Source organism: Mastigocladopsis repens PCC 10914, assembly GCF_000315565.1.
Lineage (GTDB): Bacteria > Cyanobacteriota > Cyanobacteriia > Cyanobacteriales > Nostocaceae > Mastigocladopsis > Mastigocladopsis repens.
The window spans coordinates 2524100-2639442 of the sequence record NZ_JH992901.1 but is presented as its reverse complement, the minus strand read 5'-3'; the positions used below and the strand labels follow the sequence as shown (position 1 = coordinate 2639442).

The window sequence follows — 115343 nt, the reverse complement described above, 5'->3', positions numbered from 1 at the left end:
AGCTGGATGACTGATAAAGTATCCCGGTTACTTTTGATGAAGTTCTGGGCTGTTAACCTGAGCTATTTTTTGATTGATTTTGATTATGATTTAAGACGTGGTCTTGAGGGTTCTTTATTAAAAAGAATCATAAAATACCTGATTCCTTTTCTCTTAGTTTTTGTTGGATATTCGATTTATTTTCTCTGGCGTCGTACACCAAAGCGAGTTTGGTTATTTGTTTTCATATTGATTGGGATCACAGCCCTCCCCTTAGTCATTTCTGATTTCATTTTTGGAGGAGTGCGATCGCAAATTCCTCGGTATTTCATCCCTGCGTATTTGGGGATTCAGTTGGCTGTTTCATATTTGCTAGCAACTCAAATTATCCCCTCTTCTGTTAACATCTGGAGACGACGGATGTGGCAGATAGTTATGGTTGGGCTGGTTGGCGCTGGAGTCATATCCTGTGGCATCAGTTCTCAAGCAGAAACGTGGTGGCTGAAGTCTCTTAACCTTTATACTCCCCAAATGGTTCGCATGCTTAACCAAGCGAGTCACCCAATTTTAATAAGTTCCTGTGAGGGAACTTGGGCTATAGCTGATGAACTATCTCTGAGTTATCTACTCTCTCCAAAAGTGAGAATTCAGTTGGTGAACGAGTCGCATATGTCCCAAATTTCTCATAGTTTCAATGATGTATTTTTATACAATCCTCCCCATAATCCTCTTCCACAGACATTGGAGTATAAACTTGAAAAAGAGCAGCAATCTAGGATAGGGAATGTTTACTTTGATAAGTTCCAGCTTTGGAAACTTGCAAAAAATTAGAACTCTGGCAAAAGTATTTTTTTTATATAAAACCACAGATTCATACAGATTCACACCGATATAATATCTGTGTTTATCTGTGTCCATCTGTGGTTTTATTTTCTAGATTATTCACGTTTGCAAGAAGTCTAGTGAGTTGGATAATGAAACCACAAATATAGCGGTTTGCAACCCTTGTAAGGTACACAAAGAAATAATGAACCACAGATGGACACGGATGCACACAGATAAAACTAAATCTCTGTTGATCTGTGTGCATTCTTAGTTTTCAATAACTAAGATTTTGGCTTATAAGTCGAAGCAACGTGCAACTCTTTGAGCTGCTTGGCGTCAACTCCCGAAGGCGCATCTGTTAACAAACAACGTACTTGTTGCGTCTTTGGAAAAGCAATGACATCCCGAATTGATTCTTCGCCAGCTAGCAACATCACCAAACGATCCAAACCGTAGGCGATACCACCGTGAGGCGGAGTTCCATATTCAAACGCCTCCAACAGAAAACCAAATTTATTCTGCGCTTCCTCACCAGAGAAACCAATTGTCTCAAACACCTGCTGTTGAATTTCCCGTTGATAAATCCGCAAACTACCACCGCCAACTTCAAAACCGTTGAACACCAAATCGTAAGCTTGCGCCCTTGCAGTTTTTAAGTCGCCCACATCATCGGGATGAGGCGCAGTAAATGGGTGGTGCAGTGCTTCTAGGCGCTTTTCGTCTGCGTTCCATTCAAACATAGGGAAATCTGTCACCCACAGCAAATTAATTTTCTCTGGATTTATTAACCCGAATTCCCTAGCGACAACTTGCCGCAGCCTATCTAAAGTTTTATTAACAGTAGCAGTATCACCAGCCCCAAATAGCAGTAAATGTCCGGGTTTTGCACTTGTACGGTACAAAATTTTCTGTTTTTGTTCTGCGGTGAGATTGTCTTTAATTGCGCCAATGGTGTCAATTTCACCGTCATCTCGTACCCGGATGTAAGCTAAACCTTTGGCACCGGCTTCGCTGGCTTCTTTGAATAAGTCGCCGCCTGGTTTGATACGGACGTTAGAAATGAAATCGTTCCCGTTGGGAATGGGAAGAATTTTGACAATACCACCATTGGCGACGGCTTCGCGAAAGACTTTGAAGCCAGAGTCTTTCATGACATCCGAGACATTGACGAGTTCTAAACCATAACGCGTATCTGGCTTATCACAGCCATAGTGTTCCATCGCGTCGGCGTAAGTCAGACGTGGGAAAGGACGTTGTACTTCAATGCCCTTTACTGTCTTGAAAATATGACCAACTAACTTCTCGTTAAGTTCAATAATTTCTTCTTGGGACATGAAGCTCATTTCCATGTCCAACTGGGTAAATTCTGGTTGTCTGTCGGCGCGTAAGTCTTCATCACGAAAGCAACGCGCAATCTGATAGTATCTGTCAAAACCTGATACCATCAGTAATTGTTTAAATAGCTGAGGTGATTGCGGCAAGGCAAACCACTCACCACCGTTGACGCGACTAGGTACAAGGTAATCTCGCGCGCCTTCGGGAGTGGAACGAGTGAGGACGGGAGTTTCAACTTCAATGAAACTTTCTACGTCTTCTAGGTAACGACGAATAGCTTTGACGACTTGATGACGCAGTTGCAAGTTATGCGCCATGCGATCGCGTCGCAAATCTAGATAACGATACTTCAACCGCAATTCTTCCCGCACGGGATCGATGTCTGCGGTGGAAACTTGGAATGGTAACTGTTTACGAACTGAGTTGAGGAGTTTAATTTTATCGGCGTAGATTTCTACTTCGCCTGTAGGTATGCGGGGGTTTAGGGATTCTTCAGGACGTTGTGTCGCTCTACCAGTGATTTCGACAACGTATTCATTTCGCAAGGTATTTGCCAATTCGTAGGAATCTGGGGTACGTTGCGGATCGCTGACGATTTGGATAATACCATTGCGATCGCGTAAATCTATAAATATCACACCACCATGATCGCGACGACGGTCTACCCATCCGTATAAGGTGACAGTTTCTCCAATATGTTGTTTTCGGAGTTCGCCGCAATAGTAAGTTCGCATAGCTATTAGTTCTTAATTACCGAGCTAGAGACAAGTCAATGTTAGAGCTTTTTCATTATCTAGCATCATTTAGCCATTCTAGTCGTTCTGGTTTAAGAAATCTAAGGCAAAAACGTAAATATGTAGAGACGTTGCATTGCAACGTCTCTACATGCTGTCGCCGTGAAATTCAACACAATTAAGAGCGAGGGCGAGGAGCATTGAAAGCATCCCATGCAGCTTTGACGGCGTCTTGGAAGCGATCGCCTAGTTCTGCGACTTGTTTGAACAGCAAGTGCCAGTTTCTCTCAGCTTCCTGTTGTAGGACTGCAAATGCGTGTTCAATGCGATCGCCCGTAAGGGCGCTGCGCTCCGCGCAATCGCGCTCAATGAGTTTGTCACCTTCAAGGGCTTCCCGTGCTTGACGTACCGCATTCAAATAGGTTTCACGGGTGAGAGTCCCTGCTGATTCTGCCTCAGATTGGGCGCGTCTTTTGATTGCCTCAATCAGTGCTTTGGTTTCGTGCTTGACTTCATCGGTTTCACCTGCCATCTCAGTTTCTACCATTTCATGGGTCTGAGGGCTGACTTCTATGACGACCAAGTTTTCTTCACTATTTGCATTGTAGGTCATGCTTAGTCTCCTTTGTGCAATCTAGTAATATTTTCGATAGCTGCACCTAGTTGAGTTAACACTTCGTTGACTACTGTTTATCGCCCAAATGATAACTCAGACTAGACAGTTGTTCTTGTTCTAACTTTAGCAATACTTCAATTCCTGCTTCAATTGATTTCTCATCTTTCTAGGTCTCCTTGTAATGCTGATTCACAGCTATACCTGTCCTATCTGATTTTTGAACATGAACTGTAGTTTATAAACCGCACTTGGTGCAGAGAACACAGAGTGGTTTGACAACTGACTTAGGATTGCTATAGCAACAACATTACCTAAGCCCTATTTTTATAGTATCGACAAAAACACAGATTCATCAGGTAGAATTTGCGCTCCAATTTAGTACGGTTTTCCCACTCAAGTACCGATTCTGATTCTGCGTTTGCTGTCCGTTCAAACAGATTTCGGATATGAGTCAGAAAATACATTTCTGGGTGTTGCTGAATCAAGATAGGAATTGACAATTTACGGGTTTGTAGAGACGTAGCCCTATGGTTAACGCCACGCCTTACGGCGTAAGCCAACACGTAATGTGCGCTCTGCGCTTACGGGTATCTCCTTTGGAGCATCTGGCGTTAGAAACTCTACCAAGAGATCTAGACTCATATGCTACGTCTCTACAAGAATTTCGCAACAAAATATAGAATTGTTACAAGTGTAATTTATGACTGAATTCAGCAACGCCAATTTCTGGGTGTCGTGCATAGTAATGAAATAGCCCTGCAAGGTCTAAGTGATATTAAATTTAGTCAAAATCTCAAACTTTATCCCATTTTTTCCTAAAAGTAGGAAAAAATGGGATAAAAGGGTTTTTATGCAGATTTATCACCCACCCTTTACATTAAAATTCTGGGAAAATGAACTAAAAATTCAGTTTAATCTCTAAAAACAAAAAATAAGCAGGATTTTCCTAAAAATAAGCTATAAACTCTTTATTTTTATCTTCGCAAATTGCATAAAATCTTCTTGTAGGAGTTGATTGATAGGTGATATTTATCACAACTTAGGTAGTATCCCTGATTATAGGATGGAAGAATTGGCTGGAGAAACTGTACTTGCGTGGGATAACAACATCCTAAGCATGAAAAAAGGAACTATTGGCACATAAATTGTATCTTTGACTGCTCCAGACAATAACCCAAAAATGGGGAACCGATTGGGAATCGAACGGATTAGTCATAATCTTTAAGGATAAATCTAATGGCGCAGAACATCAACAGGGTAGGAGTGGTGCATAAAGCTATCAAAATCTTGCGGGACTTTGCAGCATTTATCATCAGTCCTTGGTCCAGTAAAGCATCTATCAAGTCTTTGCAAAAACGAGTCGATTCTCTCGAACAAGGTTTATATGAGAGTCTACCAAACACAGAACAACGCCTGGAGTCACTCATTGAGAACTTGCAATACCAGTTCAACTTTCTGGAAGATAGTACAAAAAATCGCCTAGAGAATTTACTAGAATACGATTTGCGTCAACAAGTGCTGAACGTGCTGAAGGAGGAGACCGATATTGTCATTCAAAACATTAAACCAATTGTTGAAGATATGATCTGCGAGCTAGGGGATAATCAGATCTTAGAAGGGAATCACCCTAACGTAGCAGATATTCAACTCAAGCAGCATCAACTCCAAGAATCTCTAGCACAGATTCAACAACTCACTACGTCACTCCCAAGCCTAGAAGCACAATCAGCAGCCTGTCTAGAAGCAGGATTCTGGCTACTAGCTCATCGAGAAGAAGTAGCACAAGAAGTAGCGCATGAGTTATTGGGTTCACAACATCCCCAAATAGAAGTATTTCGTTACAACCTCAGTAAATATTTGAAGCTGCTTGGCAGCTGTTTGGAAAATGGGATTGAACCTCGTCTACTCTATCAAGGAATCATCACTCACCAACAGCCACCAGTCGAGACATACACAAACGCGTTCAAGTTGATTCAAGATAAGTACATAAGTTATTGGGAAGAATCAGATCAAGTGTCAACTGAAGCAGCGGTGGAGTTGAGAGGGTACTTCAACTACCTAATCGATTACTTGGTCAAAGTTTTAGTCTGAGCAGAGAGAATCCTTAATATGTTGCTCGATTGTCTCAATAGCCTGCTGATTGAAAGTAGAAACTTTCAAGTGCAGGCTAATAGCGATTTGCAAAAGTTTTCCTTCTTGCAAACGGTTGTGCGCTTCTAGCTTGTTTGCCAGGTTTTGAAGCTCCGTAGTTAGCAGAGTGTTGTATTTGTTTAAATAATTGTAGAAAAATTGGTGTTGTGCCATTGGGCAATTTTTAGGGCTTACAATTCCTGTATTCATGAGATGAGAATTAATTCAGGAATCCATCCATCAAGTTTTTCAAACCATGAAGTCATGGCAAATTCTTAACAGACAGTTTCTTTAAGGCAAGCAGTGCAATATTGAGAACTATAGGCATTTAGTTAAGCGTAGCACCTAGCATAGGTTGACAAAAAGTTCAAGAGCAGGGTTGCCTCAAAACAGAGCTTTGGAGGAGCCTCTTCTTCCAAAAGAGGCTCGGCAACATACGGGCGATTGCGCTAGTTTGAGTAGATAGTAAATTAATGTAAAAAACGGGAATTGATGAATCAGACCTTTAGCGTTGCGATTCCCAAGGAAGTTGGCACTCAGCAGATCCCTGTAAAGCCTTTGATTGTCCTTGGATTGGAAATGCTTCTGGCATTACCCATAGGTTTAGTCTTAGCAAAGTTCCATATCGGAGGGATTGCCTGGATATTTGGCGGTATTGTCTCTGGTGCAGTGGTGCTTCAGACGTGTCGAATTTTGTATGGCTATATCCCCAAACCCAACCGAACCGCCAGAAAAACGGGAATGGCACTTGTAGGGCTAAATGTCGGCTTTTGTGTTGCCCACGCTCATCTAGCTAATGTTACTTCTTGTTTTCCTGTTTTTGCTTTTCTGACCTTTTTCCTGTTGCTGTGTAGTACCTTCATTGGCTACATTTACTCGCGCCTCAGCAAAACGAATCTCTTAACGGCGATGTTGGCTACAGTTCCCGGCGGTGTGGGATCGATGTCAGCGATCGCCGCAGACTACGACAGAAATGTTACCATTGTGGCGCTCGTTCAAGCAATTCGCGTCACTACCGTAGTTTTTCTGATTCCCTTAATCGCTAGGGTATCATTAGGGAATCAAGTTTATCCGCAAACAATTCCTGTTAAAGATGCCTTGCTCAGTCTCGAACCATCCCAATTAGGGTTACTGTTATTGGCGCTGCTATTTGGCGGATTAGGAGTTTATCTTGCAGTTTTCAGTAAAATTCCTGCTGGTGAGTTTTTCGGTGCAATCGTTGCTGGAATAGCATTTAATCCAATGCTTGATTGGCTTCCTTTTCTAGGTGATGTTAACTTTACTTTGCCGCCTTTAGTCAACATAGTGGGTCAAATGCTGTTGGGAATTACCATCGGTGAGTATTGGGGAGACAAACCTACTTTCGGGAAAAGGAGTATCGCCTACGCTTTGCTGTCTGTAGGATTGACCCTCGTTGCTGGGGGACTCGCCTCCATCTTTGCTATGAAACTCACGTCTTGGGACTGGTTAACGTGTTTGCTGGTTACAGCACCGGGAGGTTCGGCGGAAATGATTTTAGTTGCCCTAGCATTGGATCATAATGTTGAAATTGTCACGGCGGGTCATTTGGTGCGACTTATCGCTATCAACAGTTCTCTACCGTTGTGGGTATTTCTGTTTCGTCGGCTTGACACTCAGTCTTTGGAACCAACTTAAGATTCAATAGAAGATTTCACTAAAGGATGCTGTCGATGGTTGCCGAAATCAAAGAATTTGATGCCCAGCAGTGGGTGAAAACTCGCTCATCTGTTGACCCTAAAGAATCTACCTTTCTCACCTGGAAGGGAAATATTTACGCTTTTCTCCCAGGGGAGAAGAAAAAACTCCTCTTTAAGATTGTGGGTATGAGCGTGAGTAGATGTATTCCTACAACAGAGGGTAGCTGGGATTTTACTTCTAGGGAACTGACTTATTACCTTCATCCAGAAACAGGTGAGATTTTGCACAAGTGGGATAATCCTTGGACGGGAGAAACAGTGTCAGTGGTACATGTTGCCAATAATCCCGTGCAGGGTCATTTTAAAGGCAAGTTTCCAGCGCCAGTGGAGGGAGACACTACAACCTTCGTATTTGATATATTTCCCACTTACCCTAATCCTCTGGCAGAAAATCCCAAGTTTGCTGAGTATACTCCACACAGAATTTATCAAGCGGCAGAATTGTTTAAATTAACCGTTCCCACCGCAGATTTATTGAACTCTGAACTTCCTTCGGTAACTGAACTCAAGCTGAGTTGGGATAGAATTGGTCAGTGGCTGCCTTGGATGAAAATGGGCACACGCCTTGGTCATCTCATCTACAGTGCTTATGGAAGCAAAGTGAATGGTTTTAGCGAGTTGCCGCAACTGCTGCAAGATGAAATCAATACCCGCGTTCCTTTGTACAAACAAGCACCAAAATCGTTTCTTGATGTGGAAGATATGACTTCTTGGCTTTACTTCCAACAGCACTTTGATGCTTATTTAGCTGGTGAAACCTTTCCACTGCCAGAGACGGAGGAGATTTAGTTTATGTGGATATCTTGTGACAATTTTACGAAGCTTCTAACAACGTCCAAAAGTAGCCATCTGGTGCTACGAAGGAGAAACTCATCTCGCCAAACTCGTTGACAAGTGTGTTTGTATAATTCTGTACGGAACTTGCTTTGATGCGATCGCAGTACAGGTTGAGTCCTCGTACCCGGTAGGTGTAAAGACAAATTCCCAAGCAGCCCGGTTGTGCAGCTTCAAACCGGGAATTTAATTTAATAAAACTTGGAAAGCGAACGATGTACATTCTACCGGAACGGGCAGCAAACAGGTTTGTTTGAGAAGATCGGGGATCATCAAAGGCGGTAACATAAAACTTTTCCCCTGGCTGGAGGTCAAAAATCTCTCGACCTGCTAAAGAAGATTCGTAGCTTGTTTCAACATCATCACGCACGCGCAACAAACCTAGAACTTGGTCATAAAACTTTAGGGTTTCTTTGCTATCATCCTGAATGACCATGCCCATGTGAGTAAACTGGCTTGTCTTGAGGGCAGAATTTCTGTTGATGTTTCCGTAGTGTGGCAGTGTGTAGCCAAACCTCTGGAATAGAACCTGTCGCGCCAAGGGTTGCAACAAAAGCATTTCTCTCACCCCTATCGCTGGTTCGATAAAAGGACAATTTTTCTTGTCCTTGTTGTAGATGACTTCCCAGTGAGGGTATGTGTATTTAATAGCCCAACCTGCTGCTTTTGCCTCCTCCACATGATTTAAGATGTTTAACACATCATCCGTTAAGGTCGTTGCCCAACGATTTCCCTTCACTTTCATTGACCCCATCCCTAATCCCTCATTGGGGAGATTTTGCCAAATCATCAGACGAAGTAAACCATGATCTGCATATTGGTGGTAAAGGCGAATCGAACGTAAGGATGAATTGACGCCATACAATTGGTAGGCTGCCGCTTGAGATAATTCACCCACTTGCCCAATGCGATAGCCAAATAGTTCCCAGTATTGAATAGCAGAAATTGGCTCTTTGACGCCAATACACACCTCGTAGATGCCTTCAATAGCAGTTTGTTGCCCCTGATTCATAGTTATTCATGACATATAATCAAAGTGCTCTTTTTAACAATATTTAGTTATCAGGATATCAGTTGATATTAAGGGATTTTAAAAGTATTTTTTTAATTTCTCTATGTAGAAATTGGTAGGCTTGATTTCTATTATTTCAGAATGAAAATGATAACTATTTACTCTTAACTGATTAAGTCATAGAATTTTTATATTTTAACAATTTTTAATATAAAAATATATTTAGAAAAAATGACTTCAAACAATCATTTAAGTATCAAATTTAACAAAAAAACAAAATTTCTTTCACTATAAAGATGTTGATATTTAACAAGAAACAATTAGTAGCAACAATCTCCACTTGACAAGTGCTATTTTTAACTTTATCGTTGTTTCTGCTTTATTGTAAGAGTCTTTATAGATTCTTTGAACAGTTTTGGAAAATTTTAGTGAAATCTTGGATAAATGCTTCAAAAACCTCTACTATCCTAGATATACTGTCTACTTAGTAGATAATACTACTAAGCTTAGTGTAATTTACTGCTAATTCAAGAAATTGGCAGTTACTGATCTTCAGGGTGAATCTCCATATAAACACAATTAGAAAATGTGTTCTCACAAATGTATGAAGATATTGCCTTCTGCTGAGCAAGTAGGCGTGAGGTTACTGTAGGCATATTGAAAAAATATAGGGTTCAACCACTGTTGAACTGTATTTGTGAATCCCACAGGCTACTCTCGTTTTGGGAGTACTAAAAGCAGACTTGTAAAAAATTTAGAAAACCTGTTTTCATTTTCTTTTTATACAGCAGGAGTCAATATCTCAAAAGGGGGAGTTTTATATGAAAATTCTTTTGGTAGAAGATGATGAATTTAATGCTTTATTGCTTGTAAAAGCCCTCAAGACATACAACTACCAGATTGAGACTGCCAACAATGGTCAAACTGGACTGGAGTTGGCAAAGATGTTTGACTATGACCTGCTTTTGCTAGATGTGATGCTTCCTAAGATGGATGGCATCAGCCTTTGTCGCCAACTCCGGCTAGAGGGCTATCAAATACCCATTCTGATGCTGACTGCAAACGATACTACCAGCCTTCGCGTTACAGGTATAGACGCAGGTGCTGATGATTATATCATCAAGCCGATTGATATGTCAGAGTTAGTAGCTCGGATGCGAGCGTTACTGCGGCGGGGAAAAGTGATTATACCTACTGTACTCACTTGGGAAAACTTACATCTTGACACCCACACCAGAGAAGTCAACTATAACGGCGAGAGTTTGCACCTCACTCCCAAAGAGTATGGCTTATTAGAGCTTTTCTTACGAAATCCCCGCCAGATATTTAGTCGAAGTGCTTTGCTCGACAGCGTTTGGTTATCCTCTGAATCTCCCGGAGAGGAAGCTGTGACAACTCAAATTAAGGGTCTGCGGCAAAAGTTAAAAGCAGTGGGTATGACCGAAGATTTGATTGAGACAGTTTACGGATTGGGCTATCGACTACGAGAAGATAAAAAGGAGACTCACAAGCAAGAGTCACACAAGCAGAACAAACAGAGGCGCAAAACAATATCTCATGCCCAGCTTTCTCAAAAACGCAAAGCTGAAGCAGAAGTTATGGTTCTAGTCAAAAGAATTTGGGAAGAGTTTAAAGAGAGTCGTCTGGGAGAACAGTTGGAGTTATTTGAGCGAGTGCTGGCACACTTATCAACTGGAAACCCAAATAACCAGCTGCTTGAACAAGCACAGACAGAGGCTCATCGTTTAGCTGGTACTTTAGGGTGTTATGGCTTGCATGAAGGTTCAAAACTAGCACGGGAAATCGAAGTATTACTGCAAACCCTGATCAGTTGGAAGCAATGCCCAGCTTGGCAGTTGGAGAGGTTGGAGAATTTAATCACATTACTGAAAAAAATATTACAGCAGCAGCCATCTCAAATTGCTACCCCTCCAACCTCTAAATTCCCACCGGCACGAGTGCTGATCATTGATGACGACACTGTGCTAACTGAACGAATCAAACTAGAGGCAGCACCTTGCGGTTTACAGGTAGAGGTAGCTACAGACTTGACCTCGGCAAAAAGTATACTTGCCTTGTCCCCCCCCGATGTCATTTTACTAGACCTGAGTTTTTCCAATTCACAAGAAAATGGTTTCACATTTCTCGGGGAAATCGCAGAGGAAACAAAAATTCCAGTGATAGTCTTTACAGCATCTAATCGATTTCGTTATCGAGTGGAAGCTGCGCGTCTGGGAGCGTATATCTTTTTACACAAGGCTACGCCTATCGATGAGGTGCTTTCTGTCGTGAGGATGGCAGTGTATCAGTATACTGCTACTGAAGCTAGAGTCATGGTTGTAGATGATGACCCCATCGTGCTAAATCATGTGAAATCGTTGCTTTTACCGTGGGGATTTCAAGTCACGACACTGCAACACCCTCAACAATTTTGGAAGGTATTAGAAGCTACTACCCCGGAGCTACTGATTTTAGACATTGAAATGCCAGATTTTAATGGCATTGAACTATGCCAAGTCGTTCGCACTGACAGTCGTTGGAGTCATTTGCCCGTACTGTTTCTCTCTGTCCATTCCCATGCGAACATAGTACATCAAGTATATGCAGTGGGAGCCGATGATTACGTGAGTAAGCCAGTTGTAGAACAAGAACTGATTACCCGCGTTCTCAATCGGTTAGAGCGCACACAAATGAGACAAAAATTAGCTGTTAGTGATCAAGAGTAAGCTGAGTCTGCATGATCATAGCCTTTTCATACTTGTCAGAAACTGGGGAATTTTAGGGGCGTGCAGAGGTGTCGAAGGTGAGATGGGGGTGTGGAGATTGGATGTTGTCCAGCCAGTGTAAAGTGATACTTAATGATTTTAGAGTTTTCTCTAAAATCCAGTTAGTTACAATTGAATTCAATAGAGTTCTTATGGGATAGGTATCTTGCCCATCCCTAATTTAACATCACTGGAGTAGGCTGCACTGTTTTCTCACTCACTTCTACATATCCATGCATTTTACAGGGATTTCACTTTTTGTTAAGTAAAATCTGATACTAAATGTAATTTTTGAGCGCTGATTTTTTTAAACTCCCACAAAAAGAAATTGAGAAATTGAGAGCAAAGTGTAGAAATTAGTATGTGTAATGTTCATGAAATATCCAAGATTAATCAGCACCTAGGCATAGCTTTGGAAGCAGCCAAAATGGTGATTTGGGATTGGGATTTGCTAACTAATTGTATTGTTTGGTCAAGCAGTGATCAAGAGTTATTTGGGTTTGCAGCCGGAACTTTTCCGGAAACTTATGAATCGGCTGTGGCTCGTATTTACCCAAAAGACCTAGAAGCTGTGACTTTAGTTTTGAATCAAGCACGCATTGAGCGGCATGATTATCATCAAGAATTACGGATTCTTGGCTCTAATGGCAGTATCCACTGGGTTGAGGCAAAGGGAAAGTTTTTCTATAACAATGAAGGTCAAGCAGTGCGGATGCTGGGTACATTGGTAGAGATGAGCGATTGCGCGGAGCGCACGCCTTACGGCGATGCTCGCAAAGCCAGAGAAGAACAACTACGTCTGTTGGAATCTGTAATCGTTCATACCAAGGATGCATTACTGATTACTGAAGCAGAACCCCTTGACCCTCCTGGTTCCCGGATTGTTTACGTCAACCCTGCTTTTACTCAAATGACAGGTTATACCTTGGAGGAAGTCTTAGGCAAGACACCGCGTATTCTCCAAGGTGAAAAAACTGAGCGGGTAGCTTTAGAGAAAATTCGCACAGCAATGCAAAACTGGCAACCCGTGCAGGTTGACTTGATTAACTATACCAAAGACGGTAAAGAATTTTGGGTAGAAATTAGTCTTGTCCCGGTGAAAGATGAAACAGGTTGGTATACTCATTGGGTAGCAGTACAGCGGGATATCACCGAGCGCAAGCAGACAGAAGCTGCTTTGAAACAGAGTGAGGAGCGGTTTCGCCAGCTAGCAGAGAATATCCAAGATGTCTTTTGGATATCCGACCCAATAAACGGCCAAATACTCTACATTAGCCCAGCATACGAAACAATTTGGGGGCGCAAGTGTGAAAGCTTGTATGCTAATTCGATGGACTGGATGAATAGCATACATCCTGATGACCGTGAAAGAGTGCAAGCGAATCTTTATGAAAGAGCACACCAAGGACAACAGTTTGAGCATGAGTATCGCATCGTGCGTCCAGACGGCAACGTGCGCTGGATTCGAGATCGGGGATTTCCCCTTAAGGATGAGATCGGACAAGTCCAACGTATCACAGGGATTGCACAAGACATCACAGAGCGCAAGCACACAGAAGTTGCCCTTCAGCAACTCAATGAGGAGTTAGAAAACCGAGTTAAACAGCGAACTCTTGAACTAGAAGCCTCTCAAGTCATCCTGCAACAACAGGTAGAACGAGAGAGGTTGATGAAGAGGCTCACTCAACAAATACGCCAGTCCCTTGATCTGAAAACAATCCTTAATACTGTCGTGACCGAAGTCCAAAAATTGCTAGCAGCTGACCGAGTTGTGGTCTACCAAGTCCAGTTAGATGGTACTGGAATCACTGTTGCCGAAGCTATGATGGGCGAATGGACTAGCATTTTAGACCAGGTATTCCCCGAAGAGACTTTCCCCCAACAATCCCACCAACAGTATCTCAAAGGACGAATTTATACCCTAACCGACCGTGACCAAGGGAAAATAGTACCCTGTTTGGCGGAATTTTTAGCAGAGATTCAAGTTAGGGCAAAGCTGGTGGTTCCCATTATCCAACAAGACAGCCTTTGGGGATTGCTCATTGTCCACCAGTGCAGTCAACCAAGAGAATGGCAGAGTTGGGAAGTAAGTTTGCTTAAGCAGTTAACTAGCCAAATGGCAATTGCTATTCAACAATCAGAACTCTACCAGCAACTGAAGGAAGAACTGTGGGAACACCAGAGAACAGAAGTCGCATTACGGCGCAGCGAAACTCTGTTTCGTTCTCTCAGCGAATTTGCACCTGTGGGGATTTTCTTATGTGATTCTCAAGGGAGAAATATCTATACTAATCCTCGCTGTCAAGCAATTTATGGCTGTACCTTTGAGGAATCTTTGGGGTATGGCTGGCTGAAATTGGTTCACCCAGAGGATTTACAAGTTGTTCCCCAGTGGTTCACACTTCTTGGAGCGCATCAAGAAGTCAAAGGTGAACTTCGTTTCATCCAAAATGACGGAACTATCCGCTACTGTCGAGTGAAGTCAGTTCCCATCTTTTCTGAATCAGGTGAACAAGTCACTCATGTTGGCATAGCAGAAGATATCACCGAAAGTCTGGCAATCGAGAAAATGAAGAACGAGTTTATTTCAGTTGTCAGCCACGAACTCAGAACTCCCCTGGCTGCCATTCACGGTTCTCTAGGATTACTCGCCGCTGGAGTCCTCAAAGACCAACCAGATACTGCTCAACAAATGCTAGAAATCGCCGCCAGTGATACAGAACGTTTGGTTCGTTTGGTCAATGATATTCTCGACTTAGAGCGCCTGAAAGCTAACAAAGTCACTTTGGTCAAACAGTGGTGCGATGCTGCTCAACTCATGCGTCAAACTGTGAAAACAGTGCAATCCCTAGCAGCAGAAAGCAATATTAAGCTGTTCATTTTGCCTACGTCTGTGCAAGTATGGGCAGATCCAGACCGAATTATTCAAACTCTTGTCAATTTGGTGAGCAACGCCATTAAATTTTCGCCTCCTCAAACTACGGTAACTTTAAGTGCCGCAGCCTTGTCAGATCACGTTTTATTTAAAGTTCAAGACCAAGGACGAGGCATTCCTTATGATAAGCTAGAAACGATTTTTGGAAAGTTCCAACAGGTTGATGCTAGTGACTCGCGCCAAAAAGGAGGAACAGGTTTGGGTTTGCCTATCTGTCGCAGTATTGTAGAACAGCATGGCGGCAAAATTTGGGCTGAAAGTGTGTTAGGAAAAGGGAGTGTTTTCTATTTCACTCTACCTCAACAGATCGACAGCGAAGGGTACGGGTAAAAGATGTAAGGTAGAGCTATGTCAGTAAAGCGCGTTTTGGTAGTTGATGACGAAAAAAACTTATGTCTTGTTATTAAAGCGTGTTTAGAAAATATAGGACATTGGGTAGTCGTAACCGCCCAATCTGGCAATGAAGGACTGGTGCTTGCCCAAACCGAACTCCCTGATGCTATTCTACTAGATGTCATGATGCCGGATATGGACGGACTGGTGCTGTTTCATACGTTACAAAATAATCCGGTGACTCAAGGAATTCCAGTTATTTTACTGACTGCTAAAGTGCAGCAGGTAGACTTGAATCAATTTGCAGATTTAGGCATCGCAGGTGTGATTGCCAAACCTTTTGACCCGTTGAAATTGGCGAACGAGGTAGCTGAATTGCTGGGATGGGAATAAGCTGTTGAGGATTTTTTTCCTCTCCTCGCTTCCGGGAAAGAATCAGCGGTGATGCCACAACCGTACTGCACCCAAATGCAAATCGCTATGATCCCAAATTAAAAAATCTTCAATAAACCTCTTGCACTCATTCATCAATCAATAGAGAAGAACAAACAGATGCAGAACGCACGCCTGGCAGTATTTCTCCTGAGTTCTGAGTTTCTAGCTGCGGTTCTCCCCTCACAAAAAATCGATTGAGTGCAAGAAGTCTAATAAACAGACTGTAGGGGTGCAAGGCTTTGCGCCCCTACTTAAGTATCTGTCGCATCTTGGTCGAAATTGGTATGAGCAACAACAAGATATGAAACATCCTCATTATTTTCTTATTTTTGTTGTTTAACTTTAACGAAGTAATCAAATTTACAATGAGTTCAATTACTTATGCTTAATTGCTCACAATATAAAAGCGATTTTAATGTATCTTCTGTTGTCATGAAATTATAGCATTTTTACTTAGCAACACAAATTCAGCAGAAAGCTTGTTAGAAAAATGTATTTTTTTGTACTTTTCCCGAATTGCTTGAAAGTTATAAAGTAGAGCTATGTTAGCAAAGCGCATTTTGGTCATTGATGACGAAAAAAACCTGTGTAGCGTTATTAAAATTTGTTTAGAGCACATAGGAGGTTGGCAAGTGCTGATAGCTCAATCTGGTAGCGAAGGATTGCTATTAGCTGAAACTGAACTCCCCGATGCTATTCTGCTAGACATCATGATGCCGGATATGGACGGATTGGTGCTATTACGTGCATTGCGAATCAATCCAGTTACGCGAAGAATTCCCGTGATTTTGTTGACTGCTAAGACGCAACCTGTGGACTCAAATCAATCCGCACACTTAGGCGTTCTAGAGGTTATTCCCAAACCTTTTGACCCTTTAGAGTTGGTGGATCAGGTAGCCCTAGTCCTGGGATGGGAATAAGCCTACCTACGTCTAAATCTTTTTATACTCACAGACATATAATTCCAAGCACGACGGAATCTTGAGAATCCTCAGAATTTCCTCATTTTCTTCGTATAGCTTCCTAAGATAAGTAGCTTATATCATGTTCGCTTAAGTACTTATCATAAGGACTGAGCCAAAAATGCTCACGACACGAGGACGCGGGGAGGTTTTTATTATGGGTGATTAGAAAGAATTGATACCAATGTTTGTATATTTCTAGGCAGAGAGACTTAACACTTAATCATTTAAAAAAGAAAATCTTATGGTTTAAATGCATTTGTAGTTTTGACAAAGCTTTAGCATTCTAAATTGGTATCTGTATTAATTGTTTGCTACGAGAGTCGTATGCAGGAACAACAGACAACGGGAAAACCTGTTACGAAAAGAGTTTTATATATTGATGACGAACCTAATTTGCAACTCATTGTGAAAACCTGTCTCCAAACCTTAGGAGGGTGGGAGGTTGAAGTAGCAAAATCCGGTGCAGAGGGCTTAATCAAAGCAGAGGAGTTGAAACCAGATGCCATCATTTTAGATGTGATGATGCCGGAAATGGATGGTGTTGCTTGCTTGCAAAAACTACGCTTAAATATCAAAACTCAAGAAATACCAGTGATTTTTTTAACAGCAAAGAGGGGTCTTACTGAACGGTGTCGGTTTTCAACATTGGGTGCAGTGGGGGCGATCGCCAAACCGTTTAACCCTATGACTCTGGTTCCTCAGATTGCAAAAGTTCTTGGTTGGAACCTAGAGGATTCAAATCTACTTAAATAAAAGATGCATATACCTTTAATTGGGTTATTTAAATATTGAATATTTGTTGATTATCTAAATATTTGGGAAAGCTTTCTTAAAGAAGTAAATTTTTTAGCAGGATTTGTAAGCAGGTCAAGATAATCGAGCCAGAAAACTAAGTCTAGAGTATTCGGCAATGTCATACTGGTTATGCAATCAACCAAACAACTATTTCTTCAAAATTAAGGTAGGAGTATGACTTTGCTTGAAAAAATTCTAATTGTAGACGATTCTGTTAGCCAATTGGAACTCTTGTGTCATTACCTGGGAGATAGCGTTTACCGCATAATTAAAGCGACTAGCGCTCAAGAAGCTTTGAAAATTGCCTTACAAGAAGAACTTGACTTGATAATTACTGACGTAGTTATGCCTGACATGAGTGGATTTGAGTTATGCCGATCTCTTAAAAAAAATCCAGCTACTCAAAAAGTGCCCATTGTCATTTGCAGTTCTAAAAATCTGGAAATTGACAAATTTTGGGGGATGAAGCAAGGCGCCGCCGCTTATGTTTCTAAACCCTTTACCCGCGAACAACTGCTGTATGCCATTAAATCAGTGGCAGTGCCAATGTAAATATTACATTTTTTAGGCACATTTTTTGGGTTTATTTGTAACAGAAATAAAGTGTATAAACAATTTATTTCCTGATACTATTTAACCTACTGAGTAACAATAAATACAAAGGATGTTTCCCTATTAATGTTAATGTGTTTAGCGAATTAACTCAATCTTATTAGTGTCCCACTTAACAGGGTATTGTTCAGTCTTTATTTTCATACAGGGAGTTGCATCTACCATTGGAACTCAAACATGACTCGTTCAAGCACATGATTTATGAGGATTGGTAGATGGTTAAAATGATTGACAAAGATAAAAATCATGCTGCCGACAAAAATGGAGATTTTTCCAAAACTTCATTTAAAGTATCTTCGGAAAAAGGTACTGTCCTACAGCATAAAAGTCACTTGAAAACTTCACCTATCAGGCGTATTGTTTCTTGGGTAAGGCGGACAAGCTTACGCACCAAGGTAATAAGCTTTACCTTTATTATTGGTATCCTGCCAGTCTGTGGAGTTGGGGTAGTCACCTATTACTTGGTGAACCAAACAACGACAAGGGAAATTGCCAACCACAAGCAAGACAGAGCCAGGTTATTGGCACATAATATCAGCAGTTTCATGCACAGACGGTATCGAGATATTCAAATACTCTCTAGACTGACTTTCCTGCAAAATCGCAAATTAAGGGAAGTGATAAGTCGCGAACAGATGCAAGCACGGCTAAGTAACTATTTAGATATTGAAGGCAGCTATGAAAACATTGCCGTTTTTGATATGAATGGTAATTTGGTTGTCGATTCAACAGGAAAACCGATTCCTAACCAAAAAAACGAAGGGTATTTTCAAGCAGTTCTCAAAACTAATACTCCATATATTAGCCAACCCATATTCACAAAAAGCCTAGACAAGTCTAAACTTTACATGGCTGCGCCTGTTAAAGATAGTGATACAGGTGAAACAATCTATATTATTCGGACAGTTATACCTGTCCAATCTTTGGCAAAGGTAGTTCTGATACCCCAAGTTATTCAAGATGATTACGACATCGTAGACGCTTCAGGAAAAATATTCCTGTCTAGGACAGGGAGTCAAACTGGTTTAGATGCAAAAAAAGCACTTCCTAACTGGGAAAAACGACAAACAGATAAGCAAATAACAACTGAAATTTTATTTAACCAAAACAACAATTCTGAAGAATTAGTAACCTACGCGCCTTTGGAAAACATGCAAGGGTTGCCAGATTTAAAATGGACATTAGTTTTGAGTTTAGATACAGCAACTGCATTTGCCACCCAGAGACAATTATTACTAGCACTGGAAATAGGGGCGCTCATAACGGCATTGCTGATTGGTGGAATCGCAGCATTTATAGCCAATCGCCTGATGAAGCCAATTGAAGCTGCTACTATGGCAGTACAAAAATTGGGTAAAGGCAATCTTGATACTCGGATTGCGATCAAAGGCGAAGACGAACTTGCAACCTTGGTTTATCACATTAACCAAATGGCAGACCAAGTGCAAGACCTACTACAAAAACAAATCGCCGAAGCTGATCAATTAAAGTTGTTGACAAACATCTTGCTCTCGATTCGCTCCTCTCTCAATTCTGACGAATTGTTCAACATAACAGTGACAGAAGCAAGACTTGCCCTCAAAGCAGATCGAGTCGTTATTTATCACTTCAATGCTAAAGGAGGCGGACAAGTTATAGCCGAATCAGTGACTCCTGGGTTGCCTGTTGCTTTTGGGGAAACAGTTGAAGACGCCTGTATTGATAGAGACCTTATAGAGGCTTACAGACAAGGTCGGGTTATGGCTGCTAACAACGTTTTGGAAGCAGGTTTTTCAAGCGAACATCAGCAGTTGATGGAAAAATTGCAAGTCAAAGCAAACTTGGTAACGCCAATTTTAAAAGATAACCACGTCTTTGGCTTTTTGATTGCTCATCACTGTCACGAAATTCATGTTTGGCAGCCATATGAAATTAATTTTTTGCAGCAGTTGGCACTTCAAGTTGGGCTAACCTTGGAACGTGTGAGTTTACTGGAAGTGACACAGACACTAAAAGACCTTGCTGTCCACTTGTCTAGAACTCACAACTCACAAGACATCAACAATTTGGCAGTTCAAAGCATCCGAAAAGCCTTGAAGGTGGAGCGAGCAGTCATTTACAAAATAGACGAAAACTTGCACGGAAGCGTCATTGCGGAATCAGTCGTTGCGGGTTGGCCTTGTTCGTTGGGGGCAGAAATTTACGACCCATGCTTGAAAGATTATATTGATAAGTATCGGCAAGGTCGCGTTGTCGCAATTAACAATATTTACCAAGCCAATCTCAATGACTGTTACATTAAACAACTAGAACCGTTTGCAGTTCAAGCAAATTTGGTCGCACCAATTCTAATCGGTGACACACTGCTTGGCTTATTAATTGCCCATCAGTGTTCCCAACCTCGTCTATGGCAGCAGTCTGAAATTGATTTGTTTGAGCAGTTTGCCAGAATTGTTGGACTGGCTTTAGAGCGAGCCGATTTTTTAGAGCAAGCCGAAGAAGGACGCCAAGAAGCAGAAAAAATTTCTCAACAGCAACGTCAGCAGAAAGAAAGACTGCAACTGCAACTACTAAAATTGATAGATCGGCTTGAAGGAGCATCTCAAGGAGACCTGACAGTGCGTGCTGAAGTGACCGCTGGAGAAATTGGCACTGTGGCTGACTTTTTCAACTCCTTATTGGAAAGTTTGCAAGAGATTGTTACCCAAGTCAAACTAGCCGCAACTCAGGTAAATGGTGCAATTGCAGACAACTCAGGAGCAATGGGTCAACTAGCAATTGAAGCACTCAAACAAGCACAGGAAATTAGCTATACCCTAGATGCTGTTGACCAAATGAGGCAATCGATTAAAGCCGTAGCAAAAAGTGCGAAGCAAGCCGCAGATGTTGCTCGTACGGCATCTCACGCCGCCGAAACCGGAGGCACAGCTATAGACCTGACAGTCGAAAATATTATAGGTTTGCGCGAGACAATAGGGGAAACAGCGAAAAAAGTCAAGCGTCTTGGAGAATCTTCGCAACAAATTTCGCGTGTGGTGGCATTGATTAACCAACTTGCCATGCAAACCAATTTGTTAGCCATCAATACGGGCATTGAAGCGGCGCGTGCTGGTGAAGAAGCTCAGGGTTTTGCCGTGATTGCTGAAGAAGTCGCCGTACTAGCAGCTCAAAGTAGCGAAGCAACTGAGGAAATTGAACAAATTGTTGCCAATATCCAACGGGAAACCAGCGATGTCGTCAAGGCTATGGAGTTGGGAACTACGCAGGTTGTTGAAGGGACTCGTTTGGTTCAAAATACCAAGTACAGTTTAAACCATATTTTTGAAGTCTGTCGCCAAATTGACCAATTGGTGCAGTCAATTTCTACCGCTACAGTATCCCAAGTGCAAACCTCTCAAGAGGTCTCTGTTCTGATGCAAGATATCGCCAAAGTCTCAGAAATGACAAGTAATTCATCTCGTCAGGTTTCTACATCTCTCCAAACAACTGTGGAGATTTCCCAGCAATTGCAAGAGAGTGTGCGGACATTCAAGGTGAATTAGATGGAGTAGAGTATGAAAGTCAAAAGAATTTTTTACTTTTCCATACCTTACAAAACTACACAATTTGTTTCAAATCCTGTAAGACAGCAGCAGCTGATTGATAGCGATCGCTAAAGTGGTAACGCACCATCTTATCTAAAATCTGTGCCAATTCCTCGCTGACTTGCGCCCATTGACGCCACATCACAGTACCCGTATCATGGTTTGGCTGGAGATCGTGGGGTAATAACCCAGTGATTGCCTGAATGCCCATCATCCCCAACGCATAAATATCACTGCACAAGCGGGGATGACCGGCAAATTGTTCTGGTGGTGCGTAACCCCGCGTCCCAATAGCTACTGTCTCTAATTCAGTTTGGTCTTGAGTTGGTGGTTGCATCATTTTCACTGCACCAAAGTCAATCAGCACGAACCTATTATCTGTCGAACGCCTGATAATGTTACTCGGTTTAATATCTCGATGAATCACACGATGCTCATGAACAAATGCCAAAACTTCTAAAATTCCTTTGAGCATATCGATAACAAAAGGTTCATGCTGCACGCCCCGTACAGGTGGTAATTCCTCACTCAAAGCATTTCCCTGAATATATTCTTGTACTAAATAAAACTCACTCTTATCTTCAAAATATGCTAAAAGCTGTGGAATTTGATGATGTTTTCCCAAAGCCTCCAAAATTTCGGCTTCGGCATCAAATAACCTTCTCGCAACTTGCAAAAATTTTGTATCTCGACGAGCAGGCATCAGTTGTTTAACAACACAGATAGGATGACCTGGACGCTGAGTATCTTCTGCTAAATAAGTGCAACCAAACCCCCCTGAACCAAGAACTTTATTGATTTTGTAGCGTCCGCTTAAGACGGAATCACCAGTTGTTTTTTCTAGGGTATCAATTCTTGATGAAATATGATGATGTTTGTCTTTAATAATTGTACTTTCTTTTAATAGTGTATTTAACTGCTCTATTGCCTCTTGTTGTTTTTCGACTTGCAAAATAATGACCTTAGTTTGCTGCTGAGTTTGGTATGTGGTGTAAACCATAACGCTAACGCCACTGATGACCAATGCTATGGCAGGCGGTACTAACGGCACCCACCCTGCTTGCAGAAACAACATAGCGCAAATCACCACCAAGCCACTTAGGGCGACACCTCCCACGACAACCAGCACAAAAGGATGTCGCACTCGCCACGCTAAAGCAGCACCTAAGAGCGACCACACCCAGACCCATACAGCTTCAGCCCAGTCAGGCAAGTACCAAAACAGAGGTCGCCCATCCAGCACTGTACTGAGCATCTGACTGACTATCTGTGCATGAATAAAGACAGCAGGCATCCTTGCAGGTTGGTTTGGCAAAGCACTGTATGGTGTGTAAAAACCAGGATGAAGGCTAGGAGACTTAGTACCGATAATGACGAGACGATCTTTTATCCAGTTAGGATTTATACTGCCGTTTAGGACTTGTGTGAAAGTGACTTCCTTGGCCAGACGATGCGGATGGTGGTAATTCAGCATGATTTGGTAGCCGCCCTCATCCATCCTTTTATAACCACCTGCATTACTGTCGAGAAATTGAAAACTGGCTTTTACCTTTTGTGAATGAGCATCAAGGAGCCTTAAGTTATTTTCATCGCTGAAATCTGGTTTAATGCCTTCTTTTTCCAAATAACTCATTGCAAGTAAAGCAGCAAACGAGAAGTTCGTTGTACATTTCTTGTCTTGTGCGGAATGAGCAAACAACAAACTGCGGCGGACAATGCCATCTTCATCAGATATCAAGTCGGTAAATCCGACATTATCTATCGGAAAATTAGATGGTGGTGCAATTTCCGGCATACCCATGCTGCTGAATGTACACGTACTGAAGATGTTATCTCGACGCTTTAAACCAGATCCCAAATTCGCTTGTTCAGATCTATATATATTTAGACCAATAACACGGGGTTGATAGGACTGTAATTTCGCCAGCAACTCGTTAATTTTAGTATCTGACACAGGCCATCTGTATTGCCGAATATCATCTTCAGTGACAGTCACTAGCAAAATACGCGGATTGGCTGCTTCAGTAGGACGTAACTGTAGCATCTGGTCATATGCTCTTAACTCCCAAGACTGCAACCATTTCAGTTCCCGAACTCCCAGTACTAGGGCGGTGACACCCAAACTGGTCACAAGAACAGTTCGCAGCCAGCCATTGGGAGCATTGTTGTGAAAAGAAGTGCCTTCTTTGGGAGCCTCAGTGAAACCAAACTCCTCCGACTTGCGTTCAACAAGCGGATCGCGATGTCGATTCAACATGTGCACAGATGGGGAGGCTGGAAAAGTCAAACGACACCCATGTTTTGCCCATGAAGCACGCAGTTTTTGTAATAGTCCTGTAATCACGGAAATGCGGTGCTAGCCAGAATGTGGTATACGTTCTGAACCTGGCTCTAAAGTTCCAGGCTCTAGATTTGGGAGAATTGAGATTATCCCAGGTATTATTCACTCTAGCAATTTAGTTGCTAGTAGGAACTGCGTGTACTGCCACACACCAAAAAACTTCACTTTCTGCTCTCTCCCATAAGCAACTCGTCATTATCCCTAACTTTTCACGGGAAGTCCTCAAATTACAAAACAGAGTGGCTTTTTCCACAGTATTCTTCTCAATAGTTGTGGATTAATGAAAATGATATTTAGAACCCAATACCGTTCAGATAAGACCAGAATCCTTATCAGGAACACAATGTAGAGACGCGCCATGGCGCGTCTCTACACACGTAATTTTTTACACATCAATATTAACTGAACCGTATTGATTTAGAACCACAGATTAACACAGATTATTTATCTGTGTGCATCTGTGGTTTATTTTCATCAAATCGACTTTTGCAACAAGTTTATTGAATACGAACGAGAACCGCCATAGATGATTTATTCAAGTGGATACTTCTCAGATGGAGAAGCTGACCATTCCCACATTGAACCAGCATAATTCTTCACATCAGAAAAGCCTAAGTTAGCGAGAACAGCTACAAAAAAAGCCGAGCGAATTCCTCCCGTACAATAAGTAACAAGAGGAGTATTCTGCTGAATTCCTAATGTTTCTAATTTCGCGATAATTTCCTCAGGCTTAAGTAAATTTCCCTTACTATCCATTAAATCCTTAAAGTAGAAATGCACTGCCCCAGGGATATGTCCTCCTCGCTGTTCACCATAAGGAGTTGCACCAGCATATTCTGGCTTTTCACGAGTATCAATGACAATCAACTTGTTTTCTGAAAGGTTGACTTGAAGTTGATCACGCTGAATTTCCCATAAAGCGGTACGGTTGACAACAAAATCTCCTATTTCTGACGGTTGATTGAGTCCACGAGTTGTCGGAACACCTGCTTTGACCAGTGCATTGTGCCCACCATCAACAAAAGCTACACTTTGGTGTCCTAAAGTGCGTAACATCCAAACAATGCGTCCTTCTTCCCCAAAATTGTGAGGAGGATTGCCAATAACAATGACAGGTTTAGAGTTAAAAATACCAAGTTGACGCAGTTTTTGTTCTAAAATATTTGCATCTGCAAGTAATTTTCCCCGATGGGGTTTTTTGTTTTTTGAAAATTGCTGCCAAGTGACGTGAACAGCACCTGATATGTGTTCAATCAACAATGCCAATTTATTGCGAGTATCGAGAATGGTCGCCCCTTGAGATATTAATTGCTTGGCTTCATTAGCACTTATTATCCATAGCATATTTATCTAAGCAACGACTATAGCAATCCTAAATCATTCATGAGAAATTTGGAAATAATTGGGCGATTAGAAATCGCTACTACACAAACAAACTCCACCTATGTGGACTTCGCAGCACAGGCAGCAGTGGCACGGGAAGCGGGTACTAAAATGGCGATCGCCTATGTCAATCGTGCGACCCGGTTATTAGGTGATGGCATCAAATAGATGGTTAAGTTGCTCGCTGAGAGCGTTAAATTCTTGCCTGGGGTTCCAACGACTTAACATATACAGCGCTTCTCATCTAAATGAAGTACTAATTTATCTGTGTTCATTTGTACGGCAGTTGCTTCAACGGGGGGAACCCCCGCAACGCACTGCCTTGTCCATCTGTGGTTCATTATTTCTTTGTGTACCTCACCCAATTGCAAACCGCTGTATAGTTCTCCCTGCTATCAAGAAACTCGTTGTTTTCAATCAAGTCAGGAATTAAATCCTTCCTTTGATTCTCATATTATTGCAAGATAAAAATATGGTTGGTTCGGTTCTTATCACCCAAGAAATCTTGATGAGCGACCACAAAATTAGACATGATATATTGCCCACTCTACTACCACAAGGTAAACTAAATTCTATGTTTCCAAGTTTCTTACCAACTACAGTTGGGGGACTCACAGAAACCGCCTCGATGACTCTTGCTCAAAGCATTGAGCAGATAGCGATCGCCACTCCCTTGAGTACACAACCAATTACCACGACCTATGTGCGTCAGGGGAGTGGGGATGTACCTTTGCTGTTGATTCACGGCTTTGATGGTTCTGTGTTGGAGTTTCGCCGCCTTGTCCCCCTGCTTGCGGTACAAAATGAGACATGGGCAGTGGATTTGTTGGGTTTTGGGTTTACAGATAGACCAATGGGGGTAAAGTTTAGCCCCAGCGCCATTAAAACCCATCTCTATTATTTCTGGAAAACCCTGATTAACCGACCTGTTATCTTAGTAGGCGCTTCCATGGGAGGTGCAGCAGCAATTGATTTCACCCTGACTTACCCAGAAGTTGTCCAAAAGTTAGTGTTAATTGATAGTGCTGGTTTGGCGGGTGGTCCACCGTTAAGCAAATTCATGTTCCCACCTTTGGACTATTGGGCAACTCAGTTTTTACGTAATCCCAAAGTTCGGGCGAGTATTTCCCGTGCTGCTTACAAAAACAAGGAGTTAGCATCACTTGATGCCCAATTATGTGCAGCACTCCACCTAGAATGTTCAGACTGGCATAAAGCTTTGATTGCTTTCACCAAAAGTGGTGGTTACAGTGCATTTAGATTTAAGAATATAGGACAAATTGTGCAACCTACGCTCATTTTGTGGGGCGATTCTGACAAGATTTTAGGTATCAGGGATGCCAAGAGGTTTAAGCTGGCAATTCCAAATAGTAAACTTATCTGGATTAAAGATTGTGGTCATGTTCCTCATTTGGAACAGCCACAAATGACTGCACAGCATATTTTAGAGCTTGGATAATTTAAGAGGTTTGTCCTTTGTCATTAATCTTTTGTAGCAAAAAGGACAAAGGACAAAGGACTAATGACGGTCATCACGAAAAGATGTGTTAGTTATACACAGAGCTTCGGAATTCCTTAATCAAGCAACCACATCGGAGAGGAATTGTCAACAGACTCTTCAGGCTTATTTACAGGCTGTCTTTCTGGTAGGTGGTATGATTTTCTATTGCTTATTGAGCTTTTTATTGATTTTGGTGATGATTGATTGTCTTCCTTTTTCTGTTGTGATGATTGAGTCTTTTCCTTTTCCTGTTGTAATGTAGTGATTGTTTCTGTCAGTTTTGAATTAGCGCCTGCTAGGTGGACGGCTGCCTGTTTTGCATCGTCAAGCTCTGTTTTCAGTTTTGCTGCTAATTTTTTTTGCTTAGATAAATCTGATTGCAAATCAGCAACTTCCTGTTGAAAAGAAGCTTCTTTTTGCTGTGCTTTTTCTATAGTTTCTTTCAAATCTTTAACAAGAGAAGTTTCTTGTTGTTGTGCTTTTTCTATAGTTTCTTTCAAATCTTTGACAAGAGAAGTTTCTTTTTGCTGTGCTTTTTCCAAAGCTTCCTTCAACTCTTTTACAGTTGCTTCTAACTCGGCTTTTGTTGGATTTGTACGCTTAGATGTTGTTGAATCGGCTGCTTGTTTTGATTCCTCTTCTAGTTGAGCAGAACCCTCTTCTTTCCCCGTATCATTATCGGAGGGGGAGGAGGGATTATTGTCAGTGATAGCAACAACGTCGATAGTCGTTTCACCTTCTGGTGGTGAAAATTTTTGTGCTTCTTCTTGTAATAAGTCAGAAAGATTTTTCTTAGCCATTATTATTCCCTCCAATCACGCTTTAGTTCTTCAGCTACGCGGCGGTAGTCTGACTCCGCCTCCCGTGCGTTCTTTCCTCGCCCTTGGCTAATTGGCAAACCCTCAAGTGCAGCTCGTTCGTGCGCTTTGTAGGCGCGGATGAAGGCTTTACAAGCAGGAATTCCCATCTGCATAAGAGTGTTTTGAGCTTCCAGCACTTCCCCCAAACTCCGCGTATCCACCTTAGTCAACAGGATTCGATGGGGCTTTCCCACAGGAATAACTGCTTTTTGGACTGTCTCAATCAGGACAGCCAAATCCATTGGTGCACATGGTGTGGGCAAAACCAGATAATCTGCTACAGCCACTACCGCCGCTAATGCTTCAGAGCGCAGCGCCGGAGGCGTATCTACTACTACTAAATCGTAACCTGTTATTCTTCGTAAATGACCTAAAAGTTTGGGGTCAGTTGACTGTGATAAATCAAATCCCATGCTCTTGTCAGAGCGCCCAAACCACCAAGTGGCAGAACCTTGAATATCTGCGTCGATTAAAAGAACCTTTTTTTCCTCTGCAAAAGTTGCAGCCAGGTTGACTGCGGTCGTTGTTTTACCGACGCCTCCCTTACCGTTGAGGATAGCGATGATTTTTGGCACTGCTTGCTTCCGACGCTCCTTTCACAGAATATACCTCCAAAAAGGGGAATAAGGAATCGGGAATAGGGAATAGAAGAGTACTTTTACACCCTGACACCCCCACACCTGTTCGCCAAAAAAGTCACAATAGAAGCATTCAGCGCTCAACGCTACAAGTGTTTATGAGAGCAACTAACAATTTGCCTGACGGACCCAAAATGCCAGTATTCCTGCGCCGAATGAAATTGATTTTTCAGCCGTTGGAATATGCGGAAGATTTTGCCAAGGAATACGGTGATAGCTTCACTCTTTGGAGTCGCAACGATTCTCCCATTGTCTACTTCAGCCATCCCCAAGCACTGCAACAAATTTTTACTGCTGATTCGAGTCACTTAGATGCTGGCAGAGGAAACCGAGTTTTACAATTTTTGCTAGGTTCTAACTCTCTGATTCTACTGGATGGGGAGCGCCACCAACGCCAACGTCAACTATTAAGCCCTCCCTTTCATGGCGACAGGATGCGGGCTTACGGTGAAACTATCCGCGAAATCACACAGCAGGTCAGCGACTCTTGGAAGATTGGCAAGCCCTTCAATATCCGTGCGTCAATGCAAGAAATTACCTTGCGCGTCATTTTACGGGTGGTATTCGGCTTAGATGAAGGACACCGCTTTGAAAAACTTCGACAACTGTTGAGTTCTCTGCTGGACTCTATAGGTTCCCCCCTCTTGTCCGCAGCCTTATTTTTTCGGTTTATGCAAAAAGATTTAGGGGCGTGGAGTCCTTGGGGTCGGGTGCTACGCCTGCTGGAACAAATTGATGAAATGATTTATGACCTTATTCGGGAACGAAGAGCAGAATCTCATCAAAATCGGCAAGATATTTTCACTTTGATGATGTCTGCTCGTTATGACGATGGTCAAGCGATGACTGATGAAGAGTTACGCGATGAGTTGATGACGCTGCTGATTGCAGGACATGAAACCACTGCTTCAGTATTGACATGGGCGTTTTACTGGGTTGACCATTTGCCAGAAGTGCGGGACAAGTTGGTGAGGGAACTGGATACCCTTGGAGACAACCCAGATCCGAGTACTGTTGCCAAATTACCTTACCTCAGCGCAGTCTGCCAAGAAACGCTGCGGATCTATCCCGTTGGGATGAATGCTTTCATTCGGATTGTGAAATCCCCAATTGAAATTCAGGGTTATAATTTGCCAGTAGGAACCGTCATCCTCCCCAGTATATATTTAGCCCACCATAGGGAAGAAACTTACCCACAACCAAAGCAGTTTAGACCAGAACGCTTTTTAGAAAGACAATTTTCCCCATACGAGTATTTGCCCTTTGGCGGTGGGAATCGTCGCTGTATTGGACTGGCGTTTGCTCAGTATGAAATGAAACTGGTATTGGCAACTATTCTATCGCGCCTTCAGGTATCTTTTGTTAACAAGCGTCCTGTGCGTCCTGTGCGCCGTAGTATTACCTTGGCACTACCAGGAGGAATGCAGGCGGTTGCAACGCCTTTGGCAAAGCGTATAAGTGCTCCAGCGCTTGTCTAGGGTGGCAAAACCAAAATCAATAGACTTCTTGCAAAAATCCAGATAAGGAATTTTGGAACCACAGATGGACACAGATAATTTATCTGTGGTTTTATTTCCATCTAATTGACTTTTGCAAAAAGTCTAATCTAGTGGTCTGGCAAAGCAACTTTGAGGTATTTGTAGTCAGCACTTTAGTGCTTTAAAAAGGGCTTCAGCCCATTTTATATGGTTGACTGCTCACTGTTTTAAAGCCCCTAACTTTAGTTATGGAGATTCTTTATGAGTGCCTTTTTACTTTTTACTTGTTCTGACTCCGTCTCTGATTTGGAAGAGCCTACGTGCAAGTCTGGTAAAAGATTAGACTACCAACACTGCATCTTGTGTTCTGCTCTTGAGAACTTCGGTCACAATAGTCACAATAAATATCGATAAGCATCTAACCTTGCAAGTCTTTTATCTTTTATGAGAGCAACCACTAATCTGCCTGATGGTCCCAATATGCCTGGAATTCTGCGGTGGATGAAATTTATTTTTCAGCCGTTGGAATACGTGGAAGATTTTGCCAAAATCTACGGCGATAATTTTACCCTATCGGGTAGCAATGATTCCCATATGGTATACTTCAGCGACCCCCAAGCACTACAACAGATTTTTACGGCTGATTCCAGTCGGTTAGAAGCTGGCAGGGGAAATATGATTTTAAAATTTCTGGTGGGGGCAAATTCGCTGCTTTTACTGGATGGTGATGCCCACCAGCGTCAACGTCAACTGTTAGTCCCGCCCTTTCATGGTGAACGGATGCGGGCTTACGGTGAGACTATCCGCGAAATTACTCAGCAAGTCAGCGACTCTTGGAAGATTGACAAGCCGTTTAGTCTCCATGAGTCGATGCAAGAAATCACCTTACGCATCATTTTGCGGGTGGTGTTTGGCTTAGAAGAAGGACCTGTTTTGGAAAAAGTTCGACGACTGTTGAGTTCACTGCTGAACTCTATGGATTCTCGCTTCACGTCCGCAGCCATGTTTTTTCAGTTTCTGCGGAAAGATTTAGGCGCTTGGAGTCCGTGGGGTCGAGTTGTGCGCCTGCTGCAACAGGTTGATGAAATGATTTATGCCCTCATTCGGGAACGAAGAGCCGAATCTGACCAAAATCGTCAAGATATTTTCACTTTGATGATGTCTGCTCGTTATGACGACGGTCAACCGATGACTGATGAGGAGTTACGCGATGAATTGATGACGCTGCTGATTGCAGGACACGAAACCACCGCTTCGACATTGACATGGGCTTTTTATTGGATTGACCATTTGCCTGAGGTGCGTAACAAATTACTGAAAGAACTGGATACCCTTGGTGACAGCTTTGACCCGAGTGCTACTACCAAATTGCCCTATTTGACAGCAGTCTATCAAGAAACTATGCGGATTTACCCAATCGCAATGACTGCCTCCCCTCGGATTGTGCGATCGCCCATTGAAATTCAAGGCTACAATTTGCCACTGGGAACGGTCATCATGCCCAGTATTTACTTAGCACACCATCGCCAAGAAGTCTACCCACAACCAAAGCAGTTTAAACCAGAACGCTTTTTGGAGCGGCAATTTTCCCCATACGAGTATTTGCCCTTCGGTGGCGGTACTCATCGCTGTCTTGGCATGGCATTTGCCCAGTATGAAATGAAATTGGTATTGGCAACCATTTTATCGCGTCTTCAGGTATCCTTTGTCAACAAGCGTCCTGTGCGTCCTGTGCGCCGTGGTCTAACCTTGGCACTACCCGCAGGAATGCAGACGGTTGCAACGCCTTTGGCAAAGCGTGTCAATACTCCAGTGCTTGTTTAGGTAAGTAGGGTGGGCATAGCCCACCATAATCTTCGCAATTTGCTAAAAAGTTTTTTCACATTTCGCCAGATGCTTTTTTTTGAGTCTAAATGAGAGAAAAAGTTTTACAAACCATCATCACTGCATTACAACCACAAGATTTTGTTTTAGCTTTCTGGCAGGGAGGTTCAGCAGCACACGGATATACGGACGAATGGTCAGACATTGATATTGAAGTGATTGTTGAGGATAATTTCGTTAACTTGCAGAGGAAATCTTTGCTGAAACTCTGCCACTTGTAGAAGCGGCACTACATAGCATGAGAGGATAGTTTGGGTTTAAGTAGGTGGACGTAATTAAAGTAAGATAAAACTTTTGTTCGTAGTGAGCGATTTCTCCCTCTGTATAAGATTTTAAAGGGCTAAACCCCTGACGCGCGAGTGTTTATTTAATTAAGCCCTTCTACTTGGTTATTTTTCAGCATTCAACTGCTCACTCAGACGCTGTTCTAGATGTTTTAATAAAGTGTCCACATCCTGACCAACCTGTTCATAACAAGCTGGTGGTGCAAGTTCCGGTTCAAAGTTAATTAATTTGATTTTGTCTTTTCCTATTCCTATCATGAGAACTTCCACTTCAGGTTTATAATGCTCCACAATCCCTAAAACTTCCTGAAGTCTGTTCTCGGCTTTGCTATTTAGTTTTTCTATAGCCTCTTTTGGACAATAAACAAAATGCGGTGTTGGTTGCAAATCAATACCAATTGTCCCCTTGTTGTCACCATTTTCTAACCACAAACCCCATGACAGTGCTGCCAATTCTTGTTGATGTTCTTTGACAAATTTATCTAACTGACGACGCCACTTGTTCTCTGGGGATTCCGGTTGGGTAGTAGCAAATATCATACCAATTTTGATTTTTGATTGGAGGTTATACAGAGGTGATGAATCACCTCTCTAGGGTATCTGTGCGTGAAATTTATCTTAAACCAGATTGTACACGCCAAAGACTCGCGTAAACCCTATTTTGCTCCAACAGTTCTTGATGCGATCCTGACTCGACAAATTGTCCGTATTCCATAACATAGATGCGATCAGCATTGCGGATGGTGGAAAGTCGGTGGGCGATCGCAATTGTCGTCCGATTCACAGTGATGTGTTCTAGCGATCGCTGAATGGCTGCCTCTGTTTCATTATCGACTGCTGAGGTCGCTTCATCTAAAATCAAAATGGGTGGATTCTTTAAAATGGCGCGGGCGATCGCAATCCGCTGTCGTTGTCCACCAGATAATTTTTGACCTCGTTCACCCACAATTGTCTCATATCCCTGAGGCAGTTGCACAATGAATTCGTGTGCTTCAGCCAATTTAGCTGCTCTGATGATTTCATCATCTAAAGCATCAAAACTGCCATAGGCAATATTTTCTGCTACACTACCATGAAATAAGAATACATCCTGACTAACAAGACCAATGCAGCGGCGTAAATCCCGCAGATTTAACTGTTGTATATCAATGCCATCAAGGGTAATTGTTCCCGATTGCACTTCATACAATCGTAATAGAAGTTTAACCAAAGTGCTTTTTCCAGAACCAGTAGAACCAACAATGGCAATTGTTTTACCAGATGGAATATGCAAAGACAAATTTTTGAGGATTGACGACCTATCTTGATAAGCAAAAGTGACATTTTTGAATTCCACCTCACCGCGTACGGCATCAACAGGTAAAACTATCTCTCCGGTATGAATAGCGATAGGAGTATCCAACAAATTCATGACTCTATTAGTAGAAGCCATTGCTCGTTGGTATTGGTCAAAAGTATCACCTAATCTAGTTAAAGGCCAGAGTAACCGTTGAATTAAAAAGACTAATACACTGTAGGTAGCCACAGACATTTTGCCATTCACTGCTGCCATACCACCAAACAGCAGTAATGCTGTGAACCCGACCAAAATTAACATTCTGATGAGGGGAATAAATGCAGCCGAAAGTTTAATTGCTCTAGAGTTACTGCGACGATATGCCTCACTTTCTTCTGCTAAACGTGAAATTTCGTAATCTTCGGAGGTAAAACTTTTAATAGTAGTAATGCCGCTTAAATTATTCGCCAGACGAGAGTTGAGAAGACCAACATTTTCTCGAATATCAGCGTAGCGAGGTGCTAGTAAATCTTGAAAAGCAAACGAACCCCAAAGAATAAATGGGATCGGCAACATAGCCATCCATGCCACACTGGGAGACGAAATAAAGAAAGCACCACCGATAATCACCACGGTTGTGGCAACTTGGAGAATGTCATTTGCTCCTACATCTAAAAAACGTTCCAGTTGGTTGATATCATCGCTAAGGATGGACATCAAACCGCCTGTACTGCGTTCTTCAAAGTATGCTAGTTCTAACTCCTGCAAATGTTTATAAGCATCCAGACGCAAATCATGCTGAATATCCTGTGCCAAATTGCGCCAAAGCCGAGCGTAAGCATATTCAAAAAGCGATTCTAGTATCCAGATGATGACAGTCAGGAACGAAAGAATTAAAAATTGCCCAAAGATATCTTTCACTCCCAACTGAGCAATGATAGAATCTTGCTGCCTTACCACTACATCCACCGCTATGCCAATTAACACTGGTGGTGCCAAGTCAAAAAGTTTATTGAGGATAGAACAGGTAGTCGCTTGCCAAATTTGTTTGCGATACTGGTGTCCGTAGTCAAACAGCCGCTTAAGGGGATGAGTTGGGGGCGATGTCTGACGCTCACCCGCTACGTGTGTACGACTTCTCGATGTCCGACGAGATTTCAATAGCTTAACCACTGTCGTTTGTAGATGCGTGGATATGAAATATTACCACGCTCGCCAGTAGTAAAGTATCTGTATTAAGAGGAGTTATCTGAAACCCACAAAGGAGATAAGGAGTTGAAAAATCAGCCATTGAGGAATTGGCAAACCGTAGTAGCAGGAATTGTCGGGGCAATACTTGTTATCCTGAGCCTTAATTCCTTTATTATCATAAATCCAGGGCAAGCAGGAGTACTAAGTATCTTGGGTAAAGCCAGGGATGGAGCATTAATAGAGGGTATCCACTTGATACCACCATTCATTTCAGTAGTAGATGTGTATGATTTGACAGTGCAAAAGTTTGAAGTTCCAGCAGAGAGTTCAACCAAGGATTTGCAAACCTTAACTGCAAGATTTGCTATTAACTTTCGCATCGACCCCATACAAGCTGTTGATATAAGAAGAAAACAAGGAACTCTAGCAAATATTGTCAACAAAATTATTGCACCCCAAACCCAGGAATCATTTAAAATCGCAGCAGCTAAAAGGACAGTTGAGGAAGCGATTACCAAAAGAAACGAGTTGAAGGAAGACTTTGATATGGCATTGGGACAACGCTTAGAGAAATATGGAATAATCGTACTAGATACTAGCGTGGTTGACTTAACATTTTCTCCAGAATTTGCCAGAGCAGTTGAGGAAAAACAAATTGCTGAGCAAAGAGCACAAAGAGCCGTTTATGTGGCACAAGAAGCTGAACAAGAAGCCCAAGCAGAGGTAAATCGCGCTAAGGGTAAAGCGGAGGCTCAAAGACTTTTAGCGGATACTTTGAAAGCTCAAGGAGGACAGTTGGTTTTGCAAAAAGAAGCGATTGAATCTTGGAAAAGTGGTGGTGCCCAGATGCCAAAAGTCCTCGTCATGGGTAATGATACAAAAAGTAGTGTTCCATTTCTTTTCAACTTAGGCAATATGCAAGATTAAGCCCGATAAAGAAATTTTCTGTAGGGCGTTAGCCCTACTCAAACACAGAGCAAACATTAAGGAATAATAAAATTATTTATGTCAAACAGTAATCAGAGTAATTTGACCGTTGAAGAAGCCAAAAAAATTCTTAATAAATACAACTGTATAGATATTGCACCCAAACTCAAGCCATCAGAAAAGACCTTAATTCGTCAGGCTTTACTTTTGCTTGCCAATATTGCCGACTATCAGATTTTAGGGATTTGTGCTGACACACCTGAGGAAGGAATACTGGCAATGAAAACATATTCCCATGCTTTCGGCTATGAACCACCAAGCGATTTACCTGTCATTGAAGGTCCAGTTTACATCAAATTAAACGGCAAAAACGGTGTGTGCTATCTCGATTCTTATTCAGGACATCATCGGGGTGTATTAGTCTCTTGCCAGTCTTACTCTCAAGGTGGAATCAACGAAATGTATGGGCATTTACCCCTTGATTTATTTGTTTAACTCTAGAATAAGGTGTAGGGTGCGTTACACTACGTTAACGCACCCCAATTATCGATTGGTTTAGTAGTCAAAAAACCGCACCCGGCGCATAGGACGCAGAGAAAGGAGAGGGGGAGAGATTAGTAGTTAAGTTAATGGTTAGTAGTAATTTCTAACAACTGACAACTAACAACTAACAAATGAGAGCTAACAAATAACTAAATTCTATGAGTCTTATTACCCTACAATCGGTTAAAAAAGATTTTGGCATCAAAGAAATATTAAAAGATGCCAGCTTTAGCCTGGATGCTACTGATAAAGTTGGTTTAATTGGTACGAACGGTTCTGGAAAGTCAACATTATTAAAAATGATTGCAGGACTAGAACCGATTGATGCTGGTCAAATTTTAGCCAATTCAGGCGCTACAATTGTCTACTTGCCTCAGCAGCCAGATTTAGACGAAAATCACACAGTGTTAGAGCAAGTTTTCGCTGACAGCGGCGAGCAAATGGTGTTGGTGCGTGAGTATGAAGCAGTTTCTGATAAATTAGCTCATGCACCGGAAGATAAGCAACTTATGGCGCGTCTTTCTTCCATAATGCAGCGCATGGAAGCAACAGGTGCATGGGAATTGGAAACCAATGCTAAAATCATCCTTTCCAAGTTAGGAATTACAGATTTTCATGCTGTGATTGGGACTTTATCTGGTGGTTATCGCAAGCGCATTGCTTTAGCCACAGCTTTGCTGTCAGAACCAGATTTGTTACTGATGGATGAGCCAACAAACCATCTTGATGCTAATTCTGTTGAGTGGTTGCAAAGTTATTTGAATCGCTATCGCGGCGCACTCTTGCTTATCACTCACGATCGCTACTTTTTAGATAAGGTGACTAATCGCATTATCGAAATTGACCGAGGAGACATTTACACTTACGCGGGCAACTATTCATATTACCTGGAAAAGAAAGCTTTGGCTGAAGAATCTGCTATTAGCAGTCAACGTAAACATCAAGGTGTATTACGGCGCGAGTTGGAATGGCTAAAACGAGGACCAAAAGCTCGTAGTACTAAGCAAAAAGCTAGAATTGATCGCATTAGCGATATGCAAGAAACTGAGTTTAAACAAGTTCAGAGTAAAGTTGATATTTCTACACTCAGTCGTCGCATTGGCAAAAAAGTTATTGAACTGAATAATGTATCTAAAGCTTATAATGGAGGCAGCTTAATTAAGGATTTTACCTACGAATTTAGCCCAGATGACCGCATTGGTATTATCGGCGGTAATGGTGCGGGTAAATCCACTTTATTAAATATCATCACTGAGCGTGTTCAGCCAGATTCTGGGAGTTTGGAAATTGGTACTACCATTCACATTGGTTACTTTAACCAGCATTCTGAGGAATTACAATCGGCGTTGAACGAAAATCAGCGCGTGATTGAATACATCAAAGAAGAAGGGGAATTTATCCAAATTGCCGATGGAACTAGAATTACCGCCTCCCAAATGTTGGAGCGTTTTTTATTCCCTGGGAACCAACAGTATGCTCCAATTCATAAACTGTCTGGTGGTGAAAAACGGCGGTTGTTTCTATTACGCATTCTCATGAGCGCGCCGAATGTCTTAATATTAGATGAACCGACAAATGATTTGGATGTGCAGACATTGGCGGTTCTAGAAGAGTATTTAGAGGATTTTCCAGGTTGTGTTATTGTTGTTTCTCACGATCGCTACTTTCTAGATCGTACCGTAGATACAATCTTTACCTTTGAAGAAGGTGGAAATATTCGGCAATATCCAGGAAATTATTCAGTGTATCTGGATTTCAAGCAAGCAGAAGAAGCACAACAGCAACAAACTGCTAATACTAAAGAAAAACCGAAAAATGTAGAGACGCTACCAACAACATCTCTACCTAAAGAAAACGAAAATAAAAAGCGACGCGGGTTATCTAATTGGCAAAAACGAGAATTTGAGCAGTTGGAAGGGAAAATTGCTCAAATGGAAGCCGAAAAAGCAGAAGCAGAGAAAGCAATAGCCAATGTTCCTCCTGGTAACTACACTCAAGTGCAAAAACTCTACGAACAAATGGAAATACTCAAGGAAGAGATTGATAAAGCAACTGAGCGTTGGTTAGAATTGGCTGAGATGGAGTCTTAATTGTGTATGTAAACAGTTTTGAATAGATATCACCATCAAAAAACAAAAAACTGTTAGATGATTCTCTAAGGCTCATACTTAACAATTCCCTGTCGCGATAATAGAGAATTTGCACAATCAACATTTCCTGTCCAGTTTTTGCAGGGTTCTCTCACTTCTGAAAGACCTTCGACAAGGCGAACACGAAAGCCATATTCTGTTGGATAAACCTTATATAAAAGTGGCTTAGGACGTTCAGCAATGAGTGCAGCTGCTAGGGCTGGTGTTGTACAAATCATTGCTTTTTTATCTGGAGGTATATAATAATCTATAAAAAAATCACTATCCTTAGAATCATTAGTCCAGCCACTACCTACCACAGTTGTAGCCCAAAATAAGCATCTAAAATCAGGTCTTATATCATAACTTAAGCGCCTTTGTATATCAACTCTTGGAATAGCATGAGGATTATTCGCTTGTACTTCGCTTTGAGCTTCTAATTTTTTAAGTACAAAATCAATCTCTACAAATTTTACTCTGACAATCTTAATTAAAAAGCAGCTTAAGAATAGTGAAATAACCCCAAACAATACTGTTATTGTTAGTACAGGACCTTTAAGTTTGTATGGTATAATTGTCTTTTTCATGCTTGCTTTAATAACAAAGGCTATAACTACCTAACTTTACAAATGGTACTCACTATTACCCGGATTAAATGGTTACATGGATAACAGCATAGCCATTTTGTAGCATAGCTCGCCACTACAATACAAATGAGAAATACAGTGGTTTGCAATTGGGTGAGGTACACAAAGAAATAATGAACCACAGATGAACACAGATGGACACAGATAAATTAGTACTTCATTCAGATGAGAAGCGCTGTATTTTTAATATTAGACTTGTTGCAAAAGTCCGGTTTAAAAATATTTAGAACCACAGATGAACACAGATACACACAGATAAATAATCACTGTTTATCGGTGTAGCCTACGGTACGGCTTACGCCTACATCTGTGTTTTTTTCATGAACATTGACTTTTGCAACAGGTTTATTGAAAACTATCACCGAAATCTGATGATTATGCTAAATACTCCTACTCAGAATCTCCGTAGCAGCGCTGTTGATTTTTTAGAACAAAGTCCCCAACAACGTCTAGAAATTCTCAGGCAACTTGGGATAGCCCGCTATGAGTTTTTGACCAAGATACATCTCAATGAAGCAAATATAGCATGCATCATGCGGTTTTTCCAAAATCCCAGTCAGCTAAAGTTTCCTAATTTAATGGGAGCAGATTTATCTGGCTTGATATTAGATCAAGTCAACTTCATCCGGGGGAATTTCTCAGGTGCAAATCTTGAAGGTAGCAGTTTAGTGAATGCAGATCTTATATTTGCTAACTTTACTAATGCCAACTTGAAAAATGCAAATTTGAATGGTGCCACTCTCAATGAGACTAAATGGTTAAATGGTCTTGTAGAAGAATGTGAGTTTGCACAAGGAATTGGGTTGACAAAGATTCAGCGTCAAGATTTACGACTTCGCGGTGCTAGGTTTAGTCTTTGAGATGATGAAAATAAATAACCCTAGCTTTGTGACTTATTACCAGCAGAATCTACTTAATATAAATTCTACAAATCCAACATCGCCCTCATGAACGCAACTTCTACCTTATCCAACTACATTAATGGTCAGTGGTGTACATCTACTGCTACGGAACACCTAGACGTTATCAACCCAGCAACAGCAGAGGTACTGGCTAAAGTACCGCTGTCACCAGCTATTGAGGTCAATCAAGCTGCTGAAGCTGCGGCGGAAGCTTTTGTGACATGGCGACGTACTCCACCTGCAGAACGAGTGCAGTATTTATTTAAACTCAAGAATCTGTTAGAAGAGAATTTAGAGGATTTGTCTCGCACAATTACGCTGGAAAGTGGGAAGACTTTGGCTGAATCTAAAGGCGAAATGCGTCGCGCCATTGAAAATGTGGAAGTTGCTTGCGGTATTCCCATGATGATGCAGGGAACTATTTTAGAAGACGTTGCTAAGGGTATTGATGAGATGATGATTCGGCAACCACTGGGAGTGGCTGCGGTTATTGCCCCGTTCAACTTTCCAGCAATGATTCCCTTTTGGTTTATGCCCTATGCCCTTGCTTGTGGCAACACATATATCGTTAAGCCTTCGGAAAAAGTGCCGCTAACGATGCAAAAAGTTTTTCAGTTGTTAGAAAAAACTGGGTTGCCTAAAGGCATAGTCAACCTAGTCAACGGTGCAAAGGAAGCTGTAGATGCAATTTTGGATCATCCAAAAATTCGCGCAATTAGCTTTGTTGGCTCTACACCAGTTGCTAAATATATATATAGTAGGGCAGCGGCAAATGGCAAACGAGTTCAATGCCAAGGTGGTGCGAAAAATCCACTGATTGTTTTGCCAGATGCAGATTTAGAAATGACGACACGCATTGCTGCTGATAGTGCTTTTGGTTGTGCGGGACAACGTTGCCTTGCTGCTTCGGTTGCAGTGACTGTGGGAGAAGCACATCGGACCTTTACAGAAGCCATTGCAGAAACTTCTAAAAAGCGAGTTGTAGGTCATGGTTTAGACCAGAGTGTAGAAATGGGACCCGTCATTACAACCCAAAGTAAAGCACGAATTGAGGGATTAATTCAAAAGGCCGCAGATGAAGGGGCGACGGTGTTGGTAGATGGGCGACAAGCCAATATAGTAGGTTATGAAAAAGGGAATTTTATCCGTCCCACCATTTTACAAAACGTTGATCCAGCAGGTGAAATTGCCCGCACAGAAATTTTTGGTCCTGTACTAAGTTTGATACATTTAGAGACTATTGAACAGGCGATCGCCCTAGTCAACAGCGGTCAATACGGTAACATGGCTTGTCTGTTCACCACCAATGGCGCTGCTGCGCGTCAGTTCCGCTACGAAGCAGAGGCTGGTAATATTGGCATTAACATAGGAGTTGCCGCACCAATGGCGTTTTTCCCGTTTAGCGGTTGGAAAGAAAGCTTTTTTGGTGATTTACACGGTCAAAGCAATCATGCTGTCGAGTTTTTTACGCAAACAAAAGTGGTCGTTGAACGTTGGCCTAAAGATTGGTCGCGTCAATTTTGAAGATTGCACCAGTAAGCGGAACCATCCCGCTTTCTGTCAATTAAACCACTCTCAAATAATTCTCGTCGCAACATCGCAGGGTCGCCAAAGGTGTGATGTTGATTCAGCAGTGCGTTCACTTCTTTTTCTGTGTAAATGACACCAACCTCAAACTTCAACGCTAAATACTCCAACACCAGCTTTTGGAACTTTCCTTTGTTCCGCTTGGAGGGCCATTCTTTCACACGTCCCTGTTCATCTAAATAACGTTTGAGTTCATCTAAGTAATTCATAGTTAACTTTGGTGCTGTGATAACCAAGAAAGAAATATTAAGACAAATCACTAGACTTCTTGCAAAAATACGATTTAAGCTAATGAGCATTCAAGTTGCATAGAGCTAGGGCTGAAGCCCTTACTACAAGCGAATCATCCTGGAAAACTGAATGACGATTAGCTTATCTGTGTCCATCTGTGTCCATCTGTGGTTTTTTTCAAAAAAATTGACTTTTGCAAGAGTTCTACTATTTTGCATCAGTTTTTTGGAAAACTGACTCAACCCAATTCTTAAAGTAGGCACTTAAGCGAGGATTATTTCGTCACTATTAGTAATAGCAGTAATCACAGCAAAGGCGAACTGCTGTAAATGCTTATTGGAAATTCAGCAGCAAATTCTGTTGCTATTTACCTAGAGTGTCTTTTTTTCTAGTAGTTCAGACAAAATGACAATATTGCAGGTCGTGAAGGAGTAGAACGTGAAAAATGCCTTTATTGCGAAAACACTATTCGCATCACTCAGTTTGTTAACTTTATTTACCCCACAAAGTACACATGCTCAAATAGTACCGCAACCTTGGGTATCAGTTGGTAGTCAAGAAGGTGATGTTACCTATTCTGTAGGTGCAAGGGCTTTGAATTTGGGGGCGGAGTTAGGATTTGGGCCTGATGGTTCTACTGGTGTAGATGTCCTAAAATTTATTAGCTTGCCCGTGGTTTCTCCTTATGTAGGACTGGGATACTATTCAGCAGATAAAGGTGTTGCCTTTTCAGGTGGGGTTCAGGTTGGCGCTACCGATAACCTTTTCGTTGGAGTTGGTTACAACTCTATTCGAGGAGTCAACGGACAACTGGGTGTAAGGTTCTAACTTTTGTCCTTACGCGCCTCTTGTTAAGGTGAGTTCGACATTAAACTTCTTGCAAAAATTCGGTTAATGAATTTTGGAACCACAGATGCACAACAGACACTTGCCCCAAGACAGTGTTAATCTGTGGTTTCATTTCTATTTGGTTGACTTAGCCAAGAGCTTTATTAAAGCTATGATTGAAATAAACATGAAATCAGCCATCTTTTTATGGAGCAAGGAGTAAGATTACTTATTGATCTGGTACTAGAATTAGCACCTATTATTGCAAGTTTAGTACAAAAGAGAAATGAAGAACGCCCATTGGCAATATATCAACCTCCCGAATATATTCAAGAATTTATCCAATCTGTCAATAGTTCGAGTCAAGGTATCAGTTATGTGAGAGGATTTGACAAAGAAAAAATTCAGCAACAGGAACTAGCTTTTTATTACCATAAGACACAATTACAAATAGCAACACATCAGCGAGAAACAGCACTCAAGTTGCCAGAAGTTCATAAAACTTTTGAAAGCTGGCCTTTGCGATTATCACCTTCACAAATTTTAGAGTCTCATACCAGTCACCAACGGACTCCACTTAAAATTTTTCTTGCACCTCCTAAAGTCAAGTTTGATAAATTTGATAGTCAAGGAGAAGACATTTCAGACATCGAGTTCATGTTAGCTGAAGGTTTACGAGAGTTTCTCAACAAGCATTACTCTCTACATAATCCAATAAGACCAACAGAATTTTTAGCAGGGGCTTGGGATAGTAAGCGTTTTCACAGTGAATCAAGTATCAAGGCTCTGTTTGGAATGTTAAAAACAGAGCCTGTTTTAATTTTAGAGTCAGAAGCTGATGGAGATTATCTCAATTTTCGCATTGGCTATTGGGGAATTGGACAAGATAATTATTACTATAAAACAATAACTCGGCTACCTTATAAGGAAATTGTTGAAGAGTCAGCAAAAAATCGTGCTTTAGAGTGGAAAAAAATTAGAGATGAACTCATCTTATTGGGAGAAAATATAGAAGAAATTAATAATATTGGGAGAGACAATGTTATCAATTTGGCAATTCTGGAAAAAGCAGAGAAATGGAAAGAAAAGGGAATTGATGTCAGCAAGTTATCCTTACAATACCAAGTTAATCGTCAGGATCTTGAAAAACTTTGCCAGGTTTTGATTACTTGTCATAGTCTAGCGGCAAGTTGGGTAGCGGATGCATATCACTTGGTACATCATGATGTACCTCCTCTACTACCTGAATTACTGCCGATGCTGACAAATGCTGTTGATTTACAATCACTACAAGCGATGTCTGACGATAACCAGCTTCGCGTGTACGCCACAGGATATAAACAACTCTACCAAGCTCTGGAGATGGAGCGACGTTACTGGATTCCTGAGTTGGCATTGGAACTAGCTCAAAGTTTATCGCATTTACCCGATGACACATGGGCAAAAGAACAAGTAGATTACTCAATTAACACATGGTTACAACTACGCCAAGTTCCTCAGCCGCAAGCAAGCCATCCTCTACAGGCAATGCAATCAGCTGTGAAGATAGAAGATGAAGAATATGTCCACAAGTTAAGAGAATATTTTGCAGCAGTTGGCGACACTGAAAGTATGACATATGTTGAGGAACTTTTGAATGCGATCGCCAACCTCAAACACAAACGCCAACACGAATATGCTTATCTGTGCCACACCCTCACTGGTCATTCTGGTAAAGTGACATCTGTAGCTATCAGCCTAGATGGCAAAACTTTGGTAAGTGGGTCTGCTGATAAAACTATTAAGGTTTGGAATCTCGATATTGGCAAGGTTATTCACACCATAACTGAAAATATAGCAGAAGTTTCATCCGTGGCTATTAGCCCTGATGGGAATTTGCTGGCTGTAGGGAGTTGCGAACACCCTAGAAATAACGTCAAAGTATGGCATCTAGCAACTGCTAAACCACTGCATACTCTCTTAGGGCATCAAAAACCAGTTAACTTCGTAGTCATTAGCCCAGATGGACAAATTCTCGCTAGTGGCAGTAATAAAATCAAGATTTGGAACCTACATAAAGGCGAACGCATTTGCACCCTTTGGCATTCAGCCGCAGTTTATGCCGCCGCTATCAGCCCAGATGGTACAATCCTTGCCAGTGCTAACAGTGATCATAAGATTAGGTTATGGAATCCCCACTCAGGAGAACCATTACGAACCCTGAGTAAACATTCAGGTGAGGTGAAAGCGATCGCCATTTCTCCTGATGGACAATTCTTAATCAGTGGTAGTGCAGACAAAACCATCAAAATTTGGCATCTGGACACAGATAAAGTACTGCATACTTTAACTGGACATACAGATGAGGTAAAATCGCTAGCTGTTAGTCTTGATGGGCAAACTCTTTTTAGCGCTAGTGCTGATAAAACTATCAAGATTTGGCGTTTGCATACTGGAGAATTACTGCAAACTCTCACCGGACATTCAGGGGCAGTGAATTCTGTTGCAATGAGTTTAGATGGTCAATTTATTGCAAGTGGTAGTTCTGACAAAACAATCAGAATTTGGCAGAGAGTCAAATAAACTTATTGCCAAAGCCAATTGTTATGAAAATGAAACCACAGATAAACACAGATGCACACAGATGAATTATCTGTATGAATCTGATGTCCATCGATGCTTCTAATTATTAAAAACAGAGTTTTGTAAGAAGTCTAATAAATTATTGATGATACAGCGCAACTCAATTGAATGAAGTACTAATTTATCTGTGTCCATCTGTGTGCATCTGTGGTTCATTATTTCTTTGTGTACCTCACCCAATTGCAAACCGCTGTAAGTAGAAATAAACAGAACTACGTTAAAATGTAAAATCGGGAGATACTTTAAGTTTCACAATTCATAATTTTCTGACCAATTCCCTGACCTCAGCCGCAGAATTTTGTTGCATGGCTGATGCAGCAATTATCTCTGCTTCTGCCATTGTCAACTGAGCGATCGCCTGCTTAAATTCAGGAATAGCTTGCGGATTCAGACTCACTTCATCTAATCCTAACCCTAGTAAAATTGTTGCTGCTAAAGGGTCTGCCGCCAATTCCCCACATAACCCCACCCAAATGCCTGCTTTATGTGCAGCTTGGACAGTTTGCTGAATCATCCGCAACACAGCCGGATGCATTGCATCAACCAAAGTTGCGACTCGTGGATGCGTGCGATCTGCTGCCATGATATATTGGCTGAGGTCATTGGTACCAAGACTGAAAAAGTCCACTTCAGCTGCTAACTGTTCAGCAAGCACAACCGCCGAGGGTATTTCTACCATAATACCCACTTCCATATTTTCATCAAAGGGTATACCAGCTTGACGTAGTTCAGCCTGTACTTCTGCCAGCATTGCCTTTGCAGCTTGTATTTCTTGCACAGTAGCAATCATCGGAAACATGATTTTAATTTGGTGTCCGGGACTGGCTTTTAAAATTGCCCGCAACTGAGTTTTGAAGATATCAGGATTATCGAGACAAAAACGAATTCCGCGCCAACCCAAAAAAGGGTTGGTTTCGTGTGGAAAATTCAAGTAGGGAATTGGCTTGTCACCCCCCACATCAAGTGTGCGGATGATTAACGGACGATGATCAAGAAGTTGGGCGATACTTTGATAAACTACCAATTGCTCTTCTTCCGAAGGCGGTGTTGTTCTTTCCAGATAGAGGAACTCAGTGCGGAATAATCCGACGCCTTCTGCACCTAAGATTAAGGCTTCTTCAGTATCAGATAGACCTCCTATATTAGCAAATACACTGATTTGCTTCTGATCTCGGGTCATTGCTGGACTTGATGCCGTCGTTAGTGCTTGCTGATGGGCTACTTGCTGTGCCTCTCGCTTTGCCTCCAGTGCAGTTTGGATTTCTGGTTCTGGTTCTATCCAGACTCTGCCACTCTCACCATCAAGTGCGACAAGCGTATTATCTGCTACTTGCAGTATCTCTGTTGGTAAGCCAACAATAACAGGAATACCCAATCTACGAGCTATAATAGCACTGTGGCAAATGGCACTGCCAGACGTGGTACAAATTCCCAGGACTTTTGTTGGATCTAGCCTAGCTGTATCGGAAGGACTTAGGTCAGTTGCAATCAAAATAGCTGGATCACACAGATGCAAATGAGTAGGGCTGTGATCTGAAATTCTGATGTGGGATTGAAATCCAGTGAGTAACCGTAACACTCGCTGTCCTACGTCTACCACATCAGCAACTCGCTCTTGTAAGTAAGAATCCTCAATAGAACGGTAATGGTTTGCCAACTCATCAACAACTGCTTGCCAAGCAGCTTCAGCGTTAAGATGTTGTTCAAAGATACGTTGGTGAACAGCTTCAAGTACCACAGGGTCTTCTAAAAACAGCAGATGGGCATCAAAAATGGCAGCTTCAGCGTCTCCAATTTGAATAGATGCTTGTGAGAGTAAAGCTTGAATTTCCTCTTGGGCGATTTGAATTGCTACCTGTAAACCTTGCCACTCTTCCTCAATCTTATCTACGTGGTATTGCTGAATATCAATGGGAGTAGGACAATACAAAAAAACGGGTGCGATCGCCACTCCGCTGGAAGCAGGAATCCCTTGGAGAAAGTGATGGGAGGAGGTAGAAATGGGGTGTTGGAGAGATGAAGTGGTGGGGTAATGAGGTAATAGGGTGGTTTCTTCTTCACCAAAGTGACTTTCGACTAATGCTTGCAATGCCGCCAGCGCCTCATCTGCATCAGAACCAGTAGCAGTAATAACCAGTTCGTGTCCTTGACGCACGCCTAAAGTCGCTACTTGGTTGATACTATCAGCACGTACTGCTTCAATATTTTTAGTTACATTTTTGACTTTTATTTGAGATTGAAATCTAGCTGCTGTTGCCACAAATTTAGCTGCTGGACGGGCATGTAGCCCCAAACGATTACGGACTAATAGGCGTATTTCTTTTGTTACGTGTCCTGTGTCATTTGTTCTTTGTCCTTCAATAACAAATGAGGTAGATACGTGAGCGGTTTCCTGTTGGATATGACTCATATCTACACCCAATTGAGTGGCCTTGGCAAGCAATGCGCCCCGTGCTTCAGCCATCACCTGTTGAATATTGCTACCAGAAGCGGCAGCAACAGCAGCTGCAATTGCACCCTCGACAAGTGGTGCTTCACACAGATGTACTTTGTCTCGGTGTTCTTGTGAGAGAAACTCGAGTGCCATTTCCGCACTCATCAAAGCGCTACCGAGATCCATTAAGATAATGACACCTTCATCAGTGTAAATCGAGGCGATCGCCTCATAAACCTGCATGGCATCTGTACCTAGCGGGTTTTCTGGATCGTCAATTCCTGCAGCAACAGCCAGGGGGACTTTGCCCTGAACCATTTGCGCTGCCAGTTCCCGGACTCCTTCTGCAAGCTGTTTGCTGTGCGAGACAATGACAATTCCGACCATCACCCACCGTCAACTTTGTTGAAAAGCTATTGCTCACCCACTTAACTTTATGCTGCTAATTGCTCATACGCGTAGGGTGCGTTAACGAAGTGTAACCCACAGGCGTAGGATGCGTAACGAAGTGTAACGCACTGTTATTAGCTAAAGCACTGCTAATCTATCCGTGATATAAGAAAAATGTCATGTGCAGCTATCAAACAGTGAACAGTACCAGCCGCAGTGACGGCTGCGTATGGTGTGGTTGTACTGACACCAACGCTTTGTGTGCTCTTGGTGTGGTGTTTCCCCCAATGATGAAACTGATAACTGATAACTGATAACTGTTAACTGTTAACTATGTCAATTCTTGACTCCAATCAAAGTTATACTTTTAGCCGATACTTTGAGCTTGGCTTTGAAGCTAGTGAACTCGCTCAAGAATTTGGCTATAGTTTAACTCGAAAAACGCTGAATTTACCTCAGTTTCCTGATGAACTTGACCGCTTGGGAGAATTACGCGATCGGATTGAGGAGGTACTACCATTTGTACCGTTGACTAACGAACTTGCAAGACGAGAAATTCTCATCTCGCGCGTGGTGACGGAGTTAATTCATTACACACAGGCAGAATTACGAATTGAATATAATTTGAAGGTTTCTAATTGGCTTCAGGGTAATTTAGATTATTTACTGCGAGTAAAATCCGTCAATCAATTATTAGTAATTGAGGCAAAAGACGAGGATTTGACGCGAGGTTTCACGCAGTTAGTCGCCGAATTAGTGGCATTAGATCAGTGGTCAGGCTCGACTAAAGTTGACAAACAACCAATTTTAATTGGCGTTGTTTCTACAGGTACAATATGGCAATTTGGTAGGCTCGACCGCAACACAAAGCATTTTGAACAGGGGATTAATAGCTATCGAGTTCCCGAAGATTTGGAGCAAGTCATGCGAATTTTAGTGGCAGCTTTGAAAGGAAATAATTAAAGAACCAGCAAGAGTGTCACGTTGCTTTGGTTATATCCATAACACCAGCTTATGACCTGCATTATTGACTAATCCACCCAATTTTCCAAGACTAAACCTGGAATCCGAGAAAATTCTCTGACATTATTAGTCACTAAAATTAGCCCAAGACTGATTGCTTGGGATGCTATTAGCATATTCATTGAACCAATGACAATACCTTGTCGTTCTAACTCCGCTCGGATTCTTCCATAAGTTTGTGTAGCAGTCTCATTAAAGGGAATAATTTCCAGAGGAATTAAAAACTGACTGAGTGCTGCTTGATTTTGCTGTTGACGTTGGCTTTTGTAAACACCATACTCAAGTTCTGCAACAGTAATAGAGAAAATACCTACATCAAATATGTCCAGTGTCTGAAATCTCTCGAATACTTTAGGTGGCTTCCTTTTAATAATGTAGATACACGTATTGGTATCCAGCAAAAATCTCATTCAAAAGCCTCTCTAACTTCTAAATTAGGCTGTTCTCTGTTTTCCATGAAATCTTCAGAAAAGAGTTCAGTCGCGTCAAACAAAGTTTGCCAAGGATTTTCTTTGGAAATTAAGACAACAGCATTACCTATCTTTTTTATATAAACTTCATTCCCTTGAAACTGAAATTCCTTGGGCAAAACTACGGTCTGATTCTCACCATTCGTCAATAATTTAGCAGTATTCATATTTGAATTCCTCTGTTCTATTGATTTTTTTAACTGTCATGGATATTGGCATTCGCTTATGCCTTATTATTATAAGGTGTACCTTGCTTGCAAATAATTAGTTAAGTATCTGAATTCCCTCAACTTCTTGCAACTTTGCATCAAATGTAGCAGTTTCACTACAGCCAGCTTGTTCATTTAACTTCATAATTAGATAGTCAGAGAAATCAGCTTTTCCCTTTTTTATCTGCTGTACTGACCACCAAACCGCTTCTCTGTTTTCAAAGTCAAACGCATCCGTTCTCAGTATTTTTTCAAGAACGTCGATAATTTCACTCCTGCTGAGTTTATAGGAACTTTTTAGTACCCAAACGAGTTCACAAAGAACAATGTTGTTGATGAAACAGGTTTCACCGCTTGCCTTAACCTGCTGGATGTACTCAGCAGCGAATCTACCTTGTTTCAAGTCATCCTGAACTAGATAACAAACCAGAATATTAGTATCTAGCCCATTCATGACAAGCTCCCACCAGATTGTTCAATTGCTTCATTCATTTCCTCGATAGAAACTGGTTTCCTTTCTGGTTTATGAAGAATGCCAGACAATTCCTCAACTTGGATATTCAGCGGCTGAATGTAGACTTTACCGTCTGGTTCAATGATGAAATTAATGCGATCGCCCGGACGTAAGTTAAGCTTCTCCCGAATTTCTTTGGGGATAGTTGTCTGACCTTTGCTGGTAATTGTGGCGATAGACATATGATATCCTTACTTTCAAAATAATTTCTTACTTTAATGTAAGGAATTAATGAGGAACAGTCAACCAGAGGCGATCGCTCTTGGTGGGCGATTTTCTGCGCGATACCTTTCCTGCGGAACGCTACGCGAACGGTAAATTCCGCTAACGCATTTTTTCTCCTTAACAATGCAAGTGAATGCATTAACAATGTAAGCCGATGCATTAACAATGCAAGTCGATGCATTAACAATGTAAGTCGATGCATTAACAATGCAAGCCGATGCATTAACAATGCAAGCCGATGCATTAACAATGCACCGACTTGCGTTTAGATGGCACTGCAATACAAAGACTAAACGGCAAGATGTCACTAATGAGCAAGTAGTGCGATCGCATGATTGTGGGCGTTCTGCGCCATCGCTTTTCTTGCCCTACTTTTCCCGGTTCTACATTTCTACAACTCCACTGCGCCTAAAGCTTTAAGCGTTGCTTTCTCTGCTTCGGTTAAACCTGTAACGCCCGTGATGTCCATGCCTTCATAAGGTCTTTCACTTCTTAGAGTTTTTAGGCACTCTCCCGTTTTAACATCCCATAGCTTAATGGTTCCATCTTCGCTACCACTAGCAAGCGTTTCGCCATTTGGGCTGAAGGCGACTGAACGTACCCAATTGGTATGCCCTTGTAAGATGTGGAGGCATTCTCCACTTTTGCTATCCCATAGCCGCACCGTTTGGTCACCACCACTAGCAAGCATTGCACCATTTGGGCTAAAGGTGACTGAACTTACCCAACTGGTGTGCCCCTGTAAGATGTGGAGGCATTCTCCACTTTTGGTATCCCATAGCCGCACCGTTTGGTCATCACTACTACTAACAAGTGTGACACCATTTGGACTGAAGGCGACTGAACGTACCCAATTGCTGTGCCCCTGTAAGGTGTGGAGGTATTCTCCACTTTTGGTATCCCATAGCCGCACCGTTTGGTCATCACTACTACTAGCAAGTGTGACACCATTTGGACTGAAAGCGACTGAACGTACCCAATTGCTGTGCCCCTGTAAGATGTGGAGGCATTCTCCACTTTTGGTATCCCATAGCCGCACCGTTTGGTCACCACTACTACTAGCAAGTGTGACACCATTTGGACTGAAGGTGACTGAACTTACCCAATTAGTATGCCCCTGTAAGATGTGGAGGCATTCTCCACTTTTGGTATCCCATAGCCGCACCGTTTGGTCACCACTACCGCTGGCAAGCGTTGCACCATTTGGGCTCAAGGCGACTGAACTTACCCAATTAGTATGCCCCTGTGAGATGTGGAGGCACTCTCCACTTGTACTATCCCACAGTCGCACCGTTTGGTCACCACCACTAGCAAGCGTTGCACCATTTGGGCTAAAGGTGACTGAACTTACCCAACTGGTGTGCCCCTGTAAGGTGTAGAGGCATTCTCCACTTGTGCTATCCCACAGCCGCACCGTTTGGTCACCACTACCGCTGGCAAGTGTTGTACCATTGGGACTAAAGGCGACTGAACGTACCCAATTGGTATGCCCCTGTAAAATGTGGAGGCATTTTCCACTTTTGCTATCCCACAGCCGCACCGTTTGGTCACCACTACTGCTGGCAAGCGTTGCACCATTTGGGCTGAAGGCGACTGAACGTACCCAACTGGTGTGCCCCTGTAAGGTGTAGAGGCATTCTCCACTTGTGCTATCCCACAGCCGCACCGTTTGGTCATCACTACCGCTGGCAAGCGTTGCACCATTGGGACTGAAGGCGACTGAACTTACCCAATTGGTGTGCCCCTGAAAGATATGCAGGCATTCTCCACTTTTGGTATCCCATAACCGCAGCGTTTGGTCATCACTACCGCTGGCAAGCGTTTCACCATTTGGACTGAAGGCGACGGAACGTACCAAATTGGTATGCCCCTGAAAGATATGCAGGCATTCTCCACTTGTGCTATCCCACAGCCGCACCGTTTGGTCATCACTACCGCTGGCAAGCGTTGCACCATTGGGACTGAAGGCGACTGAACTTACCCAATTGGTATGCCCTTGTAAGATGTGGAGGCATTTTCCACTTGTGCTATCCCATAGCCGCACCGTTTGGTCACCACTACCGCTGGCAAGTGTTGCACCATTGGGACTGAAAGTGACTGAATTTACCCAATAAGTATGTCCTTTACAGGTTAAAAGTTCTCTCCCACTAGTAGCTTCCCATAAGCGAACCATACCATCATAATCACCTGTAGCTAAAAGTCTTCCATCTGAGCTAAATGCCACTGACCGAACAGTGGCTAAGACTTTAGTAAAAACAGAGTCAGCCAAATTTGCATTAGTAAAGTTAACAAAGCGCAGGCTGGCATTACTAAAATTTGCGCCTTTAATCGTAGCATGGCTAAGGTCTTTGCCTTCCAACGCCGCCTTATCAACCTTCACCAACAGCGTCGCCGCATTTCCTCCGATGTAACCCACTTCAGCTTCTGTTTTGCCGCGTGTCGCTTCAAGAATTTTGATCATTGGGTGATGGGATGATGAAGTGATAGAAGTATTAATATCCAACATCGGCAAAAGCAAATCCATCACAGCTTTTGTAAAAGGCGCTTTCCCAAAACTCTCCCTCAACTTCTCCAACGACTCACTTACAAATCTCCTCAGCGGCCCACTTGGCAAAATCTGCCCCATCTCATCCACCTGGCGACAAAAATAAGATGACCAAGTATCATCAACTGATGGTGCATCATTATTTATATGCAACTGCGCCTGCGCCAATTCAAGAAAATCATCAGCTAACGCCCCCAACTCAGCCGCAAACTTATAAGCCACAAAAAACTCTAACAGTGAACGATGCGCCGGAGTATAATCACCATCCGCATTGCGGATCAGCATCGTCTGCCCCATCATGTCATAATGCCAGTGGTCTAAATCCTTCTCTTCCTGAACAACATCACCAAATAAGCGACGAATTCGGTCGGGGAAAAGGCGATAATTTAAACTCATCTGGTCAGTAGACAGCATTTCCCAGGAAAGTTCACACAAAAAGTAAAGCTTATCTGCCAGAGACGTAAAAGTACGCTCCGCTTTGATGTCTCGTTCCATCTTACGCCGCACTGCATACAGGTAAACCCGCGACATATCTACTGGCTTACCTGCTTCAATCTCTGGCAATGCTTCTAAAATTAACTCAGTCATCACCGGACGACGTGCCAAGTCCAACAGATGCGAATTGTCCATCACCTGCTCAACTGTGCTAGATTCAGCTTGGAATGACAACACCTGCCGAATTTGCTCGTCGTTGAATTTCTCTAGTTCCAGTACTTCAAACTGGGGCGTTTCACCTGTCAACTTGGCGGTAGACGCTTGCAATTCTGCATTTAGCAAAGCACGTCCTTCTTTTGCTTCTGGAAAATGCTCAGTGCGACAAGTCAAGATGACTTTACCACCGGGAACGACGACTTTCGCCAACTCCCAAAAATTGTTTATCATTTGTTGGCGATCGCACTTCGCTGCCATTTCATCAAAGCCATCGAAAATCAGCAGCAACTTACCCATGCTGTTAAGTTGGTCAAAAACCTCGCTGTTTAAGCGAATATTGTGTTGAGTAAAAAAGAAACCTGCCAGAACGTTCTCAACGTTGAGTGCTTTGGCATAGTCGCGGAGTGTGATGATCAAAGGTAGGCGGGGACGTTCAACGCCGCGTTTTTGGGCATCGCGATAGCGTTGCAGTGCAGTCCAAGCATAATGAAAGGCAAACCAAGTTTTACCAGTGCCAAACTCTCCTAAAATAGAGATATGCTCCTTCGCAGGGTCATCTAACCACAAATCCAGATAACCATCAATCCAGCCGTCGCGTTCATCGTAACGACTGACTCCTATTCGGCGCTTATTAACTGGGTCAAACTCTTCTTTACTACAGGCTAGCGGCACATACTTTTTGTCAATTTCTCGGTGTTTGACTTCTGCCTCTAGCCAGTCGAGATACCCGCTAAAGTCAGCATCCTGATCTATGAGTTCGTCAAAAGTGTAACAGTCAAGGTGGCGATTTTCCTCTTTCTCCACTTCATCACGCGCCGCCCGTGAAATGCGCCTTGCCGTTACCAACCACCCTTCATCTGTTCTTTGCGCTTCTACCGACTGTCGCAAAGCCATCACATCGCCCAGTCCCGCCTCTCCCTCAATTCCACGCACAAGAATGCGGTCATATCGGTTACGTCGTGCAGGGATGTCAATAATCCACTCAAAATAGTTGTCTTCCCAAACTTCATACTTTTCAAAGCGGTAGCCCAACGTTTCAAACCAGCCTTGCATCTGCTGGGCTAAAGCTATTACTCTACATTTCTTTTCTTGTAGAGACGCGCCATGGCGCGTCTCTACAGATGGTAACGCCAACCGTGCTATCTCTGTTCTCATTCCTTCCAATGTCGGCAGCCTTTCAAGGTGTTCTTGGAGACTTGCTATCCTTTTATGTAGGGAACCTATCTGCTGGTTCATTAAAACATCAGCAGGTGTCCGACTGCGTTTAGCAACTTCGATAAAGACGGTGGCAAAGGCGGCAACTTCTCGCCTAATCTCAAGTCCCAAATTTCTAATTTCATCACCCAAGGTATACCCATTGAGAAAAGCATCAACCTCAGAGAGAAGAATTGAGGGGTTGTTGTGGTCTAATGCCTTGCGGAAAGCCTGTTTTATTTCTTCTCGCCGGAAAAGTTCAAGGAATGGCTTAGGTTTACCTACACCGTATTCTACCAAGGCGTAGGCGTAAACTGCGCTGAAATCCGCTGGCGGATGCTCAGGATCAAGGTTAAATTGCTTTAATAATTTGATGACAGTCTCATTACGTTGAAGCTTTTCTTTAATTATTGGGTTGGCAATACCAGTAATTGCACTGATTAACGCGTCAAAATTAATTGGTATCACAGGTGCTTTTTATATAAAAGGGAGATTGTTGGCTTTGCTTACCATAATAGTAACTTTTTGTCATTGCCGAGATTGGGTGAATTTTAACTTAATTGCTTGGGAATTTTTACCATACCAAACCTACAGTTTCCCAAAGAAGAATCCCAAAGAAGAAACTAAGTACAGGATTGCAAAAGTTGGTAACGAAATAAAGTTGATGCATATCGTTGCTAGTAAGCACGAAGAGTGATAAAGCACTTACTACAAATTAAAACGTCACGAATGAATGCAAAGCTGTACTAAGTTTAGTTACCTTAGATAACCCAAATAAAATCTTACTAGAATAATTATCGTGTACAATCTCTAACCCGATGAGTGCAACCCTCATGGTGCAAGACCAGTTTTTGCTGCATAATTGGCATGTCGTAGCACACTCGCAAGACCTGCAACCCGGAACCGTTCTACAAAAGCGTCTACTAGGTGAAGACATAGTCCTTTGGCACAATGGCGACCAAGCTCTAGCGTGGCAAGACTTTTGCCCTCACCGGGGAGCTCGCCTCTCCCTAGGATGGATCGAGAAAGATAATCTTGTCTGTCCTTACCACGGTTTAGCCTTTAACACCGACGGCAAATGTGTGCTAGTTCCAGCTACCCCAGATCAGCCGCCTCCTGCAAGAGCTTGTATCCAAACTTACCACATTCAAGAGCGCCACGGTATGCTGTGGGTTTGTTTGGGAACACCACAAAATGACATTCCTGCAATTCCAGATTGGGAAGATCCTTCCTTCCGCAAAATTTTGTGCGGTCCTTACCACTTCAACTCTAGCCCTCTACGTGTCATTGAAAACCTCATTGATCCAACTCACTTTGCCTTTGTGCATAAAGGAATATTCGCCGACTCCCGTCGTCCTGAGGTGACGCATTATGACTTAGAGTCGCATCCAGATGGTATTAGTTTTAAATTTGGCATTTGGGAACTAGATCCAGCGTCGGGAGATCCCTCAGCACCCATGTTTTTCGCTACTTACCAATACCGCCTTTGCCAACCCCTGCTTGGATACTTCCAACGACGCGGCGACAATGATAGCTGCATGAATCTATTTTTCATGGTGACCCCTGTCGATGAGGAAGAGTGCGTTCTCTCGTTTTGGGTGGTTGAGAACTTTCTTTATAAAATTCCAGATTCAGCTTTTGTTGCTATGGAAAACCAGATTATGAGTCAAGACAAAGTCATTGTAGAATCGCAGCGACCAAAACGCCTCCCTTTGGACTTGCAAGCAGAAGTCCATCTGCCGAGCGATCGCTATTCTATCGCTTATCGCAAGTGGCTTAAACAACAAGGTGTCACCTTCGGCAGCATCTAGAACATTCATTGAATCATTGCAAGTGTTCGGCTAGCTTACTGGGTTATTGTTAGAATCTGCAAACGTCGCTAACAAACTCTTTAACATGAAATAAGACGAAGTTGCCCCCGGATCTTGATGTCCTACGCTACGTTCCCCCAAATAGCTAGCCCGTCCTTTTTTGGCAACCATCGGTGTAGTATCCTTCATCGCTTGTTCTGCTGCTGCTACAGCTCGTTGCATTGCTTCCAATGTACTCTTACCCTCACTGACAGCTTGCCCAAAAGTTGCTACAGCAGGGGAAAGCACATCAACCATTGTCTTATCGCCTAATTGCGCTTTGCCACGTTCAAGGACACCATTTAATCCCGCTTTGAGCATCTCATGCACATCATTGTTAGTCAGTTCTTGCTTACCAGCTACGGCTGCACTAGCTCGCAGAAATAAAGTTCCATAAAGAGGACCACTCGCACCGCCGATTGAGGAAATCAAAGTCATGCTGACTGTTTTCAAAATACTACCGATGTCTTTATCTGCAACAGTCGATAACTGAGTGTTCACCTTTTTAAAGCCACGATCCATATTGATCCCGTGGTCAGCATCACCGATCGCTGCATCTAATTCTGTCAAATAGTCTTTATTCTGCTCTATCTCGCCTGCAAATGTTTGCAACCATCGCAAAATCTGCTCTTTTGTCACCATAACTCAAACTCCCCACCGCAGACTCGGTGTCTTCACAGGTGCATCCCACAACCGAACCATCTCATCATCCAACTTCAGCAGTGTAATTGAGCAACCTTGCATATCCAAAGAAGTGATGTAAGGACCAATCAAGTTTCGCACAATTTGCAATCCCTTCTTTTCGCAGATTTCTGCCAGTTTGCGGTAGACAATATAAAGTTCAGAAATGGGAGTACCACCCATGCTGTTGACGAAAGCCAGTAGCTTATCCCCTTTTTCAAAAGTGGGATCAATCAATTCCACCTCTACCCATTCACCTTTTTCTTCATTCCACTCCCGGACTGTGCGGGTATAGGGTGAATCCTCAATAATTGATAGCGCTAGCATCTGAGTCATCTCGTCGGCTGATGTCAAGGATTTGCGCTCCCGTCCTGGTTCACCGTGGATACCTATGCCTAATTCCATTTCGCGATCGCCTAGTTGAAATGTTGGCGTTCCTTTGGCGGGTACTGTGCAGGATGTGAGCGCGATCCCCATACTCCGTCCATTCAGATTCACCCTGTGGCACAAATCAGCTATCTGTTGCAAATCATACCCTTGCTGTGCTGCTGCACCACAGATTTTTTCTGCTAGCACTGTTGTTCCGACACCTCGGCGTCCCTGTGTATACAAACTATCCTTGACCGCCACATCGTCATCAATCACAACACTTAGCACCCGGATACCCTCACTACGAGCTAATTCCGTTGCCATCTCAAAGTTCATCACATCGCCACTGTAATTCTTGACGATATAAAGAATACCAGCCCCACCATCTACCCTCTTAGCAGCTTCTAACATTTGGTCAGGGGTAGGAGAAGTGAAAACTTCTCCCGGACAGGCTGCATCCAGCATTCCCATCCCCACAAACCCCGCGTGCATTGGTTCGTGACCGCTACCACCACCTGAAATAATTGCTACTTTCCCTTGTACGGGTGCATCGGCTCTACAGACAAAGGTTGGCTCATAGTTGACTTTAATGAAATCAGCATGGGCCGCTGCCATACCTTCCAGCGTTTCACGTATAAAGTCTTCAGGTTTATTAATAAGTTTTTTCATAATCTTGTCACTTCTAATTAAGAGATTGCTAAGACCAAGAATGCAGCAAGTTGCTATACCCTTAATTTATGAGAGCTTTGTAAAGTTAAGTAAAATTTAAGGATTCTTGTTAATAAATATTGCAGGTACTTGATCCCCTTGCTAGGGTGTGCATAGAAAGTTAGTTCTGGTAGATACGAGTATCTATAGAGAGGTGCTATCCATGCTTTACGTCAATCTAAGCTTTTTACTGATTCACTGATTTGGTGAATTGTCAGCAAAGATATATCTTCGACAGCTTTACTCCGTTTTCTAGCAAGACGGCTAAGGAATTGATTTGCCGCTCGTTTGGCTACGCTAACAACGACTTCAGACGCTTGTTTACTTGCTTAACTCTTACGTATTACCAGTCCAACTCAAATTTTACCAAAGTCTGACGAAATACATACCCAAAGTTTTTCTCATTGAATGCGGTAAGACAAGCTAGATTTCTCAGAAATTTCTTACTGCCAAGGGTTTCTTTCAACTCATACCCCAATCGCAAGTCTGTTTCGTCTCACTCCACGCCGAGGATGTCATATGCAAAATCTTTCTACTTGGCACTGGCGTGCTAGCGCGGTGAGACTTCAACTCTGGAGGTTTTAGTTATGAATATTCAAGGAAAGACGGCTCTGGTGACTGGAGCCTCACGTGGTATTGGGCAAGCGATCGCCATCGAATTAGCAAAGCAAGGAGTCAAACGCCTGTTGTTGGTGGCACGGGACACGACTCGGTTAGGTGAAGTAGCCACTGAAATAGAGATGCTTGGTGTGGAAGTCGTCACCCTGCCTTTGGATCTGTCTCAAGTCGTGGAAGTGAATATTGCGATCGCCCAAGCTTGGCGAGATCACGGACCAATTGATCTGCTCATCAACTGTGCTGGAGTTGCACACCAAACGCCTTTCTTAAACTCTCGACTGCCAAATGTGCAGACAGAGATAGCTGTTAATCTTATCGGAATGTACACCATAACTCGTATAGTTGCCCGACGCATGGTGGTTCAAGGCTCAGGGACAATCGTTAACGTTTCTAGTTTGATGGGCAAGATAGCAGCGCCGACAATGGCAACTTATTCAGCTACCAAGTTTGCAATTGTCGGGTTTACCCAAGCTCTGCGCGGTGAGCTAGCTGCACATAATATCCGGGTGATAGCATTGCTGCCATCTTTGACTGATACTGATATGGTGCGAGAATTACAGTGGTTTCGGTGGGTGCTACCCACGACTCCCCAAAAAGTGGCTCAGGCACTTGTTGCCGGACTAGCAAGAGATTCACCTGAAATCTTGATAGGATGGCAAAGTCATTTAGCCGTGTGGTGCAACCGCATTGCACCTTGGCTGTTGGAAAAGGTTTTACTGATGGCGGCTCCTCAAGAGAGACAACTGCACTACCCAAGATTTAGAGACGCTAGGGGGAGAACTTAACCTTTGCGTTAACCCTAAGTATGGGAGGCGACTCCCATACTGGAGGTGGAGGAGCGATATTTTTGCCATTCCAACCTGAGAATACAGGCAATCAACCATACTAAACCTGCGGCATAGCCAGCTGCCACATCAGTGGGCCAGTGTACGCCTAAATAAAGCCGACTAAAACCTATCGCCACAATTAAGACAACGGTCAAGGCAAAAATATGTCCCCGCCATTGACGAAACTCCTGTGCCAGGATATACCCTATGAAGCCGTAAATCACCATTGACACCATTGCATGACCGCTAGGAAAGCTGTGTTGACCCACATCAATCAGCCAGTTCCACAATGCTGGACGTGCCCTACCAAAGACCACTTTCAGCAAACAATTGAGCAAGATTGCACCGACTGCGGCTATGCCCAAGGTAGTTGCTTCCCCGCGACGCTTAGAATACAGCGATCCCATGACCAATGGCAAACAAATCAACAGCAAAACTGCTGGATCACCAAGAAAAGTGATACTAAGCATGATGCGATCAAGAAGTGGCGTGTGCAACTTCTGAATTGCTAACAAAATGCCTTTGTCAAGACCATATCTGTGCAGCAACGCGGTGCCAAAGACAAGGGTGCAAACTGCCCCTGATACCAGAACAAGTTGACTACCCACTTGGTCTAATTGTTTCTGCATGGGCGTTTCAGGCAGTATGGCTTCGCCAACCATGTTTTGGTTGTGCCTGAGCGTATATTGTTCGGTTACCGCAACCACAGCAACGCCCTGTCCATCAGTAACTCTTGTCCCCGTGTCAACCATATTCACCTGATCATCAAGGGGAACATCCTGCATGGTAAGGGCTTCAGTTGTTTTAGCAAGTGGCATTTCACCCGTCAGTGGTGATTTCTTTGCCTGTTTGCTGTAATCTAAAACAATACCTTGGATGAGTAAGGCGATTGCATTTAGGCTGAAATCTAAATCAAAAAAAATAAGAACATTTCCTGTGTAAGGATTAGCATGAACCTGCCCGATACCTTCCTTTTCTGACAATCGCAATTCAAGGTATCTTTTGAGAGCTTGCGAACAATAAAGTCCATTTACCTTATATCTAGCTCTTCCTTTAACAGCAGTATGTATTGTCCGCACCAAAGGATTGTTATAGGGTATTTTACTGAAGTCATGAGTGCCCATTTTTCTACGTACGCTGATTTGAAGTCAAGCCCTTATCTTCCCGAAACGATGTGAAAGCAACTGTTTCAGCACAGCTTACAGTGCATCGTCTACGCCAGCAGCTTGCAACTTGAAAGGCTGTAAGCCTACCTTATCGCCTCGCTTATTAGGCAAGACGAACATAATGGCAGATTTTAGCCGCTTGATGATGGTTTTCGCACCAGAGAGTAAGCGCTCCCAGCCGTCTGTCCTGAATCGGTGATACACAATTGCGTTACGCGCTTTGTTAATATTACGTGTACTATCAATCAGGTTGATGATAGCATCAAAGATAACTCCCACAATTGATTTTGCCGTTGCTTGGGTTGGTACAACTATATTTGGGGCGGTTTGAATAAGATTTACCAGATGCGATCGCATTTGGTCATCTGAAATTATGCCTGGTTGATAATTGATAACAATGGATGCAGCTGTAGCGTTAACACGGACATTCGTAGTTCTAGAGTCGGATTCTATGACCTGCTTGAGTTTATCTGCATACTCACAATCTATGACTAGCCGAGGAATACGAAAACGAATACGTCCCGGAATTGCATGGGCAACGCTATAGGATATCTTTTGGGGTGGCGCTGTTTTATTAGCTACACCGATAGTTGTTTTTTTAGGTTGTCGATGCAGATTGAGAATAGCACTTTTATCAGAATTAGACCGTTTTTTAGAAGTCATGCTATCATATTTCAGTTTCAAAAAAGGAAAAAAGAGATCTGGTTTCTTGCGATTTTCCTGTAGAGGCAAATAGCTGTTTCCCCCTACAATTAGGTGTATTTCATAAGTAGGTGAACGTAATTAAATGTAAGATAAAATTTTTGTTTGTAGTGAGCGATAAATCGCTCTGTCTAGGATTTTAAAGGGCTAAAACCCTGACGCGAGAGTTTTTATTTAATTAATCCCTTCTACTTACAAAAGAGAACCTTTTCATAGGCATTGACTCAAGACTCCCCACCATTTGATTGAGCCTGACTAACTCCGTGTAGCTTAATAAAACTATCAAAGGCATACCATGCCAATACGTACCAGGGAATAATATCGAATTGCAGCCCCTTGGCAAGTAACTGTCGCATAGAAAGGACACCTAGTCCCAAAGGAAAAAGGAATCGCAAATCAACTACATTATTTGTTGCGTGTTGAACTCGGTTGTTCAAGTCCACAACTGCATTCGACACACCCGTTGCTGCTACAGATTTTCTTAGCGTGATATCGCCAAAAATAATGCCTAAATCTCTTAGCGTGGCAACAACATTCTCAAGACTGCCATCTTGATTATCGTGTTGTATAACAATACTGCCATGTTGGATATTAGTACGTACTTGATTAATGTTGCCATGTGCTTGTAGTGCATTGGCAATCCGTTGCATATCTTCAGTTTGACGATGGGGCTGTGCAACTCTCAAACGCAACCTTCCAGGTGTAGAACTCACAACCCGCGTAGATATAGGTTTAAATGCGGTTTTTATATATTCTGCATTCATATTTATCGGCATCTGAGTGAGACTGACAAAACCGTTTTTTGACACTTAAGTGCCCTCTTAAACAATTCAAAATTTCAAAATATTGTAAATTCCAATGGATGACCGTAGTTGCAGAATGTGAGGCGGAGCCTCTGAGTAGGTCTTCCCTGGTTCAGCCACAAAACAAGAAAAAAAGGAACCTGTGTAGAAACGTTGCAGTGCAACGTCTCTACATTTATGGAATTCTCACTTATACACCGTTATCGGGCGTATTATCAGCAGAGGTTCCTGCAACATCAACTGCTGGTAACTGTCTTCCCTCAGCAAGTTCTGCTCTGGCTTCGGCTACCATGTCCTCGAAAGTTTCGCCAAGTTCTGCAACAGCTCCCCTACTTTTTTCATAAAGGACAAGTCCGCCTTTAATCAGTGACTTGGCAATCGGTTTACCAATGCCAGCTACAACTGGAATGACCACAGGTGCTAAGAGTACTGCTCCAATACCAGCTATAATACCGGGTGCACCAGCGTCTTCAACAAAGTCAGTAATTTTAGGTGCCATGACTATTTTCCTCCTGTGTATTGAAAAATTTTAGAAAATTTGCAACTATACTGTTTTTTGGACAGCTATCTCATCCTACCGATGGTAGAGTTTTTCGTTTGCGGCTTTTGAGAATTGGGCGCAAACCATTGACTCCCGCAACCACGGTCGAGCCATTGTTAACTACCGTCGCTGCTAAGGGGTTAAGACCAAACAAAACTGCTATCAACAATGCCCCTATGTTAGGAATGGCGATTAAACCCGTATTTTGCCGAATCAATTGCCTGGCTTTGCGGGCAATTTCAATTGCCTCCAACAAACCATGCAAGTCATTCTGCATCAGCACGACATCAGCCGTTTCGCGGGCAATGTCAGAACCGTTAGCGAAGGAAACGGAAACATCAGCATAAGCTAAAGCCGGCGAATCATTGATCCCATCGCCAACAAATGCAACTGTCTTGCCTTGTTCGTGCAGCTTTTGGACAACCGTTGCTTTCTGCTCAGGAAAAGCTTCTGCGTGGGTATGCGTCGGAGGAATTCCTAATTCAGCAGCAACAGCACTAGCAGTCCGCCTGTTATCCCCAGTGAGCATGTGGACTTCCACACCTTCGACTGTCAACAGCGCTGTGATAACTTCTCGACTTTCTGGACGGAGTATGTCACTATACTCTATTCTACCTTGAAGTTGACCATTGCTAGCGACATAAATGACTGAAGTTGCCTGCTTTTGGTGTCCATTAAGATCCATCGCAACGCCTTCAGTACGCAGAAAGCGCTCGCTACCTACATAAACAGTCTCGCCGTCAATTTGTGCTCGAACACCCAAGCCAAGTTGATAGTCCCATTTGCTACGGGACAAAACTTCGATTCGCTGTGTTTGGGCATAGCGTACAATTGCCTCTGCCACTGGGTGAGTCAAACGTTGTTCAGCAGCAGCCGCTAGTTCCAGCACTCGTGTTGTTGAGGTTGTATTAAGACTTTCAACACCAACAACAGCCACTTCACCTTTAGTCAGTGTGCCTGTCTTATCAAAGACAATGGTATCAACCTCTGCGAGTTTTTCTAACGCTCGTCCGCTACGGATGAGAACACCGCGCCGCGCTGCATAGGTGAGTGCTGCCAAAACCGTTGTTGGAACTGATACACGAATACCAGTGGCAAAGTCGAGAGTGAAGACGCTGGCTGCTCGTGCTGGGTTACGGGTTGTGGCAAATACTGCCCCGCCAAGTAGCAATGTTGGCAGGACTGCTTTTTGAGCAATATTCAGGGCATGGTTTTCCATACGGGTATCATGGACAGGAGCTTCTTGCATTAACTTGATGCTTTGTCCGGCACAGGTATCGTTACCTAAGCGTTCCGCTAAAATATAAACTCGTCCCTCTCTTACGAGAGTTGAAGCATAAACGGTTTGTCCCTTTTTCTTTAACACCGGCATTGACTCACCAGTCAGTTTTTGCTCATCCAGCAGTGCTTTACCCCGCACGATAGTACCGTCAATCGGGACTTGTTCGCCAGGGTAAACAATTACCGTATCCCCTCGTTGCACGTCTTGAATAGGAATTTGCACCTTTTCACCATCACGTTCAACCCAGACGAACTGTCCGAGGGAACTGAGCAGATCCAGAGTTTGTTTTGCCGAAGAACGAGCCGTGCGATCGCGTATATTTTCGCCAACTTCAATTAAACTTAGCATCAGCGCCGGCGTGAGAAATTGACCCTGGACTGTGGTAATAGCTATTGCCATAAAATCCAGAAAGTCAATATTGAGTTTTCGCTCAACCCAGATCCCCTCCCAAGCTCGTTTGACAACGGGCAAAGTGGCAAGGGCTATGCTTCCCGCAACCATTACAGGCGGAATAGTCAATCCTAATGGTCCACCCAAAACAGCTAAAGCCGTCGCTAGAGCCGAAAGTTGCATCCCTGGCCAAGATTGTTCTTCTGTATCCGAGGCGGGTTGTGGCTTGGAGGGTTTGAGAACGATAACTTCACTAGCAGCTTCAATCAAATAGCCCAGATGCGATCGCATCTTAGCATCTGAAGCTTTGCTGGATTTATACGTCACAGTCACTGACGCCGCCACAGGCTTAATACGGACACTTGTCACAACAGTGTCAGCCTCCAACAAGACTTGCAGGCGCTGTGCATAGTCGGCATCATAACGCAAGCGAGGTACGCGCAACCTCATCCTTCCCGGAATCGTATGCACAAGGCTGTATGGAACTTTGGGAGACTGAACCTGTAAGTGTCCATTGCTCTCCACTAAAGAAATTTTCCCATTTTTTGCCGCTACAGCTACTTGGGAAACATGACCTCCGGAAGGTGATAATTGCACACTAAGTTCTGCCATTTCTTCTCTCTCATACAAAAATTGTTCAAATTGGATTTTCAAAAGCCTGCTCAACGAGAGACCGATAGGGTGCATTAAGAAGGTAGGGGAAGTCTAAAACTACCCTATTACCGAACACCCAGATACCCTACTTCCAAGGAAGGGCTTGCCTATCTTCTGGTTAACTTATGGGAACTAGAGTATCGCTAGCAGCAGATTGAATCAGACTGGATAAATATGATATGGCTTGTTCTAAAAGGCTCAAAGAACGCTTTTGGGAATTGGGCATTGCTTCAGACTTGTAGGTAATAACAATTGAGGCTGCCGCGTTATTAACGCGATAGCGCAAAGTGATCGCCCCTTCAGGGCGATCACCTGTGACTACAGGATCTGCTTTGAGCAACGCCTCCAACCGTTGGACATATTTTGAGTCTTTGGCTATTCGAGGCACGCGGAAACGCACTCGTCCAGGAATTGCATGAGCAATGCTATATACTACTGTTGCTGGTTGCTTTGCGCTTTGATGAGTCTTTTCAAGATAATGATTGGACTGGCTTGTTGGAGTGGGCTTCTTTCCAGCCCTCTCTGATTTAGATTCCAAGGATACTCCCATCCCAACTGATCGGGGATCAGAGGAGACACCCACATGCACAGTTTCATAACCATCCTCTTTGTCTTGTGCAACACTTGGATGAGTGGCTCTTTGAGATAAAGAGGCGTTAGCTATTGGCTTTTGAGTTGCTGGTTTTGTCTGTTCTACGTTGCTAGCAGATTGAATCAGACTAGCCAAATACAGGCGCATTTCAGAATCTGACATGATCCCAGATTCGTAGGTAATGACAATAGACCCTGCCATGCGATTGACTTCCTGAATGATGACCCAAGGCTCATAAGCAAGCAAAGCCTGTAAGCGCTGCATATATCCGGGATCATGGGATATCCGAGGAACGCAAAATCCCACTCTTGTTGGAAGCGCATGAGTCATGCTGTAAATGACCGCAGAGTGTGGCTTTGCTGCTAGATGACTAGTTTCTTCCTCTACGATTTTCTGAGATTTTGTCTTTAGATGCAGTACCTGTGATGTTGAACCAGCCATTTTTGTCCTCCAGTGTTCCTCAGTCTGGAACCGGGTCTAAGGGAAAGTTCGCCATAAAGGATAAAGCCGTACCGAGAGCCGAAGACTTGAAATGAGACCATCTACTGGGTGTTTCCACTGTGGGTTGCTCTTTTGCCGTTGTTGATTCTGCTGGTTCTACAAGCTGATGAACTGGCTGTGGAAGTGGCTTCTCTGTTGTTGTCTTTATGGGATTTGTTTGCGGGATTGTTTTGTCTGCCAACTGCATCAGACTAACCCAATGGGATACTGGGATCTCACCTGATCCATAGGTAATAGCAACTGATGCCGCATCACAATTGACACGTATGTTTGTCACTTGGGGTTCTCTTTTCAGTAACCTTTCGAGTCTTCGTGCGTAGGCGCGATCGCCTGCAACTCGAGGCACATTCAACCTGATACGTCCTGGAATGGCATGAACAACGCTATAGGCAATTTTTGCATGTGCTGCGGCTTCGGCAGATTTCTGCTCCACTTTTGATAAGGAAGGTTGGTCAGTTTTGTTGCGTTTTATTGCAGATTTCTGATCGCTCTTTGCTTCTTGGGAAGCAGGGGCTACGCTCGTTTCTGATGCTGACAGTTGGAGTTCGTCAATGAAGCGACGCGTGGCATTTGCTGTAACCAGGTAAACTGGGATCGATGCCAAACCGCTGATTCCTAGCCCCCCAGTCACTGCTAACCCCGTAAATAAGGGAATAAACGAAATGCCCTGCTCCTTCCAAAAATCAGCAGATTTCCACACGGCAAAGGGGTCTTTTTTGCTTTCTACCTGAGGCGAAACTTGCAACTGCTGTATGCCATATTGCTGGAGTATCTCCAACATCTGGGGTAAGGACAGTCTATTTTCATCAAAGTTAACGCTCAAACTGCCCGTTTGCTGATTGACGAAAACTTCCCTCACCCCATCTTGCTTTTGTAAATATTGAGAGATGGTATCAAGTATTGAGTTATGACTACCGTCAGTAGCACGGATTCGCACGCGCCCTGTTGTTGCATGAACAATTTGCAATCCACCTACGGGTGGTTGCAGCATTGATTCCGCAACAGATTTGCTGGTAGTAGTTTGACTTGATTCATCGCTTTGTTTCTGAGATGAGACTAAATCCACAAGCTTTTGCTCCCGAGGACTTAATCTCTCGCGACTACTGAGAGTTTTAGTCATTTACCCGATAGATGCGTCAAGCAAAAAGGTTAACAATAGGTTAAATTTAACTTAAGATTCCAGGTAATTTCTCATTCTTTAGAATTATTTATAGTTAAGTGTTGTTAATCACTTGTTTTTGATATACTTGCTCAGTGATTATGTCCAGAGTACTTTCTAGCCTATCTAAAAACACGATACCGTCAAGGTGGTCATACTCGTGTTGAAAGATACGAGCGACAAAATCAGTCAATTCTTGCTTTTGCAGTTTGCCATTGCGGTCAGTGTATTCTACTTCAATCGCTTGATATCTCTTAACTAATCCCCTAATCCCTGGAATACACAAACAACCCTCCCAACCTTTGACAACTTCAGTTGAGTGAGCAATGATTTTTGGATTAATCATGGCAGTGGGTTCCATTTCTGGAGCGTTGGGATACCTGGGATTAGGGCGGGAGGCTACTATAAATAAACGACAAGATTGGGCAACTTGAGGTGCAGCAATACCAACACCATTAGCCTTAGCAACTGTCGCCATAAGGTCGTCAATGAGCTTTTGAATAGGCTCATCATTGATATTTTCTACCAAGGTGGCTTTTTGACGCAGTATCGGAGCACCCAATTGAATAATTGGTAGCAATTCACCCATAATAATAAAAACTCCCATAGATAAAGTTTATGAAATATCAAATATGAATCAAGAAGATTTTTCATTCATAATTCATACTTCATAATTCATAATTTAGCTTCCACGTCGAATCGGTAAAGGAGCGGGTTTAACGGCTATTTGTGCTGTTTGCCCATTACGAATCACTTGTAATTCAATAGGAGAGCCAATTTTACTATTTTCCACTATCTTTTGCACTTCTTCTATTTTAGTAACTGGCTGGTTACTAATACTTTGAATGATATCACCTTGTTTTAATCCAGCAGAAGCAGCAGGAGAACGTGGCACAACATCAAGTAACAATACCCCCTTATCTACTGCCAAATTAATGCCTTTAGAACTGGCTTTTTCCTGAATTTCTGGCGTTAAAGTCACCATTTGAATACCTAAATAAGGATGGTCAACCCTACCTTTTGTAATTAATTCTTGAGCAATCCGCTGCGCCGTGCTGATAGGAATAGCAAAGCCTAACCCTTGAGCACCTTGAATAATGGCAGTATTCATACCAATGACATCTCCACGAGTATTCAGCAGTGGTCCTCCAGAGTTACCAGGGTTGATAGCTGCATCAGTTTGAATATAATCAACACGCTTATCAGTAGCACCAATATCACTGCTAGAACGACCAGTAGCGCTGACAATTCCAGATGTAACGGTGTAGTCTAAACCAAGAGGATTCCCAATAGCAATGACCGCTTCTCCTGGTTGCAAGACCTCAGAGTTACCCAAAGCAACAGTTGGTAGGTTATTAGCTTCAATTTTAATGACAGCAACATCAGTTACCCGGTCTTCACCGAGTACACGTCCGTCAAAAGTGCGTCCATCTTTGAGTTTTACCGTCACAACGTCAGCACCGTCTACCACATGGGCATTGGTCAGAATTTGACCTGCAGAGTTAATAATAAACCCAGAACCGCTACCCCGCTCGACCCGTTCTCTAGGCTGCGACCCAAAAAACCGCCGGAAAACAGGATCATCAAACTCATCGGGTATCTGAGAAACTACTGTCCTAGAAGCATCAATACGAACAATAGCAGGTCCTACCTTTTGTACAACTCCAACGACGAAGTTAGGATTATTGGACGATGAGACAGGCAAAATATTTGGGGAAGTGGGATCATTTGTCTTTTGGGTTAGCGTTTGAGGCTGAGTGTCTGTTTTTCCAGCCTTAATACCACTAGGTATGGAACAACCCCCAATAGACATCACTGCTGCACTACTAAGCAGCATGACCAAAATACTGAATGTTGAGCACCTCTGGGGCAAAAGTCCTTTCGATGACGCAAAGACACAAAATTTTTCCGTGTTCTGTTGTCCTCTTCTCGGCTGAAAGTCATGGTCTGTTGTCTTCATTTGTCTTTGCTTCTCCGTAAGAATCAGTGGGTGGTTGGATCTTGGCTACCGTGGGTAGTCCAAGAACGATGGCAACTCAAAGGCTGATACCAGGTCTAGAGCATAGTCTGCTAAATTGGTGCTTACTTATATCTTCATTATTGTGACGATTGCCGAGCATTGGTGGTAAATCATGGAAATGCCCCTAGAAAGTCTGTGGAATCAGGTACTGGAGCGCTTACAACTGGAGCTATCCCGTCCCACCTTTGAAACTTGGATCAAAACTGCGAGTGCAGAGCGATTGGAAAATAATTGCTTGGTGATTTGCACTCCCAACCCGTTTGCTCGCAATTGGTTACAGAAATACTACATAAAAACGATTGCTAATGTCGTACAAGATATTCTTGGTTATCCCGTAGATATCTATATTAGTGTTACTAAAGGTGATGAAGTCTCTCGTGTCAATGAAGGAGAAATGTCTTGGGGATTACCGGCTCAACCCAGTCCTCCTGAAACACTTCCTCAAACTCGGCTCAAAACGACAGAATTAAACCTCAAGTATGTCTTCTCCCGATTTGTAGTCGGTGCGAACAATCGGATGGCTCACGCTGCTTCATTAGCAGTTGCTGAATCTCCTGGAAGAGAGTTTAATCCTTTATTTTTATGTGGTGGCGTTGGTTTAGGTAAAACTCACCTCATGCAGGCGATCGGTCACTACCGATTAGAAATTTGTCCAGATTCAAGAATATTTTACGTCTCTACTGAGCAATTTACTAATGATTTAATTACTGCTATCCGCAAAGACAGTATGCAAAGTTTCCGAGAGCATTACCGTGCTGCTGATGTTCTTTTAGTAGATGATATTCAGTTTATTGAGGGCAAGGAATATACCCAAGAAGAATTTTTCCATACTTTTAATACTTTACATGAAGCAGGGAAGCAAGTTGTCTTAGCTTCTGACCGTCCTCCCAACCAAATTCCTCGGTTGCAAGAACGTCTGTGTTCTCGATTTTCTATGGGGTTAATTGCTGATATCCAAGCGCCAGATTTAGAAACAAGAATGGCGATTTTACAAAAAAAAGCAGAATATGAAAATATCCGTTTACCACGGGATGTCATTGAGTATATTGCTTCTCACTATACTTCTAATATTCGAGAGTTGGAAGGAGCATTGATTCGCGCAGTAGCGTATATTTCTATTTGGGGTTTACCTATGACTGTGGAAAGTATTGCACCCATTTTAGAACCTCCAACTCAGAAGGTAGAAGCCACACCAGAAGGAATTTTATCAGTGATAGTTGAGGCTTTTGATGTCTCAATAGAAGACCTTAAAGGAAATTCACGGCGACGAGAAATTAGCTGGGCGCGTCAAATTGGAATGTATCTTATGCGGCAGCACACAGATCTGAGTTTGCCCAGAATAGGAGAAGAATTTGGTGGAAAAGACCATACAACGGTCATGTACAGTTGTGAAAAAATTACCCAACTGCGAGAAACAGATCATAATTTGGCACAAACGCTGCGCCAATTGAGCGATCGCATTAACATGGCTAGTCGTCCCCAAAAATGATATTGACTAAAGAACAGAGGGTCAGGATGTGGGAAAACAGAAAAACAAAATATTGTGTTTTCCACAAGGAACAGCTCATCTCTAAATGTTAAGTGAAGTATAAAAAGTCTTTAAGAAAAAATTATTTTGGGGAAAGTATTTTATTTTTTGTGGAAAAGTCGCGAATAATCTGTGGAAAACTTGAGAGTTCCAGTGGAAAACTTCATTCAAGTATAAGTACTCTGTGGAAAAGACCCCCGATTTTTCCACAAGTTTTCCACAGTTGATGAGGTGCCAAAGCATCTATGATACAAACTAGCATCTAAGTTTTCCACAATTTCCACAGGCACGACGACTCATAATTAAATTTAGTAGTCGTCTAGCTGTGAAAGACACGGAATAGGGATGCAAGGCATTACATCCCTACAGACCGACTCCTCTCATAGCAACAACGGTGCTAACATATCCATCACAGAAGCAAATTTGACCATGAAATTAGTTTGCACCCAAAGCGACCTCAGTACTAACCTCTCACTCACGAGCCGTGCTGTCCCTTCACGTCCGACACATCCGGTACTCGCCAACGTGCTGCTACAAGCGGATGCTGATAATAACCAGGTTAGCCTCACAGCCTTTGACCTCAGCTTGGGTATCCGCACCAGCTTTAGCGCTGAGGTGTTGCACTCTGGAACAATTGCGATTCCTGCTAAGTTGCTCAATGACATCACTGCTCGTCTTCCGGAGGGTGAAATCACTCTAGAAAACGAATCAACCTCAACAGGCGATACTTTAGGTGAAGAAGGCTCAATTGTGACGCTGACACCAAAAAGTGGACGTTATCAAGTACGAGCAATGGGAGCACAAGAGTTTCCAGAACTTCCTGTTCTCGAAAATGCTCAACTGCTACATATACCTGCTGGTAAATTAATTGAGGGTTTGCGAGGTTCTCTGTTTGCAACCAGTGCTGACGAAACCAAACAGGTACTCACTGGTGTGCATTTAACAGTTCAACAAGATACGCTCGAATTTGCAGCAACCGACGGACATCGATTAGCAGTCGTGCAAACTACGAATGAGAATCCCTATGCAGATAATGTAGAGACGCAGCATACTACGTCTCTACAAGTGACAGTACCAGCTAGAGCTTTAAGGGAACTAGAGCGGATGCTGGCTCATACAAATTTACAAAATGAACCCATAGCGTTGTATTTTGACCAAGGTCAGGTTGTTTTTGAGTGGCAAAATCAGAGATTGACGAGCCGAACTCTTGAAGGACAATATCCTGCTTACCGTCAACTCATTCCCCAACAATTTCAGCGGGATTTAACTTTAGATAGGCGACAATTCCTGAGCGCTTTAGAGCGGATTGCTGTGTTTGCAGATCAGAAGAATAATATTGTTAAGGTGAGCGTAGATAGCGAAGCGCAGGAAATTACTATATCCTGTGAAGCTCAAGATGTTGGCAATGGTAGAGAGTCAATGTCAGCTCAAATATTGGGAGAGGATATAGACCTTGCTTTTAATATTAAGTATTTGATGGAAGGCTTAAAAGCTTTGCCTTCTTCGGAAATTCAAATGCAGATGAATTCAGAGTTGACCCCAGTGATTTTCACACCATTAGGTGGTTTGAAGATGACTTATTTAGCTATGCCTGTGCAACTTAGGAATTAGAAGTATTTTGTTGTCATAGCAGATTTTCTTGTTCTCTGATGCCTTGGTATCCTATATATAGCTATATAGCGCAACTCATTTGAATAAAGTAAGTAGAAGGGCTTAATTAAATAAAAACTCGCACGTTAGGGCTTTAGCCCTTTAAAATCTTATAAAGAGCGATAAATCGCTCACTACAAACAACAGTTTTATCTTACATTTAATTACGTCCACCTACTTACAGATTTATCTGTGTGCATCGGTGTCCATCTGTGGTTCATTATTTCTTTGTATACCTTACCCAACCACAAACCGCTATATCTTGGCAATTCATTTCAGCAATAAATATGAATTATGAATTTTTGATTATTCATAATTCATACTTCCAACAGTGACAGTCTAACTCATTTTCACACCGCAGCAAAACGGATTTTGAGATAGTCTTCTTCCATTTTTGCTCCTGCGGGTTGGAGTGCTGCCAAAGCTTGTGGCAATACTAAATTTCTGCGATGATTACCAATTGTGATGTTTAACTCATCTCCAGTTTTCTTTAATTCAATCTGATTTTTAGGAACGCCTGGTAAGTACAATTCTAAACTGTATTGATTTTTCTCTTGCACAACTCTAATTGTCGTTTCTTTGTAATAAACCTGAGCCGGATCTTCATCTTTATAGAGCGTGTCCTTAAGACGTTCTAATGCATCCAAACCACACATTTCCTCTGAGAAAAGCGGGACTTCCTTAACAGGTAGAGGATGGAAGTTTTCATGAATTTCGTGGCGATACTGCTGTTGATTCTCTTTCCAACGCTGGAAAAAAGGGTCTTGCACTGCTTCAGGAATAATACGATTTGCGACAACTAAATCCGTTGCAACGTTATACAAACTCAGATATGCATGAGCGCGAAGAGACTCTTTAATCACCATCTTTTCGGGGTTGGTGACGAGGCGCACCGAGGTTTGAGTGTTATCTGTTAATACTTTTTCCAGAGCTTCAATTTGTTGATAAAACTCGTAAGGTGCGTCCATCACCTCTTTGTCTGGTAAAGAGAACCCAGCAATTGGTTTAAAAAAAGGTTCAACTAAAGGTCTAAGTGCAACAGAAATGTTTTGAAAAGGTTTGTAAAAACGGCGCATATACCAGCCACTGACTTCTGGTAAACTTAGCAAACGTAGTGCCGTGCCGGTAGGGGCTGAGTCAATAATCAAAACGTCATACTCCCCTTCATCGTAATGGCGTTTCATTCTTACCAAGCCAAAAATCTCATCCATGCCTGGTAAAATAGCTAATTCTTCCGCCTGCACTCCGTCTAAACCACGTGCTTGTAAAACTTGGGTAATATAACGTTTTACAGAACCCCAGTTTGCCTCTAGTTCTAGTAGTGCATCCAGTTCCGCACCCCACAAATTGGGGCGAATTTGTTTCGGTGCGTGTCCCAGTTCTAGGTCAAAACTGTCTGCTAGAGAGTGAGCGGGGTCTGTACTCAAAACAAGTGTGCGATAACCCAGTTCTGCACAACGGAGTCCAGTGGCGGCGGCTACGGAGGTTTTTCCCACGCCGCCTTTGCCTGTCATTAAAATTACACGCATCGATGGTTTTGTCCTAGATGAGGATTATTTACATTTATTTACATTATGAACTTTTTAAGGAGAATAAATGCTGTTTGAGTACATCTAGGCGCGAACACTGCCAATAATCAATGTGGGAAACAATCAAACCTTGAGTGTTGAGGCGCAATTCACTCCAGCCAGGTATAGAAATGCGTGGTTTCCAAGGAAGGGGGGTATTCCAGCTGAGTGTCCACTCAGTTTTAATGGTGTCTCCTACACGTTCAATGTTATGCAAGTCCATTTTGGTATTTAAAAACACAGTCTTGATGAATTTAATCATCTGCTTGTATCGCTCAACACCACGAAATTTGTTAAGCGGGTCTTGAAAATAAACCTCTTGAGTGTAAATGCTATATGTCTGGTTATCCGGAAATCTCTGATAGTCTTGTTTGAGAATTTCAATGATATCCATAATTAAATAAATCAAAAATTAAAAATCAAAATGAAAATAATTAATAATGGCACATCCACTTAAATAGGGGTATGCAAAATAAATAATGTACCAATATATATTCTAATGGAATTACGTGTTTTAAATTCAGATTAGAAATTTGCATCAACTTCATTCCACAGGCGCTCTAACTGATACCGCCACGCTGCTAAAACTTCCTCTGTTGCCTGTGAAGTTTGGTCTATTTCACCCATCAATCCTTCTGCATAAAAGCGATCCAGGTTTTGCATTGTGGCTTGAAGAGATTGACCTTGCTGCTTAGCCGCTATAATAATTTGTCGGATACGTCTTTCAATGAGTCGATTAAAAGCATTATCTAAACCTGTTCGATGGAGAGAAATAAGTCTGGCGATCGCATCTCGAAAATCTTCTGCGACTAAGCTATGACAGTTGTGCTGAAACACTCCCCACACCACTCCTTGCTGCAAGGCGTAGCGTACTTCCTGAGTTTCGTCAAAGTTTGCTTCCAGAAGTTGTTCTAGAAAGGGTTGAGCCTCAGATGCTGGCATGATGGGTAATAAAACTCGCAGCCAAGTTTCATCGTCTGACAGCATAACTAGCAGCCGAAAATTTGCAGTTTCTATTTGCCAGGAACTAGGTGCAATAGCATTGATAGACGCTGCATCAAATAATTCTTTAAGCGTATCCGCGATTTCAGAGGGTGTCATAGTCTTTTTTTAGCTTTAGTTTCTAGGGTAGCGCAGGGTGGCAATGCGATGGGCGAACGCGAGTGCGTGTCCGCAGGACTCAGCCCCGCCAAAGGCGATGGCGCAGAGCGCCCGCTGGAAGCGATGCTCCCAAAGGGCGGCTCCCTTTGGGAGCATCGCAAGTAAGTAAGCTTTTATGTTGATGACTGGAGCCACAACTCGCTCATCCAGGTGAGTGTATCTATGCGATCGTGTGCAGAAAATGTTCGTAATCACTGGGCGTTCACCGTCAACTGCCGACCTGCTATCCCAACTCGTTGCATTTGCGCCAGATCCGCGATTTCTGCATCTAGTTCAGGCTACTCGCAACCGCTCAATATCCCTGATGGGCGGCGCACCAAACATGCGAGCATATTCGCGGCTGAACTGTGAAGTACTCTCATACCCAACCTGATAAGCAGCCTGGGTCGCATCAGCATTCTCGGCAAGCATCATCTGACGTGCGCTCAAGAGTTTCAATTGTTTTTGGTATTGCAGCGGACTCATCGAGGTGACTGCTTTGAAGTGGCGGTGGAACGAGGAAGCAGACATATTCGCTTGCTCTGCCAACTCTTCAACTCGTAGCGGCTTGGTAAAATCTGCTTTGAGCCGTTTAATCACTTCAGCAATGCGCTGCATATTACTGCCAGAAGTGGCAATCTGACGAACCGCTTCCCCTTGTTCACCCATCAAAAGACGATAGTAGATTTCCCGGATGATCATCGGTGCGAGAAACGGAATATCTTGCGGTGTATCTAAAAGTCTTGTCAGTCGGATGGCACAATCAATCAAGGGTGGAGCGGCATCGCTGATGAACCAGCCTTTCACTGATTCTTTTTTGCCCGTGTCTGGGTTCGTTTGAGCAATGATCTCACAGAGTTGGGCAGGGTCTAGCTTTAGCTTCAAGCTTAGGTAGGGCTGATCGGGTGTTGCCTCGACTACACACGCACCTAGCGGCAGATCCACCGAGACAACCAGATGCTGAGCGACACTGTACTGATAGATTTCCTCATTGAGGAATACTTCTTTTTTGCCCTGCACCACAATGGCGAGCAGCGGTTCGCTGACATCTCTAATTGCGGTGGAAGGCTCACATTCTCGCATGAAGACCAAGGGATCGATCGCAGTGGCATGGGCACCGTTTCCCTTGCCATCCGTGTGCCGATCGACCAATGCCGCTAATTCTCCACACTTGCCGATAGCGAAGCGCTGCTGCGTTCGCGTAGCGTCTCCGACAGGAGAAGCGCAGATCGTGGTCCCATAGCTCAGTGTCTCAATCGTCATACTGTCTTTGACTTAACTCTTCTCATGCGCTCATTATAGGAAAACTTTGCCGATGCCCATGCCCTGTTTGGGAGGATTAGGCAATCATCTGCCAGGTTTGTGTATTCATGCGAACGCTGATCAAGCCTACGATGAAACCATGCCGTAAGGAATGAGAATTAAATAACCTGCAACGCCTTGGAATTACCTTCACTGAGAAACAGCGAAAACTGCAAGGAGAAATCCAAATGAACTACGACATCAAAGACAAAATCATCTTGGTTACGGGCGCAAATCGCGGTATCGGTAGGGCGATAGTTGAGTCCTTTATTGAACACGGAGCCGCCAAAGTATATGCTGCTGTTCGTAAGCTGGACAGTATCTCCCCATTGGTTGAACAATACGGCGATCAGGTAGTGCCGATTCAGGTTGATTTAGGTGATCCCCAATCTATTGTTGCCGCCGCTCAAACTGCCAAAGATGTGCAAGTAGTTGTTAATAACGCAGGAGTCTTTCAAGCTGGGACTGTCCTAGCTGAGGATGCGATCGCCTCCCTTGAATTTCAGATGAATATCAATGTATATGGACTAATTTATATGGCTCAGGCGTTTGCCCCAGTTCTCAAAGCCAATGGAGGTGGGGTCTTTGCTCAGATCAATTCTGTTGCTTCGCTGAAGGGTTTCTCCGACTCTGCTACCTACTGTGCCTCAAAAGCTGCTGCCTATTTGATTACCCAAGCCTTGCGAGAACTATTGAGTAAGCAGGGCACGTTTGTGCTAAGTGTTCATCCTGGTCCGATTGCCACGGATATGGGCGATGCGGCAGGGCTAACTGAGGTTGCGGAGCCACCTGCACTTGTGGCAGACGGGATGATAGAAGCTTTGAAAACTGGAAATTTTCATGTCTTTCCTGACTCAATGGCTAAGCAAATGGGCGGTGCTTACAAAAGCTTTGCGGAAAATGTCGTTGAGGTTTTACCAAGTTAACCGTATTGCAACGGCATTGCTAAATCAGGGAATGGTTCTGCTTGCTAATCTTTGTAGATTCACAACTAGAACATTGTATTCCTCGATTATGGAACGCCAAAAATTCATGAAATTTTCAAAGGTTAAGATGATACATCGTTTTTGTCAGGTTTTGATGAGCGCGGGGTTAACGGGGCTGCTGGCTGTTCTGACAATGACGAAAACTCCCACAGCTAAGGCAGATTCTCAATCAGATGTGATTGTGTTTCAGCCAAATAATGATGCAGCCACCTGTAGCGATTGCGCGGAGCGCAGTGTCGGAGGCAATCGCTGCTTAACACAGCTTTCCCTCGATCGGTCTCTAGCGAACTGCTGGAAGCAGCAGCGCTTCGCTATCGCAGACGTTGCCCAGGTAATGCAGTCCAATCAAGCAGACGTACAAGATACTGAGACGATCGAACAGCGCAACAAGGAAATTGTCCAACAGTATTTCGACGGCTGGCGAAATAGGACTGGCAACTTCTTCGACTTGCTCGCTCCGGAGGCAACGTGGACGATTACCGGCACTGGTGCAACAGCGGGCACCTATCGCAAGCAAGAGTTACTCGATCGAGTCATTAACCCAACCAGCGCCCGACTATCGACCCCGATCGTGCCAACCGTACGCGGTATCTGGGCGGATGGCGATATGGTCATCGCTTTGTGGGACGGGGAGGCGACCGCCAGGGACGGCAAACCTTACCGGAACACCTACACCTGGTATTTCCGCATGCAGGACGGCAAAGCGATCAAAGCGATCGCCTTTCTGGACATGCAAAAGTTCACCGACTTATGGACAAGAGTTTCACCGAGGAACTAGTGCTGGTTGCCGCATCGCCGATCTAGAGCGGCTTCCACTCGAGCGAAGAGAATTGAAGTTTTCAGCGCATATTCATTTAATCACTAACTCAACAGCGAGGAAAATAACCATGACAAACAACACGAAGATCGCATTGGTCACAGGAGCAAGCCGAGGACTGGGCAAAAATACTGCTCTGGCACTGGCGAAAAAAGGGGTAGATGTCATCGTGACGTATCACAGCAGCGAGGCAGAAGCAAACAGTGTTGTCTCTGCGATTGCAGAAATGGGTGGTAAAGCCGCTGCCCTGCAACTGGACACTTCCAACACGAAAACCTTTGATGGGTTTGTGGCACAAGTCAAACAGACACTTCAAGACAAGTGGCAGACCGAGCAGTTTGATTTCCTCATCAATAATGCCGGGACTGGAATATACGCACCGTTTGCAGAAGGGAGCGAGGAAGACTTTGATTACATGATGAACATTCATGTGAAAGGCGTTTTCTTTCTGACACAGAAACTGCTTCCTTCGATCAAGGACGGAGGACGGATTGTCAATCTTTCGACTGGTCTTACCCGTTCTACTCTACCGGGCTATGCCGCCTATGCCAGCGCGAAGGGCGCGATCGAGGTTTTAACTCGATACATGGCGAAAGAACTGGGATACCGACAGATTGCGGTGAATACGATCGCTCCAGGCGCAATCGAAACTGATTTCGGGGGTGGTGTCGTGCGTGACAATCCAGAGATTAACCAATTCTTCGCGTCGCAAACTGCCTTGGGTCGCGTGGGTGTGCCGGATGATATTGGTGGCGCGATGGCATCATTGCTCTGTGAAGAAAATCGATGGGTGAATGCACAGAGAATTGAAGTTTCTGGTGGTCAGTATCTTTAATTCCAATCAACCTCAACAGTAAGGAAAGTCATCATGTTGAATGTAGAAAACAAAGTCATTATTATCACTGGAGCCAGTAGCGGCATCGGCGAAGCCACCGCGAAGCTGCTCGCCGCAAACGGTGCAAAAGTCGTTTTGGGGGCACGTCGGACAGACAAGCTAGAAAAGCTGGTCGAGGAGATTCACGCATCCGGTGGTACAGCAGAATTCAAAGCGGTAGACGTCACCGATCGCGAAGATGTGAAAGCATTCATTCACTTCGCCAAAGATAAATTTGGTCGCGTTGATGTCATTTTTAACAATGCAGGCGTGATGCCCCTATCCCCAATGAACGCCTTGAAGGTCGAGGAATGGGACAACATGATTAACGTGAACATTCACGGCGTATTGAATGGCATTGCGGCGGGTTTGCCAATCATGGAAGCGCAAGGTGGCGGACAATTCATCAATACTGCGTCCATTGGTGCCCATGTGGTAGCGCCCACTGCCGCAGTTTACTGCGCGACCAAGTATGCGGTTTGGGCAATTTCCGAGGGACTGCGGCAGGAGTCGAAAAATATCCGCGTGACCACAATATCCCCCGGCGTGGTTGAGACCGAACTCGGCTCTGATATCACAGATGATGCATCCAAAGGTTTTTTGCAAGAACTCCGCAAAACTGCGTTGACTCCAGATGCAATCGCCAGAGCCGTCTTGTACGCTGTGTCCCAGCCGGATGATGTCGATGTTAACGAAGTGATCGTCCGCCCGATCCGCCAAATGATGTAAGCATCGGACGACATCATGAAACCCTCTAGTAGTTCTGGCTGGACTGTAGGAAGGAACACAAAAACAGACGCAAGCGATCGCCTATCAAAAAACCCCGCCATAGCATCGCTGTAGCGGGGATTAAAGTTATATGTCGATTTTCGTCAACCCAACATCCCAAATTAAGATAGCCATTCTAAAACAGCTTCTTCTTTGGTATTTGTATTCCGAGATGGTGTCTCACGAGTAAACTTCATGTGAATTGACCGTGTTTGTTCACCATCAGCAGCAACAGCCATAATCGGATAGTCAATCAAACCATCCTGGAAGGACATCTGGAAGCGGAAGGTTCCGTCTGGATTCAGCTTAATTGGACGACCGCCAATTGTTACAGTAGCATCAGGTTCTGTTGCGCCATAAACAATCAACTCAGCATCAGCAATTAACCAGAACTGGCGTGGACGCATTGGTACGTCACCAGAGAAGCCAGCACCGGACATACCCACGCCGGACATCGTCAACCCGGACATAGTTGGAACTGCCCACATACCGACGCCGGAGGGGAAGACGTAGGAACTGATAGCTTGTTCTGGTGCGGCGGAACCAGGTATGTGCTGCATGGAACCAAACACAGAACCTGCAACTCGCATTGCTTCGGCAGACTCAGCCATGCCAAAGATTTGGTCGTAAATGGGGTTAGCACCAGCGCCAACGCCATTTGTCGTTGCTGTCGCTATCTTCTTGGCAGGAGGAACCAGTTCGTAAACGGTTGTGCCGCGCAAATCTTCCTCAAAATTCACGGTGATGAAGACGTCTTCAATCCAGTCAGAAGGATACACAGGAGGAACGTGGACGGGTGCAGAACGAGCCAGGACTAACCAGCGACCATCAGCGCATCGGTAACCGATGTCGATGACATAATCGCGATCGCTCACTGGAACTGGCAGATACCATTCCCTCGCGAGTTCGTCGCTGGGATACTCTTGAATGCTGTGGGGGCTTTGGTATTCCAAGCTGATGTCGGTGACATCATAAATACGCAATGCCAGTTGTTGTCCCCCAAGACGGCGCAGTTCTTCTTTGTGTTCGTTGGACACATCCCAGTAGGTATAAGCCCATTGAGGATCGCGGGGCATGAGAACAATACGGCTTTCTCCATAGCCTGCTGGAAGATCCGCCAGTCCTTCATCAACATCAGCGAGAGTTCCACCAGTACGGTCTACTTGACCCAACTCAAATTTTGCTGCTTCCACGGTTTCCTGTGCCTCCAGTGAACGAGATTGGCTGAGAGAAACTTTGCTGCGCTGGGCTTCTTGAATTGCTGCCAGCAGTTGCGATTTACGCATTCGGCTATAGCGAGAGATGCTACATTCGCTGGCAACTTTACGTAGTTGCCGCAATGTCATCTCTTCTAACGGTGGGCGTTCTTTTGCCATGAATTTGGCCTCCAGTAGTTTGAAAGGTTCATGATGTCCCCTGGTTAAAAGTGGCTGATATATATAGCCATCAACCCCAGATAAACTTCTTATTCCTGACTCCTGGTTTTGCCCAGTTGTTTATGTTTTTTAGTGTGTTTTTTAAATTGGGGGTTACTCCCTTTCAATTCCCTGTCATGCCCAAATCAGCATTTTTTACAGGGGAGTGGAGGAGCCTTTTGTTAATAAATATTAACCAGTAACCCTCACCTGGGATCAAGGGGTTCTCAAGCACATTTTTGAGCTTTCCACGAATTTCTCAGCTCTTTGGGGATCATCAAGTTATGATTTTATGACATTCTAGCTCCTTAAAAGCGCGTCCAGCATCTGCTAGATAGGGAAATTGTCAAGATACTTTGACAAAGGCGCGTGTGTGGGGATCTAGAACACGGATTCAGTAATGCCAAAATCCCTGGTGAGGTGAGCGAGCCTAACACGAAAAAAACAGCCAGCCTTAATACGATATTTCGTCTTGACCCCTCGATTAATCGTGGGGCAACAAAAGGCTGGCTGTTTTTTAGGGGGCAATTTGGAGAGAGGGGGGAGTGTGGGAAGAGTTATTGTTCGTCAACTCCGCTCCTCCTCTCCTCCTGCTCCTCTGCTTGCCCTTACACCCCCAATGACTCATGAGCCGAAAATCAAAATCCACAAAGGAAGTACGAGGAGTAACAAGAGTGTGGATATGATGATACTGCTGGCGATTAAATCGCGGTCGAGGTTGTACTCTTCCGCCAAAATGAGACCAGCAAAAGCTGTGGGTACACCAGACATTAAAACCATTGCTAAACGTGGTGAACCTGATAATCCGAAAAATAAAGTTGTTCCTACACCAACAAGTAGGGGTGTCATAAAAACCCTCAAGAAAGCGGGAACGAAGGCAAGTTTCAAACTCTTCCAGCCTTGAAGTTGCGCTAAGCGAATACCAGTCAGTAAAAAGGCGCAGGCGATGACAATATTTACAGACTCTTGAAGTCCTGATTCAATTATGTCTGGTAGTTGTACAGAGCGCGTGAGATAGCCGAAGAGAAAAGCCCATAGAGGAGGTACACTCAGAACATCGCGCAGTTGCATCCACCAGCGATTTGAGGATTGGGAATGACTGAAGTAACTAGCAATCACAACTCCAAAACCATAGGTGCCGATGACATTGTGGGTAACACTGTAAAGAACAGCCCAGTTGAGAGCATCTGAGTTAATTAAAGCGGGGGCGATCGCTAACCCTACGAAACCTGTATTACCCAGCACAGCAGAAATCACAAAACTGCCACCAAAGGAAGAGTCAAGCAAATGATGGGGAAGTGATTTAGCCCAGTCTAACTTGAACTGGTGGGATAGTAACAGTTTCCATCCCCCCAAAACGAGCGACGCCATTACCAAACCAAGTACCAGCGCTCCTAAAGTAGTTATTGGTGCGAGTAAGGGAAAACTCACCCCACCCTCGAATTCAGATAAATTACCTTGTCTTGCTAACGCCAAAAGTTGTAGTGGCACCCCGAACCAGTAAAGACCACGACCCAAAAGACGTGGAAACCACTGAGGTAGAAAGTTAAATATTAATAGCCCCAGACTCGTCCAGAGAATCAAGGGCGCATAGGCATGAAACAGAGTTTCTGTCATGAATAGAAAATATTCCAGCGACTGGGATGAGCCTTATCCTAAATACACATTAAAAATTAAAAAATAAAAATTTTAAAGTTCTATTCTTAGCTTGACTAGGGTATTAACCTGAACGAAGTGTAGATAAGGGGAGACCACAAAAAAAAGATACCAGGCGTGTTTTGGGATTATTCGTTGCGTGGTTTAGATCTAGATGTGACGCCTGGTATCTTTTTTCCGGGCATATACCTAGGCACAGCATCGCATTGTATAGGGTAAGAATGCTGAAAATTCTATAATTTGAACTTTTGCCCTAATCTATTAGGAGTTTTTTCATCTAAAAAATCATACTTATCTTGTTAAGAACTGACATATCCTGGATACGCCACAAACCCTCCACAAGAACTAATTCATACCTGACTCGCAATTTTTCATTATCAGATTTTTTTATCTGACCATTTTCATAATACTCTGTGACTTCACTCACCGAAGCTTCTACCGCAGCGTGATTTTGGTCAGCCTTATTTGTCTCCACAGATTCTACTTTCAAGCTATGTTCATATTTTCGATAGCGGTTATCTGCCCTTTCCTGTTGTACCCATCCCCGCCATTTTGTCAAGGTTGACCCGACTAAAATCTGCTCCAAACTATCAGTTTCGTAGTTGGGTCCAAAAGCTGCGGCTTTGGTATCTAGCCAAGCCTGAACCATTTCTTCTGCTGTGGCTTCTGTAAGAGGTCCTGCTGGTAACTGTAGTTTGCTGTTTTGGTCAGGAATCGGTATTGGAGGTTGATCTAGCTGCACGAATAACTGTTCCCCTTTCAAGTAGGGTTCAGGGAAAAACAGATGTTTGAACAATCCAAAAGTTGCTGCTATCAATAACCACAGCACCAATAGACTCGTCACCGAAGCCAACATTATCCACAAGAATCGTATTTGCGCTGGAGAGACACGGACAAAAGCTCGCCGACGATGAGCAGAGCCATGACGGTTATCTAATCCACGCCCTGAGCTAGCTGAACCACGTTTGCGCCTCCTTGAAGTTGGCGGTTGAGGAGGTGCTGTCGAAGCTCTGGCTGAACCATTCAAGTTGTGGTTAGTTCCTCCAGCAGTGCGGTCTGTGTTGGAAAGTGGTGCTACAGGTGTTTCTGCTTTTGAACTCCAAACACCTGTAGCAGAGGGTGATATCTCATAACTGGGTGGGGAAGAGTTTGAATATTCAGATCTTTTCTGGGTTGGTGTTGCTGGTATTTCTGAGTTAGGCGTTTTTTTGGTTTGGAATTGTCCATCAGCCCATGGGGAATTATTGCGGCGACTCCGACGAGTGGTCTGTGCTTGGGAAGAGTGGTGGTTTCCAGTCTCTTGATTTGTGGTTTCTGCTTCTATGGGTAGGGCTTCTAAATAAGCTTGCACCTGTTTGTCGGCAAAATAATCTTTCAAGGAAGCTGAGTGTTCTACCAAATCTCGGAAGTTGGGAAACACTTCGTTTTGCAACCAGCCTTCTCCGTATAAACACAGTCCTGGTAAGAGGTCTGGAGAGTCTTGAGAATTTTCCCGTATAAAAGCTAGAGCCTCATACTCCTGCGACAGTTCTAAAGCACGACTTGCTGGTTCTGTTTGCCCCAGCAGCAGCGCACAAAGCGACTGTTCCAGGTGGACATCTTGGCGTCTGCTTAGGCGGAGGAGCATTTGCTTTGCCTGACGAATTAATGCAGGTTGGCGTTGGGTGAACCCCCGTGCGATTGAAGCATAAACTGCTAAATAGGTGGCGACCGCTGAGGGACGCCTGCTTTCGGTTTCAAACAGTTTGTGCTGTTCTGCAACTGTCATATAGTTACGCAGTTGCTGAATAAATCGGAGAAAATCATCTATATTTAAACCAGATTTGTCGTCTCCAGTACCATCAATACCACCGCGCTCATCTAAAATGTCCTGCAATAATTGCAACCCTTGTTTTCGTTCGGTGGTCTGTTCTTCAGGTAGTGCGAGTAACTCCAAAATGCGATAGGGTCGTAATCTATACAAGTCCGACTGGATTTCAGCCCGAACGCTGGGGAATAACCCTTCGCGTGCTAGGAGTTCTTCTCCAGTTTCTAGGGAAATAGCAGCATTTTCGTAATGACCTTGCTGCCATTCCTCGCGACCGAGTTCTAAACAAGCCAAGGCAACGGTGAGCACAACGTCTGGACGTTGTGGTGATGCAGTCGTGTCTTGTGTGTCCTCTCTATAGCCTTGTATGCTCGCTGTCGTGTTTCTATTAATTAGGAATGGATGACCAAGTTTTAGGACAAGTTCATATTCCCCCAGCTCTTGCAAAATCAATAAAGCACCAATGAATTCATCTTGGGAAATTTCGATGCTCAGAGATTGAGCAATATCATTTGGGTTGGCTTGTTCGCGATTTTGAACGGCGACTGAGGCACCCTGAGTGCTGTCACCATAGGCATGGGCAAGATAATGTTGGTCGTAGGTTTTGCGTTCTTTTGGATCTGAGAGAACAAGGTAAGCTTCTTCTATCAGTTTTTTTCGAGATGTAATTGCTGCTTGGGAATACTCACGGCGCGGCAATTGGACAATGCGATCGCCATATGCCTGCCGCAACTGCTCCTCACTTGCCGCCATCGGTATCCCTAAAATTCTGTAGTAATCTAGCGGAATTCGCACGGCTCACGTCCCCTGCAGCGCGATCAACATAATTCTCCTAGAGTATTCCAGGCTTGTAAAAAAGTGCTATAACAATAACCTGTTGACTTCACACCACAAGTATGTTTTGCAACAACTTTACTAGTGCTTTTCCAAAAATATAATTTTGCTATGGTACTAGTGTTTTGCTCTAGCTGAATACTATCCAATCTTTTTAAGAATATTTTTACTATTTCTGGCTTAATAAAATTGCAACCTGTTTGACAAACTAGAAATTTACCATAGCAGCATAAATAATGCTGTGCTTGCAGGAAGATTTTTTTATTCTCTTTCCGGAATGTACGGCTTGACCATTCCTGCAACTGGTTCAGCGGGACTTTCTTTGGCATACGGTGAGAGAAACACCGTTTTGTAGGTCTGCTACTAGAGAGCGAACCACAGTATATCATAAGTTATTCTTTAATTCCAGGAATATCCTGAGAAATACTTAACTTTAGCGAGCATTTTCTTAAATTGTTAGTAAATATGCAGAAAAGTTGCTATTTTGGTAGGTAATCTATAGATCAAGGTTGCCATACTACCCATTGCTGTAGCACGAGATTAACAACAGCAGTGAATGAATTTGATTATTGACTCCTTTAAACGTTATCTTTTTAAAAGCTTACGCTGCCTAAGCGCACTTATCTCAAATCGTAACTTTAAGTTTTACGACAGGAACACTAAGAAATAATGGTTCAAGAACGCACATTACCCAAATTTGATGCGGCTACCGTACAGATAACTAGAGAAGAAGGATTGCTGTTGTACGAAGACATGGTACTGGGGCGCACCTTTGAAGACAAGTGTGCCGAAATGTACTACAGAGGCAAAATGTTTGGTTTTGTCCACCTGTACAACGGTCAGGAAGCCGTTTCCTCTGGTGTGGTCAAGGGAGCGATGCGACCGGGTGAAGATTTTGTTTGTAGTACTTACCGCGACCATGTTCATGCTCTGAGCGCGGGAGTCCCTGCAAAAGAGGTAATGGCAGAGTTATTTGGTAAAGCCACAGGGTGCAGCAAAGGGCGTGGTGGTTCGATGCATATGTTCTCGAGTACACATCGCCTGCTAGGTGGTTATGCTTTTGTGGCTGAGGGGATTCCCGTTGCTGCTGGGGCGGCTTTTCAAACGAAATATCGCCGGGAAGTCTTAGGTGATCAAAGGGCCGACCAAGTCAGCGCTTGCTTTTTTGGCGATGGAGCTGCTAACAACGGTCAGTTTTTCGAGACGCTAAACATGGCGGCGCTGTGGAAACTGCCGATACTTTTTGTGGTGGAAAATAATAAGTGGGCGATCGGGATGGCTCACGAACGGGCGACTTCCCAGCCGGAGATTTACCAGAAAGCCAGCGTATTTAACATGGTGGGGGTCGAAGTAGACGGTATGGATATCCTAGCGGTGCGAGCCGTGGCGCAGGAAGCCGTCGCCCGCGCTCGTGCTGGAGAAGGACCCACCCTAATTGAAGCACTGACATACCGTTTCCGAGGTCACTCTCTGGCTGACCCCGACGAAATGCGAAGCAAGGCTGAAAAAGAGTTTTGGTTTGCTCGTGACCCAGTTAAGAAATTTGCTGCTTATCTGGTCGAGCAAAACTTGACTTCCCATGAAGAACTTAAAGCAATTGACCGTCAGGTGCAGCAAGTTATTGATGAGGCGGTAAAATTCGCTGAAAGTAGCCCTGAACCTGACAAGAGCGAGTTGTATCGCTTTGTGTTTGCGGAAGATGAATAATGTAGAGACGCGCCATAGCGCGTCTTTTAATTACTTTTCATTAATAGATTTTTTACAAAAGTATGATTAATAGATATTTAGAACCACAGATGGACACAGATGTAGACGCCCGGAGGGCGGCTTCCCGCAGGGTACACTGATAATTTATCTGTGTCCATTTGTGTAGCCTACGGCACGGCTTACGCCTACATTTGTGGTTTCATTTTTATTCAATTGACTTTTGTAAGAGACTGTTTGTGATATCTAAGGAATAAGGTGCACTTCAACCATATCAAGAACAATGAATAAACTATACATCCAAACAAATCAGTCCCGACTGGAGATTTTGCCACAAAGAGGTGGTATCATTACCAGCTGGCGCCTACAAGGTCAAGAAATTTTCTACCTGGATGAGGAACGCTTTGCTAATCCTCAATTGAGTATAAGAGGTGGAATTCCGATTTTGTTTCCCATCTGCGGGAACTTAGCCGATAACACTTACACCCACAACGATAAGCAATACACTCTCAAACAGCACGGCTTTGCTCGTGACTTGCCTTGGGAAGTGACTCATCAAGAGACAGCCAATCAACAAAAGGTTAGCATCACTGTAACCTTAAGCAGCAACGAGCAAACACGCGCAGTTTATCCTTTTGAGTTTAAAGTCGCTTTTACTTACCAAATACAAGGCAATACTTTAGAAATTGGGCAGCAGTATACGAATCTTTCCACTGAACCAATGCCTTTTTCTGCTGGCTTCCATCCTTACTTTTTGACGACAGATAAAACTCAGCTCAAGTTTGAAATTCCCTCGCAAGAGTACCACGACAAGATAACCGAAAAAACTCACTTATTTAACGGTGATTTTGACTTTAACCGCGATGAAATTGATGTCACCTTTAAGCAGCTAAACGGTAAATCGGCTACAGTCACGGATAATGCTCGCAAGCTGAAATTGACGCTGGAATATGACGATACATATTCCACTTTGGTGTTTTGGACTGTTAAAGGCAAAGACTTTTACTGTTTGGAACCGTGGAGCGCTCCTCGCAACGCTCTCAACACAGGTGAACATTTGAGTGTGTTAGAACCACAAGCTACCCATACAGCAAGTGTACGCTTGACGGCAAATTTCTTCTAAAACCCCTTTACAAATCTCGATAAGGTCATGCTATGATGGCATAGTTGCAAATGACGGAACGGGTCGCTAACTCAACGGTAGAGTACTCGGCTTTTAACCGATTAGTTCCGGGTTCGAATCCCGGGCGACCCACTGAGGAGTGTTGAGAAATTATTAAGGACTAGGGATTGGCATTTTGCTTCTTGGTCTTCCCAGTAACTCGAACTACAGACTTGGACATTCAAAATGGTAGAGTAGGATGGTCGGTGTCCATCTTACTTTGGTTAAAGTTTTTCAACATTAAGGACACATCACTAGTTATAATTTCCTATAAGCTTAAAATAATATTAAGAATAGCGTACTCATTTACGCTTGTCTCAGACCGACTAGCTGACAACGATATTAGGAGGACTATGTATGGCGCTTGTACCCCTGCGGCTACTGTTGGATCACGCGGCAGAAAACGGTTACGGCATACCAGCTTTCAACGTTAACAACTTGGAGCAGATTCAAGCTATTGTGCAGGCTGCCCAAGAGACAGATAGTCCCGTGATTTTGCAAGCCTCTCGTGGCGCACGTAAGTATGCCGGTGAAAACTTCCTCCGCCACCTCATTTTGGCAGCGGTAGAAACTTATCCCCATATTCCCATTACCATGCACCAAGATCACGGTAATGAACCTGCTACCTGCTACTCAGCGATTAAGAACGGCTTTACCAGCGTGATGATGGATGGCTCGCTGGAAGCGGATGCCAAGACCCCCGCTAGCTACGAGTACAACGTCAACACCACCCGCGAAGTAGTGAAAGTAGCTCACTCACTGGGTGTTAGCGTTGAAGGCGAACTAGGTTGCTTGGGTTCTTTGGAAACTGGTACAGGTGAAGCTGAAGATGGTCATGGTGCGGAAGGCGTACTTTCCCACGACCAGCTTTTGACTGACCCAGACCAAGCTGTGGACTTCGTGGAGCAAACCCAAGTAGATGCTTTGGCGGTCGCTATTGGGACTAGCCACGGTGCTTACAAATTCACCCGCAAGCCGACTGGGGAAATTTTGGCAATCAGCCGCATTGAAGAAATTCACCGCCGTTTGCCCAACACCCACTTGGTAATGCACGGTTCCTCCTCTGTACCCGAAGATTTGCTAGCCATCATCAACCAGTATGGTGGTGCAATTCCCGAAACCTACGGTGTACCCGTAGAAGAAATCCAAAAAGGTATCAAGAGCGGTGTGCGTAAGGTCAATATTGACACTGACAACCGTCTGGCGATTACCGCAGCGGTACGTGAAGCTTTGGCAGCAAATCCTAAGGAATTTGACCCCCGTCACTTCCTCAAGCCTTCTATTAAATATATGCAGAAGGTTTGTGTCGATCGCTATCAGCAATTTGGTACTGCTGGCAACGCTAGCAAGATTAAGCAGATTTCACTTGAGGAGTTTGCTGCTAAATATGCCAAGGGCGAACTCAACGCTGTAACGAAGAAAACAGCGAACGTCTAGTTTTGAGAAGAAGGAAGTAGGGACATCAAATTGCTGTGTCCCTACATCACTGAGGATTCTTATACTGCTTAGACTCAGCCGGGTGGTGCTTATGTTCCCCGGTTTTTTGTTTTATTTTCTACAAAAACGCAGGCGGGAGTGTTAGTCGTTGACGCAGACCCTAAAAGGGCAACTGCATGGGGAACAGGGCGAGGTTCATAACGTACCAGAGATTCTCCTTGGTAAACCAAGGAAGTACTCTGACCTGAATCAACCATGACAACATCCTGTAACCCAGCCTTAACGAGTGCGACTCCCAAAGATATGGAGTCAACAGATTCCAGGGAAACACCGATAGTGGCTTGTTTATTTTGGTTAATACCCCAAAAAGCCCGATAACGTGGTGCGTCAAACCCAAACAGACCGTTAAAGGTGCTGGCTTGCTGAGGTTGACCATCTTTAACAAGCCACGCCGCTGCTACAAAAGCATCTGTTACCTCAGGCATTTCAGCTTGTATTCCCTCTAAAGTGTTGTGATTGAGTGGGTCGAAGGGAACGAAGCGCACTTCATCAGGACTAATCAATACTAAAGGACGTCCGGCTAGTTTCTGGTTATCGCCAATGTAGCCAGGAATAAATTGTTTGGTGACTTGGCTGAAGACGGGTCCAATCATCACATTAGAATTTAAGAATTTCAAGGAGAAGAACCCTCCGTCCACAGCTGCAACAGCATTGGTGTTACTTTTAGCCAAAATCTCCTTGACCGTATAACGGCTATCAGCGTGGATGGTTATTGGTTTGCCACCCGAAACCAGAATAAGAGGAATTTTGTCAATCGTAATGTCAGTTCTTTGAACTGGACTTGTAAAGTTAAAACCTATTTGCCAGCTTGGTAATTGGGGTCCTCCCCAAGCTTGGGCTATTATGTCTTTGAGTCTAGATTGACCAAAGCGCGAAACTGCTAATAAACTTTCTGATCCACCTGCAAACCGCTCATCCACATCATTCATGGTCAGTGCTAGATCATATCCTGCGGCTTGCACCAAACCTGCAACTTGCTCATTATATTTTCCAGCAGGATAAGTAAAGTAGCGGATAGGAATCCCCAAATTTCCCTCTAGAATCGCCTTAGACTCGACAACTTCTTTTTGGATTTGTTCAGGTGGCAAAACTGTTAAATCAGGTGGGTGAGTAACGCTATGGGATGCAATTGTAACTAAGGGATCAGCTGCCATCTCCTTTAGTTGTTCCCAGCTCACATGAGTTCGACCAGCGTTGTTGCCGACACCATTGGTGTAAATTGAAAATACGGCAGGGTAGGCGTATTTCTTAAGTAATGGATATACATACTCATAATGCCCCCCGTAACCATCATCGAATGTCAACACGACAGGTTTTTCTGGAAGTGGCATTCCAGTCTGTAAATGAGTCATGAGCTGGTCAAGACTGATGGGAGTGATGCCATTCTCTTTAAGAGATTGAAAATGCTGTTCTAATTCTTCCGGGGTGACATCAAAAAAGACTTGTTTTTTTGCTATAATGTCGTGATACATCAGGATGGGTACTCTTGCCTGCTTTGCCCGTTCACTAATGTTGGGCCAAGAACTACGATTTAGAAAGGCAAAGACGTACGGACCGATTGATGTTACTAGGTTTTCAAGTCCTAAATTGGGCTTACTAACCCAAGTGGATGCCAAAACAAAATTGCTAGCCCAGTAGGAAACTTTGTTATTCAGCCTTGTATCATTGCTGCAACCTTCACTGGTTGTTGTGGAAGTGCTTTTAGGTTCAGCGGTTCCTTGAACAGGAGATTTCGCAACAGCCAGTTGTGGTAACAATCCTGAGACAGTAAACAATCCACAAATAAGGGCATGAAATATGCTTTGGGTAGGAAAATTAAAAAATAGGTCATTCAAAATACGATTATTAGGGATTAGTTTCATACTTAACTTTCAGAACGCTTCCGCTTTGTAACGGTGCATATGCTTTAGTCAGAGTAACGCTTACACTTTATTCCTTATTCGTTAAAGGATAAGAGGCAAGACTATAAAAAAAAGTTAATAAAAGTATAAGGACTGCTTAAGCTTGACATCAGCAATCCTATCTGTTGGTTAGACTGAGCTTGATAACAATTAGGTTCCTCTGTTTTTTTTCATACCGTTTAGTTAAGGTGATTGGTAACCTCACGCCCGTAGAGACGCGCTTTTTGAAGCGTCTCTACATTGACAAATCCTTATGGAGTGGGCAAAATCAGACAAAGACACGGTGTTGTAGGCTAGGCATTTGACGGCGGACTTGTTCTAGCCTTGAGGGGTTTATCTCGGCGATCGCAACGCCCGGCTGCTCGCCAGCATCTGCTAAAATGACTCCCCAAGGGTCTATAATCATGGCGTGTCCGTGTGTTTGGCGGCGGGCATAGTTGATTCCTGTTTGTGCTGGAGCAATAATGTAGCAGGTATTTTCAATGGCACGCGCTTGCAGTAGGACTTGCCAATGGTCTTTGCCTGTGAAAGCAGTAAACGCAGCAGGCACGAACATGACATCCCCGCCTTTGTGAGCCATGTGTCGATAGAGTTCAGGAAAGCGGACATCGTAGCAAACCGATAGCCCTATATTACCAAGTTCTGGTGAGAAGTACACAGGGGGTAATTGCGTGCCAGCCATGACTGTAGTGGACTCTCGATAGGTGTTGCCGTCTGGGACGTTCACATCAAATAAGTGTACCTTTTGGTAACAAGCGAGTTCTTGACCGTTAGGGTCGATAAGTAAGGCAGTGTTGTAGACTCTATTGCGGGTATGGTCTACAGGAACTGGAAAACCGCCGCCTAGGATGGTGACTTGAAAACGCTGCGCCATCGTTTTGAGAAATTTTTCTGTTTCGGTGGCGATCGCGTCAGCTTGAGCCAGTTTTTCACTTTCCTCACCCATGAAGGAGAAGTTTTCTGGCAAACCAATTAATTCAGCACCCTGACGCACTGCTAAATCGATGAATTCCTCTGCTTGTGCCAAGTTTTTTTGTAAATTGGGCACACTGGTCATTTGAATAGCGGCGGCTAGATAAGACTTCATAAATTCAACAATGAATAATAGAGTTGTGCGAAGTTGGAAACAGTTAAGTTATCAAACCAAAAAAGTTAATTCCTCAACAAGTCTTTTGTGATGGAATGTTGACCATGGACAAAGCAAACAAGTTGATTGAATCAATTAGTCCAACTTTACACTTGAGAGGATATGGGCTATACCGTAAAATTCCAGATTTTTTTAGCTTAAGCAACGCCTGAGTTATACCTTCATTCACAACTAAAGCAGTAAAGCAAGCTTGGTTTTGGTTGAAACGGGGTATTTAGCAGTATTTTCAATTAGCCATACTACCAGGCACTGACCGAGTCATTCTTAATTCTTAAACGCTTGGCGATTGTCCATATGCCCACTGCCCTTTAGGCGATGGCATGGATACTGTGAGGGCGGCAGAAATTACGATAGTGTGGAGTACCCGCCTGAGTGCAAAACTTACAAATTCCTGAGTCTTTGTACAAACAAAGAGATTTCATGGTTTTAACTCGAAGCACTCGTATAAAAACGCAAAGCAAACCGCCAAAACCTGATGGAAACAAAAAATAGCATCAGCGCTAACACTCCTGCGCCTACTATCCAAGTGATTTGACTTTGACCTAGCATTGCTTGGGCAGGCACAGTTGTTAAAAAAGCTACGGGAACAACAAACGTGAAGAAAAAGCGGAACGCAGTGGGATACGCCACCATCGGATATCTCCCGGCTTCCAACAGACCCCGTAGAACTTCGGTAACATTGTATATTTTGACGAACCAGATGCTAGTTGCTCCTAGCATGAACCACAAACTGTAAAGAATCACCAAGCCAAAACACAGGGGAATGACACTGATGAGATAGTTGTCTATTCCTAAACCAAGTCGTGTACCTGCATAGCCAATTATCACACTACCAAAGATTATATCTGGCAGACCCCAAGGTGACAGGGTACGGGTGGAAAGCCAAAACTGGCTGCGGATGGGTTTGATTAGCACAAAGTCCAGTGTACCTTCTTGGACGTGGCGGACAATGCTATTTAGGTTTGGCGCAAGGAAAGTTGCAGAGAAGCCTTGCAGCAGAGTAAAAATCCCCAGTACTACCAAAGCTGCTTCCCATGACCACCCAGCGAAGGTGTAGCCATTACCATAAAACAAGAATAGTCCAAACAGACTGCCTGCAAGATTGCCCAAGCTGCTTAAGGTTGCTAAGAGGAAGTTGATACGATACTCCAACTCAGCCTCTATAGCAGTACTCCAGAACAATGTTAGTACTCTCAGGTATCTATTTCTCAAACAGAAGAACTACAAGATTAATCAAGTTATAGGTTATATCTTATAACGTTTTCCTGTCCCCTGTTTCCTCGTTCCTGCTACCGAATCTCTGCAATAGATTTTGACTTAAAATACACTTGGCAGTATGCAGCGAAGAGGTTCTGGACAAACATTTATGGAAAGAAGAGAAAGATTTGTTCCCTTGACACGTAGTGCGTGTCCGTAAGGGCAAGGCTTATAGCAGAATTCAGAATACATCCGTCAGAATATGCCCTCCGTGTACACTGCGCGTTAACGCAGTTCCGACCTAGGAGGCACAAAAGTAAAACAGGCGTTCTATCTGGCTTTGAGACTAAAGTTTTGTACCTCATACCATTTCACGAAAAGCCTGATACAAATAAAGCATCAAGAATAAAATCCCAACCTGTAATAGAAGCAACGATTGATGTGTTTAATTGTTCCAATCGCTTCCAAATAAATTCTCTTAATTCATCTAAAGTTGAGAAGCTTTCCCAAGTTAAATGCCTTTTAACCTCCTCCCACAATCTTTCAATTGGATTAACTTGAGGTGTATGCGGAGGCTGAAATAACAAAACTATATTTTCTGGTAGTTTGAGATGCTGACTAAAATGAAACGCTCCATTATCTAACTGAAGAATATGTATATCTTGAGAATAAGTCTCTGAGAATTTTTCTAAAAAAATATTGAAACAAGCTGTATTTAAATGAGAGAATTCCCAAATAAAATGCTCTCCAGTTAATGGTTCTACTAATCCATATAAATAAAAATTATCCCGCTTCCATTGCATAATGCCGATGGGCTTGACTCCTTTTGTCGTAATTAATCTCCCAGGTTCAGTCTTCAACCCCACACGGCTTTCGTTTCCACACCAATATCTAATTTTTTTTTGTTTATCGACTGGTGCTATGATGTGTTTTTTAATTACTTCTAGGTATTGTGGCAGTTTTTTTTAAATTCCAATTCTGCTTCACTATCGTATTTGACACCTACGGCTCGCGGTACTTTTAGCTTCGCTTTCATTTGATAGCGCACTGTGTCGTGTACTACTTTATATGATGCTTCTATCCCTTCCACTGCTTTTAACCAAGTTCGTATTTCTTCATAACTTTTAAATCCCTGTGGCTGTTGAAGTTCTCTGTCTAGCTGCTCTCTTGCTTGTAAGTTAATCATTGGCGGTCTTCCTGGACTCTTTTTCGTTGACAATAAACCTTTTATTCCTGATTCGGTATAGTCCTTCAACCATCTTTGTACCGTTACCCTTGCTCTCCCTAGCACCACCGCTACATCCTGTATTGTTTTTACATGACCTATTTTCAGCAAATACAACGCTTGAATCCGTTCACGACTTGATACTATTTTTTGTTTTCTCAGCAGTTCCTGTAATTCTTCTGCTGACTCATATATTTCTACTTTGGTGACTCCAGCCATCTTTGCTCGTTGATATTTATTCCTTCTTTATCTGTATCATAGTTTTAGTGAATTGGTATCACTCATCTGCAAACTGCTGTAGGACTTTGAAACAACACAGAAGTTGCCTGGAAGAAGTTCAGCTATGCGGGTTTCCAGCCTTAGGAAACTGTCGTTAACTATTTGCTAAGTACGGTTTCTACTAAGAAAGGGGCGATATCTTCAATGGCAAGCAAATATTGAGCAGCATCTAGGGCGATCGCCTCTTTCACCATGCCAAAAGCCGCACCACCTTTTTCATCTTGGGCGACTGTCAGACCTCCTATTTGAGAAATCGCCTGTAAGCCTTGTGCGCCGTCATTGCCAAGCCCAGTTAATAAAATCCCGGCGCTTGCTCTGCCATAGTAGCTAGCGATAGATTTGAACATGACTGTAATGGAGGGACAATGCTTTTCTCCTGGTACAGATCTTAAATACATAAACTTGCTTCGAGAGTCTAATTCGAGATGATTCTTCTCTGGAGCAAAATAAACTGTTCCTGGTACAGGAGACTCGCCAACTTCAGCAACTTTGACCCTCAAGGAACACTCACAGGACAGCCAATTCACTAATCCTGACAAAACGCCTTCACCTACATGCAAGGTACAAATAATGGGCAATGGGAAATCAGACGGGAGTTTGCACAGAATCTTCTGGATAGCTTGAAGACCTCGTGTGGAAGCCCCTATACTGATAACTCTGATAGGAGTTGTCATATTTGACACTCGTGTTTTAGTCTTTAGGAACGGCCCAGACGTTATAGCCTCCTCAGGGGGAGAAGTCAGCGGCTGTTTTTGTTGCGATCTGGCAGCCACTTTTACACTAGAAAGGACTTTAATTTTGGCAATCAACGCTGCTTTGATTTGCTCATAGTCAGTGGGCGAACCTGTGGTCGGTTTGGGGAAAACATCTGCCGCTCCGGCTTGCAACAGACGGAAGATAGTGTCTATATCTGTGTTTTGTACAAAATTGCTAATCACCAAAATTGGTCGGGGGTCTTGAGCCATCACGCGTTTGGTCAACTCCAGACCATCCATGTTTTCCATAAGCAGGTCTGTACAAATCACATCTGGCTGCGTCTTGGTAATGACTTCCAGACCCTCCAAACCATTGCGTGCGGTACCGACCACAGCAACCTCTGGTGAGGAATTGAGTAATCGTTGGAGAATTTCCAGGGCAATAGGAGAATCCTCGACTAGAACCACTTTCTTTTGAAAAGAATCCATTTATACCAATCTCCTTAATGTATCTAGAAATACTCCTTGCTCGAACTCACCTTTGGTGATGTAAGCGTTTGCCCCAACTTCTGCACCTTGACGCTTGTCCTCCTCGGACGCCAAGGTTGTCACTAAAATGACAGGCAATTCCTTATACTCAGGTAATTCCCGAATTCTGGCGGTCAGTTCCAGCCCATCCACATTTGGCATTTGCACGTCCGAGACAACGGCATCAAACTTGCTCTCCCTCAGTTTGTCGAAGCCATCTTGACCGTCTACAGCAGCCGTGACTTCGTAACCAGCACTTTCCAAAATCCGCCTCATTTGGGTACGAATGGGAATTGAATCTTCAACCAGAAGAATCTTCTGTTTGAGTTGTGCTTTTTCCCTTAACTCCTTAACTGTGACAGAAACAACTGCCTTCTTCGCTGACTTAAACAAATCAGGAGGATTGAGCACCATGCAAACTTCTCCAGTACCCAGAATTGTGGCACCGGCTATATTGCAAACCCTTTTGAGCAAATGACTCTGCGCTTTCAAGACAATATCTTGTAGTTCCGACACAGTGTCTACCAGCAATCCTAAACGCTCAGAACCAAGCTGAAGAATAATGCACGGAATGCTTTTTAAAGCAGTGTTCAAAGCTTGAGTTGATGCAGGCACTTGGACAGGTAAGCCTAATAAATCTGCAAGCCAAGCCACCGAGATCGCCTGTCCTTGATATGAGAACGTTTGGCTACCTTCAAGCGCAAAAATTTCTTGAGGAGAAACCAACAGCATTGTTTCCACAAATTCCACAGGCATGGCATAGGAATTTTGGTTGACCTGCACAATTAAGACGTGTGTGGTTGCTAGTATGCTACTGAGGGTGATGCGAAATAAACATCCCCTGCCGGGTGTAAATTCTACCTGGATGGTTCCTTTGAGACGGTCAACATTGGCACGCACGACATCCAAACCAACTCCTCTGCCGGAAATCTCGGTGACTGCTGTGCGAGTGGAGAATCCAGGCGCAAATATCAATGCCTGAATTTCCGCCGTTGACATAGCTACCAGTTCTTCTTCAGAGCGAATACCACGGCGTACTGCTGCCAATTTAATGGCTTCGACATCCAAACCACGCCCATCATCTGAAACTTCAATAGTAACTGTGTTGCCAGTCTGGTAAGCCTTTAAGTGAATCGTCGCCGTGGCGGGTTTGCCAAGTTGTAAACGCTCTTGGGGTGTTTCGATGCCATGATCTATTGCATTGCGGAGGATGTGCATGAGCGGATCTTTCATCTCTTCAATAATCCGCTTGTCTACATAAGTCTGTTCACCTTCGATGTGAAGATCGACTTCTTTGGCTTGCTGCTTCGCTAAATCTCGTACGGTGCGGTGAAACAGATGAAAAATTGTAGATAATGGCAGCAGTCGTACAGAGATGACTCCCGACTGGAGTTCATTGGATACGATTTCGAGCCTAGCAGTGTAGTCAAACGCTTTATTGCGGAGTCGATTTAAAGACTCTCCCAGTTGCTTTAGGCGGTTTTCCATTGATTTGGAAAAATTTTGCTGCATGGGTTGCAGTGTACTACTACCCTGTCCGCGTCGCTCTAGATTTTCATATGCCTGACGGAGCACAAAGATTTGCCGACTCAACTCCTCCCACAGGGCTATCATTTCGTCAATTTCAACAAGTTGGTCTGCAATCTGACCTTTAGTAACTACCAGTTCACCCACTTGTGTCAAGAGCTTATCGAGCCTTTGGGATTCAACGCGAATGGTGTCAATCTCGCCGTCACTGACTTGAGCAAAAGTGTCTGCTACTGGTTCTGTTGGCTGGTTAACCTGAACGGCATCCCTAAAGACTAAGGGGGGCTGTGCTAGGGGCAAGGTAGAGAAATCATCCTCCGATTTGGCATCATCAAAGACTGTAGGCAGTTGTGCAAGAGGCAAGATAGAGGAATCATCCTCCGATTCAGGAACCGTTTCCTGAATTTCCGACCATGCATCACTAGACTCACCTCTCATAAGTTGAGCTAGGACATGAAAGACACTGACTCCTGCTGGTTGTCCGGTAACGGCTTCATGGGCAATTTTACGAATAGCATCCAGCCCTTGAGATAGGCACTCGTACAGTGGGGAAGTAAAAACTCGCTCACCCTGCAGGACGGAACCGAGAATTTCTTCCATTTGGTGGGTAAGGGTTTCCACATCTTTTACCCCTAACATCCTGGAATCACCTTTGAGGGAGTGGGTTTCTCGCAGTAATCCTTCTAGTTTGGCATGATCTTGGGGATTTTTTTCTAAGTGGAGCAATCCCGCTTCGATTTTCTGTATATGTTCTGCACTGGCTGCTTTGTAAAGCGATCGCAGTTCTTCGTCTTCTATCATCATGGCTTGGGAGCTATTTTTAAGGGCTGATACGAGGTTGCTTTCAAACTGAGTTATCTCCTGACAGGGTATAGAAAATCACAACAAACCACATCCAGTCTCAAGAGTCATCTGTTTGAATGCAAGTTGTATGACATATTTAAAGCACAGCCTGAAGATTCTGAGCGGCTTCGTTCAGGTCTTCGGTCACCTCTTTGACTTGGGAGATGGCAACGGTTGTTTCTTTTGCCCCTAAGTTGATGGCATTCATGGCTGCAACGATCCTCTGCACGGCAACAGCCTGCTGTTTAGCTGTCATAACAATCTCTTGGTTGTTAAGAAACACCCTATTAACAGCATCGGAGATATTTATGAACACATCACCCGTTTCTTCAGCTAGCTTGATTCCGTGCGTTGCTTTCTTGGTACCTTCATCAGTCACCATGATGGTGGAGTTAATTGCTGCTTGCACTTCGTTAACCAGAAGATGAATCCGGTCAGCTGATTTCCTACTTTGATCAGCCAGTTTACGAATTTCGCCAGCCACCACTGCAAAGCCTTTCCCGTGCTCACCTGCACGAGCTGCTTCTACGCCTGCGTTTAGAGCCAGCATATTTGTTTGATTTGCCAAATCAGCAACTAAGTCAGAAACTGTGGTAATTTGTGCTGTTTGCTCAGAAAGACGCACAATCTGGTTGGCAATTGCTATCACTTGGTTTTTGAGTTCCAAGATCCCTTCCATTGTCACACCGACTGTTCTGGTTCCTTCTTCAGCGAGGTCTAGAGCTTTCTGCGCTCCCCCGGCAGAGATTTCTGCTGTTTGGGCGGATTGGAGCGAAGAAGTTCCCACTTCCTCAATAATGAGGGTGGTTTCATTCACTGAGGCAGACTGCTCCAAGATGACATGTTCCTGCTCGTTGACTGTGGTCGTAATTTCTTTTACAGAAGAAGAGACAGCCTCAGAGGCATCTTGGATTGTCTTAGCAATACCGGAGGAGAGTGCATAAGAAATGACTATGGAGATAGAGGCAGATATGAGTGTACCCAGCCCCGCAACAAGTTGCATGAGGATTGTTGCCTGTTGGACGTCGTTAATTGCTATTTGAATAATTTTGTTTTGCTCCTGTTCAAACTCTTTCTGCAACGCTTCAGCCCCTTGAATATAGGGTCTACTTTTTTCTGTTTGATATATTCTGATTGCCTCTTCTCTTCTTCCTGACTCTACCAAAGTCACAACCTCTCGAGAAGATTGCTCTAGTTGCAAACCAAGTTGACGGAGTTTTGCCAACCGCTCTTTCTGCGATGGGTTGACAACAAGCTTTTCTGCGGAGGCAAGAGATCTCTTATAGTCCGATATCCCTGCGTTAAAGGTTTTTCGCAGGATTTCGTCACTACCAAATATTAAGAAGCCGCGTGCTGTCCTTTCCACTCTTGATAAACCCAATGTTGCTTCGGCTGCTCCTTGAGAGGCTGTCTTGGCATCTTGCACTTTTTTGAAGGCTACATCGAATCTTCTAGCATTTCCCAATGCCAGACCGCTCAGTACTATCAATAAGAAAAGCGGGAATGAATATCCTAATAAAATTCGACCTCTTAACCTTAATTTGCCAAACATAGGTTCATATCCTTCTGTATGATTTGTATTTATAATTAATTCAGATTTGAGTCAAATTTAGAGTTCTTATTAATAAGAGCTAAATTTGTTCATTCACTGTCAGTTCTCCTTCGGTCAGGATTTTGGGGAAATCTAGGACACTCAGCATTTTTCCCTGAAAGAAAGCCATTCCCCGGAGGTACTGTGCATTGTAAAGAAGTTCTAGTGCGGGCAAGGGTGTCATTTCAGCAGGATTGAGATAAACTACCTCCAACACTTTATCAACGGGCAATCCGACAATAACATCTTCAAATTGAACGACCACTGCTTTAGAACCAATGTTAATCGGCGTCATTGGGAGATTCAAAATGTTGCGAATATCAACCAAAGTGACAATTTCTCCACGCAAATTCATATTGCCAACAATATGCTTTGGGCAGCAAGGAATTGGGGTCAAATTGTCAATATTGGTGAATTCGCGCACCAGTTTTAAATCCAACCCATAGTACTTGTCACCAATGCCAATGACTGCTAGAGCCATCAGGCTGTTTGTCACCTCTGACTCTTTGAATGATTGCCTAAGATGAACAGCCCTTTGTTGGAAAATAGCCCGTTCTTCGGAAGTCGTATGCGGACAACATAAGTCGTAGAAGTTTGGTGTTTGATATTCCTCGTACTGTTGTCCATCATCAAATGCTGTCGGGACTTCCAACTGGCTTTGTGCATCCCAAATTAAGGTGACTAAGGTCTCTGGTTGACGAACTAATTTCTTGGAATCTAGCAAAAAAATTGTTTCTGACTCTATCTTGGCTACACCAGCAATAAATGCGGTATTGATATCAAAAAGGAACCCATTATAAGGGACTGTTTCAATGACTTCATCATCTAGTTCTAGCATTTCGTTGACTTGGTGAACGAGTATGCTAATTTGCAAGCCCTCCCACTGTAAAATGATGATGTAGTCGCTAAGATGGCAAACTTTTGGCGGATATCCTTGAAGCCAATCAAGATGTATCACTGGCACAATTTGCGTCCGCAAATTGAGGATGCCAATAATATCACTGCTTGCTTCAATATTCGGGATCAGTTCCGGAAGCGGGAAAATTTCTTGAACCATTCCTGCTTCGATTCCATAGTGCAAATCATGTATACGAAATGTTAGGTATTTCTTGTTCTCCATTGCATTTTTCTACTCTTGAATCTGTTGACTGTTAACAATCAACTGTCAATGGTTAGACGACACTTAATTTGAATACAGCTTGATATAAAACGATAGCTGAAAAAACAAAGTTATAAATAACTTTTTTCGGAAATTCTGTTATCGAAAGTTCTCTTTGTAGGAGACTCTTTTAACTTTTGTCGTCTTTGTCCCACATATTTCTCAACAATCTCAAGTAAATACTCAGGTTCAAATGGCTTAGTTAAATAATGAGTTGTTCCAGCAATTTGACCTCTGAGTTTATCAGAAAATTTATCTCGTGCCGTGACCATAATAATGGGCAAATCCTTGAATTTTGGAATGCTACGTACAGTACGGCAGAATTCTAAGCCATCAATATCTGGCATAGTGACATCCAACAGTAACAGTACAATTGGATTGGTATTCATCAAAGTTAGAGCTTGCACAGCGCTACTTGCAAAGAGCACCTGATAGTGATCTCCCAAAGCCCGCCTGATTAAAATCTGCACTACAGAACTGTCATCAACACTCAATACAATTGGACGTTGCTCTTCAACATGAGCAACTTCTTGAGTTACAGGTGTATCTCGCACAAACGTTATCCAGCCTGATGCAACCCACTCCAAATAGGTTCGCCCTAGCTCTAGAGGGTCTTGGTCTAATTGTTCGGCAATGTCAATAAGCGATCGCCTACCATCCACCCACTTGTGGAAATGCTGGTGCGCTTTAGTGTCTGTCACTGTTCGCCAACCTGGTGAAAGTTGGGGAACCGCCTCCATGCTGGGAATCACAGGAGCAAGTGCAGTCCATTCCCGGTGGCGACAAGCAACGTCTTGGATCAGCTTATTCCATTCCAAACCATGACCCTCTTTCCCATAACTCAGGTCAATCTGAACTGTGGGGTCTAACTGTAACTTGCCTGCATAAGGTAATGTTTGCTCTAATACTTGCACAGCTTGAGCATGAACACAGGTTTCAATCTCTTCCCATTTGAACACTCGTATCCGAACGATTTGTTCTAAAAGTTCTCGAAAGGATGAGGGGTCTTGTAACTTTTGTGCTGCATATCCAACCGCAATATCAGCCCAGTCATGACTTAACTTAATCCCAATCCTTCTAGCAAATTCTTGATTATTGAGAATTTTTGAGCCACCATAAACCATCTCGCCGTTGTTTAAAACGACAACACGCGACCTTGGATTTTGCTCTGAATTTACGATGGCATTGATGTAAATAAACCCACTGGCTCCTGTACTTTGTAAATTCTCTAGCAAATCGCTGAGTTGCCCAGCTCGATACTGTAATGGTTTCAACATTCTTAAATTAAATTATTTGCTATACGTTTAAAGGTATATGTAGCAGATGAATCCGACGTTATCGTTAATAATACTAAATATCCGGACACGCCTCATAAATTTAGCTTTTCCGTCTTAAAAAAGAAAACCTGCTATACAAAATTCTGCCCTTTTAACCAACTTTACCTCGTTAGCAGATTTACTAGATTCACACCGATATGTGATATGTCTAGATCAAACAAACAGCTACTTGCTATTTTAATCTCTGTCAATTAATAGGTAACTTCACTGGTTTAGCCTCGCTTGCACCAAAATTTTGCTTGAGTGAGTCATGAAGTTGAGACAACAACTTTAGGGCAGTCAGTGTAAGTACCACCACCCTTCAACAAATGTAACTATTAAAGCAAATTAATCTTTAGCTCTGGAATTTAGGGTAGATACTCTAGAACCTCATTCCGACCTTATCGCAAAAACGAGACACACCCACTTACTCTTCTGTCAAGAGGTTCCCTTTACAGTCATCACTTTTTTACCTCTATTGGCAAAAAGCGACAACTATGCACGTTACCGTACTGAGGTTTACTTTGCATAAACAAAGTTACCAAACAAACAACTAAAAATCAAGTAAATATATGAATCCTCCAAGAAGAATTGTACAAAAGTTTGCAATTGACTATGTCAGCTTTGATGAAAGCTTTAAAATTACAGAAATATGGTGTTTGCTCTTATACCTTTCTAACAGATTTAATAGTTGCTGTGTGTAAAAATTACAGAAATTAAAATCTTCTATACATAATTCTTGAATTGATTATTATTTTTATTTCTTGATATCCATTGATTGTTCACATAATTAAAGAAAATAAAACTAGCTGGCGTGAAAAGTCTGCTAAAAGTTTCCACGTACTCAAAATACAAAAGATCTGTAAGCTAATGAGCATCTTGATTACACTTTTTTTCCTCAAGGCACTCCAGAGTGAGTTTTGACTTTTAACAACCCTGACCAGTAAGTATGCAGATTAAATTCGTAGTAGCTTAACACAGTCATGACTTCCATGAACACAAACCTCTACCTGTTTATAGAAAACCTCGTCTTTTTCCTACTTGCCACATCTTTTCTTGTCGTTGTAGGTTGGGCGTGGAGAAACTCGAAACCTTTCAGCCTTCCCCAACCACTGCCAGGGTGGTTTAAAATTTGGTTCGGTACGGTGCAAATCCTGGGAGTAATAGTACCCCTTGTGGTGATACTTGTGTGGGGTATGTGGCTGCGTGATACGCGCATATTAACTGTGTTTATTCCCTACTTTGTGATGTTAGGATTGCAAATCCTATCTGAGATTTTAACACTTAGGCAATTTCATACAGTTGTGTGGGTAATGGTTCCCTATTTATACCTACCTTATCGCTTTTGGCAACTCTATCAAGGGTGGAAGTTTCTACATTTTGAAACCGATTTAGCGTGGGTACGAAATTTATTGCTGGTAGAAATAGTCCTGTGGATTGTGAACTATATCTTAGATGTGGCGCAGCTACCAAGGCTACTGCGTTGGGAAGTTAAAGAAGATTCCGACATAAGTATTCATTGACTGTTCTGAAACTACTCAAAAGCTGATAGCGTCAGACAAACAAGAGTATTTTTGTGGACGTGACAGCTTGAAAACGCGCTCTAACTACTGGCAACTTCTACCGTATATCCAACCTCAGTGGCGAACCATTGTCAAAGGGTTCATTGGCATCTTCGGATATGTCCTAGCGACTTTGGCACTCCTGTCTCTGGTACGTCAATTTGCCACTCTGTTTGGTAGCGGTGATTTAAAAGCGATCGCCTTACAGCTTGGTATCATAGCAGCAGTATTTCTAGCACGAGGCACCTTTCAGTCCGTGCAAGATATCTACATGGCAAAAGCAGCACTGCGAGTCGCTTTTCATCTCCGTAAACAGGTTTACACCCACCTGCAAAAGCTCAATCTCAGCTATTTTGAAACAGCAAAAGCAGGTGATTTATCTTACCGCCTCACGGAAGATATCGACCGGGTGGGGGAAGTCGTACACAAAGTGTTTCACGACTTTATCCCCTGCGTTTTGCAGTTGGTAGCAATTCCGATTTACATGATTTTTCTAAATTGGCAACTGACGTTCGCCACGGTTATTGTTGCACCACTGATGGGTATTTTAATTGGTTGGTTTGGCGAACGGTTACGCCAATTCTCCCTGAAAAGTCAAAATCGCGTTTCAGATTTGTCAGCAATACTCACGGAAGTTTTCAGTGGTATTCGCCTCATACAAGCTTTTGCGGCAGAAAACTACGAAATTTCCCGCTTTAGCCAAGAAGCAGAACGCACTTTCAAAGCGAAATATTCAGTGGAACGGCTGAAAGCAATTCAGATTCCAATTATCGGATTTTTAGAAGTTTTGAGCGTTTTAACTTTACTATTCGTTGGCGCATGGCAAATTGCGACTGGTAGCTTGACGGTACCAAAGTTTGTCAGCTACTTAACCGCAGGTGGGTTATTGATTGACCCCATTGCTCATGTTACCAACAACTACAACGAGTTTAAACAGGGTGAGGCGTCTGTTGACCGCGTTTTTGAGTTGTTGGCAATTCAACCTACGGTGGTGGAAAAAGCAGATGCTTTGTTTCTTCCCCCAGTCACTGGCAAGGTGGAATATAGTCATGTGTCCTTTGCCTACAAACCAGGTGAACCTGTCTTAAAAGATATCAGTTTATTGGCACAGCCAGGAGAAGCGATCGCTCTTGTTGGTGCTTCGGGTGCTGGTAAAACGACTTTCGTGAATCTTCTCCCCCGCTTCTATGATCCTGGTGCTGGTCAAATCTTAATTGATGGTGTTGATATTCGGGATGTCACCTTTGACAGTCTACGGCGACAAATTGGCATTGTTCCTCAAGAAACCATTATGTTTTCTGGAACAATTGCCCAAAACATTGCTTTCGGGCAAGACTTTTTTGATATGGAAGCGGTAGAGAAAGCTGCTAAAATTGCTAACGCCCATCAATTTATTACCCAACTACCAGATGGTTATGACACTTGGGTAGGAGAAAGAGGGGTGAATTTGTCTGGTGGACAGCGGCAAAGAATTGCTATTGCGCGTGCTGTTCTGCTGAACCCTAGAATTCTTATCTTAGATGAAGCGACATCAGCATTAGATTCAGAGTCAGAAGCTTTGGTACAGGAAGCGCTAGAGCGGCTAATGGAAGGGCGAACTGTGTTTATTATTGCTCATCGTTTGAGTACAGTGAGGCGGTGCGATCGCATTTTAGTTCTGGAACGCGGACAGGTTGTCGAATCGGGAAGTCATGAAGAATTGTTAACACTTAGGCGTCGTTATGCCAGATTTTACGCCCAGCAGTTTAGTTAGAGTTAGGGTGTGGAGGAGTAGAGGCAATTTTGAGGATTTTTCTCTTTAGTTAGAAGTTAGAAACAGACAACTCATGCTTAAGTTCACTGGGATCGAAACGCCAGTTCAGGAGTTTTTCCAAAAGTTGACTCTGACGTTTAGCATTTTGCTCAATCTCTTTAAGCGCCTGAATAGTAGAACTGTTGTCAAGTTGACCTTGACGCCATTGTTGAGTCAAGTCATAGCTACGATTGAGGCACAACTTGAATTCAAGAACGAGAGAATATTGAAATTTCCTTAATTTTTGATAGAACAGGTCTACATCAGGTGACACACTTGAAGCATCAGGGTCGATTTCGTTAGGAGCAAGACGCCAGTTTAAAAGTTGTTCCAAGAGTAGAGTCTGAAGTTCAATGTGTTGCTCAACAATTTCAAAAGCTTGAATGGTGGCATTATGGTCAAACCGACTTTGACGCGACAAATGAATCCAAGACAGCAGGCAGTTCAGGGAAAACCTAAACTCAACAGATAGAGAAGATAGAAATTTTAGATATTGTTGGTTGACGTAATCTGCATCTATCTTAGTACTGATTATACTTTTTCTCATAGCACACTTCCTGTTGTAGTGTTTACCTGAATAAGCGGTAATTACCGGAAACTAACGGAATTAACTCTACTCTACAAGCTTTCCTGGCACGAGTCTGTATACCCACAAGCATATTTGTTCTACTATCTTGAGGCGTATCATTAGGCTGAAAACATTGAGAAGAACTCATAATCGCCCCATGGATAAATCTGCAAGATTCACAAAGGCAAAATTTCTCTGTTCACGAAAGAATTCCAGGACTTTTCACCTTAACTCGCCACCTAGTCTGCCTCCTGAGTTCTTTTTTTTATTTTTCACAATCTTGCTTTCTTCAAAATGAAGATTTTACAATGCTAATAAATACCACTCAGCCTAGTTAAGCTTGGAAAGTTTTATAAAAATTAAAGATTTCAGGAAAAGTCTAGAGGGCATAAATGGCAGCCATTACAGTTCATCAAAAAGTCTTTGAAAAATTAAAACAAGCTTATATAGAAAAGTTTGGTAGTTCACCGAAGCTTCTGATTAATGAGCTAAATCGGTTTTATCTTGATAAAACAGAAACCTCAGAAAAAGATATCATTTCTGACAAAACTATCCGTAACTTCTTTAATAACGCTGAACCAACAAAAATGCAGGAGAAGAATCTTAACTTCTTATGCAGAGTGTTACTGGGATACGAAAGCTATCAAGAGGCGTTGAGACAACAAGCAGCCTTAGAACAAGGAGAGACAAGTTCTCGTCTTAATGAAGAGTGGCTTGACCGCTACCATGAATATCTTAGGATAAAGTGCGGCACAATGAAAGTGCTCACAATGACGCAACCTGTACAATTAGAGAGTGTTTATGCCAATGTCAATATTTTAGAAAATATTCAAGGTAAAAAGCAAAAAACAATTGAGGAGTTGTTAACTAACATTTCCATTGAAAGTGGTGTAAACAATATAAGCTTTAGTCGCATCAACTATACAGTTAGCAATAGAAATGTCGCAGCTTTAGATGCCGTAAAAAATTATCCTAAGCTTCTTATTTGGGGTAAACCAGGAGCAGGTAAAACTACGTTTCTCAAGCATCTTGCTGTGCATACTACCCAAGAATTAGGACAACAAACTATCCCAATTTTTATTTCATTAAAAGCATTTGCAGACGAAGAAGATCAACCCAGCCTGATAGATGCCATAAAACGAGAATTGATGACATATGCTTCTGCATCAGAGGAACTTGTTCAAGAGTTACTACAAGGTCGTTGCTTAATTTTATTGGATGGTCTAGATGAAGTGAGAGACCAAGAAAGCAACCGAGTCTACCGAAATATTAACACGTTGGTAGAACAATTTCCCAAAAATCGTTTTGTTATGACCTGCCGTTCAGGAGCTTCGGATTATACATTTGAATACTTTACAGAAGTGGAGATGGCAGATTTTAATGAACATCAAGTTGTGATGTTTGTTAAAAAATGGTTTGCATCAGGTCAAGAACCTAAATTAGGAGACGAATTTTTAGGAGAAATAGAAAAAAATAGTTCTATAAAGGAGTTAACAACAAATCCTTTACTACTCACTATGTTGTGTTTAGTGTTTGAAGATTACTATGCATTGCCAAAAAATCAATATTTACTGATTGATGATGCTATAAATGTCCTGCTACGCAAATGGGATGCTAGTAGGCGAATTGAACGTAATTGGACTAATCAATTTAACTTACCACATCAACGTAAAGTTAATTTACTTAGCCAGATAGCTTATGAGGCTTTTAACCAAGAACCACAGAAGTATTTTTGGCAAGCTAGTGAACTAGAAGAGTTAATTAGAAATTATATTGAAAATCTTCCAGAAATTTCCCCTAAGACTCTTGCTGTTGATAGTTTAGCAGTCTTGAAAAACATTGAAGCAAATCATGGATTACTCGTTAAGCAAGCTCAAGATTTGTATTCATTCTCACATCTAACTTTTCAGGAATACTTCGTTGCTAATCATCTCGTAGAGAGTCGAAATCCTGAAATTTTCAAAGAAGTTATTCAGCAGCACTTAACCAACCATCAGTGGCGAGAAGTGTTTCTGATGGTTGCAGGACGACTCGCAAATGCTGATGAATTTCTCAAGCTCATTTTTAGCCAAATCAACAAGCTGGTAAGTAGTAAAAAACTCCAAGATATGTTGACTTGGCTGTATGACGTAACGACTTCACATGCAGTTCCATCTAGTTCATGGAGAGCCTTTTATTTATTTGTTGACCAGGACTTTGAACTTTATAGTAATCGGTTGACAAAAATTGATTCTAACTTGGCTTTAAAACTTGCCGTTATGTTGAAAGAGTTTAATGATGAACGAGAAAAAATTATCAAACGTTCTCAAGTGTCCAATTTTGCATTAAATTTAGTTGACATTTATGCTAAAGTTTCTGCTAAAGCTTATGATAAAGAATTTGAACCTCAGAAAATAAACCCTTTATTAAGAAAAGAACTTCCTGTTAGTGTCACTGTTCCTCAGCTACGAGGTGGGGTCACTATTGATAAGGAAAAGGGAGTTATTACGATTAATAAGCAAGAGCGTCAAATTACTCTTGATAAAGAACATTTTACTTTTCAAAATTCTAGCAATAGTGATAATCTTCAAGAAGAAAGCGCTAATCTTAGTGAAGAAGATATCATTGCTCGCGCTAGACAACTGGAATATGACGATTTAGCAGACGAACTCATGTACTTGCAAGATAGCTTTCCTTCTGATGATGCCCCAAAATGGGAATGGCAGGAGTGGTCAAAAAAATTGAAAGGATTGATGAGATTGTATTTACATATTGGTTTTGATGATGTGAAATTTTCCGAAGAACAAATCAAAACTTTGAAAGATTATTTTTATGCTAATACTCTGTTACTTGAATGTATTCGAGGAGATAGTTACTCTTCTAAAGAGTTACGCAACCAAATTGTTGACAATCTATTATTGCCAAATAAACGCATTCATAAAAATCTCATCTTAGAAATATAAAACCTATACCAGCACAGTGCCTTGCGCCCCTACACCCTTGTTATTCCAATAGTTACCGCTAATTACCGCTAATTACCTTTAATGTTATATTAATGAGGTACGCTATAGCATTTAGAAAGAATAGCTATATATGGGCAAGCAGGTTAAGAAAGTATGTAAGCACGAACCCGGTCAACAGTGGACAGATGGCTGTTGTAGCTCGAATCCACAGGAAGATACGAGTTCTAGAAAGCCTGATGAACGAGTGGTTGAGTCTGCTTTCGAGCAATCTTTTTCAGCCCAACCAGCTACATAGGCTATCAGAGGCTTTCTAAATAGCTCAAAAGGTCTGCCATTTCTTGAGAGCTAGGTTGGAATTTTGGCATGGGTGGGGTTTCGCCACTAATGACTTGGTGAATCAGACCATATGAGGATTTGCGCTTTGAGACTCCTTGCAAGCTTGGACCTACGCGCCCATCTGCTTCCCAGCCATGACAACCAGCACAGTTGATTTGAAAGATGGCGTGTCCTATGACTTGGTCGCCTTTGAGTGATAGAACGCTTTTGACGTATGGATCGGCAGTTCTTGTTATGCGAACAGCAAAAATGCCCAAAAGGACTGCTAGCAGAATCGCCAGCGCCGTCAAAGCGATTCGCCAAATCAAAGCTTCAGGTTTGGTAATCTGGTTATGCAAAAGTTTGCTATTTGAGTCAAAGTGTACAAAAAGTTTTCATTTCATACACATAGCTTAAAAGTTCTTGATTGTGTCTGCAAGCACAGACAAATGTTTTTTTTCTAACTAAGCAACAGATCAGGGGGTTGAGGGGGATAATTTCGTCATCTTCTCCCTTCACCTCGCCTCACTCCTACTTTGGAAGAAGGGATTATGCCAAATTTGGTAGAATCAAGTGCGGGAACAAAATATTCAACGATAGCAACAAAGGAGATTGAACGTGGTTGAACCCTTGCTTGACGGCATTGTGCTGGGTCTAATCTTCGTAACCTTAAGTGGGTTGTTTTACAAAGCGTACCAACAATACAAGCGCGGCAATCAGCTAGGCTTGTAAAGTGCTGAGTAAGGAGTCAAGAGTCAAGAGTCCCCTTGTCTCCTTGTCCTCCCTTACTCCACAACCCTGTAAAAGGTCAAAGCTGTGTTTCCGTAAACTTTTTCGCGGCAGATTTCCCAAGATGAAATCGCTGGGGGCGTCCAATCTTGAGGATTATGTTCGACTGCTATTTCACCGTTAGAATCTAAAAGCCCAGAGTGAGCGATCGCCTCTAACACTGGCTGGTACAATCCACTCGCATAGGGTGGATCGAAGTAAATTCTATCAAACCGCTGTCCTGCCAGTTTTGGCAAAAGCTGTAAGATATCTCCTCGTAGTACCAGAAATTCCTGTTCAGCACTCGCTATTTGCTGCCAGTTTTGTTGGATAATTGCACAGGCACGATTAGATTTTTCAATTCCTACGACTAGGCTGGCTCCTCTACACAAAGCCTCTGCGCCCATTGAACCAGTACCGGCGCACGCATCCAGCCAACGACAACCTTCTATTGTTCCCTGCCAAATATTAAAAACTGCCTCCCGTACCCGCGCACTGGTGGGTCGGGTTTCTTTCCCTGGTAAAGTTTTTAATGGTCGATTACCGTAAATTCTTAAACTCATTAGTTATTTGTCATTTGTCATTCGTCATTTGTTACAAACTATAAATGACGCAGGATAATATTTTACAGGGTGTTAAAATATTACACTTTTAAGGACAAGTGTAGACTGTCCCTTTGCTATTGGTATGACAAAGGACTAAGGACGAATGATGATCTCACAAGAAAATATCTAATTGAGATGTTTTGTTTTATTAAGCAGCAACTTGTGTCCAAACTTGGGCTACAAAATTAGACAAAATTTGCAGTCCGATGTTGGAAGATTTTTCTGGGTGAAACTGGACTGCCATGAGGTTGTCACGGGCGATCGCCGCTGTTACAGTTTGACTACCGTGGGTGACATTTGCAGCACAAATTTGCGGGTCTTTTGGGTCAACATAATAGGAATGGACAAAATAGACCCAAGGTTGAGATGGAAGATACTCCCACAAAGTACTTTTTGGCTGAGTCAGTTGGAGTTGATTCCAGCCCATATGAGGAATCGAAATTCCTGGTTCTGGACGAAATCGCCTGACTGTTCCTTTAATAATTCCGAGTCCTGGTTCAGAACCTTCTGCACTTGACTCAAAAAGAATTTGTAGTCCTAAACAAATGCCTAAAAATGGTTTGCCAGATGCAATTGCTTCTTTGATTGGTTTTTCTAAACCACGCGATCGCAGGTGTTGCACTGCTGGATCAAATGCACCCACTCCTGGCAAAACGACAGCATCTGCCTTCTCTAATTCCTTTGATGAGTCAGTAATCTTAGGAGTTGCCCCGGCTTTTTCCAATGCTTTGCAAACCGAGTGCAAATTTCCCATGTCGTAATCTACGACTGCAATCACCGTCATTTACCTGCTCCCTGTTAATTTATGATGGAGGGTATTTCTATTTTAAATAATATTTCTTATGAAGAAAAGCATTCTATTAACATCTTTTGACACTTGGCTATCTCATCAAAAGTCGAATTCTTCTGATGATTTGTTGGCAGAAGTTGCTCGAGTGAACTCGTTACCATATGATTTAACCTTCTTGCGACTGTTGCCGGTCGATGTGCAGCTTGCCAGTTTTCGGGTTATAGAAAAAATCCATGAACTCCAACCAGACAGTATTATCTGCTGTGGCATGACTCAAAGACGGACGCTATTAAGTGTGGAAGTAGGTGCTAGTTGTGGGGAAAGTGTGTTGCGGACAACGGTTGATTTAGAGCAATTAGTGGCGGGAGCAAGGGCAGTTGAGATCAGTCACGACTGCGGAAAATTTGTTTGCGAAGGTCTTTACTATTCAGTTTTAGATGAACTGCGCCAACACCAACAAAGAACCCCTTGCATCTTTGTCCACGTTCCTATTTTGACAGAAGAAAACTTGTCCTTAATAGTTGACGATTTTGTATTGATTATTCACCAGATGGCACTTTGGGAAACTTGTTTGCGTCTGGAGGGAGAAAAAAATATCTAAGTATATGTTGCCATTCTTACTAATTTTTCCTATTGCTCAAATCACTCCTCCCCCACCACCACCGCCTGAAGAAATTGTGCAACAGCAACAAGTGCGTCCTTTACCTGGCAATCTGGATAGCGTGCCAGTCTTTAACAGCAATAGTCCTGAAAAGATCCTCAAAGAAGGAATTTTGCTTTCCACCTTTCCATCGAGAGGGAAAAAAGTCCCAACAGCACACCTGAATTTTCCTTTCAAGGGACGATTTGATGTTTTTGCCCACCACGTTGCCCAAGCACCTACACCAGAAGATTTGCGGACACTGTACCTGGGGATAATTTTGCATAACCCAGGAAAACAACCAGTGACAGTAAATATCTTGCAAGCAGCGAGTTATTTAAGCCAACCAGATGCGCCTTTTTTAGAGCTACCGTCTAAGAGTGAGAATATTCTGGGAACAGTTTTTGCAGGACCAGGCGATCGCGTCATGGATGATGTCTTGCGAGGACAACGACAAGACACTTTTCCAGCCCAAATTATCATTCCACCAGGCGAAAGCCGGATGTTACTCAACTGTGCCATTCCCGTTAATGGACTGACACCACCCTTAAATGGTCGGTCTACACTGATGCGACTGTGGAGTAGTGGTACAGTTTATGCAGCTAGTCTGGCAATGTTTGCACCAATAAATTTTGATGGGAGCGAGCGTGCCCCTTCTTTAGAAGAATGGCAAAATTTACTTGATAATGGTGATTTATCCGGACCACGCGATAAAACCCCTACGCCTGTTGAGGAAACTAACAAACCGATAGTATATGGTCGCGTTGCTGGAGTCGCACAGGGATCACAATGGAAAGCCTTATTAATAGATAATCCAAAAGCTCTGCATCTGACCATACCCAATCCAGGACTTGCCTTTTCCTATACTCTTAGTGGGCTGCATCGCGGGACATTGGGGACTCGTCAAATACAAAGTGCGCCAATGCTAGTGCGCTATCCTGACACCGCATATCGCGCTCATGGAAATTACACTGTACAATACAGTCTGTCTTTGCCACTGTATAATAATACTCAGAATTCGCAAACAGTTGTTGTGTCAATGCAGACACCAATTAAGGAAGACCAGTTAACGAAAGCGGGATTACGCTTTTTGAATCCACCAGCACAGCAAGTGTTTTTCCGGGGTTCAGTGCGAGTACGTTACAAAGATGACCAAGGTCTACCTCAAACTCAATATTTGCATTTGGTACAAAAGCGGGGACAACAAGGGGAAGCATTAGTGATGCTAAATATGAAGGCAAGTGAGAGAAGATTAGTAGAAGTAGACTTCCTCTATCCGCCAGACGCTACCCCACCCCAAGTGCTTACAGTTCAGACGATAGGTGAACAATGGCGGAAAAATGAATAGACTTCTTGCAAAAATCCGATTTAGGAATTTTTGAACCACAGATGGACGAGCCAGCGCCTTGCGGGGGTTCCCCCCGTTGTGGCGACTGGCGTATAGATGGACACAGATAATTTATCGGTGTCCATCTGTGGTTTCTGTATCATAAAATTGACTGGATGCAAGAAGTTTAATAAATAACTGAAGAAAAAATCCCACGCTTAAAAAGCCTGGGAATATTAATCTGACCTTTCGTTTACCACAACTTTGACCTTGACGACAACCTCATCATTGACCCTGACATAGACCTTTACCACCAATCCAACTGTGGAATCGACTTTGACTAAAACGTTGACCTTAACCACAATTTTCAAGAAACCCCGGCATTTAACCGGGGGAAAGGGGTTTTGTCGTGTCCTTTGAGTCTTTTGTGCAAGACCGCATTAATTTACAAAGATAAGCTTGTCTCAATCCGACAAGTTGCCAAATTGCCAAGTAAGCAAGCAATATTGACACTCTCACCTTCACAGGCTTCGCCTGTGAAGGGAGATTCTTGCTTCAACAG

Annotated in this window: 94 protein-coding genes, 1 tRNA gene and 1 pseudogene (1 of these 96 cut by a window edge); 44 read left to right on the top strand and 52 right to left on the bottom strand. The window is 43.1% G+C overall.

Features of this window, described 5'->3' with window-relative positions:
- On the top strand, positions 1 to 810 hold the 3' portion of the coding sequence (locus tag MAS10914_RS0113890) for a glycosyltransferase family 39 protein (protein WP_033365256.1). It extends 816 nt beyond the left edge of the window; 810 of the gene's 1626 nt are visible here — the last part of the coding sequence; the start codon falls outside the window, past its left edge; its stop codon occupies positions 808 to 810.
- A gap of 275 nt (positions 811 to 1085) precedes the next feature.
- Here the strand turns inward: MAS10914_RS0113890 and aspS are convergent, their stop codons facing one another.
- Both aspS and MAS10914_RS0113880 read right to left on the bottom strand, forming a co-directional pair.
- Complete coding sequence (gene aspS, locus MAS10914_RS0113885; RefSeq protein ID WP_017316545.1) at positions 1086 to 2873, bottom strand: aspartate--tRNA ligase; 1788 nt, start codon at positions 2871 to 2873, stop codon at positions 1086 to 1088.
- A 178-nt stretch (positions 2874 to 3051) separates the two neighbouring features.
- Complete coding sequence (locus tag MAS10914_RS0113880; RefSeq protein WP_017316544.1) at positions 3052 to 3486, bottom strand: hypothetical protein; 435 nt, start codon at positions 3484 to 3486, stop codon at positions 3052 to 3054.
- 1239 nt (positions 3487 to 4725) lie between these two features.
- Between MAS10914_RS0113880 and MAS10914_RS0113875 the strand changes: the two genes are divergently transcribed.
- The gene (locus MAS10914_RS0113875; protein WP_017316543.1) at positions 4726 to 5580 is read left to right on the top strand and encodes a hypothetical protein; all 855 of its coding nucleotides are present in this window, start codon (positions 4726 to 4728) and stop codon (positions 5578 to 5580) included.
- On the opposite strand, the gene MAS10914_RS0113870 is transcribed toward MAS10914_RS0113875, so the two are convergent.
- Positions 5572 to 5793, bottom strand: coding sequence for a hypothetical protein (locus MAS10914_RS0113870; protein WP_017316542.1), 222 nt, complete (start codon positions 5791 to 5793; stop codon positions 5572 to 5574). The two genes, MAS10914_RS0113875 and MAS10914_RS0113870, sit on opposite strands and share 9 nt — an antisense overlap.
- A gap of 318 nt (positions 5794 to 6111) precedes the next feature.
- Here MAS10914_RS0113870 and MAS10914_RS0113865 point away from each other — a divergent pair, with 318 nt between their 5' ends.
- Both MAS10914_RS0113865 and MAS10914_RS0113860 read left to right on the top strand, forming a co-directional pair.
- On the top strand, positions 6112 to 7275 hold the full coding sequence (locus tag MAS10914_RS0113865; protein WP_017316541.1) for an AbrB family transcriptional regulator: 1164 nt from the start codon (positions 6112 to 6114) through the stop codon (positions 7273 to 7275).
- 35 nt (positions 7276 to 7310) lie between these two features.
- The gene (locus tag MAS10914_RS0113860) at positions 7311 to 8126 is read left to right on the top strand and encodes a DUF1838 domain-containing protein (protein WP_017316540.1); all 816 of its coding nucleotides are present in this window, start codon (positions 7311 to 7313) and stop codon (positions 8124 to 8126) included.
- 25 nt (positions 8127 to 8151) lie between these two features.
- Here MAS10914_RS0113860 and MAS10914_RS0113855 read toward each other — a convergent pair whose 3' ends face one another.
- Positions 8152 to 9183 carry a hypothetical protein gene (locus MAS10914_RS0113855; RefSeq protein WP_017316539.1) on the bottom strand — a complete coding sequence of 344 codons (1032 nt, stop codon included), beginning with the start codon at positions 9181 to 9183 and terminating at the stop codon, positions 8152 to 8154.
- 821 nt (positions 9184 to 10004) lie between these two features.
- Here MAS10914_RS0113855 and MAS10914_RS0113850 point away from each other — a divergent pair.
- The 7 genes from MAS10914_RS0113850 to MAS10914_RS0113820 all read left to right on the top strand — a co-directional run bounded on the left by MAS10914_RS0113850 (position 10005) and on the right by MAS10914_RS0113820 (position 21544).
- Positions 10005 to 11909 carry a response regulator gene (locus MAS10914_RS0113850; protein WP_017316538.1) on the top strand — a complete coding sequence of 635 codons (1905 nt, stop codon included), beginning with the start codon at positions 10005 to 10007 and terminating at the stop codon, positions 11907 to 11909.
- A gap of 400 nt (positions 11910 to 12309) precedes the next feature.
- On the top strand, positions 12310 to 15213 hold the full coding sequence (locus MAS10914_RS32120; protein ID WP_017316537.1) for a PAS domain S-box protein: 2904 nt from the start codon (positions 12310 to 12312) through the stop codon (positions 15211 to 15213).
- Between the two features lie 18 nt (positions 15214 to 15231).
- On the top strand, positions 15232 to 15609 hold the full coding sequence (locus MAS10914_RS0113840) for a response regulator (protein WP_017316536.1): 378 nt from the start codon (positions 15232 to 15234) through the stop codon (positions 15607 to 15609).
- 584 nt (positions 15610 to 16193) lie between these two features.
- The gene (locus tag MAS10914_RS0113835; protein WP_017316535.1) at positions 16194 to 16571 is read left to right on the top strand and encodes a response regulator; all 378 of its coding nucleotides are present in this window, start codon (positions 16194 to 16196) and stop codon (positions 16569 to 16571) included.
- A 369-nt stretch (positions 16572 to 16940) separates the two neighbouring features.
- Positions 16941 to 17369, top strand: a complete 429-nt coding sequence (locus tag MAS10914_RS0113830) for a response regulator (RefSeq protein WP_017316534.1) — start codon at positions 16941 to 16943, stop codon at positions 17367 to 17369.
- 216 nt (positions 17370 to 17585) lie between these two features.
- Positions 17586 to 17963, top strand: a complete 378-nt coding sequence (locus tag MAS10914_RS0113825; protein ID WP_017316533.1) for a response regulator — start codon at positions 17586 to 17588, stop codon at positions 17961 to 17963.
- A 275-nt stretch (positions 17964 to 18238) separates the two neighbouring features.
- A complete protein-coding gene (locus MAS10914_RS0113820; protein ID WP_017316532.1) occupies positions 18239 to 21544 on the top strand; it encodes a methyl-accepting chemotaxis protein in 3306 nt (1101 codons plus the stop codon).
- Between the two features lie 55 nt (positions 21545 to 21599).
- Here MAS10914_RS0113820 and MAS10914_RS0113815 read toward each other — a convergent pair whose 3' ends face one another.
- Both MAS10914_RS0113815 and MAS10914_RS0113810 read right to left on the bottom strand, forming a co-directional pair.
- Positions 21600 to 23930, bottom strand: coding sequence for a CHASE2 domain-containing protein (locus tag MAS10914_RS0113815; protein WP_017316531.1), 2331 nt, complete (start codon positions 23928 to 23930; stop codon positions 21600 to 21602).
- Between the two features lie 528 nt (positions 23931 to 24458).
- On the bottom strand, positions 24459 to 25271 hold the full coding sequence (locus MAS10914_RS0113810; protein ID WP_017316530.1) for a sulfurtransferase: 813 nt from the start codon (positions 25269 to 25271) through the stop codon (positions 24459 to 24461).
- Positions 25272 to 25382: 111 nt separating this feature from the next.
- Here MAS10914_RS0113810 and MAS10914_RS34215 point away from each other — a divergent pair.
- Both MAS10914_RS34215 and MAS10914_RS0113800 read left to right on the top strand, forming a co-directional pair.
- Positions 25383 to 25472: pseudogene (locus MAS10914_RS34215) on the top strand (transaldolase family protein); the annotation flags it as partial.
- Between the two features lie 412 nt (positions 25473 to 25884).
- Positions 25885 to 26769: an alpha/beta fold hydrolase gene (locus tag MAS10914_RS0113800; protein ID WP_026082547.1), complete on the top strand. Its 885-nt coding sequence runs from the start codon at positions 25885 to 25887 to the stop codon at positions 26767 to 26769.
- Positions 26770 to 26885: 116 nt separating this feature from the next.
- Here MAS10914_RS0113800 and MAS10914_RS32115 read toward each other — a convergent pair whose 3' ends face one another.
- The gene (locus MAS10914_RS32115; protein WP_017316527.1) at positions 26886 to 27611 is read right to left on the bottom strand and encodes a hypothetical protein; all 726 of its coding nucleotides are present in this window, start codon (positions 27609 to 27611) and stop codon (positions 26886 to 26888) included.
- Positions 27612 to 27613: 2 nt separating this feature from the next.
- The gene (locus MAS10914_RS0113790; protein WP_017316526.1) at positions 27614 to 28246 is read right to left on the bottom strand and encodes a ParA family protein; all 633 of its coding nucleotides are present in this window, start codon (positions 28244 to 28246) and stop codon (positions 27614 to 27616) included.
- 161 nt (positions 28247 to 28407) lie between these two features.
- Between MAS10914_RS0113790 and MAS10914_RS0113785 the strand changes: the two genes are divergently transcribed.
- From MAS10914_RS0113785 to MAS10914_RS0113775, 3 genes are all read left to right on the top strand, one after another.
- On the top strand, positions 28408 to 29787 hold the full coding sequence (locus tag MAS10914_RS0113785; protein ID WP_017316525.1) for a cytochrome P450: 1380 nt from the start codon (positions 28408 to 28410) through the stop codon (positions 29785 to 29787).
- A gap of 444 nt (positions 29788 to 30231) precedes the next feature.
- The gene (locus MAS10914_RS0113780) at positions 30232 to 31611 is read left to right on the top strand and encodes a cytochrome P450 (protein ID WP_017316524.1); all 1380 of its coding nucleotides are present in this window, start codon (positions 30232 to 30234) and stop codon (positions 31609 to 31611) included.
- A gap of 89 nt (positions 31612 to 31700) precedes the next feature.
- Positions 31701 to 31892 (top strand): nucleotidyltransferase domain-containing protein, encoded by a 192-nt coding sequence (locus MAS10914_RS0113775; RefSeq protein WP_017316523.1) that lies wholly within the window; start codon positions 31701 to 31703, stop codon positions 31890 to 31892.
- Between the two features lie 168 nt (positions 31893 to 32060).
- Here the strand turns inward: MAS10914_RS0113775 and ccmS are convergent, their stop codons facing one another.
- Positions 32061 to 32495 carry a beta-carboxysome assembly chaperone CcmS gene (ccmS, locus tag MAS10914_RS0113770; RefSeq protein WP_017316522.1) on the bottom strand — a complete coding sequence of 145 codons (435 nt, stop codon included), beginning with the start codon at positions 32493 to 32495 and terminating at the stop codon, positions 32061 to 32063.
- A gap of 73 nt (positions 32496 to 32568) precedes the next feature.
- A complete protein-coding gene (locus tag MAS10914_RS0113765; RefSeq protein WP_017316521.1) occupies positions 32569 to 34404 on the bottom strand; it encodes an ABC transporter ATP-binding protein in 1836 nt (611 codons plus the stop codon).
- Positions 34405 to 34506: 102 nt separating this feature from the next.
- On the opposite strand from MAS10914_RS0113765, the gene MAS10914_RS0113760 reads away from it, so the two are divergent.
- The 3 genes from MAS10914_RS0113760 to MAS10914_RS0113750 all read left to right on the top strand — a co-directional run bounded on the left by MAS10914_RS0113760 (position 34507) and on the right by MAS10914_RS0113750 (position 37982).
- The gene (locus MAS10914_RS0113760; protein WP_017316520.1) at positions 34507 to 35349 is read left to right on the top strand and encodes a prohibitin family protein; all 843 of its coding nucleotides are present in this window, start codon (positions 34507 to 34509) and stop codon (positions 35347 to 35349) included.
- Positions 35350 to 35427: 78 nt separating this feature from the next.
- Positions 35428 to 35844, top strand: a complete 417-nt coding sequence (locus tag MAS10914_RS0113755) for a DUF1824 family protein (protein ID WP_017316519.1) — start codon at positions 35428 to 35430, stop codon at positions 35842 to 35844.
- Between the two features lie 206 nt (positions 35845 to 36050).
- On the top strand, positions 36051 to 37982 hold the full coding sequence (locus MAS10914_RS0113750; RefSeq protein WP_017316518.1) for an ABC-F family ATP-binding cassette domain-containing protein: 1932 nt from the start codon (positions 36051 to 36053) through the stop codon (positions 37980 to 37982).
- A gap of 65 nt (positions 37983 to 38047) precedes the next feature.
- On the opposite strand, the gene MAS10914_RS0113745 is transcribed toward MAS10914_RS0113750, so the two are convergent.
- Positions 38048 to 38608, bottom strand: coding sequence for a hypothetical protein (locus tag MAS10914_RS0113745; RefSeq protein WP_017316517.1), 561 nt, complete (start codon positions 38606 to 38608; stop codon positions 38048 to 38050).
- A 437-nt stretch (positions 38609 to 39045) separates the two neighbouring features.
- On the opposite strand from MAS10914_RS0113745, the gene MAS10914_RS0113740 reads away from it, so the two are divergent.
- On the top strand, positions 39046 to 39528 hold the full coding sequence (locus MAS10914_RS0113740) for a pentapeptide repeat-containing protein (RefSeq protein WP_026082545.1): 483 nt from the start codon (positions 39046 to 39048) through the stop codon (positions 39526 to 39528).
- Positions 39529 to 39615: 87 nt separating this feature from the next.
- The gene (locus MAS10914_RS0113735; RefSeq protein WP_017316515.1) at positions 39616 to 41094 is read left to right on the top strand and encodes a CoA-acylating methylmalonate-semialdehyde dehydrogenase; all 1479 of its coding nucleotides are present in this window, start codon (positions 39616 to 39618) and stop codon (positions 41092 to 41094) included.
- On the opposite strand, the gene MAS10914_RS0113730 is transcribed toward MAS10914_RS0113735, so the two are convergent.
- Complete coding sequence (locus MAS10914_RS0113730; protein WP_026082544.1) at positions 41085 to 41366, bottom strand: DUF2087 domain-containing protein; 282 nt, start codon at positions 41364 to 41366, stop codon at positions 41085 to 41087. The genes MAS10914_RS0113735 and MAS10914_RS0113730 overlap by 10 nt on opposite strands.
- A 460-nt stretch (positions 41367 to 41826) precedes the next feature.
- Between MAS10914_RS0113730 and MAS10914_RS0113725 the strand changes: the two genes are divergently transcribed.
- Entirely contained in the window at positions 41827 to 42216 is a 390-nt protein-coding gene (locus MAS10914_RS0113725; RefSeq protein ID WP_017316513.1) for a hypothetical protein, read from the top strand.
- Positions 42217 to 42423: 207 nt separating this feature from the next.
- Positions 42424 to 44778 (top strand): WD40 repeat domain-containing protein, encoded by a 2355-nt coding sequence (locus MAS10914_RS0113720; RefSeq protein WP_017316512.1) that lies wholly within the window; start codon positions 42424 to 42426, stop codon positions 44776 to 44778.
- A 316-nt stretch (positions 44779 to 45094) separates the two neighbouring features.
- Here MAS10914_RS0113720 and ptsP read toward each other — a convergent pair whose 3' ends face one another.
- The gene (gene ptsP, locus MAS10914_RS0113715; protein ID WP_017316511.1) at positions 45095 to 47659 is read right to left on the bottom strand and encodes a phosphoenolpyruvate--protein phosphotransferase; all 2565 of its coding nucleotides are present in this window, start codon (positions 47657 to 47659) and stop codon (positions 45095 to 45097) included.
- A 336-nt stretch (positions 47660 to 47995) separates the two neighbouring features.
- On the opposite strand from ptsP, the gene MAS10914_RS0113710 reads away from it, so the two are divergent.
- Positions 47996 to 48625: a hypothetical protein gene (locus tag MAS10914_RS0113710; protein WP_017316510.1), complete on the top strand. Its 630-nt coding sequence runs from the start codon at positions 47996 to 47998 to the stop codon at positions 48623 to 48625.
- A 68-nt stretch (positions 48626 to 48693) separates the two neighbouring features.
- Here MAS10914_RS0113710 and vapC read toward each other — a convergent pair whose 3' ends face one another.
- The 4 genes from vapC to MAS10914_RS0113690 form a co-directional block, all read right to left on the bottom strand.
- A complete protein-coding gene (vapC, locus tag MAS10914_RS0113705; protein ID WP_017316509.1) occupies positions 48694 to 49095 on the bottom strand; it encodes a type II toxin-antitoxin system tRNA(fMet)-specific endonuclease VapC in 402 nt (133 codons plus the stop codon).
- A complete protein-coding gene (locus tag MAS10914_RS0113700) occupies positions 49092 to 49322 on the bottom strand; it encodes an antitoxin (RefSeq protein WP_017316508.1) in 231 nt (76 codons plus the stop codon). The genes vapC and MAS10914_RS0113700 overlap by 4 nt, the downstream gene beginning before the upstream one ends.
- A gap of 97 nt (positions 49323 to 49419) precedes the next feature.
- Positions 49420 to 49818, bottom strand: a complete 399-nt coding sequence (locus tag MAS10914_RS0113695) for a PIN domain-containing protein (RefSeq protein WP_017316507.1) — start codon at positions 49816 to 49818, stop codon at positions 49420 to 49422.
- On the bottom strand, positions 49815 to 50060 hold the full coding sequence (locus tag MAS10914_RS0113690) for an AbrB/MazE/SpoVT family DNA-binding domain-containing protein (RefSeq protein ID WP_017316506.1): 246 nt from the start codon (positions 50058 to 50060) through the stop codon (positions 49815 to 49817). The genes MAS10914_RS0113695 and MAS10914_RS0113690 overlap by 4 nt, the downstream gene beginning before the upstream one ends.
- Positions 50061 to 50310: 250 nt before the next feature.
- Between MAS10914_RS0113690 and MAS10914_RS34955 the strand changes: the two genes are divergently transcribed.
- On the top strand, positions 50311 to 50523 hold the full coding sequence (locus MAS10914_RS34955) for a hypothetical protein (RefSeq protein ID WP_198014975.1): 213 nt from the start codon (positions 50311 to 50313) through the stop codon (positions 50521 to 50523).
- On the opposite strand, the gene MAS10914_RS0113685 is transcribed toward MAS10914_RS34955, so the two are convergent.
- Positions 50495 to 54961 carry a WD40 domain-containing protein gene (locus MAS10914_RS0113685; protein WP_017316505.1) on the bottom strand — a complete coding sequence of 1489 codons (4467 nt, stop codon included), beginning with the start codon at positions 54959 to 54961 and terminating at the stop codon, positions 50495 to 50497. The two genes, MAS10914_RS34955 and MAS10914_RS0113685, sit on opposite strands and share 29 nt — an antisense overlap.
- 350 nt (positions 54962 to 55311) lie before the next feature.
- Between MAS10914_RS0113685 and MAS10914_RS35540 the strand changes: the two genes are divergently transcribed.
- Entirely contained in the window at positions 55312 to 56304 is a 993-nt protein-coding gene (locus MAS10914_RS35540) for an aromatic ring-hydroxylating dioxygenase subunit alpha (RefSeq protein ID WP_017316503.1), read from the top strand.
- 30 nt (positions 56305 to 56334) lie between these two features.
- Here the strand turns inward: MAS10914_RS35540 and dhaL are convergent, their stop codons facing one another.
- A complete protein-coding gene (gene dhaL, locus MAS10914_RS0113670; protein WP_017316502.1) occupies positions 56335 to 56985 on the bottom strand; it encodes a dihydroxyacetone kinase subunit DhaL in 651 nt (216 codons plus the stop codon).
- 3 nt (positions 56986 to 56988) lie between these two features.
- Positions 56989 to 58062 (bottom strand): dihydroxyacetone kinase subunit DhaK, encoded by a 1074-nt coding sequence (dhaK, locus tag MAS10914_RS0113665; RefSeq protein ID WP_017316501.1) that lies wholly within the window; start codon positions 58060 to 58062, stop codon positions 56989 to 56991.
- A gap of 626 nt (positions 58063 to 58688) precedes the next feature.
- Between dhaK and MAS10914_RS0113660 the strand changes: the two genes are divergently transcribed.
- Positions 58689 to 59504, top strand: a complete 816-nt coding sequence (locus tag MAS10914_RS0113660; protein WP_017316500.1) for an SDR family NAD(P)-dependent oxidoreductase — start codon at positions 58689 to 58691, stop codon at positions 59502 to 59504.
- Positions 59505 to 59518: 14 nt separating this feature from the next.
- Here the strand turns inward: MAS10914_RS0113660 and MAS10914_RS0113655 are convergent, their stop codons facing one another.
- The 9 genes from MAS10914_RS0113655 to MAS10914_RS0113615 all read right to left on the bottom strand — a co-directional run bounded on the left by MAS10914_RS0113655 (position 59519) and on the right by MAS10914_RS0113615 (position 69296).
- Positions 59519 to 60670, bottom strand: a complete 1152-nt coding sequence (locus MAS10914_RS0113655) for a phosphatase PAP2 family protein (protein ID WP_017316499.1) — start codon at positions 60668 to 60670, stop codon at positions 59519 to 59521.
- A gap of 75 nt (positions 60671 to 60745) precedes the next feature.
- Positions 60746 to 61375: an HMA2 domain-containing protein gene (locus tag MAS10914_RS0113650; RefSeq protein ID WP_033365949.1), complete on the bottom strand. Its 630-nt coding sequence runs from the start codon at positions 61373 to 61375 to the stop codon at positions 60746 to 60748.
- 263 nt (positions 61376 to 61638) lie between these two features.
- Positions 61639 to 62223 (bottom strand): HMA2 domain-containing protein, encoded by a 585-nt coding sequence (locus tag MAS10914_RS0113645; protein ID WP_017316497.1) that lies wholly within the window; start codon positions 62221 to 62223, stop codon positions 61639 to 61641.
- A 184-nt stretch (positions 62224 to 62407) separates the two neighbouring features.
- Positions 62408 to 62716: a DUF5132 domain-containing protein gene (locus tag MAS10914_RS0113640; RefSeq protein ID WP_017316496.1), complete on the bottom strand. Its 309-nt coding sequence runs from the start codon at positions 62714 to 62716 to the stop codon at positions 62408 to 62410.
- A 70-nt stretch (positions 62717 to 62786) separates the two neighbouring features.
- Entirely contained in the window at positions 62787 to 65042 is a 2256-nt protein-coding gene (locus MAS10914_RS0113635) for a heavy metal translocating P-type ATPase (protein ID WP_026082542.1), read from the bottom strand.
- A gap of 160 nt (positions 65043 to 65202) precedes the next feature.
- Complete coding sequence (locus MAS10914_RS30135) at positions 65203 to 66117, bottom strand: hypothetical protein (protein ID WP_017316494.1); 915 nt, start codon at positions 66115 to 66117, stop codon at positions 65203 to 65205.
- 19 nt (positions 66118 to 66136) lie between these two features.
- Positions 66137 to 67297 carry an HMA2 domain-containing protein gene (locus MAS10914_RS0113625; protein WP_017316493.1) on the bottom strand — a complete coding sequence of 387 codons (1161 nt, stop codon included), beginning with the start codon at positions 67295 to 67297 and terminating at the stop codon, positions 66137 to 66139.
- 94 nt (positions 67298 to 67391) lie between these two features.
- Positions 67392 to 67925: a peptide deformylase gene (gene def / locus MAS10914_RS0113620; protein ID WP_017316492.1), complete on the bottom strand. Its 534-nt coding sequence runs from the start codon at positions 67923 to 67925 to the stop codon at positions 67392 to 67394.
- Positions 67926 to 68018: 93 nt separating this feature from the next.
- Positions 68019 to 69296 (bottom strand): HhoA/HhoB/HtrA family serine endopeptidase, encoded by a 1278-nt coding sequence (locus tag MAS10914_RS0113615; RefSeq protein ID WP_084786352.1) that lies wholly within the window; start codon positions 69294 to 69296, stop codon positions 68019 to 68021.
- Between the two features lie 172 nt (positions 69297 to 69468).
- Here MAS10914_RS0113615 and dnaA point away from each other — a divergent pair, with 172 nt between their 5' ends.
- Together dnaA and dnaN are read left to right on the top strand one after the other, a co-directional pair.
- Positions 69469 to 70845, top strand: a complete 1377-nt coding sequence (dnaA, locus tag MAS10914_RS0113610) for a chromosomal replication initiator protein DnaA (RefSeq protein WP_017316490.1) — start codon at positions 69469 to 69471, stop codon at positions 70843 to 70845.
- A 468-nt stretch (positions 70846 to 71313) separates the two neighbouring features.
- The gene (gene dnaN, locus MAS10914_RS0113605; RefSeq protein WP_017316489.1) at positions 71314 to 72495 is read left to right on the top strand and encodes a DNA polymerase III subunit beta; all 1182 of its coding nucleotides are present in this window, start codon (positions 71314 to 71316) and stop codon (positions 72493 to 72495) included.
- 389 nt (positions 72496 to 72884) lie between these two features.
- Here the strand turns inward: dnaN and MAS10914_RS0113600 are convergent, their stop codons facing one another.
- The 5 genes from MAS10914_RS0113600 to MAS10914_RS0113585 form a co-directional block, all read right to left on the bottom strand.
- Positions 72885 to 74063 carry a TRC40/GET3/ArsA family transport-energizing ATPase gene (locus MAS10914_RS0113600; protein ID WP_017316488.1) on the bottom strand — a complete coding sequence of 393 codons (1179 nt, stop codon included), beginning with the start codon at positions 74061 to 74063 and terminating at the stop codon, positions 72885 to 72887.
- Between the two features lie 43 nt (positions 74064 to 74106).
- Complete coding sequence (locus MAS10914_RS0113595) at positions 74107 to 74496, bottom strand: DUF2358 domain-containing protein (RefSeq protein WP_017316487.1); 390 nt, start codon at positions 74494 to 74496, stop codon at positions 74107 to 74109.
- 131 nt (positions 74497 to 74627) lie between these two features.
- The gene (locus MAS10914_RS0113590; RefSeq protein ID WP_017316486.1) at positions 74628 to 75203 is read right to left on the bottom strand and encodes a leucine zipper domain-containing protein; all 576 of its coding nucleotides are present in this window, start codon (positions 75201 to 75203) and stop codon (positions 74628 to 74630) included.
- Between the two features lie 15 nt (positions 75204 to 75218).
- Positions 75219 to 75458 (bottom strand): hypothetical protein, encoded by a 240-nt coding sequence (locus MAS10914_RS34210; RefSeq protein ID WP_156818151.1) that lies wholly within the window; start codon positions 75456 to 75458, stop codon positions 75219 to 75221.
- A 78-nt stretch (positions 75459 to 75536) separates the two neighbouring features.
- On the bottom strand, positions 75537 to 76394 hold the full coding sequence (locus MAS10914_RS0113585; protein ID WP_232224158.1) for an AraC family transcriptional regulator: 858 nt from the start codon (positions 76392 to 76394) through the stop codon (positions 75537 to 75539).
- A gap of 338 nt (positions 76395 to 76732) precedes the next feature.
- Here MAS10914_RS0113585 and MAS10914_RS0113580 point away from each other — a divergent pair, with 338 nt between their 5' ends.
- Together MAS10914_RS0113580 and MAS10914_RS30130 are read left to right on the top strand one after the other, a co-directional pair.
- Entirely contained in the window at positions 76733 to 77470 is a 738-nt protein-coding gene (locus MAS10914_RS0113580; protein ID WP_017316484.1) for an SDR family oxidoreductase, read from the top strand.
- Positions 77471 to 77558: 88 nt separating this feature from the next.
- Positions 77559 to 78308: a nuclear transport factor 2 family protein gene (locus tag MAS10914_RS30130; protein WP_156818150.1), complete on the top strand. Its 750-nt coding sequence runs from the start codon at positions 77559 to 77561 to the stop codon at positions 78306 to 78308.
- 72 nt (positions 78309 to 78380) lie between these two features.
- Here the strand turns inward: MAS10914_RS30130 and MAS10914_RS36170 are convergent, their stop codons facing one another.
- On the bottom strand, positions 78381 to 78515 hold the full coding sequence (locus MAS10914_RS36170; protein WP_269635096.1) for a hypothetical protein: 135 nt from the start codon (positions 78513 to 78515) through the stop codon (positions 78381 to 78383).
- Here MAS10914_RS36170 and MAS10914_RS0113570 point away from each other — a divergent pair.
- Positions 78466 to 79182 (top strand): SDR family oxidoreductase, encoded by a 717-nt coding sequence (locus MAS10914_RS0113570; RefSeq protein WP_232224267.1) that lies wholly within the window; start codon positions 78466 to 78468, stop codon positions 79180 to 79182. The two genes, MAS10914_RS36170 and MAS10914_RS0113570, sit on opposite strands and share 50 nt — an antisense overlap.
- A 33-nt stretch (positions 79183 to 79215) precedes the next feature.
- Complete coding sequence (locus MAS10914_RS0113565; protein WP_017316481.1) at positions 79216 to 79950, top strand: SDR family oxidoreductase; 735 nt, start codon at positions 79216 to 79218, stop codon at positions 79948 to 79950.
- A 161-nt stretch (positions 79951 to 80111) separates the two neighbouring features.
- Here MAS10914_RS0113565 and MAS10914_RS0113560 read toward each other — a convergent pair whose 3' ends face one another.
- The 3 genes from MAS10914_RS0113560 to MAS10914_RS0113550 form a co-directional block, all read right to left on the bottom strand.
- Complete coding sequence (locus MAS10914_RS0113560; RefSeq protein WP_017316480.1) at positions 80112 to 81365, bottom strand: DUF4912 domain-containing protein; 1254 nt, start codon at positions 81363 to 81365, stop codon at positions 80112 to 80114.
- A 663-nt stretch (positions 81366 to 82028) separates the two neighbouring features.
- Positions 82029 to 83021 (bottom strand): AEC family transporter, encoded by a 993-nt coding sequence (locus MAS10914_RS0113555; RefSeq protein WP_017316479.1) that lies wholly within the window; start codon positions 83019 to 83021, stop codon positions 82029 to 82031.
- Between the two features lie 316 nt (positions 83022 to 83337).
- Positions 83338 to 85662: an IMS domain-containing protein gene (locus MAS10914_RS0113550; RefSeq protein ID WP_026082540.1), complete on the bottom strand. Its 2325-nt coding sequence runs from the start codon at positions 85660 to 85662 to the stop codon at positions 83338 to 83340.
- Between the two features lie 708 nt (positions 85663 to 86370).
- Here MAS10914_RS0113550 and pdhA point away from each other — a divergent pair.
- The 4 genes from pdhA to fba all read left to right on the top strand — a co-directional run bounded on the left by pdhA (position 86371) and on the right by fba (position 90004).
- The gene (pdhA, locus tag MAS10914_RS0113540) at positions 86371 to 87408 is read left to right on the top strand and encodes a pyruvate dehydrogenase (acetyl-transferring) E1 component subunit alpha (RefSeq protein ID WP_017316476.1); all 1038 of its coding nucleotides are present in this window, start codon (positions 86371 to 86373) and stop codon (positions 87406 to 87408) included.
- A 280-nt stretch (positions 87409 to 87688) separates the two neighbouring features.
- On the top strand, positions 87689 to 88528 hold the full coding sequence (locus tag MAS10914_RS0113535) for an aldose epimerase family protein (protein WP_017316475.1): 840 nt from the start codon (positions 87689 to 87691) through the stop codon (positions 88526 to 88528).
- A gap of 60 nt (positions 88529 to 88588) precedes the next feature.
- Positions 88589 to 88660 (top strand) — tRNA-Lys (locus MAS10914_RS0113530).
- 264 nt (positions 88661 to 88924) lie between these two features.
- Entirely contained in the window at positions 88925 to 90004 is a 1080-nt protein-coding gene (gene fba, locus MAS10914_RS0113525) for a class II fructose-bisphosphate aldolase (protein WP_017316474.1), read from the top strand.
- A gap of 89 nt (positions 90005 to 90093) precedes the next feature.
- Here the strand turns inward: fba and MAS10914_RS0113520 are convergent, their stop codons facing one another.
- The 10 genes from MAS10914_RS0113520 to MAS10914_RS0113470 all read right to left on the bottom strand — a co-directional run bounded on the left by MAS10914_RS0113520 (position 90094) and on the right by MAS10914_RS0113470 (position 103433).
- Positions 90094 to 91926: a polysaccharide deacetylase family protein gene (locus tag MAS10914_RS0113520; protein ID WP_017316473.1), complete on the bottom strand. Its 1833-nt coding sequence runs from the start codon at positions 91924 to 91926 to the stop codon at positions 90094 to 90096.
- Positions 91927 to 92233: 307 nt separating this feature from the next.
- Positions 92234 to 93052: a carbon-nitrogen hydrolase family protein gene (locus MAS10914_RS0113515; protein WP_017316472.1), complete on the bottom strand. Its 819-nt coding sequence runs from the start codon at positions 93050 to 93052 to the stop codon at positions 92234 to 92236.
- A 486-nt stretch (positions 93053 to 93538) separates the two neighbouring features.
- Positions 93539 to 94294 carry an ABC transporter permease gene (locus MAS10914_RS0113505; protein WP_017316470.1) on the bottom strand — a complete coding sequence of 252 codons (756 nt, stop codon included), beginning with the start codon at positions 94292 to 94294 and terminating at the stop codon, positions 93539 to 93541.
- Between the two features lie 386 nt (positions 94295 to 94680).
- Positions 94681 to 95205 (bottom strand): IS630 family transposase, encoded by a 525-nt coding sequence (locus tag MAS10914_RS0113500; protein ID WP_033364704.1) that lies wholly within the window; start codon positions 95203 to 95205, stop codon positions 94681 to 94683.
- Between the two features lie 47 nt (positions 95206 to 95252).
- Positions 95253 to 95753: a helix-turn-helix domain-containing protein gene (locus MAS10914_RS0113495; protein WP_017314015.1), complete on the bottom strand. Its 501-nt coding sequence runs from the start codon at positions 95751 to 95753 to the stop codon at positions 95253 to 95255.
- A 158-nt stretch (positions 95754 to 95911) separates the two neighbouring features.
- Complete coding sequence (locus MAS10914_RS0113490; protein ID WP_017316469.1) at positions 95912 to 96997, bottom strand: chemotaxis protein CheB; 1086 nt, start codon at positions 96995 to 96997, stop codon at positions 95912 to 95914.
- Complete coding sequence (locus tag MAS10914_RS0113485; RefSeq protein ID WP_017316468.1) at positions 96998 to 99367, bottom strand: hybrid sensor histidine kinase/response regulator; 2370 nt, start codon at positions 99365 to 99367, stop codon at positions 96998 to 97000.
- 136 nt (positions 99368 to 99503) lie between these two features.
- Entirely contained in the window at positions 99504 to 100958 is a 1455-nt protein-coding gene (locus MAS10914_RS0113480; RefSeq protein ID WP_017316467.1) for a methyl-accepting chemotaxis protein, read from the bottom strand.
- Positions 100959 to 101037: 79 nt separating this feature from the next.
- Positions 101038 to 102117 carry a chemotaxis protein CheW gene (locus tag MAS10914_RS0113475; protein ID WP_017316466.1) on the bottom strand — a complete coding sequence of 360 codons (1080 nt, stop codon included), beginning with the start codon at positions 102115 to 102117 and terminating at the stop codon, positions 101038 to 101040.
- A 110-nt stretch (positions 102118 to 102227) separates the two neighbouring features.
- The gene (locus MAS10914_RS0113470) at positions 102228 to 103433 is read right to left on the bottom strand and encodes a response regulator (RefSeq protein WP_017316465.1); all 1206 of its coding nucleotides are present in this window, start codon (positions 103431 to 103433) and stop codon (positions 102228 to 102230) included.
- Between the two features lie 1022 nt (positions 103434 to 104455).
- Here MAS10914_RS0113470 and MAS10914_RS0113465 point away from each other — a divergent pair.
- Both MAS10914_RS0113465 and MAS10914_RS0113460 read left to right on the top strand, forming a co-directional pair.
- A complete protein-coding gene (locus MAS10914_RS0113465; RefSeq protein ID WP_017316464.1) occupies positions 104456 to 104995 on the top strand; it encodes a hypothetical protein in 540 nt (179 codons plus the stop codon).
- A gap of 67 nt (positions 104996 to 105062) precedes the next feature.
- Positions 105063 to 106787, top strand: coding sequence for an ABC transporter ATP-binding protein (locus MAS10914_RS0113460; RefSeq protein ID WP_017316463.1), 1725 nt, complete (start codon positions 105063 to 105065; stop codon positions 106785 to 106787).
- A 49-nt stretch (positions 106788 to 106836) separates the two neighbouring features.
- On the opposite strand, the gene MAS10914_RS0113455 is transcribed toward MAS10914_RS0113460, so the two are convergent.
- Positions 106837 to 107373, bottom strand: coding sequence for a hypothetical protein (locus tag MAS10914_RS0113455; protein WP_017316462.1), 537 nt, complete (start codon positions 107371 to 107373; stop codon positions 106837 to 106839).
- A gap of 413 nt (positions 107374 to 107786) precedes the next feature.
- Here MAS10914_RS0113455 and MAS10914_RS0113450 point away from each other — a divergent pair, with 413 nt between their 5' ends.
- Both MAS10914_RS0113450 and MAS10914_RS34205 read left to right on the top strand, forming a co-directional pair.
- Positions 107787 to 110336, top strand: a complete 2550-nt coding sequence (locus MAS10914_RS0113450; protein ID WP_017316461.1) for an NACHT domain-containing protein — start codon at positions 107787 to 107789, stop codon at positions 110334 to 110336.
- A gap of 130 nt (positions 110337 to 110466) precedes the next feature.
- Entirely contained in the window at positions 110467 to 110631 is a 165-nt protein-coding gene (locus MAS10914_RS34205; RefSeq protein WP_017316460.1) for a hypothetical protein, read from the top strand.
- A gap of 4 nt (positions 110632 to 110635) precedes the next feature.
- Here the strand turns inward: MAS10914_RS34205 and MAS10914_RS0113440 are convergent, their stop codons facing one another.
- Complete coding sequence (locus MAS10914_RS0113440; RefSeq protein ID WP_017316459.1) at positions 110636 to 111010, bottom strand: c-type cytochrome; 375 nt, start codon at positions 111008 to 111010, stop codon at positions 110636 to 110638.
- A 259-nt stretch (positions 111011 to 111269) separates the two neighbouring features.
- Between MAS10914_RS0113440 and petG the strand changes: the two genes are divergently transcribed.
- A complete protein-coding gene (gene petG / locus MAS10914_RS0113435) occupies positions 111270 to 111383 on the top strand; it encodes a cytochrome b6-f complex subunit V (RefSeq protein WP_017316458.1) in 114 nt (37 codons plus the stop codon).
- A 53-nt stretch (positions 111384 to 111436) separates the two neighbouring features.
- Here the strand turns inward: petG and rsmD are convergent, their stop codons facing one another.
- Both rsmD and hisH read right to left on the bottom strand, forming a co-directional pair.
- Positions 111437 to 111982, bottom strand: coding sequence for a 16S rRNA (guanine(966)-N(2))-methyltransferase RsmD (gene rsmD / locus MAS10914_RS0113430; protein WP_017316457.1), 546 nt, complete (start codon positions 111980 to 111982; stop codon positions 111437 to 111439).
- 190 nt (positions 111983 to 112172) lie between these two features.
- A complete protein-coding gene (gene hisH, locus MAS10914_RS0113425) occupies positions 112173 to 112808 on the bottom strand; it encodes an imidazole glycerol phosphate synthase subunit HisH (RefSeq protein ID WP_017316456.1) in 636 nt (211 codons plus the stop codon).
- A gap of 58 nt (positions 112809 to 112866) precedes the next feature.
- On the opposite strand from hisH, the gene MAS10914_RS0113420 reads away from it, so the two are divergent.
- Both MAS10914_RS0113420 and MAS10914_RS0113415 read left to right on the top strand, forming a co-directional pair.
- The gene (locus MAS10914_RS0113420; protein ID WP_017316455.1) at positions 112867 to 113415 is read left to right on the top strand and encodes a hypothetical protein; all 549 of its coding nucleotides are present in this window, start codon (positions 112867 to 112869) and stop codon (positions 113413 to 113415) included.
- A 4-nt stretch (positions 113416 to 113419) separates the two neighbouring features.
- Positions 113420 to 114802 carry a DUF3370 domain-containing protein gene (locus MAS10914_RS0113415; RefSeq protein ID WP_017316454.1) on the top strand — a complete coding sequence of 461 codons (1383 nt, stop codon included), beginning with the start codon at positions 113420 to 113422 and terminating at the stop codon, positions 114800 to 114802.
- Positions 114803 to 115343 lie beyond the last annotated feature (541 nt).

Coding starts and splice junctions, on each gene's coding strand:
- MAS10914_RS0113475 (WP_017316466.1), bottom strand. CDS start 102,117: ATGGAGAACAAGAAATACCTAACATTTCGTATACATGATTTGCACTAT.
- MAS10914_RS0113640 (WP_017316496.1), bottom strand. CDS start 62,716: ATGGCACCTAAAATTACTGACTTTGTTGAAGACGCTGGTGCACCCGGT.
- MAS10914_RS0113785 (WP_017316525.1), top strand. CDS start 28,408: ATGAGAGCAACTAACAATTTGCCTGACGGACCCAAAATGCCAGTATTC.
- MAS10914_RS0113415 (WP_017316454.1), top strand. CDS start 113,420: ATGTTGCCATTCTTACTAATTTTTCCTATTGCTCAAATCACTCCTCCC.
- MAS10914_RS0113535 (WP_017316475.1), top strand. CDS start 87,689: ATGAATAAACTATACATCCAAACAAATCAGTCCCGACTGGAGATTTTG.
- MAS10914_RS0113560 (WP_017316480.1), bottom strand. CDS start 81,365: ATGGCAAAAGAACGCCCACCGTTAGAAGAGATGACATTGCGGCAACTA.
- def (WP_017316492.1), bottom strand. CDS start 67,925: ATGGGTGAATTGCTACCAATTATTCAATTGGGTGCTCCGATACTGCGT.
- aspS (WP_017316545.1), bottom strand. CDS start 2,873: ATGCGAACTTACTATTGCGGCGAACTCCGAAAACAACATATTGGAGAA.
- MAS10914_RS0113450 (WP_017316461.1), top strand. CDS start 107,787: ATGGCAGCCATTACAGTTCATCAAAAAGTCTTTGAAAAATTAAAACAA.
- MAS10914_RS0113455 (WP_017316462.1), bottom strand. CDS start 107,373: ATGAGAAAAAGTATAATCAGTACTAAGATAGATGCAGATTACGTCAAC.
- MAS10914_RS0113695 (WP_017316507.1), bottom strand. CDS start 49,818: ATGAATGGGCTAGATACTAATATTCTGGTTTGTTATCTAGTTCAGGAT.
- rsmD (WP_017316457.1), bottom strand. CDS start 111,982: ATGAGTTTAAGAATTTACGGTAATCGACCATTAAAAACTTTACCAGGG.
- MAS10914_RS0113835 (WP_017316535.1), top strand. CDS start 16,194: ATGTTAGCAAAGCGCATTTTGGTCATTGATGACGAAAAAAACCTGTGT.
- MAS10914_RS0113615 (WP_084786352.1), bottom strand. CDS start 69,296: ATGAAGACAACAGACCATGACTTTCAGCCGAGAAGAGGACAACAGAAC.
- MAS10914_RS30135 (WP_017316494.1), bottom strand. CDS start 66,117: ATGGCTGGTTCAACATCACAGGTACTGCATCTAAAGACAAAATCTCAG.
- MAS10914_RS0113840 (WP_017316536.1), top strand. CDS start 15,232: ATGTCAGTAAAGCGCGTTTTGGTAGTTGATGACGAAAAAAACTTATGT.
- ccmS (WP_017316522.1), bottom strand. CDS start 32,495: ATGATATTTGCTACTACCCAACCGGAATCCCCAGAGAACAAGTGGCGT.
- MAS10914_RS0113625 (WP_017316493.1), bottom strand. CDS start 67,297: ATGACTAAAACTCTCAGTAGTCGCGAGAGATTAAGTCCTCGGGAGCAA.
- MAS10914_RS0113855 (WP_017316539.1), bottom strand. CDS start 9,183: ATGAATCAGGGGCAACAAACTGCTATTGAAGGCATCTACGAGGTGTGT.
- hisH (WP_017316456.1), bottom strand. CDS start 112,808: ATGACGGTGATTGCAGTCGTAGATTACGACATGGGAAATTTGCACTCG.
- MAS10914_RS0113880 (WP_017316544.1), bottom strand. CDS start 3,486: ATGACCTACAATGCAAATAGTGAAGAAAACTTGGTCGTCATAGAAGTC.
- MAS10914_RS0113515 (WP_017316472.1), bottom strand. CDS start 93,052: ATGAAGTCTTATCTAGCCGCCGCTATTCAAATGACCAGTGTGCCCAAT.
- MAS10914_RS30130 (WP_156818150.1), top strand. CDS start 77,559: ATGGAACGCCAAAAATTCATGAAATTTTCAAAGGTTAAGATGATACAT.
- MAS10914_RS0113480 (WP_017316467.1), bottom strand. CDS start 100,958: ATGTTTGGCAAATTAAGGTTAAGAGGTCGAATTTTATTAGGATATTCA.
- MAS10914_RS0113870 (WP_017316542.1), bottom strand. CDS start 5,793: ATGGCACAACACCAATTTTTCTACAATTATTTAAACAAATACAACACT.
- MAS10914_RS0113810 (WP_017316530.1), bottom strand. CDS start 25,271: ATGCTATGGATAATAAGTGCTAATGAAGCCAAGCAATTAATATCTCAA.
- MAS10914_RS0113465 (WP_017316464.1), top strand. CDS start 104,456: ATGACTTCCATGAACACAAACCTCTACCTGTTTATAGAAAACCTCGTC.
- MAS10914_RS0113490 (WP_017316469.1), bottom strand. CDS start 96,997: ATGGATTCTTTTCAAAAGAAAGTGGTTCTAGTCGAGGATTCTCCTATT.
- MAS10914_RS0113690 (WP_017316506.1), bottom strand. CDS start 50,060: ATGTCTATCGCCACAATTACCAGCAAAGGTCAGACAACTATCCCCAAA.
- dhaK (WP_017316501.1), bottom strand. CDS start 58,062: ATGAAAAAACTTATTAATAAACCTGAAGACTTTATACGTGAAACGCTG.
- MAS10914_RS0113825 (WP_017316533.1), top strand. CDS start 17,586: ATGACTTTGCTTGAAAAAATTCTAATTGTAGACGATTCTGTTAGCCAA.
- MAS10914_RS0113520 (WP_017316473.1), bottom strand. CDS start 91,926: ATGAAACTAATCCCTAATAATCGTATTTTGAATGACCTATTTTTTAAT.
- MAS10914_RS32120 (WP_017316537.1), top strand. CDS start 12,310: ATGTGTAATGTTCATGAAATATCCAAGATTAATCAGCACCTAGGCATA.
- MAS10914_RS0113850 (WP_017316538.1), top strand. CDS start 10,005: ATGAAAATTCTTTTGGTAGAAGATGATGAATTTAATGCTTTATTGCTT.
- MAS10914_RS0113730 (WP_026082544.1), bottom strand. CDS start 41,366: ATGAATTACTTAGATGAACTCAAACGTTATTTAGATGAACAGGGACGT.
- MAS10914_RS0113635 (WP_026082542.1), bottom strand. CDS start 65,042: ATGGCAGAACTTAGTGTGCAATTATCACCTTCCGGAGGTCATGTTTCC.
- MAS10914_RS32115 (WP_017316527.1), bottom strand. CDS start 27,611: ATGGCTAAGAAAAATCTTTCTGACTTATTACAAGAAGAAGCACAAAAA.
- dnaA (WP_017316490.1), top strand. CDS start 69,469: ATGGAAATGCCCCTAGAAAGTCTGTGGAATCAGGTACTGGAGCGCTTA.
- MAS10914_RS0113775 (WP_017316523.1), top strand. CDS start 31,701: ATGAGAGAAAAAGTTTTACAAACCATCATCACTGCATTACAACCACAA.
- MAS10914_RS0113875 (WP_017316543.1), top strand. CDS start 4,726: ATGGCGCAGAACATCAACAGGGTAGGAGTGGTGCATAAAGCTATCAAA.
- MAS10914_RS0113650 (WP_033365949.1), bottom strand. CDS start 61,375: ATGACTTCTAAAAAACGGTCTAATTCTGATAAAAGTGCTATTCTCAAT.
- MAS10914_RS0113495 (WP_017314015.1), bottom strand. CDS start 95,753: ATGGCTGGAGTCACCAAAGTAGAAATATATGAGTCAGCAGAAGAATTA.
- MAS10914_RS0113820 (WP_017316532.1), top strand. CDS start 18,239: ATGGTTAAAATGATTGACAAAGATAAAAATCATGCTGCCGACAAAAAT.
- MAS10914_RS0113555 (WP_017316479.1), bottom strand. CDS start 83,021: ATGACAGAAACTCTGTTTCATGCCTATGCGCCCTTGATTCTCTGGACG.
- MAS10914_RS0113780 (WP_017316524.1), top strand. CDS start 30,232: ATGAGAGCAACCACTAATCTGCCTGATGGTCCCAATATGCCTGGAATT.
- MAS10914_RS0113580 (WP_017316484.1), top strand. CDS start 76,733: ATGAACTACGACATCAAAGACAAAATCATCTTGGTTACGGGCGCAAAT.
- MAS10914_RS36170 (WP_269635096.1), bottom strand. CDS start 78,515: ATGACATCTACCCCTTTTTTCGCCAGTGCCAGAGCAGTATTTTTGCCC.
- MAS10914_RS0113735 (WP_017316515.1), top strand. CDS start 39,616: ATGAACGCAACTTCTACCTTATCCAACTACATTAATGGTCAGTGGTGT.
- MAS10914_RS0113590 (WP_017316486.1), bottom strand. CDS start 75,203: ATGACACCCTCTGAAATCGCGGATACGCTTAAAGAATTATTTGATGCA.
- MAS10914_RS0113860 (WP_017316540.1), top strand. CDS start 7,311: ATGGTTGCCGAAATCAAAGAATTTGATGCCCAGCAGTGGGTGAAAACT.
- MAS10914_RS0113700 (WP_017316508.1), bottom strand. CDS start 49,322: ATGAATACTGCTAAATTATTGACGAATGGTGAGAATCAGACCGTAGTT.
- MAS10914_RS35540 (WP_017316503.1), top strand. CDS start 55,312: ATGAGTGCAACCCTCATGGTGCAAGACCAGTTTTTGCTGCATAATTGG.
- MAS10914_RS0113485 (WP_017316468.1), bottom strand. CDS start 99,367: ATGATGATAGAAGACGAAGAACTGCGATCGCTTTACAAAGCAGCCAGT.
- dnaN (WP_017316489.1), top strand. CDS start 71,314: ATGAAATTAGTTTGCACCCAAAGCGACCTCAGTACTAACCTCTCACTC.
- MAS10914_RS0113470 (WP_017316465.1), bottom strand. CDS start 103,433: ATGTTGAAACCATTACAGTATCGAGCTGGGCAACTCAGCGATTTGCTA.
- MAS10914_RS0113750 (WP_017316518.1), top strand. CDS start 36,051: ATGAGTCTTATTACCCTACAATCGGTTAAAAAAGATTTTGGCATCAAA.
- MAS10914_RS0113800 (WP_026082547.1), top strand. CDS start 25,885: ATGTTTCCAAGTTTCTTACCAACTACAGTTGGGGGACTCACAGAAACC.
- MAS10914_RS0113720 (WP_017316512.1), top strand. CDS start 42,424: ATGGAGCAAGGAGTAAGATTACTTATTGATCTGGTACTAGAATTAGCA.
- fba (WP_017316474.1), top strand. CDS start 88,925: ATGGCGCTTGTACCCCTGCGGCTACTGTTGGATCACGCGGCAGAAAAC.
- dhaL (WP_017316502.1), bottom strand. CDS start 56,985: ATGGTGACAAAAGAGCAGATTTTGCGATGGTTGCAAACATTTGCAGGC.
- MAS10914_RS0113745 (WP_017316517.1), bottom strand. CDS start 38,608: ATGAAAAAGACAATTATACCATACAAACTTAAAGGTCCTGTACTAACA.
- MAS10914_RS0113660 (WP_017316500.1), top strand. CDS start 58,689: ATGAATATTCAAGGAAAGACGGCTCTGGTGACTGGAGCCTCACGTGGT.
- MAS10914_RS0113740 (WP_026082545.1), top strand. CDS start 39,046: ATGCTAAATACTCCTACTCAGAATCTCCGTAGCAGCGCTGTTGATTTT.
- ptsP (WP_017316511.1), bottom strand. CDS start 47,659: ATGGTCGGAATTGTCATTGTCTCGCACAGCAAACAGCTTGCAGAAGGA.
- MAS10914_RS0113830 (WP_017316534.1), top strand. CDS start 16,941: ATGCAGGAACAACAGACAACGGGAAAACCTGTTACGAAAAGAGTTTTA.
- MAS10914_RS0113865 (WP_017316541.1), top strand. CDS start 6,112: ATGAATCAGACCTTTAGCGTTGCGATTCCCAAGGAAGTTGGCACTCAG.
- MAS10914_RS0113710 (WP_017316510.1), top strand. CDS start 47,996: ATGTCAATTCTTGACTCCAATCAAAGTTATACTTTTAGCCGATACTTT.
- MAS10914_RS34205 (WP_017316460.1), top strand. CDS start 110,467: ATGGGCAAGCAGGTTAAGAAAGTATGTAAGCACGAACCCGGTCAACAG.
- MAS10914_RS0113420 (WP_017316455.1), top strand. CDS start 112,867: ATGAAGAAAAGCATTCTATTAACATCTTTTGACACTTGGCTATCTCAT.
- MAS10914_RS0113655 (WP_017316499.1), bottom strand. CDS start 60,670: ATGGGCACTCATGACTTCAGTAAAATACCCTATAACAATCCTTTGGTG.
- MAS10914_RS0113565 (WP_017316481.1), top strand. CDS start 79,216: ATGTTGAATGTAGAAAACAAAGTCATTATTATCACTGGAGCCAGTAGC.
- vapC (WP_017316509.1), bottom strand. CDS start 49,095: ATGAGATTTTTGCTGGATACCAATACGTGTATCTACATTATTAAAAGG.
- MAS10914_RS34955 (WP_198014975.1), top strand. CDS start 50,311: ATGCAAGCCGATGCATTAACAATGCAAGCCGATGCATTAACAATGCAC.
- pdhA (WP_017316476.1), top strand. CDS start 86,371: ATGGTTCAAGAACGCACATTACCCAAATTTGATGCGGCTACCGTACAG.
- MAS10914_RS0113595 (WP_017316487.1), bottom strand. CDS start 74,496: ATGGATATCATTGAAATTCTCAAACAAGACTATCAGAGATTTCCGGAT.
- MAS10914_RS0113600 (WP_017316488.1), bottom strand. CDS start 74,063: ATGCGTGTAATTTTAATGACAGGCAAAGGCGGCGTGGGAAAAACCTCC.
- MAS10914_RS0113755 (WP_017316519.1), top strand. CDS start 35,428: ATGTCAAACAGTAATCAGAGTAATTTGACCGTTGAAGAAGCCAAAAAA.